Consider the following 85574-nt stretch of genomic DNA (forward strand, 5'->3'; position numbering starts at 1 on the left):
AGGCTTCACGCCGCTCTATGCCGGCTCGATGGGCCTCGCGCTCACGGTGGCGCTGATCCTGGGCACGTCGATCACGATGGGCTTCTCCAACCAGGTGCTACGCTACGTGTTCTGGATCGGACTCGCGCTCGTGGTCGGCGCGCTCTCACGCAACGGCCTGCAGATCGTGCCCGTTGCTTCGGTCGTCGTCGCACTCGTCGTCATCACCGGCTTCGTGCGCGGCGGCATGGCGACCTTGCATGCGTGCCGCGACTCGCTGGCCGAAAGCGCCAAGTCGGCGCTGACCGTCGGCATGGCCTGCGCCATCGTCGGCGTCATCATCGGCATGATGACCCAGACCGGCGTCGGCTCGATCTTCGGCAGTTGGGTAATCGGTCTCGGCAAGACCAGCCTGTTCGCGGCGCTGATCATGACCATGCTGCTGTCGATCCTGCTCGGCACGGGCATTCCGACCATCCCGACCTACATCATCACCGCGGCGCTGGCAGCTCCCGCGCTCGCCAAGCTCGGCGTGCCCTTGATCGCGAGCCACATGTTCGCGTTCTACTACGGCATCATGGCCGATCTCTCGCCGCCGGTGGCGCTGGCCGCGCTCGCCGCCGCGCCGATTGCCAAGGAGAATCCGGACAAGATCGGCTGGGAGGCGATGCGCATCGCGCTCGCCGGCTATGTCATTCCGTTCCTGTTCGTCTATTCGCCCGCACTGATGCTGCAGGCGGGCGATCCGATGGAGGCGCAGATCGGCTTCTTCGGGGCCGTGGCGTACGCGTTCGTCAAGGCGCTGATCTCGATCGGCCTGTTCGGCATGGTCGCGATCGGCTTCCTGTTTACGCGCATGACGGTGGTCGAGCGCCTGCTGGCGTTCGGCGCGTCGGTATGCCTGCTCGGTGAGTTCCCCTACAGCGACGTGCTCGGCTTTGCGCTGGCGGTGGTGATCGTGGCCTGGCAATGGCGGCAGCGGCCGCCATCGGCCGTGGTGGCATCCGCTTGAGCCTCTGTCTCGCTTCCGCCGGCGTCGTGAAGACGCTGGCGCTCGCCGCGTTCACGCTGGCCTGGACCCATTCGGTCGAGAAGACCGCGTGGCAGGAGGACTGGCGCGTCACCGCAGATGGGCTTCAACTGGTCGCTGCGCGCGTGAAGGGCTCGGGCGCGGGCATGGAGCCGCCGCCAGAGGCGCGGCTGGTCGACGGCTGGTTTCAGTGGCCCGTGCAACGCGAGCCGCTGTCGCGGATCGTGCTCGGCAATTCCGGCGCCGCAGGCGAATGGCGGATCTGCGCCGAGGGACAATGCCGGACGCTCTCGGATATATTCGACCATGACATCGGCGCCGCGACGATCACGATGAGCGCCTGCAACTGATAACAACGACGGGAGGACGCGATGGATCGTCTCAAGGGCAAGGTGGCGCTGGTGGTCGGCGCCGGCTCGATCGGGCCCGGCTGGGGCAACGGCAAGGCCACCGCCGTGACGTTTGCGCGGCAGGGCGCCAAGGTGTTCTGCGTCGATCGCAACAAAGACGCCGCGGCTGAGACCGCCTCGATCATCACCGGCGAGGGCGGCCAAGCCGAGGCGTTCACCGCCGACGTCTCCAAGGCGGCCGAGGTCGAGGCCATGGTCAAGGCCTGCCTCGCGGCCTATGGCCGCATCGACGTGCTCGACAACAATGTCGGCATCGCCGAGATGGGCAGTGTGGTCGATGTCGACGAGGCGGAATGGGATCGCGTGTTCGCGGTCAACCTCAAGAGCGCCTATTTCACCATGAAGCACGTCATTCCCGTCATGATCGGGCAGGGCGGCGGCTCGATCATCAACATCTCCTCGGTCGCCTCGATCCGCCAGGTCGGCATCTCCTATGTCAGCTATGGCGCCAGCAAGGCGGCGATGAACCAGATGACGCGGACGACCGCGGTCGAGTTCGCACCCAAGCATGTGCGTGTGAACGCGATCCTGCCGGGGCTGATGAAGACGCCGATGGTGGAGCATTCGGCCGGACTCGCGGCGAGCTATGCCAAGGGCGACGTCGAGGAGATGTGGCGCAAGCGCGACGCGCAGGTGCCGATGGGACACATGGGCGACGCCTTCGACGTCGCCAACGCCGCGCTGTTCCTCGCCTCCGACGAATCGCGCTACGTCACCGGCATCACGCTGGTGGTCGATGGCGGACTGACCTGCCGGAGCTAGCGCATGATCCGGAAAAGTGGAAGCCGGTTTTCCGAAAAGATCATGCTCAAACAAAGAGACTAGATCATGTTGCGTTTCCGAGGAAACGCAACATGATCTAGAGCGAGCCGATTGCATCGCAGCGGCGCCTGCGCCATACCGTGAAGGGGCGATTTCAGCGGGACGTGATGATGCAGCATTGCCGCTTCGGGGCGGTCATCCAAGCCGTTCTGGTCGTGCTGATGTTGTCGGCCACGCAGGCGCATGCCGTTGGCGCTGCCGAGCCGGGCAAGGAGCCGGCGGCTGATGCCGGCGCCTGCATGGCGGCCTCCGAGGCGGGCGATGCCGACAAGGTGCTGACCGAATGCAGCGCATTGATCGACAACGCCAAGGCGGCGAGGGCCGACCGCATCAATGCCCTGATCGCGCGGGCGTCCATCTTCATCACCCGTGGCGAGGCGGATCGCGCTATCGCCGACTATGATGTGGTGCTGCAGCTCGATCCGACGCTCGCCGACATCCTCAACGCGCGCGGTGAGCTGCATCGGAAGAAGGGGGAGCGTCCGAAAGCACTGGCCGACTTCGCCGCGGCGCTGCGATTGAACCCCGAACACGCCAGCGCACGTAGCAACTATCATGCGCTTGCCGTCGAGCTCGAACGTCTCGGCGCGCAGTTGGCCATCGTCGGCCGGCCGAGCTTCAACTGCGCCCGGGCGCGCAGGGCCGTCGAAAAGGCGATCTGCGCCGACCCCGAGCTCGCCAACCTCGATCGCGAGATCGACGGCTCGCATGCCCGCGTGGTTCGGGAAGCAGCGGGACCGGCTGCCGCACGCGCCCTGCAGCGCGAGCAGGATACCTTCATCGCCCGCCGCAATGCCGGCTTCGGTCAGCCCGGCTACGATCTCAAGAAGGCGATGCAGGATCGTCTGCGGCGGCTGAACGGCTCGGACGGCTATTAACCATCCGCGAGCTGGTTTGAACCGGGTTCCGGCTGCTGACGACAATTGCACAGTCATCCGTCGCCAAGAACCAGCCGAGCCACGCCGATGCACGCATTCGCTCGATCGATCTCGTCCCGCTCATCTTACCGCACGCTCTGTCTCATGGCCGGCCTCGTCGCCACCATTGGAATTGCGCCCGCGTTTGCCGCTGACACCGAATGTGCAACAGGTAGCAAAGCGACGCCGTCTCAGCTGATCAGCGCCTGCACCACTGCGATCGAGCAGGCCTCCGGATCGCCCAGGGATCAATCCTCCGCGCTCGTGGTGCGTGCCGACGCCCAGGCGCGCACCAGCGGGGGAATGACCCAGGCGCTGAAGGATCTCGATCGCGCGATTGCGCTCGACGGAAAGAATGCGCGGGCCTACCGGCTGCGCGGCGATCTCATGCGCGAGGCCGGCGGCGATGCCGGCAGAGCGACGGCCGATCTCAGCATGGCGATCTCGCTCGATCCCAATGATGCCGAGGCCTATGAGCTGCGCGGCGTCGTCTATACCGAGCAGCGCCGGCTCGATCGCGCGCTCGCCGACTACGATCAGGCGATCCGCCTGAAGCCGGACTATGCTCAGGCCTATGCCGATCGCGGCGTCGCGTTCTATCTGCGCGGCGACAACGAGAAGGCGGTACTGGACTACAACGAAGCGATCCGCCTCGATCCCGACCGTCCCCGCACCTTCACCAACCGCGCCGCCGCCTACAAGAAGCTTGGCCAGACCGACAAGGCGCTCGCCGACGATCACGAGGCGATCCGGCGTGATCCGAAAGTGCCGGAATATTTCGACAATCGCGGCCTCACCTATGCATCGCTCGGCGAGTACGACAAGGCGATCGTAGATTATGACCAGGCGATCAAGCTGCAGCCGAAACCGAATTTCCTGACCAACCGCGGCGATTCCTATCAGTTCAAGAACGAGCTGGGCTCGGCCCTGAGCGACTACGACGCGGCGCTGCGGCTCGATCCCAACTTCGCGCTCGCCTACAACAACCGTGCCGTGCTGTTCAAGAAGATGGGCGAGCGCGCCAAGGCGCTGGCGGACTATGAGGCCGCGCTGCGACTGGACCCGGGCAACGACAATGCCGCCAGCGGCCGCCGCATCATGATGGCCGAGATCAAGAAGTTCGGTGCCGAACCGCCCCGTCCATTGAATGCGCCCTCGGAGCGCAGCGGCCCATCGTTCGACTGCGCCACCGCCGTGCGCGAGGTCGAGAAGGTCATCTGTGCCGATCCGCAGCTTTCGGTCCTCGATCTCGGGATTTCCGAAAGTTACGCGCGTCTGCTGAAGTCCTCGCGCGGCCGCTCCGTCGCCGAGTTGCGCGGCGCGCAGCGCGACTTCATCGCCGAGCGCAACGCCCGGTTCGGCAAGCCCGGCTACGACCTTCGTCTAGCCTTGCAGCGCCGCCTGGATAGGCTCCGCGACGCAGCGCATTGATCTGTCCGCAGAAAATGCCGTGACCCAGGGTTGCGCCTGATCTGGATCAATTCATGACGGCTTGAACTGTCGCTTTGTCCCGTGACAATAGTCCGGAATAAACACAGATCTTGGGGAAACGTCATGAGCGCTGCGAGCCGCTATCACGAGGTCCATGCACGGTCGCTGCAGGATCCGGAAGGTTTCTGGGCGGAGGCCGCGCGCGCGATCGACTGGATCGAGCCGGCCAAGAAAGTCTTCGACCCGTCGATGGGCGCCTACGGCCGCTGGTTCGCCGGCGCCGTCGTCAACACCTGCTACAACGCGCTCGATCGTCATGTCGCCGCCGGCCGCGGCGAGCAGCTGGCGCTGATCCACGATTCGCCGCTCACCAATTCCGTCACCCGGCTCACTTATGCCGAGATGCTGAAGGAGGTGCAGACGCTCGCCGCCATCATGCAGGATTTCGGTGTGGTGAAGGGTGACCGGGTCATCCTCTACATGCCGATGGTGCCGGAGGCGATGGTCGCGATGCTCGCCTGCGCGCGCATCGGCGCGGTGCACTCGGTCGTGTTCGGCGGCTTCGCCGCCAAGGAGCTCGCCACCCGCATCGATGATGCCACGCCGAAGCTGGTGCTGTCGGCGAGCTGCGGCATCGAGCCCGGCCGCATCGTGCAGTACAAGCCGCTGCTCGACCAGGCCATCGAGCTTTCGGACAAGCGCCCGCAGGCCTGTATCATCCTGCAGCGGCCCGAGCATGCCTGCGAGCTCAAGCCCGGCCGCGACTACGACTGGGCGGCGCTGCGCAAATCCGCGCTCGCCAATAACAAGCTCGCGCCCTGCGTTCCCGTGCTGGCGACCGATCCGCTCTACATCCTCTACACGTCCGGCACGACAGGCGTGCCGAAGGGCGTGGTGCGCGACAATGGCGGACACCTCGTCGCGCTGAAATGGTCGATGGACAATCTCTACGGCATCAAGCCGGGCGAGGTGTGGTGGTGTGCCTCCGACATCGGCTGGGTCGTCGGCCACAGCTACATCATCTACGGGCCGCTGATCCATGGCGCGACGTCGGTGATGTATGAGGGCAAGCCGGTCGGCACGCCGGATGCCGGCGCGTTCTGGCGCGTGATCGCCGATCACAAGGCGGTGGCGCTGTTCACCGCGCCCACGGCGTTCCGCGCCATCCGCAAGGAGGATCCGGAGGGCACGTTCCTGCGCAAATACGATCTGTCGCAGTTCCGCACGCTTTTCCTGGCCGGCGAGCGCGCCGATCCGCCGACGGTGGAATGGGCCGAGCAGCAGCTCAAGGTGCCGGTGATCGACCATTGGTGGCAGACCGAGACGGGCTGGTGCATCGCCGGCAATCCGGTCGGCCTCGGCCTGTTGCCGGTCAAGCACGGCTCGCCGACGGTGCCGATGCCGGGCTATCAGGTCGACATCGTTGACGAGGCCGCGAAGCCGGTGCCGGCGAACACGATGGGCTCGATCGTGATCAAGCTGCCGATGCCGCCGGGCTGCCTGCCGACCTTGTGGCAGCAGGAGGATCGCTTCAAGGAATCCTACCTCAGCGAATTCCCCGGCTACTACAAGACCTCCGATGCCGGCTTCAAGGACGAGGACGGCTACGTCTTCGTGATGGGGCGCACCGACGACATCATCAACGTCGCCGGACATCGGCTGTCCACCGGCGGCATGGAGGAGATTCTCGCATCGCATCCCGACGTCGCCGAGTGCGCCGTGCTCGGCATCAAGGATGCGATCAAGGGCGAGGTGCCCTGCGGCTTCCTCGTGCTGAAGGCCGGCGTGTCGCGCAGCCCGTCGGTGATCGAGAAGGAGATCGTGGCGCTGGTGCGCGACAAGCTCGGCCCGGTCGCGGCGTTCAAGCTCGCGATCACCGTCGGCCGCCTGCCGAAGACGCGCTCGGGCAAGATCCTGCGCGGCACGATCAAGAAGATCGCTGACGGCGAGCAATGGAGCATACCGGCCACGATCGAGGACCCCAAGGTGCTCGACGAGATCGGCGAGGCGTTGAAGAGCCGGATGTAGCGAGCGCTGCTCAAAGCCGATGTGTAGCTCCGGCTTCGGAGCTGATTCCTCTCCGTGAACACGCTGACAGTGTGTTCATGGTTCCGTGTGCAGCGGCTGCCCCGCTGCTCGACCCTCATCGTGAGGAGCGTCGCCCTTGCGGCGCGTCTCGAACCATGAGGCCCGGGTTGGGGCCTCGCCCTTCGAGACGCCCGCCTCTGGCGCGCTCCTCAGGTGAGGGGTGGAAGCTGGTTCATCACATGAGAGGCGATTGCGGCGCTGGGCTTGACCCGGGCGCTCATTGTCGTCAAGCAACGGCTTCAGACCGCTGATGACGAGAATGGAACGCGCGATGCGACAGACTTCCGCCCGCCTTGCCTTGGTGCTGATGGCCGCGCTCTCGCTCGCGTCCTGCGCCGCCCGCAATGACGCCGCAGCGATCGCGCGCGGCAATGATGACGACGATGCCGTCTGCCAGGCCGGCGGCAAGGTCGCGCCGGGGTCGCCCGACTATGTCGCCTGCCGCAAGGACCGCGACGTGCAGCGGCAGCGCGCCGAGGCGCGCGCCGATCGGCGCCAGCGTGATCTCGGCGAGTTCATGCTCAACCATCCCGATCGTCACTGAGCGCGACTGCAAGCGCGTCTCATGGCGCGTGACTTCACGGCAACAGGTTTAGCGACATCGGCGCTGCAGCAACGCCGGTTGATTGAAATCAAATCCAACTCGACGGCGTCCCTGCCACACCTGTGGCCGCAAGCGCGGCGTGGCCCGCGCAATTCAAGCGGAAGTGTAGCTCACGTGTGGCTATGGGGACCTCGATGAATACTTTGTTGAAACTCTCGTCGTCGCTGCTGGTGCTGGCGGCGGTCTGCGGAGCCATGGGCTCCGCGCAGGCAGCCGATCTGCAGGCGGCGCCCGTCTATGCCAAGGCTCCGGTGGTCGAGGCTTGGAATCCCTGGATGCTGCGCGTCCGCGCGCTGGGCGTGCTGCCGGATGCCGGCGGATCGACCGTGAACGTGACCGGCGTTCCGGCGCTGTCGTCACCGAATTCGAGCCTGACGATTTCCAACTCTGTCGTTCCCGAGCTCGACATCAGCTACTTCTTCACCAGGAACATTGCGGCTGAACTGATCCTCGGCGTCACCCGGCATTCGATCAGCGGCACCGGCGCGCTCAACGGCCTCAACATCGGCAAGTCCTGGCTGCTGCCGCCGACGCTGACGTTGCAATATCACTTCACCGATTTCGGCGCGTTCAAGCCCTATGTCGGCGCCGGCGTGAACTACACGGTATTCTACAATCAGAACGCCGCCAACCAGGTTTCGAACGGCCTCGCCGTCACCAGCCTGCACATCTCGAACCAGTGGGGCGCCGCGGTTCAGTTCGGCTTCGACTACATGCTCGACAAGCATTGGGGCCTGAACGTCGACGTCAAGAAGCTGTGGCTGCAGCCGAACTACTCGGCGACCGTCAACGGCGCCATCCCGGTGTCCGGCCGCGCTAACATCGACCCCTGGCTGGTCGGCGCCGGCGTCACCTACAAGTTCTGATTTTGTTGCGTTCCTCCCAAGACTTGACATGGCGCCGGCGGTTCCGGCGCCATTTTTTTTGGGAAGACGCTCTTTCGTTGGGAGTTTGGTGAGGCGGAGCCTCGCGCCTCCACACCGCTGTCGTCCCGGCCTTGAGCCGGGACCCATACGCCGCAGCGGGAGCGGGGAGAGAACGCTGAGTCACAGCCGGCGCGGGCGACTACGCAAGCCGGTGGCTATGGGTCCCGGCGTTCGCCGGGACGACAGCAAGGAGCGTCCTACTCCTCGTCCTCGTCGTGCTTCTTGCCGCCGATGGTCTTGAGCTTGGCGAACACGGCGTCGACATTGAGGTCGTCTTCGTCGCGTCCCGCCGGCTCGTATTCGTCCTTGCGGGTGGTCTCGGAGGCCGGCAGCAGGGTGGCGCCGCTGTAATTGGCGTCGAGCGGCTTCTCCTTGGCGGCGCGCTGCACCTCGAAATCGAGCTCGATCTGCGAGCACAGGCCGAGCGTCACCGGATCCATCGGCGTCAGGGTCTGCGCGTTCCAATGGGTGCGGTCGCGGACGCTGGCGATGGTGGTCTTGGTGGTGCCGACGAGACGCATGATCGAGGCGTCCTTAAGTTCGGGATGGTTCCGCACCAGCCAGAGGATGGCGCTGGGGCGCTCGTGACGGCGCGAGACCGGGGTGTAGCGCGGGCCCTTGCGCTTGGGCTGCGGCGGCAGCACGACCTTGCTCTCCTGCAGGCGCAGCCGGTAATTCGGGTCGCGCTCGGCCTTCTCGATCTCCTCGCGGGTGAGCTGGCCGGTCGAGATCGGGTCCATGCCCTTGATGCCCTGCGCCGCGTCACCGTCGGCAATCGCGCGCACCTCGAGCGGATGCATCTTGGTAAAATCGGCGACCTGGTCGAAGGTCAATGCGGTATTGTCGACCAGCCACACGGCCGTTGCCTTCGGCATCAGCGGGGCGTTGCTCATGGCAAATCTCCTTTGTGCTCCGCCCACTCTTCGGAGGCGAAACCTGCGGTCATCGACGATGACGGGAATTCGCCCTATATAAGCCGTCCCGGGGCCGGGGCGCAATGGCCTGACGAAAACGGCCTTGACAGCGCTCGAAAGCAGTCCCAAGTCCTACCTGAAAGCGTCCTACCCAAACGCATTCTAGCTCGAAGCCGTGACGTCTCGACCGCCCCGCTTGCCGGCCCGGGGTTTTCCGGTCGCCGCAACAAGCCGCACAGATCAGGCCCTTAAGATCAGCCCATGTCAGATCAATCGACGGCAGCCAAACCAGACCTCAAAATCGTGCTTTGCTCGCCCCGCGGCTTCTGCGCCGGCGTGGTGCGCGCCATCGATACCGTCGAGCGGGCGCTCGCCATCTATGGCGCGCCGGTCTATGTTCGCCACGAGATCGTGCACAATAAATACGTCGTCGACAGCCTGAAGACCAAGGGCGCCATCTTCGTCGAGGAACTGGCCGAGATCCCCGACAGTACCAACGCACCGGTGGTGTTTTCGGCTCATGGCGTGCCGAAATCGGTTCCAGCCGAGGCTCAGGCGCGCAATTTCTTCTCCCTGGACGCGACCTGCCCGCTGGTCACCAAGGTCCACCGCGAGGCCGCGATCCACTTCAAGCGCGGCCGCGAGATCCTGCTGATCGGCCATTCGCACCATCCGGAGGTGGTCGGCACCGTCGGCCAGCTGCCGGCCGGCGCCGTGACCCTGATCGAGACCGCCGAGGACGCGGCGACCTTCACCCCGAAGGACCCGAACAACCTCGCTTTCGTGACCCAGACCACGCTGTCGATCGACGACACCAAGGATATCGTCGCGATCCTCAAGGGCCGGTTCCCGAACATCTCAGGTCCGCACAAGGAAGACATCTGCTACGCCACCACCAACCGCCAGCTGGCGGTGAAGAAGGTGGCGCCGGTGGTCGATGCGCTGATCGTGGTCGGCGCGCCGAACTCGTCGAACTCGCAGCGCCTGCGCGAGGTCGCCGAGCGCGAGGGCTGCCCGATTGCGGTGCTGGCTCAGCGCGCCTCCGACATCGACTGGTCACGCTTCGAGGGCATCAAGAGCCTCGGTATCACCGCCGGCGCCTCGGCGCCCGAGGTGATCGTCGAAGAGATCATGGGCGCCTTTGCCGAGCGCTACACGCTCCACGTCGAAACGGTCTCGGCCGCCGAGGAGAACGAGTTCTTCCCGCTGCCGCGCTCATTGCGGCCGGAAGCGGCTGCCGAGTAGCGCCTTCCGCTTCGTCCGTCCTTTTCGGGCGATCGGCGGCGCATCGGCCTTGAACGAAGCGCCGGCATGCGCGATGAAGGGCGCAACGGGCCTCCCTGGTCTCGAAGTTCGCATCGGGGGAGGCGGCGCCAGGCGAACTTCGACAATCAGGATAGCGCATGGCGGTCTACACCGACGTCGCCGCCGACGAGCTTGCGGACTTCCTCAAGACCTACGACATCGGCGAGCTGCTCTCCTACAAGGGCATCGCCGAGGGCGTCGAGAATTCCAACTTCCTGCTCCACACCACCAAGGGCTATTTCATCCTCACGCTGTATGAGAAGCGCGTGGCGGTGGACGACCTGCCGTATTTCCTGGGGCTGATGGCGCATCTCGCCGAGCGCGGCGTGGTCTGCCCGCAGCCGGCGCGCAATCGCGACGGCGCGGTTTATTCCAGCCTGTCGGGCCGTCCCGCGGCGATCATCAACTTCCTGGAAGGGATGTGGCCGCGCAAGCCGGCCGTCGTGCACTGCGCCGGCGTCGGCGCCGCGCTGGCGCGGATGCATCTCGCCGGCCGCGATTTTCCGCTGGTGCGCAAGAACCCGCTCTCGGTGTCCGGTTGGCGTCCGTTGTTCGCCCAGGCGGGCGGCCGCGCCGACACTGTTCAGGCAGGCCTGTCCACCTTGCTATCGACCGAGCTCGACCTGCTCGAGCGCGCTTGGCCGACGAATCTGCCGGAAGGCGTCATTCACGCCGACCTGTTTCCCGACAACGTGTTCTTCCTCGGTGATCAGCTGTCGGGACTGATCGACTTCCCGTTCTCCTGCAACGACATCCTCGCCTACGACGTCGCGATCTGCCTCAATGCGTGGTGCTTCGAGGCCGATCATTCGCTCAACGTCACCAAGGCGCGCGCCTTCTTCAACGCCTATGGCCGCGTGCGGCCGCTGTCGCAGGCGGAGCTCGACGCGTTGCCGCTGCTCGCGCGCGGCGCGGCGATCCGCTTCCTGCTGACGCGGCTGGTCGACTGGCTCAACGTGCCCGCGGGCGCGCTGGTGAAGCCAAAGGATCCGCTCGAATATGTCCGCAAGCTGCGCTTCCATCAGGCGGTGACCAGCGTGCGCGACTACGGCATTGGAGCTGTGATGTGAGCGAGCCACCGGTCGTCAGCATCTTCACCGACGGTGCCTGCTCGGGTAATCCCGGCCCCGGCGGCTGGGGCGCGATCCTGCGCTTCGGCGACAAGGAAAAAGAGCTCAACGGCGGCGAGCCGCACACCACCAACAACCGCATGGAGCTGATGGCCGCGATCTCGGCGCTGGAGGCGCTGAAGAAGCCGTGCCAGGTCGAGCTCTACACCGACAGCCAATATGTCCGGCAGGGCATCACCGGCTGGATCCACGGCTGGAAGCGCAACGGCTGGAAGACCGCCGACAAGAAGCCGGTCAAGAACGCCGAGCTGTGGCAGCGCCTCGAGGCGGCGCTGAAGCCGCACAAGGTCAACTGGCACTGGGTCAAGGGCCACGCCGGCCACCCCGAGAACGAGCGCGCCGACCAATTGGCGCGCGATGGGGTTGCGATGGCGAGGATGCAGAAGAACGTGCGGAGTTGAGGAGTTAGTTGGGCGCTGTTGCCTCAACCAAGCCTGTCATCGCCCGGCTTGACCGGGCGATCCAGTAGTCACTGACACTCATGGTCAGCCGAGAGGCCGCGGCGTACTGGATTCCCCGCTTTCGCGGGGAATGATACCGATGTTGAAGAGGCCGTGTGCCTCAAGCCGGGGATCTAAGCCTCACAGCTGCCCGAGCAGCGTGTCGCCGCCGGAGACCTCGACCTTGCCGGGGGCGGCTTCGAGGTTGAGCTTGGTCACCGTGCCGTCCTCGACCACCATCGAATAGCGCTTGGAGCGGATGCCCAGCCCGGCGCCGGAGGCGTCGAGTTCCATGCCGATCGCCTTGGTGAAGTCGGCATTGCCGTCGGCCAGGAACACGGCCTCGTCGCGCTGATCGGTGTCGCGCTTCCAGGCGTTCATGACGAACGCGTCGTTGACGGAGATGATGCCGATGGTGTCGACGCCCTTGTCCTTGATCGCATAGGCGTTGAGGAAGATGCTGGGTAGGTGCATCTTGTGGCAGGTGCCGGTGTAGGCGCCGGGCACCGCGAACAGCGCGACCTTCTTGCCCTTGAAGATGTCGTCGGTGGTTTTGACCTGCGGGCCTTCGGCGGTCATGACGCGGAATTGCGCCTGCGGCAGCTTGTCGCCAACCTGAATGGTCATTCGAGTAACTCCTTCCCCTGGATGTCGCGCCAATATGTCTTGCGCCTGGCGCGGTACACTATTCGGCGGGCCGGAAACGGCAACGGCCCGCCGTGATCACGTATCCGTCATCGCATGCCGGATGTAGCCCGCCAAGCGGCTCAGGCCGCCGCCGGCGGCTTCTTGTCGTCACGCAGCTCGCGGCGCAGGATCTTGCCGACATTGGTCTTGGGCAGCTCGGTCCTGAACTCGATCTGCTTCGGCACCTTGTAGTTGGTCAGCTGCTCGTGGCAGTGCTTGATGATGGCCTCGGGCGTGAGGTTCGGATCCTTCTTGACCACGAACGCCTTGACGACCTCGCCGGTCTTGGCGTCGGGCAGCCCGATGACCGCGGTTTCGAGCACGCCGGGATGCGCCGCGATCACTTCCTCGACCTCGTTGGGATAGACGTTGAAGCCCGAGACCAGGATCATGTCCTTCTTGCGGTCGACAATCTTGATCGATCCGTCCGCGGCCATGATGCCGATGTCGCCGGTGCGGAAGAAGCCGTCTGACGTCATCACCTTGGCGGTTTCGTCGGGACGATTCCAGTAACCGGCCATCACCTGCGGCCCCTTGGCGCAGATCTCGCCGGCTTGTCCCAGCGGCACCTCGTTGCCGTCATCATCGCGGATCGACAGCCAGGTCGAGGGCAGTGGCAGGCCGATGGTGCCGGTGAACTCCGTCGAGGTCGGCAGGTTGCAGGTCAGGACCGGCGCGGTTTCGGACAGCCCGTAGCCTTCGGCGATGCTGCAGCCGGTCGCCTGTTTCCATTGTTCGGCCACCGGCCGCTGCACGGCCATGCCGCCGCCGTTCGAGACCTTGAGCTTCGAGAAGTCGAGCTTCTTGAAGTCGGGGTGCTGCAGCAGGCCGTTGTAGAGCGTGTTGACGGCCGGGAAGTTGTTGACCTGATACTTCATCAGCTCCTTGATGAAGCCGGCGATGTCGCGCGGATTGGGAATCAGCAGATTGGTGCCGCCCGCGCGCACCGCGAGCAGGAAGCAGCAGGTCAGCGCGAAGATGTGATACAGCGGCAGGGCGCAGACGATCAGCAGCTGATCGACATGCGGCGGCTTGTCCATCACCGGCTGCAGCCAGGCATCGTTCTGCAGCACATTGGCGATGACGTTGCGGTGGAGCAGCGTGGCGCCCTTGGAGACGCCGGTGGTGCCGCCGGTATATTGCAGGAAGGCGACGTCGTCGGGACCGATGACCGGCTTCTGCATGCGCTTGCCGCGGCCGGCGGCCAGCGCATCGTTGAACGAGACGGAGCCGGGCAGCGAGAACGCCGGCACCATCTTCTTCAGGCGACGGACGACGAGGTTGACGATCACGCCCTTGAAGCCGAGCAGGTCGCCCATGCTGGCGACGACGACGTGCTTGACCTGGGTGTGGCCGATCACCTGCTGCACGGTGTGCGCGAAATTCTCCAGCACGATGATCGCCTCGGCGCCGGAGTCCTTCAACTGGTGCTCGAGCTCGCGCGGCGTATACAGCGGGTTGACGTTGACGACCGCGTAACCGGCGCGCAGCACGGCCGCGATCGCGACCGGATATTGCAGCACGTTCGGCATCATCAGCGCGACGCGCGCGCCCTTGGACAGCCCCAGTCCCTGCAGGTAGGCGCCCATCGCCGTCGACATCTCGTCGAGCTCGCGATAGCTGATCGCCTTGTCCATGCAGATCAAGGCGCGGCGGTCGGCGAATTTCTTGAAGCTCTCTTCCAGCAGATCGACGAGCGATGCGTACTTGCTCGGATCGATATCGGCGGGAACGCCGGCCGGATAGTGCTTGAGCCAGATGCGCTCCATGAACCTTCCTCTCTGATCGTCTCTTATGGTCGCGATTGGTCTGCGGCCCGGGTTGGCCAGGCGGCAATTGGCGGCCAATATCGAACCTCCGGCCGGGCAAGGCAAGCGGCCGGGGCGTAGACGAAGGAGGAATGGTTAGGAGCGCTCAGGCCCACGGCGAACGGACGACGGCGAACGGGCGACGATGCGCCCGTGCGCGGGCTCGCTCAGCCGTCCTTCGGGGCCGGCTTACCGTCGGCCTTCGGCTTGGCGGCTGCCTTCGGCTTGGCGGGCTTGGTTGCGGTATCGGACAGCGGCTTTTCTGTCGGTTTTGCCGCGGCGTCGTGCTTGGCCGCGACATGGCGCGCTGCGCCCGGCTTCGCGTCGGACGATTTCGGATCAGGCCTGTTCGAACCAGGCTTGGTGCCCAGCTTGGCCTCGCCGTCGGTCTTGGCCGCGGTCCGGGTCGCCGGCTTCTTGCCGGCCCCATGCGCCTTCTTGCCGCGGTGCCGGGTCGACACCTGGGCGTCGGCATCCGCGGCAACGGCCGCGATCAGGGCCGCGCCGGTGCGCGTCGGGCCGGTATAGACCAGCACCGGCTCGGATGGGGCGGGAGCCGAGGCCAGCAGCTCGGACGGCTTCATCGCCGGTGTCTGCAGGCCGGCGACCAGGGTGCCGCCGGTCGATTCGCCTTCCGACCCCACGGAGGCCTCCTCGTCGTCGTCGCTGGCCGGCCGGTGTCGGCGACCGTTGCACATGTCGTCGCGCAGGTTCGGCGGCGTCGCATCGACCGGCACCAACTGCTCGACATTGCCGAGCGGCGCCTTGAGCCAGCTGAGCTGGTTGCCGTTGAAGCCGCGGTCGAGCATCTGGATCGCGCGCACCGCGCGTGTCTGCCCCGAGGAGGCGCCGAGCACCACGGCGATCAGGCGCTTGCCGTTGCGCGTCGCCGACGCCACGAGGTTGTAGCCCGAGGCGCAGATGAAGCCGGTCTTGAAGCCGTCAGCACCCGGATAACGTCCGATCAGCCGATTGAAATTCTGCACCACGCGGCGGCCGTAGCGGATCGAGGGGATGTGGACGAAGTATTCGTATTCGGGCAGGTCGCGAATGATGGCGCGCGCCAGGATCGCGAGGTCGCGCGCCGAGGTGATCTGGCCGTCGGCGGGCAGGCCGTTGGGATTGACGTAGCTCGTCTGGGTCATGCCGAGCCGCTGCGCGGTCTCGTTCATCATGATCGAGAAGCCGTCGATCGAGCCGCCGATGCCTTCCGCCAGCACGACCGCCATGTCGTTGGCGGACTTCACCAGCATCATCTTCAGCGCGTTGTCGACGGTGACCTGCGTGCCCGGCCGGTAGCCCATCTTCGACGGCGACTGCGAGGCCGCGGTCGGCGACACCGTCAGCAGCGCGTCGAGCGAGGTCTTGCCGTCCTTGACCGCCTTCAACGTCACATAGGCCGTCATCAGCTTGGTGACGGAGGCGGGGTACCACGGATAGGTCGCGTTCTGCGCCTCCAGCACCTTGCCGGTGTCGGCCTCGACCAGCAGCAGCGCCTCGGCATTGGCCAAGCGAGGCGCCAGGACGAGCGCAGCGGCGATAGTCAGGATCTTGAGCGGGGAATAGCGCAACAACAGGCGAAGCGTCTGCACTGGTCTGGTCCGGTCCTTTGAGACCCGCCTCGCGCAAGCAAGGTGGGCAAACGGGCTTTCGGGTTTCAAGCGTGTCCGGTGCCGCTTTGGTTGCGGCAGGCCGCGAACCTATACCGGCTCGATGCTCCAGAACAGGGGCGAGCCATTCAATTCCACGATGAAAGCGTCCCGCGATCAGGCCTTGACGCTGGTCTCGTCACTTTCGGGCGCCGGGAGGGACGCGCGGGCGGTCTCCTGCACCATGAACTGCGCCTTGGCGAGTTCCGCGAAGTGGCCGCCCTTGGCGACGAGTTCATCGAACGTTCCACTTTCGATCACGCGGCCGTTCTCGAAAACGAGGATCCTCGTCGCGTTGCGGATCGTCGACAGCCGGTGCGCGATCACGAAGGTGGTACGCCCCTTCATCACCTCATCCAGCGCCGCATTGACCTTGGCCTCGGTGACGGCATCGAGCGCTGACGTCGCCTCGTCGAGAATCAGGATCGGCGGGTCCTTCAGAAGCGCACGCGCGATCGACAGCCGCTGGCGCTCGCCGCCCGACAGCATGCGGCCGCGTTCGCCGGCATTGGTGTCAAAACCCTGCTCGCCGCGGTCGATGAACTCGATCGCCTGGGCGCGGCTGGCTGCGGTGCGCAGTTCCTCGTCCGTCGCATCGGGCTTGCCGACCAGCAGGTTCTCGCGGATCGAGCGGTTGAACAGCAGCGCCTCCTGGAACACGACGCCGATGTTCCGGCGCAGCGCGGCCAGCTTGAGGCCGCGCACGTCCATACCGTCGATCTTGATGAAGCCGGACTGCGGATCGAACGCGCGATGCAATAGCGCGATCGCGGTCGACTTGCCGGCTCCGGTCGGGCCGACCAGCGCGATGGTCTGGCCGGGCAGCGCGGTGAAGGTGAGATCCTCCACGGCTGGCCGCTTGCCGTCATAGGAGAACGAGACGTCGTTGAACTCGACGAGACCCGACAGCCTGCTGACATCGATCGCATCGGGGCGGTCGCGCACTGCGGGCACGGCATCGAGCACGGTGAAGAACTCCGCGAGTCGCGGCGCCTCCATGAAGACGTTGTTGATGAACGACACGACCTGCTCGAGCTTCTGGATCAGCATGGTCGCGAACGACACGAACATCACGATCTCGCCGACCGAGGTGAGTCCGGCCTGATGCAGCGCGATGCCGAGCGTGAAGATCGCGATCACGGTGATCGTGGTCGAGGCGCGGGTGATGACCGTCACCAGCGCCCACCAGCCGAGCACCGGCATCTGCACCGACAGCAATTGTCCAGTGACGTTGCGCAGGCCCTGCACCTCGGCATCGATGCGGACGAAGCTCTGCACCAGCGCGACGTTGCCCAGCGCATCGGAAGCGCGCGCCGAGAGATTGCTGTAGTGCTCCTCGACCTCGCTCTGCATGCCGTAGGTCTTGCGCACGACCAGCGTCGTCAGCACCGTGAACACGACGCAGAGCACGAACAGCAGGATCGCGAGCCGCCAGTTGAGATAGAGCGACAGCGGCAGCAGCACGATCACCGACATGATCGCGGCAAAGTGCTCGCGGAAGAACGATAGCCACAAATGCCACAGCCCGTCGGTGCCGTTGATCATCACCTTCATGAGCCGGCCGGAATGGGTGCCGGAGTGGAACGTCAGCGGCAGCTGCAGGATGTGCTCGAAATAGCTGGTCAGCACGGCGTGGCGCTGGCGGTGGGCGAGCCGGTCGGCCTGCAGCGCCACCCAGGCGCTGGCGGCGATCGTGAACAGGCCGAACGCCGCCCAGGCCGCGAGCAGCGGCCAGGCCGCGTTCGCCGAAGCGTTGCCGGACAGCGAATCGACAATGCGTCCGAACAGCACCGGCTCGGCGAATTGGGCCACGGCGAGCGCGAGGTTGGCGATCGCCACGAACCAGCCGAGCCGCGCCTCCTTTCCGAGCAGTTGGAGCACGCGGACGTAGATTCGGAGCAGGGACATGGGCGATGCGCTTCGTCGGCAGAGGTGGGATCGGCGCCGGACGGCGCATGACGCATGTTAGCAAGGGAAGGGCGGGTGCGGCGAGCGCTCAGTTGACGAGGCGGCTGTCGGCGGGCGGCAGGAAGCTGTCGTCGAAGATATCGGCCGCCGTGGGGCGCTTGTGGTGGAATTTGCCGCCTTCCGCGAGCTGGTCGAGGGCGCGCTCGAAGCGGGCGGGGTCGATGCCGCCGATACCGTCGCGGCGGACGTCCGCTGTCAGCACGTTGTCGGCGAGCACGGTCTGCAGCCGCTCCAGCTCGAGCTCGCGCGAGCCGTCGTCCATCCGGCTCACGACTTCGGCCACGGCCGCGCCGGGGTCCTTGATGGCGAGCTGGAGGCCCGATGTCAGCGCCCGCAGGAAGCCTTTCACGGCCGCCGGCTGCTTGGCAGCGAAGGCTGGATTGACGATCACGGCATGGCCATAGGCCTCGCAGCCGTAATCGGCGAACCGCAACACGGCGAGATCGGCGGCGGGCACGCCGCGGTCGCGCAGATTGATCGCCGAGAGGTAGGAGAAGCCGCTGACGGCGTCGACCTGGCCCGCCGACAGGATCGGCTCGCGCACGGCGGCGCCCACACGCGACAGCTTCACAGCGTCGACCTTGAGATGGTTGTGCCGCGCCACCGCGGGCCACAGCCGGATCGAGAGATCGCCCTCGGCAACGCCGAGCGTCTTGCCCTCGAGATCAGCGAGCCCGTTGATGCCGCGGCTCTTGCGCGCGATGATCGCATAGGGCGCGCTGTTGAACAGCACGAACACCGCCTTCACCGGCTGGCTGCCTTGCGTGTCGTGATAGCGGATCAGCTCGTTGATGTCGGCGAGCGCCATGTCGCTCTCGCCTGACGCCACGCGCGCGATCGCATCGGGCGAGCCCTTGGCCGTGGTCGTGGTGACCGTCACGCCCTCCGCGGCGAACAGGCCGCGGCTGGCGGCGAGGACCAGCGGCGCCATGCTGCCGTCGAGCGGCCGGTCCAGCGTGAACATCACGGCGACCGCACGCTTCGGCTCCTCGGCGGCGGCCAGTCGCGGCAGCCATGCGGACATGATTGCGGCCGCCAGCAGCGCCAAGAGCGCCATGCCGAGCAGGGGGACGGGTCGTCGCACACGCATCAGAATTACGCCGGTATCCGCAAGCCACTCCGGCTTTGTCACGCCGGTATCCCAATCAGTTCACCGGCCTGCGCGCGATCGACGTGTCGATGTCGTGACGGGCCGCTCCGGGCCGGCGGTGCCTGATCATGTCTGAACGAATCTGAACGGTCCATGAGCAAGCCCTGCGGCGATTTGCGGCTTCGACTTCGGGTTTCGACGGGGGAACTGTCTCCCCAGTTAAGGCGTTGGTGGGCGGAATTCTTGATCGTACGGAGGATCCACATGATCGCACAGCGCGGAAGTTCTTCACGCTTCGGCCGCGCCACCGTCCTGGCGACGGTGGCCGCGGTGACTTTGACGGCCGTCCAGCCGACGCTCGCCTTCGCCGGCTCGGCGCCGGCCGAGAAGGGCGTCGTCGCCAAGACGGCCCAGGAGGGCGGCCTGACCGATGTCAGCGCCCGCCGGCGCCACTATCGCGGCAATGGCGGTGCGGCGGCTGCCGCGGCCTTTGCCGGCATCGTCGGCACCGGTCTCGCTATCGCTGCGGCGCAGAACCGTCGCTCCTATTACGAGGACAGCTACTACTATGGCCGTCCGGCCTATTACGGCGGCTATGGCCCGCACTATTATGGCGGCGGCGGCCCCTATTACGGCGGCGGCTACTACCAGCCCTGGTAATTCCACATCACCGCAGCGATCCGCCGGCCTCAAGCGCCGGCGGATTTTTTCTTGCCTGCCGCAGACGTTAACACCGCTGCCATTGATTTTAACTATTGTGCGCCGATGACTGATTCGATCGAGCGGCTCTATCGCGCGGTGCTGGCGGCCAGGGATCTGGAGCCGGCGCGCTCGCGCACGGCCAAGCTGCTGCAGCAGGGCAGCAGCAAGATGGCCAAGAAGCTCGCCGAGGAGGCCATCGAGGTCGCGATCGACGCGGTCGGCGGCGATGCCCCGGCCGTGGTGCGCGAGAGCGCCGACCTGATCTACAATCTCACGGTGCTGTGGGCCGAGCTCGGGATCCAGCCCGACGATGTCTGGCGCGAGATGGAGCGGCGCGAGCTGTTACTGGGCATCGCCGAGAAGCTGCCGAAATCGACGGTGAAGGTCGCAAAAGTGTCATCTGCGCGCGTGCAGGGGCGACCGATCGTCGCGGCCGACAGCCGGGCGATCCGCAAGCGGCACTAGCGTCGCCTGACGTCGCCTGAGATGGGCACATCGCCCATGGACAAACGTCGCCCGGTTTGCTTCATCCCGGCCCATGCTCAGACGGATCTACGACTGGTGTATCGACGCCGCCCACAAGCCGCATGCCCTCTGGATCATGGCGGCGATCGCGTTCGCTGAAAGCTCGTTCTTTCCGGTGCCGCCGGATGTGATGCTGATCCCGATGTCGCTGGCGAAGCCGCAGCGCGCCTGGCTGTTCGCCGGGGTGTGCACGGTTGCCTCGGTCGCGGGTGGGCTGGTTGGTTATGCAATCGGCGCGTTGCTCTACGACTCGCTCGGCCAGTGGCTGATCCATCTCTACGGATTGGGCGACAAGGTCGATGCGTTCCGCGCCTCCTACGCCGAGTGGGGCGCCATCATCATCCTCCTCAAGGGGCTGACGCCGATCCCCTACAAGCTCGTCACGATCACCTCGGGCTTTGCCGGCTACAACCTCTTCCTGTTCGTCATCTGCTCGATCGTGGCGCGGGGCGGCCGCTTCTTCATCGCCGCGATCCTGCTCAACCGCTATGGCGAATGGATCAGGGTGCACATCGAGAAGCATCTCGGTCTCTGGGTGGCGCTCGGCGCGGCCGTGCTGATCGCGGGCTTCGTCGTCGCGGTGAAGCTGATCTGATGACGCGGCGGCGCCCAGCGCTCGTTGTTGCCTCGGTCTTGATGGCCGCGACGCTCTCGCTCGCTGCCGTGTCGGCGCAAACGCCGCCGGCTGCCGGTCTGCGCGAGGCGCCGTCGCAACCTTCGCCGGCAGCCGCGGTCGAACCGGCGCCGCAGCCTTCCAATCCCGGTCTGGTGGAAGAACTCGGCAAGCTGTTCGACAAGATCTCGATCATTCCTCTCAAGCGCCCCGAGGCAAGCGCAGAGCCGCAGAGCACCGATGGCGAGAGCGCGCCTGCGGCTCAGCCGCAGCCGGCTCCGCGTACCGCTGACCGGCCCGGCGCTGCCAAGGGCGGTGAGCCGAGCAGCGTCCTCAAGGAGACCGGCGACACGCTCTCGCGGCTTGCAAAACCGTCCAGCATGGTGTCCGGCCGCACAGTCTGCCCGGTCGCGGCCAACGGCAAGCCCGATTGCAAGCTCGGCGCCGACCGGCTGTGCCAGAGCAAGGGCTACAAGGACGGCAAGAGCCTCAATACCGATTCCGCCGAGACCTGCTCGGCCAAGGTTTTGATCCCTGGACGGCAGCGCAAGCCGGACGACTGCCGCACCGACACCTTCGTGACCTCGGCGCTCTGCCAATAGGCCATTGGCCCAGTCGGCGCGTCGCTGCCTCGGCCCGAGTCAGCGCCTCAACGCAAGACCCTCCACGGGCTTTTCCGGTCCCTCTGCTGGCGAATTGCCATCATGGCATGATGTCGGGCATGCTCGCGATCACGCATGTCTCCGCATTTCACTGAGAGGAATTCATGTCCATGTCCATGCCCGCCTTGTTCAAGGGCCGCCTGTCGATCCCGGTGATCGGCTCGCCTCTGTTCATCATTTCCGTGCCCGATCTGGTGATCGCGCAATGCAAGGCCGGCGTGGTGGGCTCGTTTCCGGCGCTCAATGCTCGTCCCGCCGCGCTGCTCGACGAATGGCTGGCGCGCATCACGGAAGAACTCGCCGCGTATGACCGCGCGCATCCGGAACGGCCGTCGGCGCCGTTCGCGGTCAACCAAATCGTGCATCGCTCGAACAACCGGCTCGAGCAGGATCTGGCGCTGTGCGAGAAGTACAAGGTGCCGATGATGATCACCTCGCTCGGCGCGCGCGAGGAATTGAACCAGGCGGCGCACCGCTGGGGCGGCATCGTCTTCCATGACGTCATCAATCAGTTCTTCGCCCACAAGGCGATCGAGAAGGGCGCCGACGGCCTGATCCTGGTCGCGGCCGGCGCCGGCGGCCATGCCGGCACGATCTCGCCGTTCGCCTTCGTGTCGGAGACGCGCAGCTGGTTCGACGGCCCGATCGCGCTGTCGGGCGCGATCGCCAACGGCCGCGCCATCCGCGCCGCGCGCGTGCTCGGCGCCGACTTCGCCTATGTCGGCTCGGCCTTCATCGCCACCAAGGAGGCCAACGCTGTCGACAACTACAAGGACATGATCACCAAGTCGGGCGCCGACGACATCGTCTACTCGAACCTGTTCACCGGCGTGCACGGCAACTATTTGAAGCCGTCGATCGTCAACGCCGGCCTCGACCCCGACAATCTGCCGACGTCCGATCCGTCGAAGATGAGCTTCGGCACCGATGCCTCCGGCGAGCGCAACAAGCCGAAGGCGTGGAAGGAGATCTGGGGCTCCGGCCAGGGCATCGGCGCCATCAAGGAGGTCCTGCCGGCTGCCGAGCTGATCGCCCGCTTCAAGAAGGAATACGACGAGGCGATCGACCCGCCGTTGTGAGCTGATGGGGCAGATGTTGCTCCATTCTCGGTGTCATTCCGGGGCGCCGCGCGCCAGCGCGGCGAGCCCGGAATCCATCGGGCCGCACGTCTTGGCGTGAAATGGATTCCGGGCTCGCGCTGCGCACGCTCCGGAATGACGGCGGAGAGAGACGCGATCATCTCCAAATGATCGCCTGGGATCTGCGGAGCAGCGCGTAGGATAGGCCAGCAGGCACGCGCCGTGCGGCAATCAAACGTTGCTCCTACCAGGTATACCGTAGCCGAGCCCTCCCGCCGTAGCTCCGCGAGCGCTCGCCCCATTCGGTCTCGGCCTGCACCATCACCGCGAGCTCGCTGCCGAGGCGCCATTCGGCGCCCGCGGACGACAGCAGCACATGTTGCGAGGGCTGTGCGCCCAAGATGGTGAAGGCGCTGCTCGGTCCCAGCGCTGTGAAACTCACCGCCGCTGCGGGATGCCTGACGGCGTCATAGGCATAGGCGGTGCGGCTGAACAGGTTCAGCTCGCCGGCCCAGTCGGGTGCGACGCGCCGCTCGCTCTGCACCCCGAGCTCGGCGCGAAAGGCGTCGGCGCTGCGGCCGGCAAAGCGAAGCGCGAACTGGTCGGAGCCGGAAGCTGCCGTCTCCGTGTAGCCGGGCGCGCGAAAATGCTGGGTCTGCACGGCGCCATAGGGCGTCCAGCTCAAGCCGAGAAACGGCGCCGCCAGCCGTGTGCCTGCCTCGATCCGCGCGCCAAAACTCTGCGCGTCGAACTGTGCCGCGAGCCGGTCCAGGCCAGCCACCGTGACGTTGTGCGTGGTCGACATCCAATGGTTCGCGTAAGCAGCGGCGGCCGCGATGTAGGACGGCCCGGCCGTGTGCCGGCCATAGACGCCGGCCATCAGCACGTCGGCGGCGCCGCTGCCATTACCGGCTGACCACAAGGCGCGGCCGCCGGCCATCGAGAACCCGGCCGCCGAGCCTGGCGCGAAGCGATAGTCGACGCCGGCTGCGGTGGCGCCGCCATTGATGGTGGCGGCATGCGTGCCGCTCGTCGCCTGGCCGGATATCGTGTTGCTGCCGCCGAACGCGGCGCCCCAGGCGCTCCAGCGCGGCGCTGTGTGCGGGTCGAGCGCCGCGAAGGCCGAGCGGATCGCGGTGGAGGCCGTGCGCTCCGACGCTCCATCCGACGTCGCGGCATAGTCCAGCGCTGCAGCGGCCTTGCCGCGACGGTCGTCGCGCGGCGCCGTCAGCAGATTGAGATAGGAGCTGCCGAGTAGGAAGGCGCCGCTCTGGGCCTGCGTGCTGCTCTCTCCCGAGAGCTGGTCCAGCGCGCGGGCCGCGGCGGCTGCATCGGATATGTTGAGCAGCGTGTCGAAGCCCGCCGGGGGCGTCGCGCCATTGTCGACTGCGCGGTTGATGGCATTGGCGATGCCGCGCTCGTTGGCCGTGGCGCCCGGCGCAAGCGTCAGGGCGGCGGGATTGAGCACGAGTTGGACGTCGTTCCCGACATAGCTGAGATGCGGATTGCGCGCCGGGCTGAAGCTGCTGCTGCCGAGCGCAAAGCCGGCGAACGTCGTGCCGCCGAGGCCGCCAGCGGCGCTGAGGATGGTGTAGCTGCGCGCCGTGAAGCTGCCCGGCAGCGCGACCACATTGACGGTGGCGTTGCTCAGGTCGGCGGTGCCGGTGACGATGGTGCGGTCGGCGGCGCTCGGCGAGACCTCGACGGTGTAGAAGCTGCCCGGCGCGAAATTCAGATTGCCATTGACGGTGAGGGTGCCGATCGAATTGCCCGGGGCCAGCGTGCCGCCCGCATTGATGAGGACGCTCGGCAACTGGCCAGTGCCGCCGAGCGTGCCGCCGGCATTGACGCTGACGCCGCTGGAGCCGGTGATCGCGCCGTCGACCGCGAGCCTGCCGCCATCCACCGTGGTGCCACCCGTGTAGGTGTTGGCGCCGCTCAGGGTCAGCGTGCCCGTGCCCGTCTTCGCCAGCGTGCCGCCGCCGCTGATCACGCCGCCGAAGGCGAGCGCATCGGTGCGGTTGAACACCAGCGTGGCGTCGTTGGCGATGTTGCCGACCAGCGATCCGCTGCTGCCGCCATTGCCGAGCTGCAGCGTGCCCGCCGCGATCGTGGTGCCACCCGTGTAGCTGTTGACGCCGGTCAAGGTCAGCGTGCCCGAACCGGTCTTGGTCAGCGATCCGCCGGCGCCGGAGATCACGCCGCTGACCTCGGTCGAGGCGCCGTTGCCGCCCACGGTGAGCTGGTTGGCGCCGAGAATGTAGTTGCCGGCGCCCGCGATCGAGCCGGCGCTGAGATGACGGTCGCCGGCCGGCCCCGTCGATGCCGAGAAATCGACGATGCCGCCGGCATTGTTGACGATCGCGGCGCTGCCCGCCGTGGCGTTGCCCTCGAACAGCAGCGTGCCGGAATTGCCGAGGGTGGCATTGCCGGCGGTTGCGCCCTGCAGGAACCGCAGGATGCCGCCGGCATCATTGGTGATCACGGCGTTGGCGGCGCTGCTGCTGCCGGTGAAGATCGTCGTGGCCTCGAAGGTATTGGTCACGGCGGCCTGGCCGGCGCTGCTGTCCTGGCCGAACGTCAAGGTCGCGAGCCGGCCGTTGGTGATCGCCGCGTTGGCAGCGGTGCTGGCGTCGTTGAAGCTCGCTTGGCCATCGTTAGTGATCGTGCTGCTCGCAGCCGAGCTGCTGCCGTAGAACCCCAGCGTCACGGTGTTGGCGAGGGTGGCGTGGTCGGCCGTGGCGGTGTCGCGGAAATACAGGTTGCGGTTGTTGGTGATGCTGGCGGTGGCGGCAGTGCTGCTGCCGTTGAAGGTCTGGTCCCCCGAGTTGATGATGGTCGCGCTGGCAGCCGTGCTGGTGTCGTTGAAGGTCAGGATAAATTGGTTGGTGATGCTGGCGTGGCCGGCGGTGCTGTGGCCATAAAACTCCAGCTCGTCCTGGTTCAGGATGGTCGCGTTGGCGGCGGTGGCATTGTCCTGGAAGCGTATCCACTGGGCGCCGCTGCTATTGGTGATGTTGGCGTTCGCGGCGGTGCTGTCGTTGAGAAAGGACAGCTGTTGGGTGTTGATGATCGAGGCGCTCGCCGCCGTCGCGCTGTCGCGGAACTCCATCAGGCCGCCATTGCCGATCGCGGCGTGGTCGGCCGTCGTGGTGCCGTGGAATGTCAGCTGCGTGGTGATGCCCATCGTCGCCTGGCCCGCGGTGCTGTTGTCGTAGAAGTGCACCACGCCGCCGCCGATCGACGCGGACTGGGCGCTGCTGGAGTCGCGGAAATTCATGATCGCGTCGGCCGCCGAATAGAACGCGGCCGCGCCGGGGGAGCTGAAGTCCCGGAAATCGACCACTGTCTGGCTGCCCAGCGTATAGCTTGCCAGGCCCGGGTTGCTCGCCCCCAGGAACGTCAGCCCGGCGCCGGCCCCGTTGACGAAGAAGCTGGCGGTCGCGCCGCTCTGGCTCACGAAGCCGAAGTCGCTGAAGGTCAGGCGAGCGCCATTGACGTTGAAGACGTAGTTCGGCGAGGTCGGGTCCAGCACGATGCCGCCGATCGTGGTGTTCGCCGAGATCGACACGTTGGTGATCGTCGAGCTGGAAAAAACCGCGCCCTGAGTTGGAACAGTGCCGGTGTCCCAGTTGGCCGCCGTGTTGAAATCCGACGAGACTGGCGTCGCCAGCCAGTTCGCGACCTGCGCCGTGGCCGGCGTCGCCGCGCTCAGCGCCAGCGTGGTGACGGCCGTCGAGGCGAGCAGCGCGCGGCGTGTCGACGGGGCGGGCATTCCGGTCTCCAACTCACAACAATCTCAAGCGGGGCGAGGCCGCTCACCAGGCGTAGCGGATGCGCCCGGTGCCGGACCAGGTGCGCGAGCGCTCGCCCCATTCGGTCTCGGCCTTGAGCATGATGGAGAGGCCGCTGGCGAGCTGCCATTCGGCGCCTGACGATGTCAGCAGCAGGTTCTGCGACGGCCGCGTGCCGACCACGGTGAAGCCGCCGTTGGTGCCGAGCGCGGTGAAGTTGGCGGTGAGCGCCGGATTGCTGACGGTGTCATGAGCATAGGCGATGCGGCCGAACAGCGTCAGCTGGCTGCCGTTGTTCATCGCGATCTTGCGCTCGGTCTGCACGCCGAGCTCGGCACGGACCGCGGTCGCGGTACGGCCGGCATAGGTCAGCGCGAACTGATTGGAGCCGACGGTTGCGGTCTCGGCATAGAAGGGGGTGCGGAAGCTCTGCGCCTGCAGCGCGCCATAGGGCGTCCAGCTGGCGCCGAGGAACGGCACCGGCAGGCGGTGGCCGGCCTCGATGCGGCCGCCGAAGCTCTGGGCGTTGAAGCGCGCGGTGAGCTGGTCGAGGCCGGCGACGGTGACGGTGCGGGTGGTCGACATCCAGTAGTTGGCGTAGCTCGCCGCCGCGGTGATGGTGGTCGCGCCGATCTCATGCTTGCCGTAGACGCCGGCGAGCAGCACGTCGCTGCTGCCGCCGCCATTGCCGGCCGACCAGCTCATGCTGCCGCCGGCGAGCGAGAAGCCGGCCAGCGTGGTCGGCGTGATCAGATAGTCGGCGCCCAACGCGACCGCGCCGGCGCGGGCGGAGCTGTCGGGGCTCCCGGTCGCGGCATCGCCGGCCAGCTTGCTGCCGGCGCCGACGCCGGTGCTCCATACGGCCCAGCGTGGATCAGCCGGGGCAGGGCGATCGAGCGCGGCAAACGCGTCGCGCACCGGCGTGGACGGCTGCGCGCTGGCATAGCCGAGCGACCGGCCGCCGCCGCCCTGGGCGCCCGGCGGGGTGGAGATCAGCGCCAGGAACGAGTTGCCGAGCTGGAAGCCGCCGCTCTGGGCCTGCGTGCTGCTCGCGCCCGAGAGCTGGTCGAGGGCGTGGCCGACGGCGCCGCCGGGCATGTTGAGCAGCGTGTCGAAGCCGGCCGGCGGCGTCGCGCCGCTACTGACGGCGCGGTTGATGCTGCCGGCGACGCTGCTCTGGTTCCGGCTGGCGCCCTGCGGCAGCGTCAGCGTGCCCGGATCGAGCACGAGATAGGCGGTGTTCGCATCGTAAGCGAGACGCGGGCGCGTCGGGTTGAAGCTGCCCGTGGTGGTGAGCCCGGCGAACTGGGTACCGCCGAGGCCGCCGGTGGCGCTGAGGATGGTGTATGAGCGGCTGGAGAAGCTTCCCGGCAGCGCCACGGCCTGCACCGTGGCGCCGGTCAGGTTGGCGGTGCCGGTGACGTTGGTGCGGTCGGCCGCCGTCGGCGAGACCTCGACCGTGTAGAAGCTGCCGGTGCCGAACTGCAGATTGCCGTTGACGGTGACGGTGCCGATCGAGTTGCCCGGGGCGAGCGTGCCGCCGGCATTGACGATGACACTGGGCAGCTGCCCGGTGCCGCCGAGCGTGGCGCCGGTCTTGACGGTCACGCCGCTCGACGCTGCGATCGAGCCGTTGACCGCCAGCGCCCCGGCATCGACCGTGGTCGAGCCGGTGTAGCTGCTGGTGCCCGACAGAGTCAGCGTGCCCGTGCCGGTCTTGACCAGCGACCCGCCGGCGCCGGAGATCACGCCGCTGACATCCGTCGAGTTGTTGTTGCCGCCGACGGTGAGCTGGTTGCCGCCGAGGACATAGCTGCCGGCGCCGGCGATCGAGCCTGCGCTCAGTCTGCCGTCACTGGCGAGCCCGACCGAGCCCGAGAAATCCACCGTGCCGGCGTTGACGAGCGTCGCATTGCCGGCCGTGCTGTTGGTGAAGAAAAGCAGAAATCCGGCGTTGGTGATGGCCGCGTTTCCCGCTGAGCTCGAGTCGGCAAAGACGATAGCAGCGTTGTTGATGACGGTCGCGCCGATGATGGTGCTGTTGCCCAGAAAGTAGATGCCTGCGGATGAATTGTTGATGACGGTCGCGCTGCCGCCGTTGACGATGATGCCCGCGCCATTGATCGAGGGGTTGGCGAAGTCATCGAAAAATGTGAATGTGTAGGCCCCCGCGTTGACGGTGATGTCGGAGATCTGGACGAAACCGATGGCGACGTTGGTGACGGCGGACGAGCCGAAAATGGCTGAGGAAAAGTTCGGTGCCGAGCCGGTGTCCCAATTGGCGCCATTGCTGAAGTTGCCGTCGGCGGGCGCCGCGAGCCAGTTGTCAGCCCGCGAAGCGACCGGCGTTGCGATCAGCAGGGCAGTGGCCAGCGCCGTGGAGGCGAGCAGGGCGGCGCGGGTCGGCAAGGCAGGCATTCCAGTCTCCGGACGTGAAAGAGGCGCGCCGTGCCGGATGAGCGGCACGGCACGGAACCCGATCACGGTACCGGTGGGGGAAAGCGGCCGTCAGCGTAGCCAAATGGCTACGGGGGCGAAGTTTGTGCCCGACTGTTGTCAGCGTGCAATGAACCGCGCCATCAGCTCGGCGCGGCTGGAGACGCCGAGCGCGCGGTAGATCTGCTCGATGTATTTGTGGGCGGTGCGGGGGCTGATGGTCAGGGCGGCGGCGATCTGCTTCTCGCTGCGGCCGGCAGCCAGCAGTTCGAGCACCGCGCGGTGCCGCGGCGCGAGCTGCGCCACCGTGACGGGGGCGGCGAGCTTTCCTCTGGCGAGGCTCACGAGCGGATCCGGCCGCTGCGCCAGCCAGGCGGTATGCTGCGCGAGCAGCAGCAGGATCTCGCGCTCGCGCGCGGTGAAGCCGGTGTCGCCCCAGTTGCGCATGCCGACGACGCAGAGCTCGGCGCCGCCGCCGATCGGCACGATCGCGGAGACGAGGTCGTCGGCGTCGAAGCTGCGGGAGTACTCCATCACGTGGGGGCTGTTGTACCAGATGTGGTCGTGGACGATGTCCCGGCGCAGGAAGCAGCGTGCGATGCCGGGCGTTGCGAAGGCCGGCTCCCAGGTCGGATGCTCGCCATAGGCGCGCGTCTCGAGATAGCTCCGTTCCCACCTCTGCAGCGTCTCCGGGGCGAGGCCGTGGACCCGCGAGCGCGTCACGTCGGCGACACCGTCGTCGGATTGTGCAGCGCTGGCGTCGGATCCTCCGATCACGCTCCACCACACCGGCCCGCAGCCGATCAGGGCGGCCAATCCGCTCATGAAATGGCTGCATGCCGCGTCCGATGAGGCGCTGAGTTCTCCGATCTCGCCAACCAGCGTCAGCATGGCGCGCCAATCGTCCGAGGTGGGGTTCGAAGACGTCATGTGGACTTGTCTTTCCGTCTCCGTTTCGGTCCGGCGCGGCGCCCGTGCAGACGCCGTGCGCCGCCGTCCGCGCCGACCGCGGTCCGGACCGCATCATCGCGGTCCAACGCGTCGGAGTGATCAGCCGCGGGTCAGACGCGAGCGTTCGTGGTAAAATTGTGGTGCATGAGAGCACACGGTTCCATTTGCGAACACTAACCAATGGCGATAATAGTACCGATCAGCAATCTAGGATTGTAAATTTCTGCATTGCATCTGCGGCGGCACGTCGCAGTCAGGCGGCTTCGGCCTCACCGGCAGCAGTGCCGGCGCGGATGGGTCGACCGCGCGCTCCGGAGCGGGTCCGGGCCAACGCCATGCCCGAGGTGATCACACGATACAGGCCGGCGGCAGGGGAGCGCGGCGCGGATGTCGCCCATGATTGCGGGACCAAAAAAGCAAAGGACGCGGCAGGCATGGCCCGCCGCGTCCTGAGGGTTGGATGGCTGCTCCAGCGCGCGAACTACTCGAGCTCGATCGACTGGAACTTGCCGCGCTCGTCCATCGCCGTGCCCCAGATCTTGTGCGAGGCCTGGTGCTCGGCGCGGCCGAAGCCGAGCTTGGCGCCAAGGCCGAGGTCGACGGTCTGCATGTTTTCCAGCGTGTCGATCAGCGCCTCGGTGTCGAGCTGCGTGCCGACCCGGCGCAGCGCCTGGATCAGGACGTTGGCCGCGACGTAGCCTTCGAACGAGACGTAGGACGGCGATTCGCCGGGGAAGTGCTTCTCCAGCGCGGTCTTGTACTCGAGCACTGCGCTCGAATAGCCGCCGACGGCCGGCACCACCTGGGTGACGATCACGCCATTGGCATAGCGCGGTCCGAGCAGCATCAGCTCGTCGGACAGCTCGGTCGAACCCACGAACGACACGTTGGTGTAGATCATGTTCGGGTACAGATCGCGCGTCTTCTCGATGAACTTCGCGGCCGCCCGGTAGGTCGCCACCATGACGATGGCCTTGGGCGGGTTCTTCATGGCGCGCAGCTGGTTCACCGCCTCGTCGACGTCGACCGTGTTGCGCTTGTAGTTGAAGCGCACGATCGAGGTGTCGGCGAGGCCGAGCGAGCGGAACGCCTTGGACACACCGGCGAAGCCGGCATCGCCATAGGCATCCTGCTGCGCGAACACGGCGATGTCGCGCGCCGGCAGGCGGCGCAGCTTCACCAGATAGCGCACGACGGTGTCGGTCTCTTCTGCGTAGCTGGCGCGGTAGTTGAACACGTAGCGATCCGGCGGATCGTTGCGCAGGATGTTGGCGCCGGTGAACGCCCCGTAGAACAGCACCCGGCGCTGCAGCGCGTACGGCATGGCGACGGCCGACGTCGGCGTGCCGACGTTGCCGATGAAGCCGAACACCTTGTCCTTCTCGTAGAGCTGCTTCATCGCGTCCAGCGTCCGCGAGGGCTCGTAGCCGTCGTCGGCCGAGAACAGCCGCAGCGAGCGTCCACCGATCCCGCCACCGTCATTGGCGCGATTGAAGGCGGCCTCGATGCCCATCTTCATCTGCCGGCCGAGCTCCTTGGCGGCGCCCGAGAACGGAGCGGCGATGCCGAAGCGGATCTCGTTGGCAGTGACGCCCTGCACGTTGCTGGCCGTGGGCGGTGGCAGCGTCGCAGTGGGTGCCGTCGCGGCGACCGCCGCGGACGGGGCGATCACCCCGGCGAGGCTGGAGGCCGTCTGGCTCGGTGCGCTCTGCCCGAGCGAACGCTCCAACTCGGCCAGCTGACGCCCCGCGGCGTTGCAGTCCGTCTGGGCCGCCCCGACGCGGTTGCGTCCGTCGGCAACGTAGCCGTTGAACACGCGCGTCAGTTCATCGCGATCCGAGCCGCCTGTGGATGCCTCTCGGATCACCTCGCGAAACTTGTCGACAATGGCCTGTACGCGGCCCTGGTCGATCGCCTGACAGGCGGATGCTGCTCCCACGATCGGCCCGACCCGGCTCGCAAGATTACGCACCACATCCGCATTGGTGCCCGCCGCGCTGGCGGGCGTTGCGAGCAATGCCGCAACCAAGAACACGCTAGAACGAAAGCTCATTGCCACTATCCCACTATGGACCCCATCCAGGTCTTTCGCCTGGTGATTTCGACGCTTTGTCTGCGACGGAGAAGTACTATGACCGCCACCATGCACAGACTAGCCTTTCCTAATACCATGACCATTTAGGTAACCCGGCACGGCTATCTCGGATCATGCTTTAGAACCTGCTAATGGGTCGCCATCAACCAGTTATTCTCCTTGCCGCTAACTCTATTCAATTTCGATTGGCTGGTACGTGCCGGTTTCGTCGAGAGCAGTGCCCCAGATCTTGTGCGAGGCCTGGTGCTCTGCGCGTCCAAACGCGAGTGCCGCGCCGAGGCCGAGATCAAGGTTGGGCATCGATTCGAGCGTGTCGACCAAACGTTCGGTGTCGAGCGGATTGGTCTGCTTCAGCGCCTGGATCAGAATCGTCGCCGCGATATAGCCTTCGAGGGACGTGTAGTCCGGCGCTTCGCCGGGCGAGAACTTCGCCAGTGCAGTCTTGTAGTCGAGCACGAGGCTCGAATAGCCCGCCACGGACGGCACGCCCTGCGTCACGATGACGCCATTGGTGAAACGCGGGCCGAGCAGCTTGAGCTCGGTTGCAAGCGACGTCGATCCCACCGCTGATACGTTGGCGTAGATCAGGCCCTGCATCGAATCGCGGGTCTTCTCGATGAACTTCGCGGCGGCCCGGTCGGTCGACACCATGATCACCGCCTTGATCTGCGGTTTATGGGCCTTGATCTGGTTCACGGCTTCGTCGACGTCCACCGTCGCGCGCGGATAGGTGAAGCGCGGCACCGGATCGGCGATGTTGAGCTGCCGATACGCCTTTGCGACACCGGCGAAGCCGTCGTCGCCGAACGCGTCCTGCTGCTGAAAGACGGCGATCTGGCGCGGCGGGATCCGCTTCATCTTGACCAGATACCGGACCAGCGCATTGGTCTCTTCGGCGTAGCTCGCCCGATAGTTGAACACGTAGCGATCCGGCGGATCACGCCGCACCACTGCCGCACCGGTGTTCGGAGCGAAGTACAGCGTCCGCCGCTCCAGCGCGTAGGGAATCGCGACCTGTGAGTTGGCGGTGCCGACATTGCCGATGAAGCCGAACACCTGCTCCTTCTCGTAGAGCTGCGTCATGGCCGCGAGCGTCCGGTTCGGGTCGTAGCCGTCGTCGGCGGCGATCAGGCGGAGCTGGCGACCGCCGATGCCGCCGGCCTCGTTGGCGCGCGCAAAGGCGGTCTCGATGCCGAGCCTCATCTGGCGTCCGGTCTCCTTGCGGATTCCGGTGAACGGCATGACGATACCGAAACGGATCTCGCGATCGGTGATGCCGCGCACGGGAGCGGAGGTCACCGCGCCGGTCGTGCCTACGGGCGGGCTGGATGGCGCGGCGCCTGCCGGCTGGCCGAGCGAGCGCTCCAGGTCGGTCAGTTGCCGCTCGACATTGGCGCAGGCGGCCTGCGATGCGCCGCCACGGCTGCGGCCTTCGGCGATGTAGCCATTGAAGCCGCGCATCAGCTGATCGCGCTCACCGTCGTTGTTCGACGCCTGGCGAATGGCCTCGCGAAACTTCTCGACGATGTTCTGGACGCGTCCCTGGGTGATGTCCGGGCACGTCGACGCCTGCCCCACGATCGGTCCCACGCGCCCGGCGAGATCCCGGACGACATCGGGGGCCGCCGCGAGGGCGGAGCTGAGGGGAGCCGCGAACAGGCTCCCGATGATCAATGCGGACCAATGGACGGTCATCGGCTCTCTATCACTCGCTCTACGAGATGCTGCAAATCCTCATCGTCCTGCTATTCGCGGTACTTCAAATTAATGTCGGGTTTCTCTTTCGTGTTTTTGTCGCTGCAGGCAGTGTTGATACCGTTTTCAGCGGTATCCTAGTCAAGCTCCACCGGTTGATAGGTGCCGGTCTCGTTCAGGGCCGTGCCCCAGATCTTGTGCGAAGCCTGGTGCTCGGCGCGGCCGAAGCCGAGCTGGGTCCCAAGTCCCAGGTCGAGATTGCGCATGGTCTCCAGCGTGTCGACGAGCCGCTCGGTATCGAGGCTCGGGCCGGCGCGCTTCAGCCCTTCGATCAGGATGCTCGCCGAGATGTATCCTTCGAGCGAGGTGTAGTCGGCGGCTTCGCCGGGAAAGTAGTTCGCGAGCGCGTTCTTGTAATCCAGCACCAGGCTGGAATAGCCGGCGACACTCGGCACGGTCTGCGAGACGATCACGCCATCAGTGAAGCGCGGCCCGAGCAGCATCAGCTCGCTCGCGAGCGCCGATCCGGCCACGGCGGAAATGTTGGCGAAGACCGCGCCCGGAAACACGTCGTGGGCCTTCTCGATGAATTTGGCGGCGGCGCGCGTCGTCGCCAGCACGACCACGGCGCGAACCGGCGTCCGCAACAGCTTCAGCTGACTGATGGCATCGTCGACGTCGATCGTGTTGCGCGGATAGTTCACCCGCACGATCGCATTGTCGCTGACGCCGAGCGAGCGGAACGCCTTGGCCACGCCGGCGAAGCCTGCGTCGCCGAAGGCGTCGTTCTGCGCGAATACCACGATCTGCCGTGGATTCAGCTTGCGGATCTTGACGAGGTAGCGGACCAACGCGTCGGTTTCCTCGGCGTAGCTCGGCCGATAGTTGAAGACGTAGCGGTCGGGCGGATCGTGGCGCACCACGTTGGCGCCGGTATAGGGCGCGAACAACAGCACACGCCGCTCGAGCGCGTAGGGAATGCCGACCGCCGCGGTGGCCGATCCGAAATTGCCGACGAAGCCGAACACCTGCTCCTTCTCGTAGAGCAGCTTCATCGCGTCGAGCGTGCGCGCGGGATCGTAGCCGTCATCGGCCGTGACGAGCTTGAGCACGCGGCCGTTGATTCCGCCCGCCGCGTTGACGCGGCTGAACGCGGCTTCGATGCCGATCCTCAGCTGCCGTCCGCTCTCTCTCACCGGCCCGGTGGTCGGAATCACCATGCCGAACTTGATGTCGTTCTGGGTCACGCCGCGCACGTTGGAGACTGGCGGCAACACTTGTGCTGATGGCGTCGCGGCCTGTGCGGCCGCCGGTCCGATGCTCACCGCCGGCAAGCTGGATCTGGCCTGCGCCGGTGCCGCAATCGAGCGCTCGAGGTCGGCCAGCTGGCGATCGGCGCCGCTACAGTCCAGCCGGCGGCCGGTCACGAGGCTGCGGCCCTCGGCCACGTATTGGTCGAGCAGGCGTGTCAATTCGTCGCGATCGGCCTCATCAGCCGCGGCCTCGCGGATGACGACCTGAAACTTCTCGATGATGGCCTGGATGCGCGGACGCGCGATCTCACGGCAGGCGAGCGCCGATCCGATGATCGGACCAACGCGGCTGCCGAGCTGGCGCACCGTGGCCATGGTCTCGCCGGGCGCGGCCGTGGCTCCGCTCGCCATCAGTGTCGCGAGCAGGGGCAATGCCATGCGGGCGTGAGCCAGCGTTCGGCGTGCTGCCGCTTTCTGCGGTAGGACGTCGGTCATGATCGCCTTGTGACGTGTTTGATGCCGGATCAGGGCAGAAGGTTAGCGAACCCGCTCCTGACCCGACTTCTGGTTCCACTGCATGAATTGCTGCAGCATGGGTTTTTCGGGAGTTTCGGCCTCAGCCGTGGGCGCCGGAGCATCCGCGGCGAGCAACGATTGGAACTGCGACAGTGCCGGGGCCTGCGCCTGAGTCTCGGCGCGCTCCGGCAGCGAGCTGGTCTGGTCCGCCCTCGCGTCCTGGGCATCGGCGGCGACGGCCGGCAGCGTCTTCATCGACTGCACGGCGGCGACGAACGACTGGCTCGCGTCGGGCTGGCGCCACACCGGAACGATGTTGAGGAAGAACAGCGCGACGACGGCGGCGACGCCGGTGGCCGCAGCGAAGCGGCCGGCGAACTTGAACACGACCGAGCGGCGGTCGCGCTCGAGATCCGGCGGATCGCGCATGACTTGCGGGTTCAGCGACTGGCGAAGGGATTCGAACACGGCGGTCTCCAAGCGAGCATCGAGCGGTCCCTGCTGTCCCGAAGCGGGACGCTCGGTCGCCTCCGCTGCCTTGTCGTTAACGAGAGATAGCCGGGTCGCTTCCGGGCGCTCCCGCAACCACCGCGGTGCGTAGTGCAGCGGGTCTTGCGGGTTCATCGGATTCTGTTCACTCAACGAACTCATACGCTACTCCTCTGACGCTCGATTCCGGTAAACTGATACGCTTCTGCCACGTCGTAGAGAGTTAGTTCCAACGTAGAGCGGGAGCGTCGTTGCCACTTCAGTACACACGAAATCCTATGCAGAATCAGACGGTTTGCGCCGATCGTCGATCGCACGCCAAAGGTCCTTTCCTGCAAGGCGCCTTGGCACGTTGATCGTACCTTTGACGCCTCTGTCGATCCCATGCCCCGCCCCCTGACGAGTGTCAATTGTTCGGACCCCGAACTACGCCCTGGCCCAAAATTATATGTACGTTAAAGTTATCATCATGATGTGATCGAAATGAGGCGTGCCGAGTCTTGACGTAGATGCTCAAAATTTGCGTCCCATTCGCGCCAAGGTTGCGCCATGATTCGACCATGATCGAACTGTGTCGGGCGGGCCGCTGTCGATTTTCGAGCGGCTTAGCGTCGATTTAACCATCCGTTAACCATCTGGCGCCGACAGTTAACCAATCACTAAGAAGGTTGGGTCGGATGGTCATGAGTGCGAGCGCTGAAACGGTACGTCCCCTCATTCGTCTGCGCGGGCGCTCCTACGTCGCCTTCGTGTTCACGCCGGCGGTACCGATTGCCGACTGGCTCGGCGAGCTCGATGCGACGCTGAAGGGCTCGCCCGGCTTCTTCGTCGGCAAGCCGATCGTGCTCGATCTCTCGGCGGTGGATCTGAGCCCGCTCGCGATCACCCACCTCATCAAAAGCATCGAATCGCGCAACATCCGCGTGCTCGGCCTCGAAGGCGTCGAGCAGGCGCGGTTGTCGGTCGGCATGCCGCCGCTGCTGTCCGGCGGCCGTCACTGCGCCGTGCAGGAGATCGAGCCGGAGAAGCCGCAGCTGCAGCCGCCGACCTCGCTGCTGCTCGATCAGCCAGTGCGCTCGGGCCAGTCGATCGTATTTCCCGACGGCGACGTCACCGTGCTCGGCGCGGTGTCGTCCGGCGCGGAGATCGTCGCCGGCGGCTCGATCCATGTCTATGGCGCGCTGCGCGGGCGCGCGATGGCCGGCATCAACGGCAATGCCGCGGCGCGCATCTACTGCCAGAAGATCGAGGCCGAGCTGGTCGCGATCGACGGCTACTACCAGACCGCCGAGCAGATCGACGCCGGCCTGCGCGGCAGGGCCGCGCAAGCGCGGCTCGAAGGCCATTCCATGAAGATCGTTGCATTGAACTGAGTAGCAGGAGGATTCCCAAGATGACCAAGGTACTTGTTGTGACGTCGGGCAAGGGTGGCGTCGGCAAGACCACCACGACGGCGGCGATGGGCGCGGCGCTGGCGCAGGCCGGCGAGAAGGTGGTGGTGGTCGATTTCGACGTCGGCCTGCGCAATCTCGATCTGGTCCTCGGCGCCGAGCGCCGCGTCGTGTTCGATCTCATCAACGTCGTGCACGGCGTCGCCAAGCTGCCGCAGGCCCTGATCCGCGACAAGCGGCTGGAGAACCTCTGGCTGCTGCCGGCGTCGCAGACCAAGGACAAGGACGCGCTGACGGAGGAGGGCGTCGGCCGTGTCATCGCCGAATTGCGCAAGACCTTCGACTGGGTGATCTGCGACAGCCCCGCCGGCATCGAGCGCGGCGCGATGCTCGCGATGCGCTATGCCGACGAGGCGATCATCGTCACCAATCCGGAAGTGTCGTCGGTGCGCGATTCCGACCGCATCATCGGCATGCTCGATTCCAAGACGGTGCGTGCCGAGAACGGCGAGCGCGTCGAGAAGCACATCCTCATCACCCGCTACGATGCCGGCCGCGCCGCGCGCGGCGAGATGCTGTCGATCGACGACGTGCTGGAAATCCTGGCGACGCCGCTGCTCGGCATCGTGCCGGAGAGCCAGGACGTGCTGCGCGCGTCCAATGTCGGCTGCCCGGTCACGCTCAACAGCCCGGCCAGCGCGCCGGCGCGCGCCTATCACGACGCCATGCGGCGCCTGCTCGGCGAAGAGGTCGAGATGCAGATCCCGAGCGAGCGCAAGGGGCTGATGAACCTGCTGCTCGGACGGAGGGCTGCATGAGCGTGCTGCGGCTCTTCACGGGGCGTACAGCCTCGGCGCCAGTCGCGCGGGAGCGGCTGCAGATCCTGCTCGCGCATGAGCGCAGCCTGCGCGGCCAGCCTGATCTGCTGATGCAGCTGCGCGAGGAAATCCTCAGCGTGGTGTCGCGTCATGTGCTACTCGATCCGGACAAGGTCATCGTCCGCATGGACCGGGGGAAACATGTCTCGACGCTCGAGGTCGACATTGAACTGCCCAACGGCGCCGACCGCGCCTTTGCCAGCGCGGGCTGAGGCGTGGCGAGGCCTGCGCTGATGCGGCCGATCTTCCGCGTCACGGACAATCAGGTCGTCGTCAGCCCCGATGCCGCGGGTCCCTGGGATCCGACCATGCAGCACGGCTCGGCGCCGTCGGCGCTGGTGGTGTGGGCGGCCGAGCGCATCGCGACCAAATCGCCGATGCGCATCGCCCGCGTCAGCATCGATCTGATGCGGCCGGTGCCGCTCGCCGAGCTCGGAATCGAAACCGAGGTGCTGCGCGAGGGCCGCAAGATTCAGCTCTCGACGGTGCGCCTGCGCGCCGGCGACACCGTGGTGGTGACCGCGACCGTGCTGAAGATCAGGCAGGACGCCGTGCCGCTGCCGGATGACGTCCGTGAGCTGCCGGTCGACCTCGCCGGCCCCGACGAGGCGCAGCCGGAGCCCGCCGATTTCTCCACCAGCCCGTTCGTGCGCGGCATGACCCTGCGCGCCGCGCGTGGCCGATTCGGCGTCCGCGGGCCCGGCGCGATCTGGTATCGCGTCGACTGGCCGCTGGTCGAGGGCCACGCGGTCTCGCAGGCGATGCGCGCGGTGGTCGCCAGTGACTTCTGCAACGGCACCTCGGCCGCGCTCGACTTCCACAGCTACACGTTCCTCAATGCCGACCTCACCGTCAGCATGGCCCGCGAGCCGGTCGGCGAGTGGATCCTGCTCGACGCCGAGAGCTGGATCGGCCCCGATGGCGCAGGGCTCGCCATGGCGCGGCTGGGCGACGAAAAGGGCTATTTCGGCCGCGTGGTACAGAGCCTGGTGATCGAGAAGCGGTGAGCGATGAGGACTAATTAGTCGCGGTCATGACTGGAGCGACCAGTCGTCGTTTGCAATCCGCGTGAGAGACAAATCTGCCGCGACAGGACGCGCTGCGCTCCCTCTCCCCGTTCTTCACGGGGAGAGGGCTGGGGTGAGGGGCAGCCACACCCAGTGACGCATACTATCAAGCTCATCCCCGCTGATCAGCTTGCAGATGTCGATTGATCGAGCGGGATTCACGTCTCACAATTCGCACTGCCCGTGCGGCGGCCCCTCACCCCGACCCTCTCCCCGTGAAGAACGGGGAGAGGGAGTGCACCGTCGCTGCCGACGATGCCTCTCCCGATCATTCTCGTCCGAAATTCTCCCTCACTTCGCGCGCTACGCCGCGCGCACCGTGTTCAGGAACCGTCCGACCTCGAGTTTCAGCCGGTTGCTGTCCTGCGACAGTGACTGCGCCGCAGACAGCACCTGGGAGGAGGCCGAGCCGGTCTCGCTGGCGCCGCGCTGCACGTCGGTGATGTTGGACGACACCTCGTGGGTGCCCTGCGCCGCCTGCTGGATGTTGCGCGAGATCTCCTGGGTCGCGGCGCCCTGTTCTTCGACGGCCGCGGCGATGGTCGACGAGATCTCCGACAGTTTTTCGATGGTGCCGCTGATCTCCTTGATGGCGCCGACCGACTCCTGGGTCGCGCTCTGGATGCCGGAGATCTGCTGTCCGATCTCGCCGGTGGCCTTCGCGGTCTGCTCGGCGAGCGCCTTCACCTCGGTGGCAACCACCGCGAAGCCGCGGCCGGCCTCGCCGGCCCGCGCCGCCTCGATCGTTGCGTTCAGCGCCAGCAGGTTGGTCTGGCCGGCGATGGTGTTGATCAGCTCGACGACGTCGCCGATCCGCGCTGCGGCCCGCGACAACTCGCTGACGCGGTCGTTGGTCTTGCGCGCCTGGTCAACGGCCTCATTGGCCATCCGCGCCGATTCCTGCACCTGCCGGCTGATCTCGTTGACCGACGAGCTCAGTTCCTCGGTCGCCGATGCAACCGACTGCACGTTGGCGGTGGCCTGCTCGGAGGCGGCAGCCACGGTCGTGGTGCGCTTCTGGGTGCGTTCGGCGGTCGACGTGAGCGTGCTGGCGGAAGCCTCGAGCTCGGTGGATGCCGAGGAGACCGTGTCGATGATCTGCCCGACCGCGCCCTCGAAGCTGTCGGCGAGCTCGTGCATGTCGCGCTTGCGGCGCTCGGCCGCGAGCTTCTCCGATTCTGCCTGCTCGGTGCGCAGCCGTTCGGTCTCGATGGCGTTGTCCTTGAACACCAGCACGGCGCCGGCCATCTTGCCGATCTCGTCCTTGCGCTCGACGCCGGGAATGTGAACGGACATGTCGCCGCCGGCGAGCTTGCGCATGGCCTCGGTCATGACAGCGATCGGGCGCGACACGCCGGCCACGATCAGATAGCCCATCGCGATACAGAGCAGGGCGGCCAGCGCGATGGTGGCCAGGATCCACATCCGCGAGGACAGGTAGATGGCGGCGCCCTTGTCGGCTTCCTTCTTACCCTGTTCGACATTCCACGCCAGATCCTGCTCCAGCGCCTTGCGCGCGGTGCCAAAGACCTTGCTCATGTTGCTCAGATAGAGCGAGGTCGCAGCGTCCGTCTGGTCCTTGCGCGCAAGCTCGAGCAACCGCTTGCTCTCGTCGAGGTAGGCGGTCCACGGTGTCTTGAATGCCGCCACGAGCGCCTTCTCCTCCGCCGTCGTCACCGTCGGCTCATAGAGCTGCCAGGTCTTGTCGAACAGCGCGAGGCTCTCGTCCATCTGGCGCTCCAGCTGAGTCTTGTCCTGAGCCGATGCCAGCAGGAACTGGCCCTGCCGGGCACGATATTGTTCGGTGGCCTTGGAGATGGTGCCGAGCCAGCCGGTCGCGGGCAGCCAGTTGTCGCGGACCTCGGCGGCTGACCCATTCACGTTGCCGAGACGATCGATCGAGAAGCCACCGAGCCCCATGGCCGTGATCAGAACGATGCCGAACGCCAGCAGCACCTTGTTGCGAATGGACAGATTGGAAAAGGACGGCATTTTCGACTCCGACTTCACGAATTCCGAGAGATTGAATGGGCCCAGGATCGCGCACGGTCATCGTGCGCGTGAGATGCTCGCCATTGAGGCATCATGATGTGGGCGTGCGATCGATTAAGCGGGCGACTGATAAATTTTGCTCTAATATTAGGCAGTACACACGAGCCGTAAGATTACGGGATGCGTGGGAAGACAAAGGTGGATTGAGTCGCGGTCGAGAAGCGCGAGGGACGAGAACTAATTAGTCCCGATCATCGAATACCTGCTTGAAAGGCGACAGCTGTCGCGACACGAGCGGTGCGCTCCCTCTCCCTGTTCTTACGGGGAGAGGGCTGGGGTGAGGGGCTGCCACACCCAGTGACGCGTGTCACCTGTCTCATCCCAATGTATCGGGACCGCATTGAAGATGTAGCTCGTGTGAGAGAGCAGGGCTTGTGAGGCGGACCACCCGTGCGGCTGCCCCTCACCCCGACCCTCTCCCCGTGAAGAACGGGGAGAGGGAGTGCACCGCCGCTGCCGACGCTGCTCTCCCGACTACGATCGCCCGAAAATCTCTTGCTTCGCGTCGCTACGCCGCGCGCACCGTGTTCAGGAACCGTCCGACCTCGAGCTTCAGCCGGTTGCTGTCCTGCGACAGCGACTGGGCGGCGGACAGCACCTGGGAGGAGGCCGAGCCGGTCTCGCTGGCGCCGCGCTGCACGTCGGTGATGTTGGACGACACCTCGTGGGTGCCCTGCGCCGCCTGCTGGATGTTGCGCGAGATCTCCTGGGTCGCGGCGCCCTGTTCTTCGACGGCCGCGGCGATGGTCGACGAGATCTCCGACAGTTTTTCGATCGTGCCGCTGATCTCCTTGATGGCGCCGACCGACTCCTGGGTCGCGCTCTGGATGCCGGAGATCTGCTGCCCGATCTCGCCGGTGGCCTTGGCGGTCTGCTCGGCGAGCGCCTTGACCTCGGAGGCAACCACCGCGAAGCCGCGGCCGGCCTCGCCGGCCCGCGCCGCCTCGATGGTGGCGTTCAGCGCCAGCAGGTTGGTCTGGCCGGCGATGGTGTTGATCAGCTCGACGACGTCGCCGATCCGCGCTGCGGCCCGCGACAACTCGCTGACGCGGTCGTTGGTCTTGCGCGCCTGATCGACGGCCTCGTTGGCCATCCGCGCCGATTCCTGCACCTGCCGGCTGATCTCGGTGACCGACGAGGTCAGTTCCTCGGTAGCGGAGGCGACCGACTGCACGTTGGCGGTGGCCTGCTCGGAAGCGGCTGCCACGGTGGTGGTGCGCTGCTGGGTGCGCTCCGCCGTCGACGTGAGCGTCCTGGCAGAGGCCTCGAGCTCGGTGGACGCCGAGGAGACGGTATCGATGATCTGCCCGACCGCGCCCTCGAAGCTGTTGGCGAGCTCGTGCATGTCGCGCTTGCGCCGCTCGACCGCGAGTTTCTCCGATTCCGCCTGCGCGGCGCGCAGCCGTTCGGTCTCGATGGCGTTGTCCTTGAACACCAGCACGGCGCCGGCCATCTTGCCGATCTCGTCCTTGCGTTCGACGCCGGGAATGTGAGCCGACATATCGCCGCCGGCGAGCTTGCGCATGGCCTCGGTCATGACAGCAATCGGCCGCGACACGCCGGCCACGATCAGATAGCCCATCGCGAAGCAGAGCAAAGCGGCGAGGCCGATCGTGGCCAGGATCCACATCCGCGACGACTCATAGACCGCAGCGCCCTTGTTGGCTTCTGCCTTGCCCTGCTCGACGTTCCAATTCAGGTCCTTCTCCACCGCTTTCCGGAGCTCCGAGAAGCTTTCGCGGAGCTTGCCCATATAGAGGGCGGACGCTGCATCGGTCTGTTGCTTGCGCGACAGCTCGTAGAGCGCCTTGCTATCATTCAGGTAGTTGGAGAGGGCCGTCTTGATCGCACCGGCCAGCACTTTCTCTTCCGCCGAGGTCACCGTCGGTTCATACAGGCTCCATGTCTTGTCGTACTGCGCAAGCGTATCGGTGAGCAGCTTCTCCTGGGCGTTCCTGAGCTCATCGGTGGTCGACAGCAGCAGTTGTCCTTGTCGCGCACGATATTGTTCCGTCGACCTGGACAACGTGCCGAGCCATGCGGTCGCCGGCAGCCAGTTGTCGCGCACCTCGGCCGCGTAGCCGTTGACGCTCGCCAGACGATCGATCGCGAAGCCGCCGAGGCCCATCGCAGTCACGAGAACGATGCCGAACGCGAGCAGCACCTTGTTGCGGATGGACAGATTGGAAAAGGACGGCATCGTCGACTCCAGATTTAGGACGAGAGATGTCACGCACTGCGGGCCGCAGCAGACGTTTGCATGAACCGGCGCATGCTGATGCGTTGAGAGATCATGAACGGAACCGACACCCATTAGGCTTCGGAGAACTAAATTTTGCTCTAAAATCGGGCATTGGCAGGCGTACAAGTCCTACCGTACAACTACGGGAATGAGCGCGATTCACGACGGTGGGATGGGCAGATGAGGAAATCCATGTCGACAACGGCAACCGAGGGCGAGGCTCCCGCGCACCTGATCGACACCAGGATCAAGGAACTCGGCGATTGGCGCGGCACCACGCTGGCGCGGGTCCGCGGCCTGATCAAGCAGGCCGACCCCGATGTCGTCGAAGAATGGAAGTGGCGCGGCGTTCCGGTGTGGTCGCACGCCGGCATCATCTGCACCGGCGAGAGCTACAAGGCTACCATCAAGCTCACCTTCGCCAGGGGCGCCTCGCTGCCCGACCCGAAAGGCCTCTTCAACGCCAGCCTCGATGGCAACACCCGCCGGGCGATCGACATCCACGAAGGCGACGAGATCGACGAGGCGGCGTTCAAAGCGCTGATCAAGGCGGCGGTGAAGTTGAACACCGCCAAGAAGAAGCGCTAGGCGCACGGAGCCAGCGATGTCGATCGATCTTCACGAGCTCGCGACATTCCTGGTCGAGGCGAAACGGCGCACCTATGCCGGCCTCGACGACGATGCGACGCTGGCGACGCCTGCGCTCGCTAACGCGAAGCAGCTCGAGCACCGCGCCGGTGCCTACCTCTATCGCGACATCTACTTCGGCATCGGCTTCTTCGTCGGACAGGAGACCGTGACAAGCAATGACCGGGTCATCTGGTCCATGTCCTATGGCGGCGGCATCCGCGCGGACATCGCGGACCGGGAAACGGTCGTCGCGGTCTATGCGTTTCTCCGCATGGCCCTGCTGAAGGTGGAAACGGACCATCCCTATCGCGGTCCTGCCGCGTTCGCGTCAGGCGGGCTGAGCTACAGTAACGTTGTCGGCGGCGATCTCGCGCGTTTCCATGGCGTGGAGACGATCGAGCGGCATGGCCGCGACGTTTATCAGCTGCACTATGCGGGTGGCCTCTTGAGGTAGAGCGGTCGGTCGAACAGCCGTCGCCGCCTCCTTCGGATCGGACGGCGTGGTCAGCCGACGTCGGACCACTCCACGACCGTTTCGCGTGCCGGCGAAACACCGAACCGGGCACGCTTGTATCGCGCACACGCGCGGTCTGCGCGCAGGCGGTCGCCGATCGCCAGTTTCAAGGCCTCGTGTCGCTCACGATCCTCCGGCAGGGCGGGATGTGTCGCATGCGGGACGTCTCCCCGCTTGAAGGCTGCGTCCCAGCGTAGCCAGATCTCCTCGTTTTCAAGGACCAATGTCAGGAGGTCGTCGTCGACCGGCGCAAGCCAATATGTGTCGCCATACTCGTCAGTGCTATGATCGAACTCCGCCTCGTAGATGTGCGGAATGCCATCCAGATCGGCGATGCCGAGGCGGGGGCCGTCATAGTAGTCGTTGATGGTGTGAACCCGATCCCAAGCCATTTGTTGAAGCCTTCTTGCCGGCACGCTCTCGTCGTTCGTACAGGCCGTGTGCTGGCACGATCCTTCAAGCGGAGCTTCAATCCCGTTGCACATTCGCGGCGAGCAGGCTAAAGGTTCGCACCGCAATTTCAACGCAGGAGGCGACGATGTCCAGACTCACGCGCTTCCCGGGCTCGCTGCGCGATCATTGACGCAGCTGCCGGGATGATGGTCCCGGTTACGATTTGACACCTTCACAAATCACCAAAGACCCCGCGGCCGTCACGGCCTGCGTTTGAACAGTCGTGTCATGACATCTCATCTTTTGCTTGCTCCCCGCCGGGAGCCGGTGCGTTCCGACCTGTGTGAACGCCGGCTGCGGCGCTATGCGTCTCGTTTTCAATCCCGCGTCGTCGCGCGGGCGCGGAGCCATCCGCATCTCGCCGACCTCGCGCTGAGCTTTCCGGCGCTGCTCTTCGCGTTGGCGGTGCCGCGCGACCGGTTCGATCCGGAGCCGGCGATCGCGCGCGTAATCGCGGGACGGTCACTCACCGAGGCGGCCGCGGCGGCCGGCCTGCCGATGTGGCTACGCAAGCTGCCGCCGGAGGCGTGCGTGCGGCCGATCCCGCGGTTGCCGGATGGCGAACTGTTCAGACGGCAGATCGGCAATCATCTGCCGCGATCACCGAAGCTGGTGCCGATCTGGCTGGCTCTCGTCGCAGAGATGGCGGCGCTCGCGCACGACGCCGCCGCGGTGTGGATCGCGCGAGAGTTCGTCCGCGCCCCCAAAGGGGTCAATCGCGACCGCGTGCATCTGCTCGCCCTGTGGATCTGGTTCTCCGGCCAGCCCGGCCGTCTCGCCCACGATCTCGTCGAACGGCCGTGGACGCCGGGCATGAGGCTCGACGCCGCAATGACGGCAGCTGTCAACTGGCGCGGCCGGGTCTCGCTGCATCTCAATCTCGGTCAATTGCCGATCAGCGACATGTGGCTCGATCCCGGCCGGATCGGGGACTATGAGTTCAGGCCGCTCGACAACATTCCGGACCTGGTCGACGAAGCGGCCGCCATGCGCAACTGTGTCCGCACCTATGGTGCTGACATCGTCCACAACCGTTCGCGGCTGTGGAGCGTCCGTCTCCGGGGTGAACGCATCGCGACCTTGGAGGTCGGCCGCCACTGGCGCGATCCATTGCTGAACATCGTCCAGCTCAAGGCGGCCGGAAACGCGGCCGTGTCGCACGAATTGTGGTGGATCGCGCGGCGCTGGCTGCACCTGCATGATCTCGCACAGATCGAGCCCGCCAAGATGAAATGGGGCCAAGCGCCGCTCGACCTCGTCACCTGGCGCGCTCTGTGGCGGCCCTATTGGCTTGCCAAACGCCGCATCCCCGACTGGCTGCCGCTCGCGCCCTCGCGCGCCGCGTTCGGTGCGCTGTGACGAACCGCGCGCCAGCGCCGGCCGCGTTGGACACGACACACTACTCGGGCAGCATCCCGGCAATCGCGCAGAGTTGCGCGACGACAGCTTGCAGCAGGTCGGCTCGCCAACCACCGATCGCAATGGACTCGCTGACGTGGAGCGCCTGATCCATGGTGACCATGGCGTCCTTGGTCAGTCCGCCCTTGGCTTGCTCCAACGCGATCGATGCGAGCGCACCGGCGCGTGCGGCTTCGCCCTCGATCGAGGCCGCCGTCGCAAGGGCCTCGGTAAAACGACCTGCCTTGGCGTGTTCCTCTGCGGCGGCTTCCATGATCAGCGAGCGCCAATGTCGATCTTCGATTGCGTTTGCCAACTGCAAGGCTTCGGTGACGTGTCCCGCCCGCAGATGCGCCCTCGCCAGATCGTCGAAGGCCTTCCTGAGCAAATGGTCTGACGTAATGGATAAAGTGAGGGTCATGGCCTCGCGGAAATCGCCCAACCGCAAGCGGGTCGCCATGATCGACTCCCAGAACAGGGCGCGTTGCCACTCATCCTTGATGGACGGGGCGGTGACCATGGCTTCGTCGAGCGTCGCGCGGGCTTCGATCGCCAATCCCGCGGCGGCCTGCACCGCGGCGATCGCGCTGAACATTCTGGCGCGCCATTCCTCTGCGATGGACCGTACCGACTGCAGGGCCTCATCGGCGATGACTGCTGCGGATTCGCGCCGGTCTGCCTTTGCTAGAGCATCCGCAAGCCGGATCAGTGCGTCGGCACGATCCACTTCGCTATCGATCGAAAGTGCGATCATGTGAGCGCGTTCGAACGTCGCTGTCCCCTCGGACGCCAGGCCCGCGTCGGCCTGCGCGACGGCAACGTCGGCCAGCGCCTGCACGCACATGACGACAGGACTGGCAAAGGGGCGGTTGTTCCAGAACCAGGACGGTTCATCCCGGATCGACGACGCGATCCGCCTCGCCCGATGCAGAGTGGTGCCGGCGTCCTGAAGCAGTCCGGCCTCTGCCTGTGCCCCGGCGATGGTGATCAGGATCGAAGATCGCCCGATCGCCCAGAACGTGCGAAGGCGCGACTCCTGCACGGATTGACGATAGGTTGCCGCGGCCTCCTTTGTCAGTCCCGACCGGCCCTGCGATTGCGCGATGGTGATCAGGACCTTGCTGCGCAACCAGGGTCCCTCAATGGAGTGCAGCAGTTCGGACGCTTCTGCGACATGATTGTCGTCGGCCCGCATCACTGCGATGGACGCGAGCAGTTCTTCCCGGCTCATGTCGAAACCGATGGAGCGCGTCACGCGCAACGCTTCATCCAGTGTGGTGCCGGCTTCGTTCAGTCCTGCCGCTGCCTGCCCGCCCGCGATCGAGATCAGCGCTCTGGCCCGCAATTCCACATCGGTGGTGGATTGCGCCATTCGAAATGCCAGATCAAACGTCGCCATGGCCTGCTCTCGCAGGCCTGCTTTCGCCTGCGCTTGGGCAACTGACTTCAGCGCATGAACTCGCGCGATGGATTGGGCCAGAGACCGCGCTTGATCGAGCACACAAGCCCGATTGGGGGCTTCGGTGCAAACTGTCCAGGTCGCTGCCGGATCGGCTCCCGCCGACGCGGGGACTGAGCATGCGCTCGCGAGCACGACTCCCAACAGTCCAATCAGGCGCGCTTGGTGCATGCTTCCCTCCATGCGGCAAGACTCCATGAACGCAGGCGGGCATCGTGAGCGATGATTTCGATTCTCTTGGGGCGTACGGGCCGATGCGGTGTAGCCGCACCGCTATCCGTTGATCAACCCCGTGCGAATGACCATTCCACGATCGATCGCGTTGGCATTGCTTGTCCGGCGGCGTCGGAGCGCAGGAAGAACCTTACGACAGTCTCGTCTGCCGCCGGCCAGAGCATCGGCCCGTGGGGGCCCGCACCGACCGAACTGATTTGCCCGACGGCCATGCTCCGCGCGCGATCAGCTCTTCCGAGCGACATTCTCGCGACGAAGAGCGATGCGCCTGCAGACCGGATTCTGAAGCTGTTTCAAGCTGATTTGGCCTGTCCAGATCTCGCGCGGAAAATATTTTACTTTCCTTTTTCCGAAATCACTGTTTTCCTCCCCCTATCCCGCCTCATCCACGAGGGGCGCTTCGCGAACGTCACGACGCGTTGGGGTGGGAGGCGGTGGCCGCGAGGGGATGCAGCATGCTCGGCATGCCGACGTACGTCTTGTCGCGGACGGTGAAGTCGCAGGGTCCTGGCCTCCCGACGCTGAGGTCAAGTTTCGCAGGATATGCCGAGCGGCAGCCTGCGGGACGACGGTGGCAAAGAGCCGGTCGCCGGGGAGACTGCGTATAAGTCGTAAAGCCATCGCGCAGGGAAGGCCGGGATGAGGCCGAACCTGTGGTTCTGCCGCGTGCTTTTTTGCTGCACGCGGACCGCAGGCCTCGGTCGAGGCCTGGCCTTCCCTGCACCCTCCGTCCTGATGGAGGGGGCGAATGCAGCAACACTCGGACGCAGCTGCGCCGCGAGGCGGCGATGCCGTGTTTGCAGATGACATGTTTGTAGCGGACAACAGACGTGCAGGTCGATTTGGGAAAGCGCATATCGGCGAGGAGGCGCATATGAGTTGCCGACGCTCGTGCCACACCAATGGTGTCGTCCCGGCGAAAGCCGGGACCCATAACCACAGGAGGTCGAATGAGGCATGCTCGTCGCGACATCGACGCTCACCACGCCTTCCTGTGGTTATGGATCCCGGGTCGCGCTTCGCTTGCCCGGGACGACAGCGGAGTGCGGCGGTTGCGAGCCGGGCTGACCAGACGTTCGCGCGATCGTGTCGTCTGGTCCCGGTGTTTCGAGAGATCTCCGTCATTGCGAGCGCAGCGACGCAATCCAGGGCGGCACGCGCCGCCCTGGATTGCTTCGGCGCAAGGGCGCCTCGCAATGACGGCGGAAGGAGCGTGACGTGCCGTCACCCCACCATGCGCCCGCGGCCCTCCCAGTACTTGGCGCGCAGCACCTTCTTGTCGATCTTGCCGACGCCGGTGACCGGCAGCTCCGCCACGAACTCGACGCGCTTCGGCGCATGGGCCGAGCCCTTGCGCGCCTTGACCAGCTCGATCAGCTCGCTCGCATTCGGCTGCGCGCCCGCGCGCGGCACCACGATCGCGGTGACCGCTTCGCCCCATTTGTCGTCGGGCACGCCGACCACCGCGCACATCGCGACGTCGGCGTGCTGGGTCAACACATCCTCGATCTCGCGCGGAAAGATGTTGAAGCCGCCGGAGACGATCATGTCCTTCTTGCGGTCGAGAATGTACATGTAGCCGCGCTCGTCTCTCCGGGCGACATCGCCGGTGTGCAGCCAGCCGTTCTTCAAGGTCTCCGCGGTGATGTCCGGCCGTTTCCAGTACTCCGTCATCACGTGCGGCGCGCGCACGCAGATTTCGCCGGCCTCGCCCTGCGCGACCTCCTGATCATTGTCGTCGAGGATCTTGACGTCGCACGCCGCGATCGGGAAGCCGCACGACAGGAACAGCTCCGGCTGCTTCGGATCGTGGTCGGCCTTGCGCAGCACCGATACCGGATAGCATTCGGTCTGGCCGTAGAGTTGCGAGAACACCGGGCCGATACGCTCGATGCCCTCGACCAGCCGTGTCGGCGACATCGCGGACGTGCCATAGAGCACCAGCTCCAGCGAGGACAGATCGGTCTTCGCCAGCGCGGAATGATCGAGCAGCACGTAGATCATGGTCGGCACGAACAGCGTGAAGTTGATGCGCTCGCGCGCGATGGTCGCGAGCACGGCCTCCGGGTCGAACCCCTTCAACATGTGTACGGTGCCGCCGCGCATCAGCGTCGGCAGCACCTTGGTGCCGGCGACGTGGCTGATCGGCGCCACCGTCAGGTAGCGCGCGCGGTCCGGAATCTCGAAGTCGGCCAGGATGGCGGTGGCGAAGCCGCCAACTTCGCGATGGTGGCGCGGCGCGCCCTTCGACTTGCCGGTGGTGCCGCCGGTGTAGTTCAGGGTGGCGATGTCGTCGGGCGTGGCGAAGTTGCGCGCGCTGGCGTGGCCCGCCGCTTCGATCGCGGCCAGCAGGTCGGCGCCATGGTCCGCGGGCCCCAGCGTGAAGACGTGGCGCAGGCCTGGCGCGCGCGAGGCCAACTCGCCGCCGCGGTCGCGGAACGCGGCGGCGTCGATCACCAGCACCTGGGATTCGGAATCCGACAGCTGGAACAGCTGGTCCTCCAGCGAGCCCAGCGGATGCAGCCAGGTGATGGCGAGCCGCGACAGCTGCGCCGCCATGCCGGCGCACCAGCTGTCGGCGCGGTTCGCGGTGAGGAACGCGATCCGTGTTCCCGGCTGCAGGCCGAGCCGCATGAACACGCTCTGCATGCGTCCGATCAGATCGATCGCGCCCTGATAGGACAGCGATCCGCCGCGCCAGCTGAAGGCGGTGCGCGACGGATGCCGCGACAGAGTGAGCAGTGTCTGCTCGCAGACGACCGGAAACGAATGGAGCTGCCGGCTCATGGAACGTCCTCCCGTGATGCTGCGATCATTGTTGCGTCGCATGGCTTGTGACGAACGCTATCAGAATGCGGGTTGCGCTCAAGCACGCTGCGGCGTGGCTCGGAACATCGTTGCGGGCGCCGCGTTGCCCGGCCGAACAATGAAGGAGCAAGGCCATGCGGACCTCGACAGCTTTTTTTGCGGGAGTCGGAACGGTCGCCATCGCGGTCGCGGCAGGCCTCGGAGGCGGGCTCATGATCGCCGAAGGGATGCATCCGCGATCGACGGTTGCGGACACCGCCAATCTCGAGCGCTCCATGCCGGAGCAGCCGTTGCCCAGCCCGACGGCCACCTCATATCTCGCCGCAACGCAGGCGGCTGCGACGACGCCAATCAAGGTGGCGCCGGCCGCAACGCAAAGTGCGGCCACGACGCCCGCGCCCGCCGCCAGCGCGCTGCCGCCGCAAGCTGGTCCTGCGGAGACGACGGCCGCGGCGGCTGCCGCTCCGGCACAGTCCGACAGCAACCTGCAGGCTGGCGCGACCGACGATGCCCAGGCCAAGGTCGCGGACAAAGCGCAGGACAAGTCAGCGGAGAAGGTCCAGGAGTCAGAGTCCAAGGCGCGCGATGCCGAGCGCAAGCGTGTTGCCGATCAACGCCGTGCCGAGCGGCACCGGCAATATGTCGAGCGTCGCCGCCAGCGCCGCGAGCAGGATCTGCGCGCCGTCGAGCAGGCGGTACGCGAGGATACGACCCCGCGAGCCTATGCCGCGCAGCCGGTCGGGATGGATGGGCCGCGCTTCAGCTTCTTCGGCGACGATTGATCGCCCGCGCCGGCACCGTTATTCCAGAGCCAAACGAGCATCAGGGAGACGGCGCGGTGCAAGAGGGATCATGGGCCGGCCTGCGGGCGCGGCTTCGCCTGCCGCTGATCGCAGCGCCGATGTTCCTGGTGTCGGGGATCGAGCTGGTGAGCGCGGCCTGCGCCAACGGCATCATCGGTGCATTCCCGACGGTGAACTGCCGCTCTCCGGACGAGCTCGACGCGTGGCTGCGTGACATCTCGGACAGGCTCGCGCGCGGCAGCGATGCGAGCGGCGTGGCGGCCGCGCCGCTGTGTCCGAACCTGATCGTGCATCGCTCAAATGCGCGGCTGCAGCAGGATCTCGCCGTGCTGCTGCGGCATCGGCCGGAGCTCGTGATCACCTCGGTCGGCTCGCCGGCTCCGGTGATCGCCCCGCTGCACGACGCCGGCGTGCTGGTGTTTGCCGATGTCGCCTCGGTCCGCCACGCCGAGCGTGCGGCCGAGGCCGGGGCTGATGGCCTGGTGCTGCTGACGGCGGGCGCAGGCGGCCAGACCGGCTGGCTCAACCCGTTCGCCTTCGTGCGCGCTGTGAGAACGTTCTTCGCCGGTCCGATCGTGCTGGCCGGCGGCATCAGCGACGGCGTGGGCCTGCGCGCGGCCGAGGTGCTCGGCTGCGACCTCGCTTACATGGGCACGAAGTTCATCGCCACGCAGGAGAGCATGGCCGATGCGCGCTACAAGGCGATGCTGGTCGACAGCTCGGCCGACGACATCCTGCTGACCTCGGCCTTTACCGGGTTGCCGACCAGCATGCTGCGGCCGTCGATCGTTGCGGCCGGACTTGATCCGGACGATCTGCCGGCGCGTGGCGCGATCGAGATCGGCAAGGACATCGATGTGGGGGCGCGCGAGGCGCGGCCGAAGCGCTGGCGCGACATCTGGAGTGCCGGCCATGCCACCTCTGGCGTCACCGACATTCCGTCCGTGGCGGCGCTGGTCGCGCGCACCGCGCAGGAGTATCGAGGTGCCGCAGAGCCGCGGGGCACCGCCTGATGCGGGACCGCCCGGGGCATCGGCTTAAGTGGCCATTAACCATCCGGCCGCACAATCCGCCGAGTTTGAACTTGGCGGAATGGCGCGATGGCACTGAGGATTGTGCAGGAGAAGGAGCGGGCGACGCTCGAGGAGATCCGGATCCGGGTCGGCCATGCCCTGCAGCGGCACCCGCTGTGCCGCAACGTCCAGTTCGACATCATGAGCGTGCCGCGGACCGCGCGCGGCGGAAACTGGACCATCAGTCTGCATTCGGTGGAACCGACCGCGCTGTGGGAGGCCTCCGACATCGTGGCCGACATCCAGGCGGCCTACGATCTGCAGGTTCCCGCCGAGCTGCATTCCGCCGCGTGATAAAAAATCCGTCCTGTGGACGGGGCGGAATGGTGACGTCAGTGTTTCTGTGGCATCGTAAAGCCTTAATTGACTCCCATTTTTCGGCAGAGTGCGGCTTTCCGCCGGGATACGGAGAATTGCGTGACGAAGTCGATCGCTTTTGCTGCTTTGCTGGGCGTCCTGATCGCAGCCGCGGCCGTGACCAGCGTCCTGATGCGGGACAGCGTGCCGTCGGCCGGTGCCATGATGCCGACCGTCGTGGCCAAGAGCCCGATCTCCAACCGCGAAGCCAAGGGTGACCGCCTCGCCATGGTCACACTTGCGGCTGCCGAAGCGCAGCAACCCAGCCCCGCAACCAGGTCAACCCTGCGCCAGGCCTATGCCTATGCGCCGGCCGAGCAGGAGATGGCGAAGGCTCCGGCGACCGCTGCTGTGATCGCTGAGCCGGTCGTGCCGAAGTCCAGGATCCTGGCGCGGACCGAGCCGGCGACGGCGCCGCTGAAGCCGGAGGTGCAGAAGGCCTATTCGCTACTGTCGGACACCCAGATCGCCGGCATCAAGGATCGGCTGCGGCTGTCGTCGAGCCAGGAATATTATTGGCCGGCGGTCGAGAGTGCGCTGCGCGCCGTCGCCCGTAAGATCCACTCTGCGCGCCAGGGCGCCGCCAAGCCGGGCGCGGTGGCAATCGATCCGGAGTCGGATGAGGTGCAGCAGCTCAAATCGGCGGCGATGCCGCTGCTGTGGCAGTTGCGCGACGACCAGAAGGATGAAGTCCGGCGGCTCGCCCGCACCATCGGCCTCGACAAGGTCGCAGCTGCGATCTGATCGAGACGTCGCTGGACAACAAAAAGGCCGCGCATCGCGCGGCCTTCGCTGTTTTCGGGGCGGGGTTTTTTACCGTGCCGGCGGATTGGCCTCCGGATGCCCGCCGCTCTCCGGGCCGGCGCCGGTCGGGGACGAGGCGGGCGCGGTGCGCAGGTCGGGATCGGGCCGGGCCGGCTGGGTCATGGTCGGTGCCTGCGGCGGAGTGATCGCCGCGCCGGCGCCCACGGTGGTGCCGCGGTCGGTGTTGGTCGGCGCTGTCGGCACCGGCGTCGGCTTGTCGCCGCCGGCGAAGCGCGTCGCGCCGCCACTCTGATAGCCGGCGACCAGCAGGCCGCCGACGACGAGGGCGAGCACGAACACGGCGCCGAGCTCGGGCAGCGCGCCTGACGGTGCCATGCCGCGGCCGCGGCCGTCGCCTTCGAGCGCGACCGCCGCGATCTCGCGGTTGTTGCGCGAGCGCAGGAACGAGAGGAACGCACCGGCCGCGATCACGATCGCGGCCGCCAGTGTAAAGAACATGAGCCAACTGATGGGTTGTTCACCTTGCATGTCGAACATCCTTTGCGTGAGGGTCGCACGACGTGCAGTCGCGTCAGCCCCGCATGACAATCTCTGTTCGGTGCAATCGCCGGCGCCGCGGAAGGTTTCGCGGCTGGCCCAAAAATCTAGCGTCCCTCACCCGCCGCCCACAACGCGTCGAGCCCGGCGCGGTAGGTCGGGTAGGCGAAGACGAGGCCGAGATCCTGCTTGGCGCCGAGGTTCCGGATGCGCCGGTTGCTGGCGTAAAAACTCCGGGCCATCGGCGACAGCTCGGCGCTGTCGAACGGCAGCTCCGGCGGCGGCGCGATGCCCATCAGGCCCGCGGCATAGGCGATGACGTCCTGCGGCGGGGCCGGCTCATCGTCGACGATGTTCCAGGCGCCGCCTTGCCTGCGCTGGACCGCGCCCATGATCGCGCGCGCCGCATCATCGACATGGATGCGGTTGAAGACCTGGCCCGGCTTGACGATGCGGCGCGCCCGCCCCGCGCGCAGCTCGACCAGTGCGTTGCGGCCGGGGCCATAGATGCCGCCGAGCCGGAGCACCGCGAGCCGGTCGCCGATACGGCTCCGCCATTCGTCTTCGACGCGAACCCGCGCCTGCACCCGGCCGTGCTCCGGCGCCAGCGGCGTGTCCTCGTCGATCCAGTCGCCGTGGTGATCGCCATAGACGCCGACGGTGGAGAGATAGATCACGCGCGCGGAGCCGGATGTGATGGCCTCGCCGAATGCCGTCAGCGCCGGATCGTCACCGGCGCCCGGCGGCACCGAGATCAGCACGACGTCGGCCGCGGCGGCCTTCGCCAAGGTCGCGGCCGCCGGCGCCGCACCGTCGAACAGGTCGATGTCGTGCGACGCCAGCTGCGCGCGCTTGTCGGCGCTCCGCACGGTGCCTGTGATGCGGGCGAACCCGCCGCCGTGAAGGTCGACGAAGCGCTGGGCGGTGTAGCCGAAGCCGATGACGAACAGGTTCATGGCGTTCGAGTTACCCGGGCTGCCCGGCCCGATGCAAATCAAATGACGCGACCCGCGCCCGACGGCGCACCCTGCCGGCGCTGCGGTGCTGGCCTGCCGCCCTTGTTATGGCTCCCGTCATGAAAGATGTCGTATGCTCCGGCGACAGGAGATGGACTGCCCCGATGAATTTCCATTCGATCTACCGCCACGGCTTTGCCCGCGTCGCCGCCTGCGTCACCGCCTCGAGCGTCGCCAATCCCACTGCCAATGCGGCGGCGATCCTGGCGGCTGCGCGGGCTTGTCACGATCAGGGCACTGCGGTCGCGGTCTTCCCGGAGCTCTGTCTGTCCGGCTACGCGATCGAGGACCTGGTCAAGCAGGACCCGCTGCTCGATGCCGTGCAGCGCGGGCTGCTGACCTTGGTCGAAGCCTCGCATGACCTGATGCCGGTGCTGATCGTTGGCGCGCCGCTGCGCTTTGCGCATCGTGTCTACAATTGCGCCGTCGTGATCCATCGCGGCGAGGTGCTCGGTGTCATCCCGAAGAGCTACCTGCCGACCTATCGCGAGTTCTACGAAGGCCGCCACTTCGCCTCCGGTGCCGGCATCCGCGGCGAGATGATCGAGGTCGCCGAGACGATGGCGCCGTTCGGCACGGATTTGTTGTTCGCCGCCGCCGATGTCGCGGGACTCGTGATCGGCGTCGAGATCTGCGAGGATATGTGGGTGCCGGTGACGCCGGCCTCGGAGCTCGCGCTGGCGGGCGCCACCGTGCTCGCCAATCTCTCGGGCAGCCCGATCACCGTTGGCCGCGCCGAATCCCGTTCGCTGCTGTGTCGTTCGACCTCGGCGCGCTGCCTCGCGGCCTACATCTACGCCGCGGCGGGCACAGGCGAATCCACCACCGATTTGTCCTGGGACGGCCAGACCTCGATCTTTGAGAACGGCGTGCTGCTCGCCGAGAGCGAGCGCTTCCGCCAGACCGGCCAGACCATCTTTGCCGACGTCGATCTCGACCTGCTGCGCCAGGAACGCGCGCTGATGGGCACGTTCGACGACAACGCGCGCGCGACAGAGAGCGGCGTGCACTGGCGTCGCATCGGCTTCGAGCTGCAGCCGGCCGAGGGCGACATCGGCTTCATGCGCAACATCGAGCGCTTCCCGTTCGTGCCGAGCGACGCGGCGCGGCTCGATCAGGACTGCTACGAGGCCTACAACATCCAGGTCGCCGGCCTGACGCAGCGGCTGCGTGCCACCGGCACCAAGCGCATCGTCATCGGCGTCTCCGGCGGCCTCGATTCCACGCATGCGCTAATCGTCGCCGCCAAGGCGATGGACCTGCTCGGCCTGCCCCGCACCAACATCCTTGCCTACACCATGCCGGGCTTCGCCACGGGCGCGCAGAGCAAGTCCTACGCGCATGCGCTGATGAAGGCGCTCGAGGTCAGCGCCGCCGAGCTCGACATCCGTCCCGCCGCCACGCAGATGCTGAAGGACATCGGCCATCCCTTCGGCCGCGGCGAGCAGGTCTACGACATCACCTTCGAGAACGTGCAGGCGGGCCTGCGCACCGACTATCTGTTCCGCCTTGCCAATGATCGCGGCGGCCTCGTGCTCGGCACCGGCGATCTCTCCGAGCTTGCGCTCGGATGGTGCACCTATGGCGTCGGCGATCAGATGTCGCACTACAACGTCAATGCGGGTGTGCCGAAGACGCTGATTCAGCATCTCATCCGCTGGGTGATCGCTACGCATCAGTTCTCGGCCGACGTCGACCGCACGCTCGAAGCGGTGCTGTCGGCGGAGATCTCGCCGGAGCTGGTGCCGGTGAAGGAGGGCGAGACGCCGCAGAGCACGCAGGCTACGATCGGTCCCTACGAGCTGCAGGACTTCAATTTGTTTTACACGCTGCGCTACGGCATGCGGCCGTCGAAGATCGCCTTCATGGCGCATCACGCCTGGAAGGATGCCGGCGACGGCGCCTGGCCGCCGCACTTTCCGCCAGACAAGCGCAACGCCTATACGCTCGGCGATATCCGGAAGTGGCTCGAGGTGTTTCTCAAGCGCTTCTTCGCCTTCAGCCAGTTCAAGCGCTCGGCGATGCCGAACGGCCCGAAGGTCGTCGCCGGCGGTTCGCTGTCGCCCCGCGGCGACTGGCGCGCGCCGTCGGATGGCAATGCCGCGGCCTGGCTGGAGGATCTGGAGAGCGTGCCGAAGTGATTAGTCGGGAGTGATGCTCTGGCGGCTTGCTCGATGTACCTCGCCCTGCTTGCGGGGAGAGCTCGGATTGCGTCGCCAGATGCAATCCGGGTGAGGGGGTACAGGTCTATCCATTCACACCACTCGTGCGGCTGCCCCTCACCCCGCCCCTCTCCCCGTAAGAACGGGGCGAGGAAGCGCACCGCTCGTGGGGCGCCAGCCAATGTTTCACCCATGGACTCAGGCAATTGGCCGACGCGAACGACCGATCGACTGATCGTTGCCAGCTTGCTCTGCTGCTCCGCTTGCAATATCCCGGACGAAAGGCGTCCCGTGCGCGGGGCGCACGCGCCTCTTTCCAACGGAGTCCCCCATGAGCGTGACCGCCGCCGGCATTTCCTCGATGGCAACCCGGCAGATCCTCGCCGAGCTCGCGGCGGCGTATGAGGAGGCCACCGGCGAGGTGATTACGATCGAATCCGTCGGCGGCGTCGATGCCGCCAAGCGCATCCGCGCCGGCGAGGCGTTCGACTTCGCGGTGCTGGCATCCGATGCGCTGCAGAAGCTCGAGGCCGACGGCCATCTCGTTCCCGGCAGCATCATCGAGATCGCGGAATCGCCGATGGCGATGGCGGTGCGTGCCGGCAGCCCAAAGCCCGATCCGCTCGACGAGGCCGCCGTGCGCAAGGCGATGGCGAATGCCAAGGCGATCGGCATCTCCACCGGCCCGAGCGGGACGCACGTGCAGACGCTGGCGCGCAACTGGGGCCTGGAAGGCGAGGGCGCCTCGCGCCTGGTGCAGGCCAAGCCAGGCATTCCCGTCGCAAAACTGCTCGCCGACGGCGAGGTCGATGTGGGATTCCAGCAGCTCAGCGAGATGCTCGGCGCGCCCGGAATCGACATCGTCGGGCTGCTGCCGGAGGCACTGCAGCCGGGCACCGTGTTCGCCGCCGCGCTGTGCAAGGCCGGCGCGCACAGCGAGGCGGCGCGCGCGTTCATCGAATATCTCGTCTCGGAGGAGACCGCCGAGACCAAGCGCCAGCACGGCATGACGCCGGTGTGAGGAGAGAGGACCGAGATGGCCTCCAACACCTCTCTGACAGCCAAGGCCCTCGAGCAACTCGGCGCGCCGCGCCTGGCCGAGCTGCTGATGGAGGTGGCCGAGCGCGACGCGGCCATCAAGCGGCGGCTCAAGCTCGAGACCGCGACGCCGAACAAGATGGCGGCCGAGTTGCGCAAGCGGCTGGCGCAGATCGGTCGCGGCACGAGCTTCGTCGAGCGCAACAAGCTGCGTCCATTGGCCGCCGATCTCGAAGCTCTCCACGGCAGCATCACCAAGCAGGTGGCGGAGCACGATGCGGCAGCGGCCTTGGAGCTGATGTGGCAGTTCATGGATCTGGCGAACGGCGTTCTCGGGCGCTGTGACGACAGCGACGGGGTGCTGCATGAGATCTTCTGCGAAGCCTGCACCGATCTCGGCCCGCTGGCGGAGACCGCCAAGGCCGATCCCATCGCGCTGGCGGATCGCGTCTTCACCGCGCTCGACCGCAACGCTTACGGCCAATATGGCGATCTGATCGAGACCGTTGCGCCGGCGCTTAGTGAGCGCGGGCTCGCGCATCTCAGGCAGCGCTTCATCGACGTCGTGAACGCGCCACCCGAACGGCCTGCGCAGACGCAACGTCTCGCCGTCGGCTGGGACAGCAGTCGCTCCTTCCATGAGCAGGAGGCGCCGCTGCGCCGCCGCCACAACGCCCGCTTTGCGCTGCTGTCGATTGCCGATGCGACCCATGACGTCGAGCTCTACATGGCGCAACTCGACGACGAGAAGACGCGACCGGACATCGCAGCCGAGATCGGCCTGCGGCTGCTCGCGGCCGGGCGGGGCGCGGAGGCGCTGCAAATCATCGACGCCGCCGAGCTCCGCAATCCCAGCCGTCCCGATCCGGACTGGGAGACCGCCCGCATCGAGGTGCTCGATGGGCTCGGACGCAGCGAGGAGGCGCAGGCGGCACGCTGGGCGTGCTTTGCGCGGGAGCTGGATAGCAGGCAGTTGCGCGCGCATCTCAAGCGGCTGCCGGACTTCGACGACGTCGAGGCCGAGCGGCGCGCGCTCGATCACGTCGAACAATTTCCCCAGTCGATCCGGGTGCTAGACTTTCTCGTCGCGTGGAAGGCGCTGGATCGCGCCGCGAAGCTCGTGCTCCGGCGCCATCGCGAACTGAACGGCGAGGCCTATCACGTGCTCGCGCCGGCGGCGGAGGCGCTCGCCGGCAAGCATCCGCTTGCGGCCACGCTGCTGCTGCGCGCGATGATCGACGACACCCTGCAGGGCAGCCGTACCGGCCGCTATCGCCATGCCGCGAGGCATCTGCTCGAATGCGGCAGCCTCGCCGCCGTCATCGCCGACTTCGGCAGCTTCGAGCCTCACGCGGCCTATCTCGCGCGCCTGAAGTTCGAGCATGGCCGCAAGGCCAGCTTCTGGGACCTGATGAGTTGAGGCGGAACCAGCGTTGAGTGAGCGCCGCGACGATCTGCCGGCGCGAGGGCCGGTTCCTGCAACGATCACTCGAGATGAAAATTGTCGGCGTGCTGTCGTCCCGACGGTCTGCCGCACGTCTTCCAACCAGGCGGTTTGGAACGGAGACTCAAGATGAGCGCATCGCAGTATCGCTGGGTGATCGTGGCGGCCGGCGGCGTGCTCGGCTGCGTCGCCGTCGGCGGCCTGTTCTCGCTGCCGGTGTTCCTCAAGCCGATGGCCGCCGCGACCGGCTGGTCGGTCGCCGGAATCTCCAGCGCGTTGACGATCGGCTTCCTGGCGATGGCCTGCACCAGCATGGCGTGGGGCACGCTGTCCGACCGCATCGGCCCGCGGCCCGTGCTGCTGATCGGATCGACCCTGCTCGCCATCAGCCTTTTGCTGGCAAGTATGACGTCGTCGCTGCTGGCGTTCCAGCTGCTGTTCGGGCTGATCGCGGGCATCGCGACGGCGGCGATCTTCCCGCCGGTCATGGCCACCGTCACCGGCTGGTTCGACACCCATCGCAGCCTTGCGGTCTCGCTGGTGTCGGCCGGCATGGGCGTGGCACCGATGACGATGTCGCCGCTCGCGGCCTGGCTCGTCTCGAACTACGACTGGCGCACCGCGATGCAGTGCATCGCCGCCATCGTTGCCGCCATCATGATCCCGACGTCGTTGCTCGTTGGCCGCCCGCCGGTGTCGGCGCCCGTCGACGGCATCGCCTCGGGGGCCGCCGACGCGCCCCCCGAGATGACGCGCGCGACCGCCTTGCGCTCGCCGCAGTTCCTGATCCTGCTCGCGACCAACTTCTTCTGCTGCGCCACCCACTCCGGCCCGATCATCCACACCGTCAGCTACGCCGTCACCTGCGGCATTCCGCTGATGGCGGCGGTGACGATCTACAGTGTCGAGGGGCTCGCCGGGCTCGGCGGCCGCATCGGCTTCGGCCTGCTCGGAGACCGCTTCGGTGCCAAGCGCGTGCTCGTGCTCGGCCTGCTCGCCCAGGCGTTCGGCGCGCTCGCCTATGTGGCCGTGCGCGACCTCGCCGCGTTCTATGCCGTCGCTGCGATCTTCGGCTTCCTCTATGCCGGCACCATGCCGCTCTATGCCGCGATCGCGCGCGACAACTTTCCGCAATCGATCATGGGCACGGTGATCGGCGGCACCGCGATGGCCGGCAGCTTGGGGATGGCGACGGGCCCGCTGGCCGGCGGCCTGATCTACGACAGCTTTGCCAGCTACACGTGGCTCTATGTCGGCTCGTGGCTGATGGGCCTCGGCGCGGTCCTGATGATGATGATGTTCAAACCGTTCCCAAAGCCTGCGCCGGAGCAAGGCGCCGCGCCGGTGCAAGCCCCGGCGTGAGGCCGCTGCATCGCACCTTCACGCGTCCGCGAAGTCTGACAACAACGCTCGACTGTTGCCGTATTCGTAAGATCGAAGCTTACGGCTCCCATGCCCAACCCGACCAGATGCGCCCTGAGCCAAAGCTTTCTCGACCCGCGTCCCTTGCCCCGACGTTGCACGAACAACAGGACTTTCATCTCTACTTTTGATTGTTCTGTACAAGCTTATCATCTAAGGTTTGCTCGCTCATTGCGCGGCCGTTCAGGACGCCCGTCGCTCGAATCGAAAGATCGACGTGATCCAGCGAGAGGAGCGACCCATGAAGGATCTCAATCGATTGCGGCATCAGGTGAAGGCCGCCTGGGCCAAGGTGCCGTCGCATGTCAAGCTGGAGCTGCAGTTGAAGATGCTCGACGCCCACAACCATGCTGTGGCGGTGCGGAACAAGGCTGTCGCCGCCGTGGTGCGTCCGACGGATCGGGAGCTCGTGGCGCTGCACCGGCTGCTCCGGGCGGAGCTCGAGGGCGAACTGCTGGCGCCGAGCGCTGCCTTTCCGGAAGATTTCCTCACGACCGTCGGGCCGACTGGCGAGGTGTACTTCGGCGATGTCGACTATGATTCCACGGATCTCGGGTGGGCTTACTGCTTCCCGGCCATGGTCCTGACCGAGGATCAGACGCCACCGTTCAAGGTCGGCAACACGGTTCAGATACCGGACGGCACCAATTTGGCCCTTCTCGGCGACTGGGGCGGGGCGAATGCGCCGGCCCTGGCCGTCGGCGCTGCCGCGAAGGCCTCCGACTGTGTCATTCATCTTGGCGACGTCTACTATGCGGGCACCAACGGCGACGACATTCTGGACCCTTATGAGTCGACGAACTTCGTAGAGGTCTGGCCGGGCGCCGCTGGGAAATCCTTCGCGCTCAATTCCAATCACGAAATGTACGCTCACGCCACCGGCTATTCCTTGACGACGTTGGCCGCGCCGGCGTTCGCCTCGCAAGGAGGCAACTGCTTTGCGCTCACCAACAAGGCTTTCCGCATCGTGGGGCTGGATTCGGCGTATTACGCACCAGACAACCAGCTCAAGGACTTCCCGGGCTGCATGATCGGCAGCCTCGGCGACCCGCAAGGCGCCCAGATGCAGTTTCTGCAGAACCAGATTGCCCAGCTCGGTTCCGGGCAAAGCTTGATCCTGCTCACGCATCACAACGGCCTGAACCTGGACGGGTCGGTCCCTACGGCGGCCGATGCCGCCTACCTGCTATGGCAGCAGGTCACGCAAGTCCTGCAACAGATTCCGGCCGGAGCCAGTCAAAACGTCGTCTGGTACTGGGGGCACCAGCATGCGGCCGCGGTGTACAACGCGCAACAGATCAACGGGATCACCATCAACCCGCGCTGCTGCGGACATGGCTGCATCCCTTGGGGTATCGCCACCGATCTGAGCCAGTCCAGCAACGTGCTCTGGTACGAAGGCCAGAATTTGGGGCCTGGCGCAAACTACTTCGTCACCAATGGCTACGCCACGTTGGCGCTCAACGGCGCGGCCCTGACGGAGTCGTTCTGGGACCAGAACGGCCAGCGATCATGGACGACGCCGGCAGCAGCGTGAACCTGTCGCGCGTGGTCTATTCACGGCGACAATGCCGGACTGCGCACCCCCAGTGAGACACGAAGATGTCGATGACAGTGCGGCTGCCACGAGGATCATCGTGTCTCGCTGGAGGGCAGGGCTATCGTATATGACATTCGGAGTGGTGCGTTCGTCCGTCTCCACGTCGTCATGGCCGGGCTTGTCCCGGCCATCCACGCCAATCAGCACGTTGAGAACCACGTGGATGCCCGGGCCTTCGCCGCGCCGAAGCGGCTTCGGCCGCGCAGGCGGGACAAGCCCGGGCATGACGGAGTAGCTAAACGCTAGGATAGCTCGTCGCGACAGCCTCGTATCTCGTATGCGATACAACTGCGCGAAAGGAGGCCGCCCAGCTACTTCGATGCATCCTTGATCTTGTGATCCAGGTGCCCGGTCCCGTGATCCCGGCGCAGCTGGCTGAGCGAGGTCTCGTTGAGCTGCATCAGCACGTCACTGAGCTTGGTCGAGTCCAGATAGCCCGCCGCGAACGATTTGCCGTAGATCTTGCGCAGCGTGCTGACCAGCGTATTGCCATGCTTTCTGCTGATCTCGCCATCCTTGTCACGGTGGCGTCCGTCGAGACCCGGTTCCTTCATGTGCGTCTCCCCATGATGCAATTGACGCGCTCGGTGATAGCCTGCGCTCAATTCGTTCGATTGGCAACGCTGCGGTGCGGGAGCGTGGAGGGCTGGTGACAGCGCGAACTTCTCACAAGGAGCGACGCGTTTCAGAGACGTTCGCTCACTGCCGCTGTAATCGGCCGTGTGGCTGATGCGAAGGGAGTACAAAGCGTCGTAGGAAGAAATTCCCCCGACAAGCATCTTTGTGCAGAGCTGATGCCTACTCTACGCTTTGTGAGCTTCGCCCCTGCAGTCTTACGTGCGCGGTCCTGTAGCTTGCAATTGCGGATGACGCCGCTTGCACGTTGCGGTCATTGGCCGTTATCCTCTTCTAACGGTGTTGGAGGGGCAATTTGCAGAGCACTATCCAAATTCGGTATGCAGGCGCGGCCGACGTCGCCGCCGTCGCCGCGATTTTCAAGAACGTTGTCAGACCTTTGGAGATCTATTGCCAAAGTGCCCGCGACGGTGAAATCGAGAAATTCTCAGAGGAAGAGCTGCGTCGTCGGGTGACGCTCGATGCAAAGGCCGTGGCACTTGCTTACCTCGGTACCGAGGTTGCCGGATTCTCCATAACCGACGATCAGCATGGCCCCATTTGGATCGAATGGTATGGGGTTGCTCCGGAAATGCGTGGCAAGGGCGTAGGGAGAGCACTCCTAGCTCATTTGATAGATGAGGCGCCAAAACGTAACGCCACTAAACTGTGGTGCGATACGCGGGTTAATAATGTTCCTTCAATGGAGCTGTTTAAACAAATTGGATTTGCGAAACTCTGCGAGCTCAAGAATCATTGGTATGGACAGGATTTCTACCTATGGGAACGCAGTATCTGATTGCGGCCTCCAATGTTGCGTAGATTTTATGAGAAGCTGATCTCGGTTAAGAGCCTTGTCCAGGATGGCATTGGACTCATAGGAACAGCAGCACTTCTTGCGGCCGTTTTCATTCCGGGCATCTCCGAGCGCATCGTAAAGGTTGTCCTGGTTGGGACGTTTCTGATCGCCGTCGTCTTGTACGTTCTCATTAGGCGAGCTGCCCACATGGCAACGCCTGATGACAAGTCGGTGTATTTTATAAGCTCCCCTTGCACTCCAGCGGAGCTGGATGATGCAATTGAAATTGCGCAGTACTACTTCGGCGCCGAGTCAATGAAGCCTGATATTGTCAGGGCAGCCTATCGGGTGAATCCGTTTAGCTTCATCGTGATAAAAGATGCCGCCGGCAAAGTGCTGGGCTATTTCGATCACTTCGGGCTCAAGAGTGACGTGTTCGAGCAGTTCCTTGCTGGCGAGTTGCCCGAAAATCAGCTGGCCGCGGAACATTTTATTTCTGGCGAAGCCATTGTCGATGCGAGGCGACTTTATATCGGAGGCATAGCGGTAAGGGCCGGATCGAAGTTCGAGGCCGGCAAGATTACAAAGTGCTTGTTGTCTGCAGGCTGTGAGTTGCTCAACAAACGCTATCTACACGGCGACGGCGAATTTGAGCTTTATGCAACCGGCTTTTCTCGCGAGGGCATCAGTATGCTAAAATCGCTTGGTTTTGGAAAGCTGGCTGAAGGCGATAAGCGCAAGGACCATGCGCCCCTGTATTGGCGGAATGTAACGCGCAAGGGTGTGTTTAAGTACCGACAGAACAATCCGGTCTGTAAATCAGAGTTGGTCTTGAAATTTGAGCGAGATCCTCAGGCATATACGTCAGTCTTGAAGGCTCCGCGCTCCGCCGGTCGCAAGCGTTCAGCAGCAGCGAAAGTCTAGAGAGACGAGATCTGCGCCCGCTGCGGAGTACTGGATGCTCCGCCTTCGCGGAGCATGACAGCAGTACGGACGGCGACAGCTCAACTCGGAAACAATCGCCGGTTCTCAGCCAACGCTCGCCTAATTCATCAGGTTATGACACGCCGCCATCCTCTCTGGACCAGACGCGCGCAGCTCCGGCACCTCGGCGAGGCAGCGGTCGGTTCGCAGCGGACATCGTGCGGCGTAGGTGCAGCCGCTCGGCCGGCTGAACTGGCTCGGCGGCTCGCCGGTCTCGATCGCGCCGGCGATGCGCTTGGACGGATCCGGCTTGGGCACGGCGGCCATCAGCGCGCGCGTGTAGGGATGGAGTGGGCGATCAATAATGGTTCGGGTGTCCGCCGTTTCGACGATGCGGCCCATGTACATCACGGCGACGCGGTCGCTGATCCGCTCGATCACGCCGAGATCGTGAGAAATGAACAGCATCGACAGTTTCAGCTGCTCGCGCAGGTCCATCAGCAGGTTCAACACCTGGGCCTGCACGGAGACGTCGAGCGCGGAGACCGGCTCATCGGCGATGATGACGGCGGGTCGCGGCAGGATCGCCCGCGCGATGCCGACGCGCTGACGCTGGCCGCCGCTCAGCTCGTGCGGATGGCGTTCGGCAAACGACGGATCGAGACCGACGGCCACGAGCGTTTGCGCGATCAGCGCGGTGCGCTCGGACCGGCTCTTGAAGACGTCGTTGATGTCGCCGGCCTCCGCGACGGAGTCGCCGATCGAGCGCCGCGGGTTGAGCGAGGCGAAGGGGTCCTGGAACACCATGCGGATGCTCAGCCGCAGACTGCGCAGTGAGGCGCCGCCGGCCGCGATCACGTCGGTGCCCTTGAAATCGATGGCGCCGCTGTCGGGCTGCACCAGGCGGACGAGGGAGCGGCCGACCGTGGTCTTGCCGCAGCCGGATTCTCCGACGAGACCCAGCACCTCGCCTTCGCGCAGCGACAGCGACACGCCGTCGACGGCCTGCACACGGTACTTGCGGCCCGCACGCTTGACCTTGAACGAGGTCTTCAGGTCGCTGACGGTCAGGATCGTGGTCTCGGTCACGTCGTCCTCCCGGCTTCGATCGGGAAGGCGCACAGCGCCTCATGCTCGGCTGCGATCTCGACGCGCGGCGGCGCCTCGTCGCGGCACACATCACGCACCGCGCTGCAGCGGGGTGCGAAGGCGCAGCCGGCTGCGATCATGCCAGGTCGCGGCGCTTGTCCGGGGATGGTCGGCAAGCGGCGTGCGCTCGGATGGCTCGCCGGCATGCAGTCCATCAGCCCGCGCGTATAGTGATGAGCCGGACGGCCGAACAGCGCGGTCGTCGCCGCGGTCTCGAGGATCCGCCCCGCATACATCACGGCGACGCGATCGGCGAGCTGCGCGATCACGCCCATGTCGTGGGTGATGAATAGGATCGCCATGTCGAGCCGATTGCAGAGCTCGCGCAGCAGTCCGAGAATCTGGATCTGGATCGTGACATCGAGCGCCGTGGTCGGCTCGTCGGCAATCAGAACCTGCGGCCGGCAGGCCAGCGCGATCGCGATCATGATGCGCTGGCGCTGACCGCCGGACAATTGATGCGGATAGGCGGAGAGCTGCAGCGCCGCGTCGGGAATCCGCACCATCTCCAGCAGCTCGCGGGCCCGCGCCGTCGCGGCCGCTCCGGTGAGCCCGTCGTGCACGCGCACCGCTTCGACGATCTGGTCACCGATGCGCCGCACCGGATTGAGCGAGGTCATCGGCTCCTGGAAGATCATCGCCATGCGGCCGTGACCGGCCTCCACCCGCTGCCACGGCTGCAATTGCGTCACGTCCGAACCGGCGAGCACGATCTGTCCGCGCCGGATGCGTGGCCCCGGCCGCGGCAGCAGGCCCATGACGGCCAGCGACGTCATGCTCTTGCCGCAGCCGGACTCGCCGACCAGGCCGAGGATCTCGCCCTTGCCGATGCCGAACGAGACACTAGAGACGATATCGATCGGCGCCTTGTCCGGCCCGAGCGATACAACGAGGTCCTGAACCGACAGCACCGTCTAGCCCTCACTGCCGAAGACGTCGCGGAAGCGCGGATCGAGCCGGTCGCGCAGCGCATCGCCGACGAGATTGAGCGAGAAGGCGGTCAGCACGATCATCATGCCCGGAAACAGCAGCAGCCACGGCGCGCGCGTGATGAAGGTGCGCGATTCCGCCAGCATGTTGCCCCAGCTCGGAATCTCCGGCGGCGCGCCGAGTCCGAGAAAGTCGAGCGACGCCGCGCCGAGCTGCGCGAACGCGAACACGAAGCTCGCCTGCACCAGCAGCGGCGAGATCAGGTTCGGCAGGATGTGCCTGGCGGCGATCCATCCCGTGCCCGAGCCCATGCTGCGCGCGGCCTCGACATAGGTTTCCGCGCGCAGGCGCAGGGTCAGTCCGTAGACGATGCGCGTGGTCGTCGTCATGAAGCCGATGCCGATCGCCAGGATCGAGTTTGCGACACTCGGCCCGAGGATGACGATGAGCCCGAGCGCGAGCAGCAGCGACGGGAACGCCATCAGCACGTCGACCATGCGCATCAGGACATGGCCGAGCCGCGGAAACAGTGCGGAAAAGACCGCGATCGGCACGCCGGTGACGAGTGCGAAGGCCACGACGCCGGATCCGATCAGCAGCGCCATGCGCGCGGAGTAGATGGCGCGGGACAGCGTATCGCGCCCGAACTGGTCGGTGCCGAACCAGTGCGCGGCGTTCGGCGGCGTCAGCCGGGCAATTGGATCGATCGCGTAGGGGTCGTGCGGCGCGAGCCAGGGCGCCGTGATCGCGGCGAGCGCGACCGCCAGGAGGACGCCAAGTCCGGCCAGCGCGATCGGACGCGCCACGAACGGCGTCAGCATGAAAGCGAGGCCGCCCCGGGTCATTGCAGCTCCACCCGCGGATCGAGGAGGCGGTAGGTGAGATCGACGATCAGGTTGATGACGAGATAGATCACGACGATGACCAGGATGATGCCTTGAATCACCGGATAGTCGCGGCGCAGGATCGACTGCACCACGAGCCGCCCGATGCCGGGCAGCGCGAACACCGTTTCGGTGACGACCGCCTCGGACAGCAGCGCCGCGAAGGTGAAGCCGAACGCCGACACCACGGTCAGCAGCGCGTTGCGCAGGATGTGACGGCGCACCACCTGAAAGGGGCGGATGCCCTTGGCGCGCGCCGCGCGCACATAGTCCTCGCGTGAGACGTCGAGCATGCTGGCGCGCGTCAATCGCAGGATCAGCGCGGCGTTGGGCGCAGCCAGCGTCAGGCTCGGCAGGATCAGATAGCGGAGATTGCCCGCGCCGCCCTCGAAGATCGACGGATAGCCCGAACTGGGCAGCCAGCCCAGCGTCGCGGCAAACACCAGGATCAGATAGAGGCCGACCCAGAACGTCGGCACCGAGGCCATCAGCATCGCCGCGCCGGACAGCCCCTGGTCGAGCCAGCTTCCATGTCGGACAGCTGCGATCACGCCGATCGGGATGCCGATCAGTACGACCCAGACCATCGTCATGGTGGCGAGCAGCGCGCTGGTTTCGGCGCCGTCGGCGATCACCGACAGAACCGGCGCCTGGAAGAAGATCGAGCGGCCGAGATCGCCGCGGAGCGCGTGGGCCATCCATTGCAGATATTGCACGACGATGAGCTGATCGAGGCCGAGCTCATGGCGCAAGGCGTCGATCTGATCCGGCGTCGCCGTGTCACCGAGCAGGACGTAGATCGGGTCGCCTGGAATGACATGGATGAAGGCGAACACGACGATCGAGGCCGCCAGAAGGGTGACCGCAGTCGTCGCAGTGCGCTTGATGGCGTAAGACCACATTCAAACCTGCCGGCTGGCGGGCGGCGACGGACGCGAGGCCAGGACGACCGCCTGAACCGCGCCGCCTGCGCAGCTACTTGGTGGACACGTTCCAGAACACCGGACCGTTCGGATTGAGCCCCTTCAGCTTGGGGGACGCGACGTCGTAGGTGTAGGCATCGCCCACCTTCATGACCGGCACCTGCTCGTAGACGAGCGCCTGGATCTTGTCCCAGACCGCCTTGCGTGCGGTTTGATCGGACGAATTGACGAGTTCGGTCCGCAGCGCCTGGATCTCCGCGCTGTCCCACCATCCGGGATAGCTCGCATTCATGAAGGTCAGCAGCACCGGATCGGGGGCCAGGCTGTGATGGGTCACGAAGATGTCCCACTGTTCGGGTTGCCCGCGCATCTTCAACAGCGTCGCCCAGTCGACGACCATCATCTGGACGTTGATGCCGGCATCGGCGAGCTGACGGGTGAACACCGCCGCCTCGTCGTAATGCGCCTGGTAGTTGGTCGACACCAGCAGGCGGATGGGGGTGCCGGTATAGCCCGCCTCCTTGGCGAGCTCCTTCGCCTTCGCGGCGTCATGCGGGCTGTAGCCGGCGACGCCCGTTGTCGTGTACCAGGGCGTTCCCTTCTGGAAGAACGAGCCGTCCGCGTTCCACAGATCCTTCGGACCGAACGCCACGCGCAACGCCTGCGACTTGTCGAGGGCCGTCTGGATGGCGCGGCGGAGCTTGTAGTTGTCCTTCATGATGCCGTCCTTGGAGTTCATGAAGAACAGGCCGAAGATCGGCGCGTTGCTCCGCTGCACCTGGACCGTCTTGTCCTTGCTCAGATTGTCGTAGAGGTCGCCCGAGATCATCTCGGCATAGTCGTAGTCGCCGGCCTGCACGCCGCTGACCCGCGTGCCGACATCGGGCACCGGAACGAAACGGATCTTGTCGAATTTGGCGATGCGAGCGCCGGCATAGCCGTCGGCCGTTTCGCTGCGCGGCTTGTATTTGTCGAACTTCTCGACCTCGACATAGCGGTTCGGCCGCCAGTCGACGAACTTGTAGGGGCCGGTGCCGATGTAGTCCTTCTGCTCGATCGGCTTGTTGCCCGCCTTCTCGGCGATGTCTTCCGGATAGATCGCCAGCCCGCCATTGACGTCGGCGATGAGGTTCTTCCAGGCGCCGTTCGGGGCCGACAGCTTCAGCGTGACTTCATACTTGCCGGTCGCCTCGACCGAGGTCGCAGAGGCCATCAGCAACTTGCCGCGGGCCCCGAACTTGCCCCAGCGGACCATCGATGCGACGACGTCCTTGGCAGTCAATTCCTTGTCGCTATGGAAGAGAACGCCTTCGCGCAGCGTGATGATGATGGTCTTGCCGCCATCCTCGACGCGGTCGCGATCGGCCAGCAGCGGCTGCGGCGTGTAGGTCGAGTCCCAGGCGTAGAGCGTCTCGAAGATGTGGCGCCCGATGGTCGACGCCACATCGGCGGTCGTCAGCATCACATCGAGCGGCGGCGGCTCACCGATGGTGGCCTCCCGCAGCGTGCCGGCCGCGCCGGCTGGCGCAGCCAGGAGCGATGCGGTGATGAGGGCCGCGGCGGCGCGCGTCACCCAGCTCAGTCCCGGTGTCATGGCCGACCTCCCCTTTGCTCGCGCCGGCCCGGCTCGCGCGGGTCGTCCCGCGCATTGGTTGTTTCTATCGCCAGGCAGCATGTTTGTTTGAAAGTTACGTACATAACATGCTAAAGCGCAAGTCCGGATTTGCTAAGTTTAGGCCGAATCTCTTGTGCAGTGCGGCCAGTCTCGTAACTTTATTACGGGCATCCGGGAGCGCGGGCCGGGCCGTGCTCCGGACAGAGAGGCGGCGAATGGCACGATCAGCAAGGCGCAAGCCCCGAGCGGCAGTGGCGGAGAAAGCGGGCGCAAGCCCCGTGCTGCCTCAGCGCGACTTCGGTCCCGACGACATCATTTCGGTGATCCGGCAGATCGAGCCGACGCTGAGTCCATCGGAGCAGCGCGTCGCGGCTGCGTTGCTGGCGGATGTCGACTTCGCCGTTCATTCGAGCAATGGCGAGCTCGCACGCCGCGCCGGGGTCAGTGAACCGACGGTGACCCGCTTCAGCCGGTCGGTCGGCTGCCGCGGCGTTCGCGAGCTCAAGGTGCGATTGGCCCAGGCGTCCGCTGTCGGCCGCATCTATCTCGAACTGCCACCCCATGTCGGCACCGAGCTGGCGCGGCCCGCGCTGTGGCGATCGGTGTTTCAGGAAATCCGCAACGCGATCTCGGCCGTCGAGCAGCAATTGCATAAGGAGGACGTCGAGAGGGCCGCCGAGGCGATCGCGCGCTGCTCGCGTCTCGCGGCCTTCGGCGTCGGCGGCGGCTCCACCGTCGCGGTCGCGGAGGTCGAGAACCGCTTCTTCCGTCTCGGCATTGCCGTGAACCATTCCTCCGATCCACGGCTGATGCGGATGTTCGCGGCGACGCTCGGCCGCGACGACGTCGTGATCGCGATCTCCACCACCGGGATCATCTCCGAGGTGATCGAGGCCGCCATGGTCGCCAAGCGATACGGCGCGCTGGTCATCGCGATCACCAAACCGCAGAGCCGGCTGGCGGCCGTTGCAGACATCACGCTCGGATTTCATGTGCCGGAGGCGCCGGATGCGCTGAAGCCGACGGCGTCGCGCTATGCCTTGCTCGCCATCATCGACCTGCTGGCGACGTCGACCGCCTATCTCAAGCCGCGCGAGGCTCAGGAGCGGATGCGGCGCATCAAATATGAACTGCTGAAGGCAACCAAGGAAGACGCGAACGGCCCGCTGGGCGACTAGCCAAGCACCAGGCGCTCCTCACCGCGAGCAACCAGAAAGGACGACAACGACATGACCTATGACCTGGTGCTCAAAGGAGGCCGCGTCATCGATCCCGCGCAAGGACTCGATCAGATCGCGGATGTGGCATTTTCCGGCGGTCGCGTCGCCGCCGTCGGCGCGGGCATTTCTGCCGCAGATAGCGCCGATGTCCGCGACGTCAGCGGTCTCATCGTGGCGCCGGGATTCATCGACCTTCACACCCACGTCTATTGGGGCGGTACGTCGCTCGGCGTCGATGCGACCGATTTTGCGCGTCAGAGCGGCGTGACCACCGTTGTCGACGCCGGAAGCGCCGGACCCGGCAACTTCCGCGGCTTTCTCAAGCATGTCATCGAGCGGAGCGAGCCGCGCATCCTTGCCTATCTTCACGTCTCGTTCGCCGGAATTTACGCGTTCTCGAAGACCATCATGGTCGGCGAAAGCAGCGACATGCGGCTGATGAGCCCGGCGGACGCCGTGGCCGTTGCCAACGCGCATCGTGACGTCATCGTCGGCATCAAGGTCCGGGTTGGCCGCAATGCAAGCGGGGCGTCCGGCGCAGCGCCGCTCGACATCGCACTTCAGGTCGCTGAAGAGCTGGGTCTGCCGTTGATGGCTCATATCGACGAGCCGCCGCCGAGCTACGAAGACGTTCTCGCGCGGCTCCGGCCAGGCGACGTTCTCACGCATTGCTTTCGTCCGTTTCCCAATACGCCGGTCACGGGGCAGGGCGCCATCAAGCCGGCGGTCATCGAGGCCCGGCAACGCGGCGTCCTGTTCGATGTTGGCCACGGCATGGGCTCGTTCTCCTTCAAGGTCGCCCGCGCCATGCTGGCCGGCGGCTTCATGCCGGATACGATCTCGTCCGACGTTCACATTCTCAACCTTGAAGGGCCGGTGTTCGACCAGGCGACGACATTGTCGAAATTCCTGAGTCTCGGCACGCCTTTGACCGATGTCATTCGTGCCACGACCGCAAATGCAGCGGCCGCCATTCGCCGGCCTGAGCTTGGAACCCTGCGGCCGGGTTCTGCCGGAGATGCGACGGTCTTCACCGTCAACGAGGGCAACTTCACCTATGTCGATTCGACCGGCGAGCGCATGACGGGAACGAAGCAGATTGCAATCGCCGGCATGACATTGAACGGACAGTGGTGGCATCCGAGCGGCAGCCGCTAGCGTCGGCCCGGCTCGCCATGTTTGGCGCGTAGACGACGGAGGCTCAGTTTTCCGTCCTTTGATTGTTTGACGACCCGTCGGCTGCAGCGGCAGCGCCGCCGTCTTCCCGGTGCTCTCGGCTCGAAGTCGCAGCTGGCGTCGCTCTGCTCGCGATTCCGGCGACGGCAGGTCGTACGAGGCAGCCGAGGAGGACTCCCAACAAGCCACTGGCGGCGAGTTGATGGTCCCACTGAAATCCGGCATGGGCGGTGGCGTTCACGATCGCCTTGTAGGTGATCAGAAACAGCATTGCGCTGAAGGCGAGCCGGCGAAAGAATTCTCTGACCAGCGAGAACAACGCTCCGAACACGAATCCTATCGGGAGGACCGGCCCATAGTTCGTCAACCATTGTTGGATCATGTGGCCCTGCGCTTCAGTCGAACCGGTAGGGAAGCAGGCGTTCGCCGAACGCCTCACCCTGCCAAAGCAGTTGCAGGCCGGCGACGATCTCGGCGCCGTACACAGCGTAGGGAATTTCGATCGATCGCAGCCACGGCGCGACCCATCGGTTGAGTGGCGTGCCGTCGATGCTGACGAGGTCGCAGTCGGCGGGAATGCTCAGGCCGCGCTCGCGCGCGCTGCGGTTCACGCCATAGGCGATCTGGTCGCTGACGCAGAGCAGGGCATCCGGCCTCTCGCTGCGTGCGAACACGCGTGCGGCGGCATCGTATCCGATCTCGAGATGCGACCGGCCGTCGCCGCCTTCGCGGATGATCGCCGCCTCGGCGACGCCGCGCGCCTGCAGCCGCGCCAGGAAGCCGGCGACGCGATCGCGCGTTGCCGACGAGCCTAGCCGCGGAAACACCACGCCCGGCCGCTGCCGGCCGAGACCGACGAAATGATCGGCGACCGCGGCGCCGGCCGCCCGGTCGTCGATGCCGACGAACGGGCCGGCGCCATGCGGATTCCTGCGGTTCACGAACACGGCCGGCGCGCCTGATGTCGAGAGCTCGTCGAGACCGGGGCTGGGCACCGCCGCGACCAGCACATAGCCGCTGACCAGCTGCGCCCGCATCGCCGCGAGATATTCGTCCTGCAGCTCCGGCTGGTCATGGGTGTCGCACAGCACCATGACGTAGCCGGCCTGACGCAGCGCCGCTTCGGTGGAGCTCGCGATCGTCGCCATCGCCGGGTTGTCGAGATTGGCTGCGATCATCGCCACCAGCTGGCTCTGGCCGCGCTTGAGCGCGCGCCCGACAGGGTTCGGCCGATAGCCGACCGCCGCGATCGCCTCGCGCACCCGCGCCACCGTTGCCACTGAGGCGCGATGCGTCTGCCCATTGACGATCCGCGACACGGTCGAGACCGAAACGCCGGCCTTGGTCGCGACGGTGGCAAGTGAGACGTCGTCGGTCATCGTGCTCCATCGGGCCTGCGTGGCGGGGCATCGGAAGCCGCCGGCGGAAACCAGATTAGACCAGGGTTGACGCTTTGGCAAACGTTTGCCAAAATGCAAAAAAGCATCCGGCTGGGGCCGGAGGCATTCGCTTGAGGAAACGCCAGCCCTGCGTGTCTGGCTTCGCAACGGAACCGCCACGGCGTGCCGCAATGTTCGGGACCGGTGCTGAGAAGAAGGGGAGAAACGATCATGCGTGCCCTGAAGCCGATCGTCGCGTCGCTTGTGCTGTCGGTGCTGTCCGCGACCGCGTTGAGCGGCCCCGCCGTAGCAGAGACCGTCACGCTGCGCATGGCGTGGTACTCGGACGGCAACGAGGGCGAGGTCATGGCGGACCTGCTCAAGCGCTTCCACGACCAGAACAAGGACATCGAGGTCGTCCTCGACCAGGTGCCGTACAAGGCGATCAACGAGAACCTGCCGGTGCAGCTCGCTTCCGGCCAGGGCCCCGACATGGCGCGGGTCGTCGACATGGGCGGGCTGTCGCGCTACGCGCTCGACATGCGGCCACTGCTCAAGGATCCCGGCTATTGGGACGCGAATTTCGGCCCGTTCCTCGCCTGGATGCGTCCGGCCGGCGACACCCAGGCCATCCCCGGCTTCATGACCCAGCTCACCGTCACCGGCCCGTTCGTCAACAAGACGCTGTTCGAGCAGGCCGGCATCCCGATGCCCGGCGACAAGGCGACGTGGGAGGATTGGGCGAAGGCGCTGAAGGAGGTCGCGGCCAAGGTGCAGGCGCCATTCCCGCTCGCGCTCGACCGCTCCGGCCACAGATTCTACGCGCTGGCGATGTCGCAGGGCGCGCAGGTGTTCACCGCCAGTGGCGAGCCCGACGTGGTCGACGACGGCTTCAAGCGCGCGGCGCAACTCATTTACGACTGGCACAAGTCCGGCGTGATGTCGAAGGAGCTGTGGGGCTCGGTGTCGGGCACGGCCTATCGCGGTGCCAATGACGAGTTCAAGAACGCGCAGGTCGTGATGTATCTGTCCGGCTCGTGGCAGATCGCGCAGTTCGCCAAGACCGTCGGCAATGCGTTCGACTGGGTGGCGGTGCCGAACCCTTGCGGTCCCGGCGGCTGCAGCAGCATGCCGGGCGGCGCCGGCCTGATCGCCTTCAAGTCGACGCAGCATCCGAAGGAGGTTGCGCGGCTGATGGACTATCTCGCGAGCGAGCCGGTGCTGGCGGAGTTCTATTCGCGGACGCTGTTCGTGCCCGGCCATCTCGGCCTCGCGAAGAAGGGCGTCGACTATCCGACCGCGAGCCCCGAAGCCGCCGCCGCGCTGAAGGTGTTCACCGCCAGCGCCGCGCAGATCTCGCCGCTGGCCTACCGCACCCAGGGCTACACCAACAGCCGCATCATCTTCAACGCCGTCATCAGCCGGCTCGGGCAGGCCATCTCCGGCGAGACCACGCTCGAGGACGCCTATAAGCGCATCACGGCCGACGTCACCCAGCAGATCGCCGAGCGCAACAAGAAGTGAGCGCGGCGGGCTCACGGCAGGAGGGCACCGCGATGCCGGACGCGCCGTCCGCCGCGCGCCCGCGGCCTGGCCTCGCGGCAGGCGCCGCTGCCGGGCTCAGGCGCGTCGCGCTGCTGCCCGTGGAGCTTGCGCTGCAGCTGTTCGATCCGCCGATGCGCGCGCTGCAGCGGCTGATCGGCGCGCGCCGCATGGCCTATGTGTTCCTGCTGCCCAACTTCGTGTTGTTCGGCCTGTTCGTATTCCTGCCGATCGGCATCAACCTGGTGTTCTCGGTGACCGGCGGCGTGGCGCTGTTTCCGTCGCAGCGGCCCTATGTCGGCGCCGAGCAGTTCGCCTATCTGTTCGATTGCGGCTCCTATCTCGATGCGAGTAGCTGCCGCGAGGATCATTTCTGGCGCGGCGTCGCCAACACGGTGAAGTTTGTGCTGTTCCAGGTGACGGCGATGGTGCTGCTGTCGCTCCTCACGGCGCTGGTGCTGAACATGAAGATCCGCGCCCGCGGCTTCTTCCGCGCGGTCTACTTCTTCCCTGTCCTGCTGTCGCCGGTGGTCGTCGCCCTGATCTGGAAGTGGATCCTGCAGCGCGACGGGCTGCTCAATGCCGCGATCACCACGCTCGGCGGCCAGAAGATCCTGTTCTTCGTCGACCCCGGCTGGGCGATGTTCTGGGCGGTGTTCGTATCGGTGTGGGCGCATATGGGCTTCTACACGCTCATCCTGCTTGCCGGCTTGCAGGCGATCCCGGCCGATCTCTACGAGGCGGCGGAGATGGACGCGACGCCGCGCTGGCGCGTGCTGACGCACGTCACGCTGCCCTTGCTGTGGCCGAACATGATCGTCGTCATCGTGCTCGCGCTGATCAAGGGCGCGCAGACCTTCGACGAGGTGTTCGTGCTGACCGGCGGCGGCCCCGGCACCGCGACGCTGATGATCGTGCAGTACATCTACGAGACCGGCTTCGCCAGCCAGGTGCAGAATTTCGGCCTCGCCGCTGCCGCCTCCGTCGTGCTCGGCATCGTGCTGTTCATCCTGACGCTGCTGCAATTCGCCGCCGCGCGGCGCAAAGAGGTGTGAGCCGCCATGCGCCTTGCCAGCCTGCTCGGTCAGCGCCGCAACGGTCCCGGACGGCAGTTGCATTGGACCGACATCGCCGCCTACGCCTATCTCGCGCTCGGCGTCGTCCTGATGTTCGGCCCGGTGCTGTGGCTGGTGCTGTCGTCGTTCAAGACGCCGGCCGCATTGCTGGAGTTTCCGCCGTCGCTGCTGCCGTCCGCCCAGGTCGAGGTCAAAGTCGCCGGCCAGCCGCAGCCGCTGCCGCTGTTTCGCACCACGATGCCCGACGGCTCCGTGCGCGAGCTCGCGCAGCTGCGTCGCGTCGGGCTGATCGCCCAGATGGTCGATCCCGCCGATCCCTCGCAGCAGTTCCGCGTCGCGATCGACAAGCGCGAGCCGGTGCGCCGCGTTGCCTTCGCGACCGAGAACTACACCGAGCCGCTGCAGCGCTTCGCCTTCCTGCGCTTCCTGTTCAACTCGGTGTTCGTGACCGTAGTCGCCACCTTGATCACGCTGCTGATCAATTCGATGGCGGCCTATGCGCTCGCCATCTACGCCTTCCCGGGCAAGCAGGTCGCGACGCTCGCGGTGATCGGCACGCTGATGATCCCGATCACCATCGTCCTGGTGCCGGTCTATCTGGTCGTGACCGAGCTCGGTCTCGCCAACTCGCTATGGGCGGTGATCCTGCCGGGCGCTGCGACGCCGACCGGCGTGTTCCTGCTGCGGCAATACATGCTGACCCTGCCGAAGGATCTGATCGAGGCCGCGCGCATGGACAAGGCGTCGGAGTGGCAGATCTACTGGCGCATCGTCATGCCGCTGACCCTGCCGGCGCTGGCGGTGCTGGCGATCTTCTCGATCATGTGGCGCTGGAACGAGTTCCTGTGGCCGCTCGCGGTCCTGACCAAGACCGAGGTCTACACCTTGCAGATCGCGCTCAATGCCTTCCAGGGCGAGCTACAGACGCAGTGGCACTATCTGCTGGCGATGACGGTGGTGACGCTCGCGCCGGTCGCGCTGGTGTTCGTGTTCCTGCAGCGCTTCATCACCACGGGCATCGGCTCGACCGGAATGAAATGAGCGATCGGATGATGAGCCATGGCTGATCTGAAACTCACCGGTGCGCGCAAATCGTTCGGTCCGATCGACGTGCTGCACGGCATCGATCTCGCCGTCCGCGATGGCGAGTTCGTCGTCTTCGTCGGCCCCTCCGGCTGCGGCAAGTCGACCTTGCTGCGCGTGATCGCCGGCCTGGAGACGGTGACCAGCGGCGAGATCCATATCGACGGCGCGCGCGTCACCCATCTGCCGGCATCCGAGCGCGGGCTTGCGATGGTGTTCCAGTCCTATGCGCTGTACCCGCACATGAGCGTGCGCCGGAACATGGCGTTTGCGCTCGAGAACATGGGACTGAGGCCGGCCGAGATCGAGTCGCGCGTCGCCCGCGCCGCCACCATGCTGCGGCTGACCGACTATCTCGACCGCAAGCCCAAGGCATTGTCGGGCGGCCAGCGCCAGCGCGTCGCCATCGGCCGGGCGATCGTGCGCGATCCGAAGATTTTCCTGTTCGATGAGCCGCTGTCGAATCTCGATGCCGAGCTGCGCGTCGCCACGCGCAAGGAGCTCGCGGCCCTGCACGCCGAGATCGGCGGCACGATGATCTATGTCACCCATGACCAGGTCGAGGCGATGACGCTCGCCGATCGCATCGTGGTGCTCAATGCCGGCCGCATCGCGCAGGTTGGCACGCCGCTCGAGCTCTACAATCATCCGTCGAATGTCTTCGTCGCCGGCTTCATCGGCTCGCCGCGAATGAACCTGCTGCCCGCAATGGTCGCCGCCGACGACGGCACGCTCCGCCTCGGCATCGGCGACCGCGAGATCGCGTTGCCCAGGCCGGCGTCCGGCCTCGCTGAAGGCCAGAGCGTGACGCTCGGCATCCGTCCCGAGCATGTCGAGATTGCGCCGGACGCCGGCATGCTGGGCGTGAGCGTCGATCTCGTCGAGCAGCTCGGCGGCGAGAGCTTCGTCTCGGCGACGGCGCCCGGCCTGCCGGAGATCACGCTGCGCCAGCACGGCCAGTCGCGTCTGCGCCGCGGCGATGTCATCGCGATCAGCTTCACCCCCGACCACCTGCATCTGTTCGACGCGACCGGCGCGGCCCTCGCCGGCCCGGATCGACCCGGAGCCTGATCTCATGAAAGCCCTCACCCACGGCCGCTTCCGCGGCGTCCACGACGGCGCCGCGCTGTTCGACCTCGCAACCTCAGCAAATGCGCCTGTTCTCGCGACGCTGCGCGTCGCGATTCTCGAACGCGACATCGGCCGCGTCACCCTGCGCCGGCCGGAGGGCTACCGGCTCGATCGCGGCTGGGCGATCGCGCCCGACCGTATTGAGCCGCCGTTCGCGGGACGGCCGCGCGACGACGTCTCGGGCTTTGCCAATCCGGTTCCTGACGTGTCGGAGCAGGGCGGCGTCGTCACGCTCGCGACGGCCGGGCTGCGCGCAGAGGTGAAGCTCGATCCGTTCGGCATCGCCTGGCATCGCCACGGCGAGTCCCGGCCGTTCCTGCGCGATCGTCCGACCCAGGCCTATCTGCTGTCGCGCAAGTCAGGCAGCCTGCTGCATGCGATGGAGCGCCACAAGGACGAGCGCCATTACGGCCTCGGCGACAAGGCCGGTCCGCTCGACCGCACCGGCCGGCGCTTCGCCATCGACGCGGTCGATCCCTGCGGCTTCGATGCCGAACTGTCGGATCCGCTGTACAAGATGCTGCCGTTCGTCATCGTCGATGGCGCGCGCGGCGCCCATGGTGTGTTTTACGACAACCTCGCGCCCGGCGCGGTCGACCTTGGCTGCACGATCGACAATTATCACGGCCTGTTCCGCTTCTATCGCGCTGAGGATGGCGATCTCGACTACTACGTGCTGGCCGGCCCGACCGTGCCCGACGTCACCAGGCGGTTCTCCTGGCTGACCGGCGGACAGGCGTTTGCGCCGCGCTGGTCGCTTGGCTTCGCGATGACGACGATGACGATCGCGGATGCGCCCGATGCCGATGCCCGCGTCACCGCCTTCATCGACGATTGCAAGCGCCACGGCATCCGCTGCGACAGCTTCCACTTCGGCTCGGGCTACACCTCGATCGGCAAGCGCCGCTACGTCTTCAACTGGAACTATGACAAGTTTCCCGATCCGGCGGCGACGATGGCGCGGCTCAAGGCGGCGGGCATGGTGCCGGTCACCAACATCAAGCCGTGCCTGCTCGACGATCATCCGCGGCTCGACGAGGCGCGCGCGCGCGGCATTTTGGTTGCCGATGGCGAGACCGGCGCGCCGGCAACAGCGCAATTCTGGGACGGCCTCGGCTTCCATGTCGACTTCACCAACCCCAGGGGACGGCAGTGGTGGGCGGACGGCATCCGCGACGCGCTGCTCGCCTATGGCGTCACGGCGGTGTGGAGCGACAACAACGAATACGAGATCTGGGACGAGGACGCGGTGTGCGCCGGCGACGGCCGGCCGTTCCCGCAGGCGCTCGCCCGCCCGGCGCAGGCGCTGCTGATGCACAAGCTCGCCTACGAGACCCAGGCCGCACAGGACCCGGGCAAGCGCCCCTACACGATCACGCGCGCCGGCGGTGCCGGCATCGCCCGCTACGGCCAGACCTGGAGCGGCGACAACGAGACCGCCTGGAAAACCTTGCGCTACAATCTCACCCAGGGCCTGAACATGAGCCTGTCGGGGCTCTACAACATCGGCCACGACGTCGGCGGCTTCCACGGACCGTCGCCGGGGCCGGAGCTGCTCTGTCGGTTCGTCGAGTTCTGCGCGCTGTGGCCGCGCATGGTGATGAACTCCTGGAAGGAGAGCGGCATCTTCTCGACGCCCTGGATGCATCCCGACGTGCTGCCGCAGGTGCGCGCCGTGCTCGAGCTGCGCCACCGCCTGATCCCGTATCTCTACACGCAGATGTGGCGCGCGGCGGTCGAGGACATGCCGGCGGTGCGCCCGCTGCTGTGGGATTTCGCGTCGGATCCGATTGCAGCCGGGACCGAGGATGCCTTCATGCTCGGCCCGGATCTGCTCATTGCTCCCGTGCTGGAGCAGGGCGCGACCACCCGCGAGCTCTATCTGCCCGACCATCCCGGCGGCTGGTACGACTGGCACGACGGCACGCCGTTCGAAGGCGGCCGCAGCATCACCATCGCCGCCCCGCTCGGCCGCCTACCCCTGTTCGCCCGCGCCGGCGCGATCATTCCGATCGAGGACGATGCAGGGCTGACGGCGGTGGTGTTCGGCGCGCCGGATCAGGGCAGCGCCGGCTGCCTGTATGTCGATGACGGCGACACGGCGGACTGGCGCCGCCAGGGCCAATTGATCGAGCTCCGCTTGCGGCGCAACGAAGCCGGTTTCGTGCTTGATGTCAGGGGAGGTGAGTTGTCGGGTCCGCTCCGCACCCGCGGTGTCGGCATGGCCGACCCGCGCGTAGTGGGGAGGGGCAACGAGGTGCGTTGCGCTTGGCCGGCAACCTTCTAGTTGTATTGCCGTAGGCTGCACTCAGACCTCGGCATCGGGCGTTACGCCTCAGAGATCTGGGGCTTTTCGAGGCTTACACTTTGGCGTTCTGCCGGACGCGGGCACGTCTGGCCAAATAGCCTTAGGATTGAGCGCGCCGATCCCGTCCGCATCGCTATTGTATATTCTTAGGTGATCAAGCCACTTCGATCGCCTGCGCCTTATGGAAAACGATGGAAATGGTGATTGTTGCCTGGCCGGATCGAACAGACGTCTAGCGCGCCGGTTGAGGCATGTCCCGCTCAACCCGTCACTTTGCGGCGAGTGGCGGAATAATCTTGGAAACGCATTAGTTCGGCATATTCGGATCAATCCGCAGGGCGAATGGCTGCAAGCGTCTCAATACCGTCGACGCGGTTTCTAGCTTCCCGGGCTCTAGGCCGAATTCCGGGCGGGAGGTCAGTGATGTGAAGACGAGGCCATCACTTCCCTGAAAAGCCATGAACGTGGTGCGTAAAGCAGGCACGCGTACCTGCGCGAACTCCTTGGCACCACCGGGTGCTTGGGCGATTAGGTTGTCTCTTAAGTCGCTACGAGCCCGTGCCTCATTTGGCGTCCCGAACGCTGCGGCAACCCATTCGCCTTTCACCTCCGCAATGGTGACTGACGATTTGGTCTTCCCATCGACAGTGATGGAGTAAACAAACTGCCCCGTCGGGCGCAGCAGCTTTATGGGATCGCCGCCGTCCCACTCACGCAGTGGATCCAGCCCGATCATGTAGTCGACGACGGCGCCGCCGATCGAGGTCTGCATAGCATCACCGGGAGCATCGAGGCCAAGTGTCTTGAACTGCATCGGCGTGTTCGAGATCGAGCGGAAGGTGTCGAGGGACTTGGCCGCAGCGGACGTGGCTGCGGCGGGAGCTGAAGTTTGCAGTCTAGTGTCCTGTGACATTGCAGGCACCACGGTGCTGAGAGCGAGTGCGGCCGACAAAGCGGCGTTACTAGCGAACGTCATAAAAGTCATCCCAATGGGTGTGATCGCCTGAGAGTTGGTCGTAGACATCGTACAGAATTGTCCGCGTAGCTCCGATGTTCGGCTCCCAGGGGTCGTTGATATGTATGTAGTTCCTTCCGTCGGGAGTTGTGGTATAGCCGGTTGCGACCATCATATGACCGCCATTCCCAACCCAGCGCCAACTGAAGGCGAAGGGCGTAAAGCTGCACGGTCCGCCTCCGGTCTTCGCGGCAAGCTGACGGCGTACCTGATCCCATGGCAAGGGAGTGCCGCTGGTGCGCTTGAAATGAAAGCCGTATTTGTCAAATTCCGGCCAGCCACCGATGACGCATTCATTGGGGGTCGGCGACATGCAGCAGTCGCTGCGGTGAAGGCGATTGTTCGCTTGAACGCACTGCTCGACGGGTCTTCCGAGATATTCCATTACCATCTGGCCGCTCGCCGCCCAGCACCACATGTCGGTCTTTTGCGGACGCAATGTGACCTGAAGCTCCGTCGTCACCGGCGGATCGCAGGTCCCCATTGCAGCAGGTACCGCTTGGGCGAGTACCTTGGCAGAAGCTACCGTAGCGAAGCCAACGGCCCACAACGCACGCACTATCATCTTTGCCCTCCTATAATCGTTATCCGAGGCTGAGGACTAATCGACTCCCGCGTTTGGGGCTAACGTTTCGAATGGTGAACACTCTTCGAGTCTCCGGATCATTGAACAAATGAAGGGGGCGCGTTCCGGCGCAATGGTTGCCGGACGATTGTCTCCGGCACCGTTCTGGGGAGGACTGCTGATCCACCTGGTGCCGCAGGTTCTGCAGGCCGCCTTCGATATACCGTTACCGCAACCGGCTGGCCATACTCCGGTGCAAATGAATCAGCGTAACTGATGCAATAGACGAGGGGATCAGTGAGACGCAGCATTTTGAATGTGGCTTCGCGGGTGCGGGCATCCTGGACGCAAAGATTGTAGCGCGCTCGCCAAATTGGAGGTCGGGCAAATGGTCTGTCGGTTGGTGCGTTCAGATCTCCATCTTCACGTATCACCCCCGTGATCGCTTTGGGTATGTCTTGCGGAAACGCAAGGCTAACGGTCAGTTTGTGAATGTCCAGACGCGAAGCGCCAACCGCGGCCGTCGCTGACACGGGCCGGAATTGGTTCGGTACCGGATCGAGCTTGAGAGAGGCGGTGGCGCCTCCGCCGGCCAGCGTGGTGAACGTCAGCGTGTCGACGAAGTTATCTTTGGCGCCGCCTTGGTCGTCAATGTCGATGAATGTTGCGACAACCCGGCCAACTCCGATCGATCCGGTCGCCGGATAGCTGATGTTCACTGACCGTGGCTCAGTAACGTCCTTGCAAAGCGAAGTATTGACGATCAAGTCATCCCAACTGTCCTCGGTGCCAAATACGCGCGAACCATTGCGCGTCAGGTCAAGCGTACCCGTGGCCCCAACGTCGAGAACACTCGTCAATCCGGGAAGTCTGAATCCCGCCTCTGCGCCCGCTTTGTTTGTTTCCGTGATGTTGAAGTCGAACGAATAAGCTACCCCAACTTTTGACAACCTTGCCAACTTGATTAAGTTTTTTTCCTCCTCTGTCGAAGGGCTTTTTTTTGCTTTCTTAAGCTGTTTCTCGAGGTCTCTCGCTTTCTTGATCCGACTCGCGAGTTGCTCAGAGTTATCGTGCGCGGAGACGATACCGTTGCCGATCATATAGTCGAACAGCGCCGTCCTCACCTCGCAACGACCGTAGCGCACGATGTGCTCGGTGCGGTATGGGCTCACATCATCAGGAATGGGATAAAGAGAACAGCCTCCAAGTCCCACGGCCAAAATACAGCCAGCCCAATCGATCCCACGCATAATGCCGCCCCTTAACAACGAACGATATCGATTGTCGCGCACGTAAGACTTTTCTGAATCAGGGATTTTAGTGACAGAATGATTTTCGAACTGCCGCCGGCCAGTGCGATGACGCGAGCTAACACCATACACCCTCAGCGTGTCTGGGTGGTTTTAACACGTCAAGTAAAAACCGTATCGCGCAGCTATTTTTTCTGCGATTGTGGTCGTGCAACCACAGGGAGTATGTGCGCTTACTGCTCCGAACCCATAGGATTCGATCGCTTTACCTGCTCCAGCCTACAAGACGGTGCTATTCTGGTTCACCGGCGCATATTCGACGAACGATGCCTTTGTCGACGTTGTCCATCAGGATCGCTACTTGTTCAATCCGACGCTGACACTGACAAATAAGGAAGACACGATTTTAGCAATTCGAGGCCGTGTCTCGCGTTCGAGCAGCAGGGAATTACGTGCGCTTTTCTACTGACATTTCTAACCCCACGCATCCCGCCCCCGCACAAACTGCCCGTCGTGCTGATTCCCCTTGCACCGTCGGGCAAATCACCTGCACATTTTCGGCCATCCCGCCCGCACTGAGAGGGGCGTATCGCGATCGTCACGGGACGTTGCGGCGGGGAGCGGTGGCCGCGGGGCGAC

The 85574-nt window shown here is 65.7% G+C and carries 72 protein-coding genes (1 of these 72 cut by a window edge); 41 read left to right on the forward strand and 31 right to left on the reverse strand.

Features of this window, described 5'->3' with window-relative positions; all coding sequences use genetic code 11:
- The 8 genes from ACQR07_RS10505 to ACQR07_RS10540 all read left to right on the forward strand — a co-directional run.
- Positions 1–991: the final stretch of a TRAP transporter permease gene (locus ACQR07_RS10505; protein WP_434902300.1), read on the forward strand. It extends 1103 nt beyond the left edge of the window; 991 of the gene's 2094 nt are visible here — the last part of the coding sequence; its start codon lies off the left edge, out of view; the stop codon is at positions 989–991.
- Positions 988–1359 (forward strand): DUF1850 domain-containing protein, encoded by a 372-nt coding sequence (locus ACQR07_RS10510; RefSeq protein WP_434902202.1) that lies wholly within the window; start codon positions 988–990, stop codon positions 1357–1359. The genes ACQR07_RS10505 and ACQR07_RS10510 overlap by 4 nt, the downstream gene beginning before the upstream one ends.
- A gap of 21 nt (positions 1360–1380) precedes the next feature.
- Positions 1381–2181 carry an SDR family NAD(P)-dependent oxidoreductase gene (locus ACQR07_RS10515; RefSeq protein WP_434902203.1) on the forward strand — a complete coding sequence of 267 codons (801 nt, stop codon included), beginning with the start codon at positions 1381–1383 and terminating at the stop codon, positions 2179–2181.
- A gap of 170 nt (positions 2182–2351) precedes the next feature.
- Positions 2352–3119 carry a tetratricopeptide repeat protein gene (locus tag ACQR07_RS10520; protein WP_434902204.1) on the forward strand — a complete coding sequence of 256 codons (768 nt, stop codon included), beginning with the start codon at positions 2352–2354 and terminating at the stop codon, positions 3117–3119.
- 144 nt (positions 3120–3263) lie between these two features.
- Positions 3264–4589 (forward strand): tetratricopeptide repeat protein, encoded by a 1326-nt coding sequence (locus ACQR07_RS10525; protein ID WP_434902205.1) that lies wholly within the window; start codon positions 3264–3266, stop codon positions 4587–4589.
- 123 nt (positions 4590–4712) lie between these two features.
- Entirely contained in the window at positions 4713–6617 is a 1905-nt protein-coding gene (locus ACQR07_RS10530; RefSeq protein ID WP_434902206.1) for a propionyl-CoA synthetase, read from the forward strand.
- A 331-nt stretch (positions 6618–6948) separates the two neighbouring features.
- Positions 6949–7221, forward strand: coding sequence for a hypothetical protein (locus ACQR07_RS10535; protein WP_434870513.1), 273 nt, complete (start codon positions 6949–6951; stop codon positions 7219–7221).
- A 194-nt stretch (positions 7222–7415) separates the two neighbouring features.
- Positions 7416–8147 (forward strand): OmpW/AlkL family protein, encoded by a 732-nt coding sequence (locus ACQR07_RS10540; RefSeq protein ID WP_434902207.1) that lies wholly within the window; start codon positions 7416–7418, stop codon positions 8145–8147.
- Between the two features lie 257 nt (positions 8148–8404).
- On the opposite strand, the gene ACQR07_RS10545 is transcribed toward ACQR07_RS10540, so the two are convergent.
- Positions 8405–9100: a DUF1013 domain-containing protein gene (locus ACQR07_RS10545; RefSeq protein WP_434870511.1), complete on the reverse strand. Its 696-nt coding sequence runs from the start codon at positions 9098–9100 to the stop codon at positions 8405–8407.
- A gap of 282 nt (positions 9101–9382) precedes the next feature.
- Here ACQR07_RS10545 and ispH point away from each other — a divergent pair, with 282 nt between their 5' ends.
- The 3 genes from ispH (at position 9383) to rnhA (ending at position 11957) form a co-directional block, all read left to right on the forward strand.
- A complete protein-coding gene (gene ispH, locus ACQR07_RS10550) occupies positions 9383–10366 on the forward strand; it encodes a 4-hydroxy-3-methylbut-2-enyl diphosphate reductase (protein ID WP_434902208.1) in 984 nt (327 codons plus the stop codon).
- A 158-nt stretch (positions 10367–10524) separates the two neighbouring features.
- Positions 10525–11496: a homoserine kinase gene (locus ACQR07_RS10555; RefSeq protein WP_434902209.1), complete on the forward strand. Its 972-nt coding sequence runs from the start codon at positions 10525–10527 to the stop codon at positions 11494–11496.
- Positions 11493–11957 carry a ribonuclease HI gene (gene rnhA, locus ACQR07_RS10560; RefSeq protein ID WP_434902210.1) on the forward strand — a complete coding sequence of 155 codons (465 nt, stop codon included), beginning with the start codon at positions 11493–11495 and terminating at the stop codon, positions 11955–11957. The genes ACQR07_RS10555 and rnhA overlap by 4 nt, the downstream gene beginning before the upstream one ends.
- Positions 11958–12137: 180 nt before the next feature.
- Here rnhA and ACQR07_RS10565 read toward each other — a convergent pair whose 3' ends face one another.
- From ACQR07_RS10565 to ACQR07_RS10585, 5 genes are all read right to left on the reverse strand, one after another.
- Positions 12138–12623: a peroxiredoxin gene (locus tag ACQR07_RS10565; protein WP_434902211.1), complete on the reverse strand. Its 486-nt coding sequence runs from the start codon at positions 12621–12623 to the stop codon at positions 12138–12140.
- A 140-nt stretch (positions 12624–12763) separates the two neighbouring features.
- Positions 12764–14452 (reverse strand): long-chain fatty acid--CoA ligase, encoded by a 1689-nt coding sequence (locus ACQR07_RS10570; RefSeq protein ID WP_434902212.1) that lies wholly within the window; start codon positions 14450–14452, stop codon positions 12764–12766.
- Between the two features lie 206 nt (positions 14453–14658).
- Entirely contained in the window at positions 14659–16083 is a 1425-nt protein-coding gene (locus tag ACQR07_RS10575; protein WP_434902213.1) for a D-alanyl-D-alanine carboxypeptidase family protein, read from the reverse strand.
- A gap of 174 nt (positions 16084–16257) precedes the next feature.
- Positions 16258–18048, reverse strand: a complete 1791-nt coding sequence (locus ACQR07_RS10580) for a glucan ABC transporter ATP-binding protein/ permease (protein WP_434902214.1) — start codon at positions 18046–18048, stop codon at positions 16258–16260.
- 88 nt (positions 18049–18136) lie between these two features.
- Positions 18137–19198, reverse strand: coding sequence for an ABC transporter substrate-binding protein (locus ACQR07_RS10585; RefSeq protein WP_434902301.1), 1062 nt, complete (start codon positions 19196–19198; stop codon positions 18137–18139).
- 264 nt (positions 19199–19462) lie between these two features.
- Between ACQR07_RS10585 and ACQR07_RS10590 the strand changes: the two genes are divergently transcribed.
- From ACQR07_RS10590 to ACQR07_RS10610, 5 genes are all read left to right on the forward strand, one after another.
- Entirely contained in the window at positions 19463–19858 is a 396-nt protein-coding gene (locus ACQR07_RS10590; RefSeq protein ID WP_434870502.1) for a hypothetical protein, read from the forward strand.
- A 105-nt stretch (positions 19859–19963) separates the two neighbouring features.
- Positions 19964–20365 carry a phosphoribosyl-ATP diphosphatase gene (gene hisE, locus ACQR07_RS10595; RefSeq protein ID WP_434902215.1) on the forward strand — a complete coding sequence of 134 codons (402 nt, stop codon included), beginning with the start codon at positions 19964–19966 and terminating at the stop codon, positions 20363–20365.
- A 73-nt stretch (positions 20366–20438) separates the two neighbouring features.
- Entirely contained in the window at positions 20439–21020 is a 582-nt protein-coding gene (locus ACQR07_RS10600; protein ID WP_434870500.1) for a YqaA family protein, read from the forward strand.
- Positions 21020–21640: a hypothetical protein gene (locus ACQR07_RS10605; protein WP_434902216.1), complete on the forward strand. Its 621-nt coding sequence runs from the start codon at positions 21020–21022 to the stop codon at positions 21638–21640. The genes ACQR07_RS10600 and ACQR07_RS10605 overlap by 1 nt, the downstream gene beginning before the upstream one ends.
- Positions 21641–21810: 170 nt before the next feature.
- On the forward strand, positions 21811–22779 hold the full coding sequence (locus tag ACQR07_RS10610; protein WP_434870498.1) for an NAD(P)H-dependent flavin oxidoreductase: 969 nt from the start codon (positions 21811–21813) through the stop codon (positions 22777–22779).
- Between the two features lie 244 nt (positions 22780–23023).
- Here the strand turns inward: ACQR07_RS10610 and ACQR07_RS10615 are convergent, their stop codons facing one another.
- The 7 genes from ACQR07_RS10615 to ACQR07_RS10645 form a co-directional block, all read right to left on the reverse strand.
- A complete protein-coding gene (locus ACQR07_RS10615) occupies positions 23024–26554 on the reverse strand; it encodes an autotransporter outer membrane beta-barrel domain-containing protein (protein WP_434902217.1) in 3531 nt (1176 codons plus the stop codon).
- Between the two features lie 43 nt (positions 26555–26597).
- Complete coding sequence (locus ACQR07_RS10620; protein WP_434902218.1) at positions 26598–28991, reverse strand: autotransporter outer membrane beta-barrel domain-containing protein; 2394 nt, start codon at positions 28989–28991, stop codon at positions 26598–26600.
- A gap of 138 nt (positions 28992–29129) precedes the next feature.
- Positions 29130–29939: a response regulator transcription factor gene (locus ACQR07_RS10625; RefSeq protein WP_434902219.1), complete on the reverse strand. Its 810-nt coding sequence runs from the start codon at positions 29937–29939 to the stop codon at positions 29130–29132.
- Positions 29940–30441: 502 nt separating this feature from the next.
- Entirely contained in the window at positions 30442–32013 is a 1572-nt protein-coding gene (locus ACQR07_RS10630; RefSeq protein WP_434902220.1) for an ABC transporter substrate-binding protein, read from the reverse strand.
- A 213-nt stretch (positions 32014–32226) separates the two neighbouring features.
- Positions 32227–33750, reverse strand: coding sequence for an ABC transporter substrate-binding protein (locus ACQR07_RS10635; RefSeq protein ID WP_434902221.1), 1524 nt, complete (start codon positions 33748–33750; stop codon positions 32227–32229).
- A 137-nt stretch (positions 33751–33887) separates the two neighbouring features.
- Entirely contained in the window at positions 33888–35498 is a 1611-nt protein-coding gene (locus ACQR07_RS10640; RefSeq protein ID WP_434902222.1) for an ABC transporter substrate-binding protein, read from the reverse strand.
- Between the two features lie 42 nt (positions 35499–35540).
- Entirely contained in the window at positions 35541–36170 is a 630-nt protein-coding gene (locus ACQR07_RS10645) for a hypothetical protein (RefSeq protein WP_434902223.1), read from the reverse strand.
- A gap of 515 nt (positions 36171–36685) precedes the next feature.
- Here ACQR07_RS10645 and minC point away from each other — a divergent pair.
- Genes minC through ACQR07_RS10665 form a run of 4 tightly spaced genes read left to right on the forward strand, consistent with a single transcriptional unit; the run spans position 36686 to position 39284 of the window.
- A complete protein-coding gene (gene minC / locus ACQR07_RS10650; RefSeq protein WP_434902224.1) occupies positions 36686–37381 on the forward strand; it encodes a septum site-determining protein MinC in 696 nt (231 codons plus the stop codon).
- A gap of 20 nt (positions 37382–37401) precedes the next feature.
- On the forward strand, positions 37402–38217 hold the full coding sequence (gene minD / locus ACQR07_RS10655) for a septum site-determining protein MinD (RefSeq protein WP_434902225.1): 816 nt from the start codon (positions 37402–37404) through the stop codon (positions 38215–38217).
- Positions 38214–38489, forward strand: a complete 276-nt coding sequence (gene minE, locus ACQR07_RS10660; protein ID WP_434870488.1) for a cell division topological specificity factor MinE — start codon at positions 38214–38216, stop codon at positions 38487–38489. The genes minD and minE overlap by 4 nt, the downstream gene beginning before the upstream one ends.
- A 21-nt stretch (positions 38490–38510) precedes the next feature.
- Positions 38511–39284, forward strand: a complete 774-nt coding sequence (locus ACQR07_RS10665; protein WP_434902302.1) for a thioesterase family protein — start codon at positions 38511–38513, stop codon at positions 39282–39284.
- Between the two features lie 363 nt (positions 39285–39647).
- On the opposite strand, the gene ACQR07_RS10670 is transcribed toward ACQR07_RS10665, so the two are convergent.
- Both ACQR07_RS10670 and ACQR07_RS10675 read right to left on the reverse strand, forming a co-directional pair.
- The gene (locus tag ACQR07_RS10670; RefSeq protein WP_434902226.1) at positions 39648–41336 is read right to left on the reverse strand and encodes a methyl-accepting chemotaxis protein; all 1689 of its coding nucleotides are present in this window, start codon (positions 41334–41336) and stop codon (positions 39648–39650) included.
- Positions 41337–41904: 568 nt separating this feature from the next.
- Positions 41905–43596 carry a methyl-accepting chemotaxis protein gene (locus ACQR07_RS10675; protein ID WP_434902227.1) on the reverse strand — a complete coding sequence of 564 codons (1692 nt, stop codon included), beginning with the start codon at positions 43594–43596 and terminating at the stop codon, positions 41905–41907.
- A 222-nt stretch (positions 43597–43818) separates the two neighbouring features.
- Here ACQR07_RS10675 and ACQR07_RS10680 point away from each other — a divergent pair, with 222 nt between their 5' ends.
- Together ACQR07_RS10680 and ACQR07_RS10685 are read left to right on the forward strand one after the other, a co-directional pair.
- Positions 43819–44226: a DUF1801 domain-containing protein gene (locus ACQR07_RS10680; RefSeq protein WP_434902228.1), complete on the forward strand. Its 408-nt coding sequence runs from the start codon at positions 43819–43821 to the stop codon at positions 44224–44226.
- Between the two features lie 16 nt (positions 44227–44242).
- The gene (locus ACQR07_RS10685; protein WP_434902229.1) at positions 44243–44722 is read left to right on the forward strand and encodes a DUF5680 domain-containing protein; all 480 of its coding nucleotides are present in this window, start codon (positions 44243–44245) and stop codon (positions 44720–44722) included.
- Between the two features lie 50 nt (positions 44723–44772).
- On the opposite strand, the gene ACQR07_RS10690 is transcribed toward ACQR07_RS10685, so the two are convergent.
- Positions 44773–45198 carry a hypothetical protein gene (locus ACQR07_RS10690; RefSeq protein ID WP_434902230.1) on the reverse strand — a complete coding sequence of 142 codons (426 nt, stop codon included), beginning with the start codon at positions 45196–45198 and terminating at the stop codon, positions 44773–44775.
- Positions 45199–45502: 304 nt separating this feature from the next.
- On the opposite strand from ACQR07_RS10690, the gene ACQR07_RS10695 reads away from it, so the two are divergent.
- Positions 45503–46594 (forward strand): hypothetical protein, encoded by a 1092-nt coding sequence (locus ACQR07_RS10695; protein ID WP_434902231.1) that lies wholly within the window; start codon positions 45503–45505, stop codon positions 46592–46594.
- Positions 46595–46634: 40 nt separating this feature from the next.
- Here ACQR07_RS10695 and ACQR07_RS10700 read toward each other — a convergent pair whose 3' ends face one another.
- Entirely contained in the window at positions 46635–48032 is a 1398-nt protein-coding gene (locus ACQR07_RS10700) for a hypothetical protein (RefSeq protein WP_434902232.1), read from the reverse strand.
- Between the two features lie 1518 nt (positions 48033–49550).
- Positions 49551–51113, reverse strand: coding sequence for an AMP-binding protein (locus tag ACQR07_RS10705; RefSeq protein ID WP_434902233.1), 1563 nt, complete (start codon positions 51111–51113; stop codon positions 49551–49553).
- Positions 51114–51268: 155 nt separating this feature from the next.
- Between ACQR07_RS10705 and ACQR07_RS10710 the strand changes: the two genes are divergently transcribed.
- The 4 genes from ACQR07_RS10710 to ACQR07_RS10725 all read left to right on the forward strand — a co-directional run bounded on the left by ACQR07_RS10710 (position 51269) and on the right by ACQR07_RS10725 (position 54111).
- The gene (locus tag ACQR07_RS10710; RefSeq protein WP_434902234.1) at positions 51269–51916 is read left to right on the forward strand and encodes a hypothetical protein; all 648 of its coding nucleotides are present in this window, start codon (positions 51269–51271) and stop codon (positions 51914–51916) included.
- Between the two features lie 56 nt (positions 51917–51972).
- Entirely contained in the window at positions 51973–52950 is a 978-nt protein-coding gene (locus tag ACQR07_RS10715; protein WP_434902235.1) for an NAD(P)H-dependent flavin oxidoreductase, read from the forward strand.
- Positions 52951–53037: 87 nt separating this feature from the next.
- Positions 53038–53304, forward strand: coding sequence for a hypothetical protein (locus ACQR07_RS10720; protein ID WP_434870478.1), 267 nt, complete (start codon positions 53038–53040; stop codon positions 53302–53304).
- Between the two features lie 180 nt (positions 53305–53484).
- Positions 53485–54111, forward strand: coding sequence for a hypothetical protein (locus ACQR07_RS10725; RefSeq protein WP_434902303.1), 627 nt, complete (start codon positions 53485–53487; stop codon positions 54109–54111).
- A gap of 69 nt (positions 54112–54180) precedes the next feature.
- Here ACQR07_RS10725 and ACQR07_RS10730 read toward each other — a convergent pair whose 3' ends face one another.
- Positions 54181–54660 carry a hypothetical protein gene (locus tag ACQR07_RS10730; protein ID WP_434902236.1) on the reverse strand — a complete coding sequence of 160 codons (480 nt, stop codon included), beginning with the start codon at positions 54658–54660 and terminating at the stop codon, positions 54181–54183.
- Between the two features lie 116 nt (positions 54661–54776).
- Positions 54777–55625 (reverse strand): NAD-dependent epimerase/dehydratase family protein, encoded by an 849-nt coding sequence (locus ACQR07_RS10735; RefSeq protein ID WP_434902237.1) that lies wholly within the window; start codon positions 55623–55625, stop codon positions 54777–54779.
- Positions 55626–55789: 164 nt separating this feature from the next.
- Between ACQR07_RS10735 and ACQR07_RS10740 the strand changes: the two genes are divergently transcribed.
- The 5 genes from ACQR07_RS10740 to ACQR07_RS10760 all read left to right on the forward strand — a co-directional run bounded on the left by ACQR07_RS10740 (position 55790) and on the right by ACQR07_RS10760 (position 63288).
- On the forward strand, positions 55790–57826 hold the full coding sequence (locus tag ACQR07_RS10740) for an NAD(+) synthase (RefSeq protein ID WP_434902238.1): 2037 nt from the start codon (positions 55790–55792) through the stop codon (positions 57824–57826).
- Positions 57827–58178: 352 nt separating this feature from the next.
- The gene (locus ACQR07_RS10745; RefSeq protein WP_434902239.1) at positions 58179–58868 is read left to right on the forward strand and encodes a substrate-binding domain-containing protein; all 690 of its coding nucleotides are present in this window, start codon (positions 58179–58181) and stop codon (positions 58866–58868) included.
- Positions 58869–58883: 15 nt separating this feature from the next.
- Complete coding sequence (locus tag ACQR07_RS10750; protein WP_434902240.1) at positions 58884–60305, forward strand: DUF6880 family protein; 1422 nt, start codon at positions 58884–58886, stop codon at positions 60303–60305.
- 153 nt (positions 60306–60458) lie between these two features.
- Positions 60459–61691 carry an MFS transporter gene (locus tag ACQR07_RS10755; RefSeq protein ID WP_434902241.1) on the forward strand — a complete coding sequence of 411 codons (1233 nt, stop codon included), beginning with the start codon at positions 60459–60461 and terminating at the stop codon, positions 61689–61691.
- Between the two features lie 301 nt (positions 61692–61992).
- Positions 61993–63288: a hypothetical protein gene (locus ACQR07_RS10760; protein ID WP_434902242.1), complete on the forward strand. Its 1296-nt coding sequence runs from the start codon at positions 61993–61995 to the stop codon at positions 63286–63288.
- A gap of 374 nt (positions 63289–63662) precedes the next feature.
- Here ACQR07_RS10760 and ACQR07_RS10765 read toward each other — a convergent pair whose 3' ends face one another.
- Positions 63663–63905: a hypothetical protein gene (locus ACQR07_RS10765; protein ID WP_434902243.1), complete on the reverse strand. Its 243-nt coding sequence runs from the start codon at positions 63903–63905 to the stop codon at positions 63663–63665.
- Positions 63906–64282: 377 nt separating this feature from the next.
- On the opposite strand from ACQR07_RS10765, the gene ACQR07_RS10770 reads away from it, so the two are divergent.
- Together ACQR07_RS10770 and ACQR07_RS10775 are read left to right on the forward strand one after the other, a co-directional pair.
- Complete coding sequence (locus tag ACQR07_RS10770) at positions 64283–64765, forward strand: GNAT family N-acetyltransferase (RefSeq protein ID WP_434902244.1); 483 nt, start codon at positions 64283–64285, stop codon at positions 64763–64765.
- 207 nt (positions 64766–64972) lie between these two features.
- Positions 64973–65689 (forward strand): hypothetical protein, encoded by a 717-nt coding sequence (locus ACQR07_RS10775; protein WP_434902245.1) that lies wholly within the window; start codon positions 64973–64975, stop codon positions 65687–65689.
- Positions 65690–65809: 120 nt separating this feature from the next.
- On the opposite strand, the gene ACQR07_RS10780 is transcribed toward ACQR07_RS10775, so the two are convergent.
- From ACQR07_RS10780 to ACQR07_RS10800, 5 genes are all read right to left on the reverse strand, one after another.
- A complete protein-coding gene (locus ACQR07_RS10780; protein ID WP_434902246.1) occupies positions 65810–66778 on the reverse strand; it encodes an ABC transporter ATP-binding protein in 969 nt (322 codons plus the stop codon).
- Positions 66775–67749, reverse strand: a complete 975-nt coding sequence (locus ACQR07_RS10785; RefSeq protein WP_434902247.1) for an ABC transporter ATP-binding protein — start codon at positions 67747–67749, stop codon at positions 66775–66777. Before ACQR07_RS10785 ends, ACQR07_RS10780 begins: the two co-directional genes overlap by 4 nt.
- A 3-nt stretch (positions 67750–67752) precedes the next feature.
- Positions 67753–68613, reverse strand: a complete 861-nt coding sequence (locus ACQR07_RS10790) for an ABC transporter permease (RefSeq protein ID WP_434902248.1) — start codon at positions 68611–68613, stop codon at positions 67753–67755.
- Positions 68610–69554, reverse strand: coding sequence for an ABC transporter permease (locus tag ACQR07_RS10795; RefSeq protein ID WP_434902249.1), 945 nt, complete (start codon positions 69552–69554; stop codon positions 68610–68612). The genes ACQR07_RS10790 and ACQR07_RS10795 overlap by 4 nt, the downstream gene beginning before the upstream one ends.
- A 73-nt stretch (positions 69555–69627) precedes the next feature.
- Positions 69628–71169: an ABC transporter substrate-binding protein gene (locus ACQR07_RS10800; protein WP_434902250.1), complete on the reverse strand. Its 1542-nt coding sequence runs from the start codon at positions 71167–71169 to the stop codon at positions 69628–69630.
- A gap of 272 nt (positions 71170–71441) precedes the next feature.
- Here ACQR07_RS10800 and ACQR07_RS10805 point away from each other — a divergent pair, with 272 nt between their 5' ends.
- Both ACQR07_RS10805 and ACQR07_RS10810 read left to right on the forward strand, forming a co-directional pair.
- Positions 71442–72368: a MurR/RpiR family transcriptional regulator gene (locus tag ACQR07_RS10805; protein WP_434902251.1), complete on the forward strand. Its 927-nt coding sequence runs from the start codon at positions 71442–71444 to the stop codon at positions 72366–72368.
- A 51-nt stretch (positions 72369–72419) separates the two neighbouring features.
- A complete protein-coding gene (locus ACQR07_RS10810; protein ID WP_434902252.1) occupies positions 72420–73568 on the forward strand; it encodes an amidohydrolase/deacetylase family metallohydrolase in 1149 nt (382 codons plus the stop codon).
- Between the two features lie 43 nt (positions 73569–73611).
- On the opposite strand, the gene ACQR07_RS10815 is transcribed toward ACQR07_RS10810, so the two are convergent.
- Both ACQR07_RS10815 and ACQR07_RS10820 read right to left on the reverse strand, forming a co-directional pair.
- The gene (locus tag ACQR07_RS10815) at positions 73612–73968 is read right to left on the reverse strand and encodes a hypothetical protein (protein WP_434902253.1); all 357 of its coding nucleotides are present in this window, start codon (positions 73966–73968) and stop codon (positions 73612–73614) included.
- Positions 73969–73981: 13 nt separating this feature from the next.
- Positions 73982–74965, reverse strand: a complete 984-nt coding sequence (locus tag ACQR07_RS10820; protein ID WP_434902254.1) for a LacI family DNA-binding transcriptional regulator — start codon at positions 74963–74965, stop codon at positions 73982–73984.
- A 231-nt stretch (positions 74966–75196) separates the two neighbouring features.
- Here ACQR07_RS10820 and ACQR07_RS10825 point away from each other — a divergent pair, with 231 nt between their 5' ends.
- Genes ACQR07_RS10825 through ACQR07_RS10845 form a run of 5 tightly spaced genes read left to right on the forward strand, consistent with a single transcriptional unit; the run spans position 75197 to position 82084 of the window.
- The gene (locus tag ACQR07_RS10825; RefSeq protein ID WP_434902255.1) at positions 75197–76489 is read left to right on the forward strand and encodes an ABC transporter substrate-binding protein; all 1293 of its coding nucleotides are present in this window, start codon (positions 75197–75199) and stop codon (positions 76487–76489) included.
- Between the two features lie 32 nt (positions 76490–76521).
- Complete coding sequence (locus ACQR07_RS10830; RefSeq protein WP_434902256.1) at positions 76522–77562, forward strand: carbohydrate ABC transporter permease; 1041 nt, start codon at positions 76522–76524, stop codon at positions 77560–77562.
- Between the two features lie 6 nt (positions 77563–77568).
- Positions 77569–78624 carry a carbohydrate ABC transporter permease gene (locus ACQR07_RS10835; RefSeq protein ID WP_434902257.1) on the forward strand — a complete coding sequence of 352 codons (1056 nt, stop codon included), beginning with the start codon at positions 77569–77571 and terminating at the stop codon, positions 78622–78624.
- Between the two features lie 18 nt (positions 78625–78642).
- The gene (locus tag ACQR07_RS10840; protein ID WP_434902258.1) at positions 78643–79737 is read left to right on the forward strand and encodes an ABC transporter ATP-binding protein; all 1095 of its coding nucleotides are present in this window, start codon (positions 78643–78645) and stop codon (positions 79735–79737) included.
- 4 nt (positions 79738–79741) lie between these two features.
- Positions 79742–82084: a TIM-barrel domain-containing protein gene (locus tag ACQR07_RS10845; RefSeq protein ID WP_434902259.1), complete on the forward strand. Its 2343-nt coding sequence runs from the start codon at positions 79742–79744 to the stop codon at positions 82082–82084.
- A gap of 328 nt (positions 82085–82412) precedes the next feature.
- Here the strand turns inward: ACQR07_RS10845 and ACQR07_RS10850 are convergent, their stop codons facing one another.
- The 3 genes from ACQR07_RS10850 to ACQR07_RS10860 all read right to left on the reverse strand — a co-directional run bounded on the left by ACQR07_RS10850 (position 82413) and on the right by ACQR07_RS10860 (position 84977).
- Positions 82413–83081 (reverse strand): hypothetical protein, encoded by a 669-nt coding sequence (locus ACQR07_RS10850; protein WP_434902260.1) that lies wholly within the window; start codon positions 83079–83081, stop codon positions 82413–82415.
- Positions 83068–83685, reverse strand: a complete 618-nt coding sequence (locus ACQR07_RS10855) for a papain-like cysteine protease family protein (RefSeq protein WP_434902261.1) — start codon at positions 83683–83685, stop codon at positions 83068–83070. The genes ACQR07_RS10850 and ACQR07_RS10855 overlap by 14 nt, the downstream gene beginning before the upstream one ends.
- A 98-nt stretch (positions 83686–83783) precedes the next feature.
- Positions 83784–84977, reverse strand: a complete 1194-nt coding sequence (locus ACQR07_RS10860; protein ID WP_434902262.1) for a hypothetical protein — start codon at positions 84975–84977, stop codon at positions 83784–83786.
- Positions 84978–85574 lie beyond the last annotated feature (597 nt).

The sequence above is a fragment of the Bradyrhizobium sp. HKCCYLS20291 genome (assembly GCF_051167715.1).
Classification (GTDB): domain Bacteria; phylum Pseudomonadota; class Alphaproteobacteria; order Rhizobiales; family Xanthobacteraceae; genus Bradyrhizobium.

Bases quoted from the DNA above. Each gene is read 5' to 3' on its own strand.
- ACQR07_RS10645 (WP_434902223.1), bottom strand. From the start codon at position 36,170: ATGAGTTCGTTGAGTGAACAGAATCCGATGAACCCGCAAGACCCGCTG.
- ACQR07_RS10585 (WP_434902301.1), bottom strand. From the start codon at position 19,198: ATGCGTGTGCGACGACCCGTCCCCCTGCTCGGCATGGCGCTCTTGGCG.
- ACQR07_RS10735 (WP_434902237.1), bottom strand. From the start codon at position 55,625: ATGAACCTGTTCGTCATCGGCTTCGGCTACACCGCCCAGCGCTTCGTC.
- ACQR07_RS10545 (WP_434870511.1), bottom strand. From the start codon at position 9,100: ATGAGCAACGCCCCGCTGATGCCGAAGGCAACGGCCGTGTGGCTGGTC.
- ACQR07_RS10555 (WP_434902209.1), top strand. From the start codon at position 10,525: ATGGCGGTCTACACCGACGTCGCCGCCGACGAGCTTGCGGACTTCCTC.
- ACQR07_RS10580 (WP_434902214.1), bottom strand. From the start codon at position 18,048: ATGTCCCTGCTCCGAATCTACGTCCGCGTGCTCCAACTGCTCGGAAAG.
- ACQR07_RS10630 (WP_434902220.1), bottom strand. From the start codon at position 32,013: ATGAGCTTTCGTTCTAGCGTGTTCTTGGTTGCGGCATTGCTCGCAACG.
- ACQR07_RS10540 (WP_434902207.1), top strand. From the start codon at position 7,416: ATGAATACTTTGTTGAAACTCTCGTCGTCGCTGCTGGTGCTGGCGGCG.
- ACQR07_RS10825 (WP_434902255.1), top strand. From the start codon at position 75,197: ATGCGTGCCCTGAAGCCGATCGTCGCGTCGCTTGTGCTGTCGGTGCTG.
- ACQR07_RS10730 (WP_434902236.1), bottom strand. From the start codon at position 54,660: ATGCAAGGTGAACAACCCATCAGTTGGCTCATGTTCTTTACACTGGCG.
- ACQR07_RS10810 (WP_434902252.1), top strand. From the start codon at position 72,420: ATGACCTATGACCTGGTGCTCAAAGGAGGCCGCGTCATCGATCCCGCG.
- minD (WP_434902225.1), top strand. From the start codon at position 37,402: ATGACCAAGGTACTTGTTGTGACGTCGGGCAAGGGTGGCGTCGGCAAG.
- minE (WP_434870488.1), top strand. From the start codon at position 38,214: ATGAGCGTGCTGCGGCTCTTCACGGGGCGTACAGCCTCGGCGCCAGTC.
- ACQR07_RS10570 (WP_434902212.1), bottom strand. From the start codon at position 14,452: ATGGAGCGCATCTGGCTCAAGCACTATCCGGCCGGCGTTCCCGCCGAT.
- ACQR07_RS10745 (WP_434902239.1), top strand. From the start codon at position 58,179: ATGAGCGTGACCGCCGCCGGCATTTCCTCGATGGCAACCCGGCAGATC.
- ACQR07_RS10840 (WP_434902258.1), top strand. From the start codon at position 78,643: ATGGCTGATCTGAAACTCACCGGTGCGCGCAAATCGTTCGGTCCGATC.
- ispH (WP_434902208.1), top strand. From the start codon at position 9,383: ATGTCAGATCAATCGACGGCAGCCAAACCAGACCTCAAAATCGTGCTT.
- ACQR07_RS10685 (WP_434902229.1), top strand. From the start codon at position 44,243: ATGTCGATCGATCTTCACGAGCTCGCGACATTCCTGGTCGAGGCGAAA.
- ACQR07_RS10790 (WP_434902248.1), bottom strand. From the start codon at position 68,613: ATGACCCGGGGCGGCCTCGCTTTCATGCTGACGCCGTTCGTGGCGCGT.
- ACQR07_RS10800 (WP_434902250.1), bottom strand. From the start codon at position 71,169: ATGACACCGGGACTGAGCTGGGTGACGCGCGCCGCCGCGGCCCTCATC.
- ACQR07_RS10710 (WP_434902234.1), top strand. From the start codon at position 51,269: ATGCGGACCTCGACAGCTTTTTTTGCGGGAGTCGGAACGGTCGCCATC.
- ACQR07_RS10750 (WP_434902240.1), top strand. From the start codon at position 58,884: ATGGCCTCCAACACCTCTCTGACAGCCAAGGCCCTCGAGCAACTCGGC.
- ACQR07_RS10820 (WP_434902254.1), bottom strand. From the start codon at position 74,965: ATGACCGACGACGTCTCACTTGCCACCGTCGCGACCAAGGCCGGCGTT.
- ACQR07_RS10775 (WP_434902245.1), top strand. From the start codon at position 64,973: ATGGCAACGCCTGATGACAAGTCGGTGTATTTTATAAGCTCCCCTTGC.
- ACQR07_RS10610 (WP_434870498.1), top strand. From the start codon at position 21,811: ATGTCCATGCCCGCCTTGTTCAAGGGCCGCCTGTCGATCCCGGTGATC.
- ACQR07_RS10835 (WP_434902257.1), top strand. From the start codon at position 77,569: ATGCGCCTTGCCAGCCTGCTCGGTCAGCGCCGCAACGGTCCCGGACGG.
- ACQR07_RS10565 (WP_434902211.1), bottom strand. From the start codon at position 12,623: ATGACCATTCAGGTTGGCGACAAGCTGCCGCAGGCGCAATTCCGCGTC.
- ACQR07_RS10635 (WP_434902221.1), bottom strand. From the start codon at position 33,750: ATGACCGTCCATTGGTCCGCATTGATCATCGGGAGCCTGTTCGCGGCT.
- ACQR07_RS10525 (WP_434902205.1), top strand. From the start codon at position 3,264: ATGGCCGGCCTCGTCGCCACCATTGGAATTGCGCCCGCGTTTGCCGCT.
- ACQR07_RS10850 (WP_434902260.1), bottom strand. From the start codon at position 83,081: ATGACGTTCGCTAGTAACGCCGCTTTGTCGGCCGCACTCGCTCTCAGC.
- ACQR07_RS10605 (WP_434902216.1), top strand. From the start codon at position 21,020: ATGACGCGGCGGCGCCCAGCGCTCGTTGTTGCCTCGGTCTTGATGGCC.
- ACQR07_RS10830 (WP_434902256.1), top strand. From the start codon at position 76,522: ATGCCGGACGCGCCGTCCGCCGCGCGCCCGCGGCCTGGCCTCGCGGCA.
- ACQR07_RS10675 (WP_434902227.1), bottom strand. From the start codon at position 43,596: ATGCCGTCCTTTTCCAATCTGTCCATCCGCAACAAGGTGCTGCTCGCG.
- ACQR07_RS10755 (WP_434902241.1), top strand. From the start codon at position 60,459: ATGAGCGCATCGCAGTATCGCTGGGTGATCGTGGCGGCCGGCGGCGTG.
- ACQR07_RS10535 (WP_434870513.1), top strand. From the start codon at position 6,949: ATGCGACAGACTTCCGCCCGCCTTGCCTTGGTGCTGATGGCCGCGCTC.
- ACQR07_RS10795 (WP_434902249.1), bottom strand. From the start codon at position 69,554: ATGTGGTCTTACGCCATCAAGCGCACTGCGACGACTGCGGTCACCCTT.
- hisE (WP_434902215.1), top strand. From the start codon at position 19,964: ATGACTGATTCGATCGAGCGGCTCTATCGCGCGGTGCTGGCGGCCAGG.
- ACQR07_RS10515 (WP_434902203.1), top strand. From the start codon at position 1,381: ATGGATCGTCTCAAGGGCAAGGTGGCGCTGGTGGTCGGCGCCGGCTCG.
- ACQR07_RS10680 (WP_434902228.1), top strand. From the start codon at position 43,819: ATGAGGAAATCCATGTCGACAACGGCAACCGAGGGCGAGGCTCCCGCG.
- ACQR07_RS10740 (WP_434902238.1), top strand. From the start codon at position 55,790: ATGAATTTCCATTCGATCTACCGCCACGGCTTTGCCCGCGTCGCCGCC.
- ACQR07_RS10615 (WP_434902217.1), bottom strand. From the start codon at position 26,554: ATGCCCGCCCCGTCGACACGCCGCGCGCTGCTCGCCTCGACGGCCGTC.
- ACQR07_RS10520 (WP_434902204.1), top strand. From the start codon at position 2,352: ATGCAGCATTGCCGCTTCGGGGCGGTCATCCAAGCCGTTCTGGTCGTG.
- ACQR07_RS10640 (WP_434902222.1), bottom strand. From the start codon at position 35,498: ATGACCGACGTCCTACCGCAGAAAGCGGCAGCACGCCGAACGCTGGCT.
- ACQR07_RS10625 (WP_434902219.1), bottom strand. From the start codon at position 29,939: ATGACGTCTTCGAACCCCACCTCGGACGATTGGCGCGCCATGCTGACG.
- ACQR07_RS10600 (WP_434870500.1), top strand. From the start codon at position 20,439: ATGCTCAGACGGATCTACGACTGGTGTATCGACGCCGCCCACAAGCCG.
- ACQR07_RS10705 (WP_434902233.1), bottom strand. From the start codon at position 51,113: ATGAGCCGGCAGCTCCATTCGTTTCCGGTCGTCTGCGAGCAGACACTG.
- ACQR07_RS10665 (WP_434902302.1), top strand. From the start codon at position 38,511: ATGCGGCCGATCTTCCGCGTCACGGACAATCAGGTCGTCGTCAGCCCC.
- ACQR07_RS10845 (WP_434902259.1), top strand. From the start codon at position 79,742: ATGAAAGCCCTCACCCACGGCCGCTTCCGCGGCGTCCACGACGGCGCC.
- ACQR07_RS10765 (WP_434902243.1), bottom strand. From the start codon at position 63,905: ATGAAGGAACCGGGTCTCGACGGACGCCACCGTGACAAGGATGGCGAG.
- ACQR07_RS10855 (WP_434902261.1), bottom strand. From the start codon at position 83,685: ATGATAGTGCGTGCGTTGTGGGCCGTTGGCTTCGCTACGGTAGCTTCT.
- ACQR07_RS10815 (WP_434902253.1), bottom strand. From the start codon at position 73,968: ATGATCCAACAATGGTTGACGAACTATGGGCCGGTCCTCCCGATAGGA.
- ACQR07_RS10720 (WP_434870478.1), top strand. From the start codon at position 53,038: ATGGCACTGAGGATTGTGCAGGAGAAGGAGCGGGCGACGCTCGAGGAG.
- ACQR07_RS10700 (WP_434902232.1), bottom strand. From the start codon at position 48,032: ATGGCGACGTTTGATCTGGCATTTCGAATGGCGCAATCCACCACCGAT.
- ACQR07_RS10620 (WP_434902218.1), bottom strand. From the start codon at position 28,991: ATGCCTGCCTTGCCGACCCGCGCCGCCCTGCTCGCCTCCACGGCGCTG.
- ACQR07_RS10670 (WP_434902226.1), bottom strand. From the start codon at position 41,336: ATGCCGTCCTTTTCCAATCTGTCCATTCGCAACAAGGTGCTGCTGGCG.
- ACQR07_RS10590 (WP_434870502.1), top strand. From the start codon at position 19,463: ATGATCGCACAGCGCGGAAGTTCTTCACGCTTCGGCCGCGCCACCGTC.
- ACQR07_RS10530 (WP_434902206.1), top strand. From the start codon at position 4,713: ATGAGCGCTGCGAGCCGCTATCACGAGGTCCATGCACGGTCGCTGCAG.
- ACQR07_RS10760 (WP_434902242.1), top strand. From the start codon at position 61,993: ATGAAGGATCTCAATCGATTGCGGCATCAGGTGAAGGCCGCCTGGGCC.
- minC (WP_434902224.1), top strand. From the start codon at position 36,686: ATGGTCATGAGTGCGAGCGCTGAAACGGTACGTCCCCTCATTCGTCTG.